The organism is Streptomyces sp. NPDC002671 (assembly GCF_053592475.1).
Genome location: NZ_JBSFVU010000010.1, coordinates 167360 through 278965, shown reverse-complemented (window position 1 = coordinate 278965; position 111606 = coordinate 167360). Strand labels below are relative to the sequence as shown.

At 71.5% G+C, this 111606-nt stretch carries 102 protein-coding genes, 5 pseudogenes and 1 riboswitch (2 of these 108 only partly in view); of the genes and pseudogenes, 64 read left to right on the top strand and 43 right to left on the bottom strand.

Annotated features, from left to right (window positions below; all coding sequences use genetic code 11):
• Positions 1-185, bottom strand: the 5' portion of a protein-coding gene (locus ACWD35_RS18310) for a hypothetical protein (protein WP_451352275.1). Its footprint begins 1 nt before the window's first position; 185 of the gene's 186 nt are visible here — the first part of the coding sequence; the start codon lies at positions 183-185; only part of the stop codon is in view: it crosses the left edge, with 2 bases visible at positions 1-2.
• A gap of 267 nt (positions 186-452) precedes the next feature.
• Here ACWD35_RS18310 and ACWD35_RS18305 point away from each other — a divergent pair, with 267 nt between their 5' ends.
• From ACWD35_RS18305 to ACWD35_RS18295, 3 genes are all read left to right on the top strand, one after another.
• Complete coding sequence (locus tag ACWD35_RS18305) at positions 453-3320, top strand: SNF2-related protein (protein WP_451352274.1); 2868 nt, start codon at positions 453-455, stop codon at positions 3318-3320.
• Positions 3317-4657 (top strand): SWIM zinc finger family protein, encoded by a 1341-nt coding sequence (locus ACWD35_RS18300; protein ID WP_451352273.1) that lies wholly within the window; start codon positions 3317-3319, stop codon positions 4655-4657. Before ACWD35_RS18305 ends, ACWD35_RS18300 begins: the two co-directional genes overlap by 4 nt.
• Positions 4658-4786: 129 nt before the next feature.
• Positions 4787-6127, top strand: coding sequence for an esterase-like activity of phytase family protein (locus tag ACWD35_RS18295; RefSeq protein ID WP_451352272.1), 1341 nt, complete (start codon positions 4787-4789; stop codon positions 6125-6127).
• A 105-nt stretch (positions 6128-6232) separates the two neighbouring features.
• Here ACWD35_RS18295 and xylA read toward each other — a convergent pair whose 3' ends face one another.
• The gene (xylA, locus tag ACWD35_RS18290; protein ID WP_451352271.1) at positions 6233-7399 is read right to left on the bottom strand and encodes a xylose isomerase; all 1167 of its coding nucleotides are present in this window, start codon (positions 7397-7399) and stop codon (positions 6233-6235) included.
• 123 nt (positions 7400-7522) lie between these two features.
• On the opposite strand from xylA, the gene xylB reads away from it, so the two are divergent.
• The 5 genes from xylB to adh all read left to right on the top strand — a co-directional run bounded on the left by xylB (position 7523) and on the right by adh (position 14279).
• The gene (xylB, locus tag ACWD35_RS18285; protein ID WP_451352270.1) at positions 7523-8983 is read left to right on the top strand and encodes a xylulokinase; all 1461 of its coding nucleotides are present in this window, start codon (positions 7523-7525) and stop codon (positions 8981-8983) included.
• A gap of 28 nt (positions 8984-9011) precedes the next feature.
• The gene (locus ACWD35_RS18280) at positions 9012-10220 is read left to right on the top strand and encodes an ROK family protein (protein WP_451352269.1); all 1209 of its coding nucleotides are present in this window, start codon (positions 9012-9014) and stop codon (positions 10218-10220) included.
• A 453-nt stretch (positions 10221-10673) separates the two neighbouring features.
• Positions 10674-11279: an N-acetylmuramoyl-L-alanine amidase gene (locus tag ACWD35_RS18275; RefSeq protein WP_451352268.1), complete on the top strand. Its 606-nt coding sequence runs from the start codon at positions 10674-10676 to the stop codon at positions 11277-11279.
• A gap of 112 nt (positions 11280-11391) precedes the next feature.
• The gene (locus tag ACWD35_RS18270) at positions 11392-12699 is read left to right on the top strand and encodes a GAF domain-containing protein (RefSeq protein WP_451352267.1); all 1308 of its coding nucleotides are present in this window, start codon (positions 11392-11394) and stop codon (positions 12697-12699) included.
• Positions 12700-12755: 56 nt separating this feature from the next.
• Entirely contained in the window at positions 12756-14279 is a 1524-nt protein-coding gene (adh, locus tag ACWD35_RS18265; RefSeq protein WP_451352266.1) for an aldehyde dehydrogenase, read from the top strand.
• A gap of 297 nt (positions 14280-14576) precedes the next feature.
• Here the strand turns inward: adh and ACWD35_RS18260 are convergent, their stop codons facing one another.
• From ACWD35_RS18260 to ACWD35_RS18205, 12 genes are all read right to left on the bottom strand, one after another.
• A complete protein-coding gene (locus ACWD35_RS18260) occupies positions 14577-18245 on the bottom strand; it encodes a beta-galactosidase (protein ID WP_451352265.1) in 3669 nt (1222 codons plus the stop codon).
• Positions 18246-18413: 168 nt separating this feature from the next.
• Positions 18414-19526, bottom strand: a complete 1113-nt coding sequence (locus tag ACWD35_RS18255) for an agmatine deiminase family protein (protein WP_451352264.1) — start codon at positions 19524-19526, stop codon at positions 18414-18416.
• A complete protein-coding gene (locus tag ACWD35_RS18250; RefSeq protein ID WP_451352308.1) occupies positions 19527-20357 on the bottom strand; it encodes an ABC transporter ATP-binding protein in 831 nt (276 codons plus the stop codon).
• Positions 20350-21372, bottom strand: coding sequence for an ABC transporter ATP-binding protein (locus ACWD35_RS18245; RefSeq protein ID WP_451352263.1), 1023 nt, complete (start codon positions 21370-21372; stop codon positions 20350-20352). The genes ACWD35_RS18250 and ACWD35_RS18245 overlap by 8 nt, the downstream gene beginning before the upstream one ends.
• Entirely contained in the window at positions 21369-22229 is an 861-nt protein-coding gene (locus ACWD35_RS18240) for an ABC transporter permease (RefSeq protein WP_451352262.1), read from the bottom strand. Before ACWD35_RS18240 ends, ACWD35_RS18245 begins: the two co-directional genes overlap by 4 nt.
• Positions 22226-23194 carry an ABC transporter permease gene (locus ACWD35_RS18235; RefSeq protein ID WP_451352261.1) on the bottom strand — a complete coding sequence of 323 codons (969 nt, stop codon included), beginning with the start codon at positions 23192-23194 and terminating at the stop codon, positions 22226-22228. Before ACWD35_RS18235 ends, ACWD35_RS18240 begins: the two co-directional genes overlap by 4 nt.
• Complete coding sequence (locus ACWD35_RS18230) at positions 23191-24861, bottom strand: ABC transporter substrate-binding protein (RefSeq protein WP_451352260.1); 1671 nt, start codon at positions 24859-24861, stop codon at positions 23191-23193. The genes ACWD35_RS18235 and ACWD35_RS18230 overlap by 4 nt, the downstream gene beginning before the upstream one ends.
• Before the next feature lie 69 nt (positions 24862-24930).
• A complete protein-coding gene (locus ACWD35_RS18225) occupies positions 24931-25944 on the bottom strand; it encodes an agmatine deiminase family protein (protein ID WP_451352259.1) in 1014 nt (337 codons plus the stop codon).
• A 103-nt stretch (positions 25945-26047) separates the two neighbouring features.
• Positions 26048-27799 (bottom strand): urease subunit alpha, encoded by a 1752-nt coding sequence (locus tag ACWD35_RS18220; protein ID WP_451352258.1) that lies wholly within the window; start codon positions 27797-27799, stop codon positions 26048-26050.
• Positions 27796-28512 carry an urease subunit gamma gene (gene ureA, locus ACWD35_RS18215; RefSeq protein WP_451352257.1) on the bottom strand — a complete coding sequence of 239 codons (717 nt, stop codon included), beginning with the start codon at positions 28510-28512 and terminating at the stop codon, positions 27796-27798. The genes ACWD35_RS18220 and ureA overlap by 4 nt, the downstream gene beginning before the upstream one ends.
• Positions 28513-28740: 228 nt before the next feature.
• Positions 28741-29322, bottom strand: coding sequence for a TetR/AcrR family transcriptional regulator (locus ACWD35_RS18210; protein WP_451352256.1), 582 nt, complete (start codon positions 29320-29322; stop codon positions 28741-28743).
• An 81-nt stretch (positions 29323-29403) separates the two neighbouring features.
• A complete protein-coding gene (locus tag ACWD35_RS18205) occupies positions 29404-30972 on the bottom strand; it encodes a serine/threonine-protein kinase (RefSeq protein WP_451352255.1) in 1569 nt (522 codons plus the stop codon).
• Positions 30973-31134: 162 nt separating this feature from the next.
• On the opposite strand from ACWD35_RS18205, the gene ACWD35_RS18200 reads away from it, so the two are divergent.
• Together ACWD35_RS18200 and ACWD35_RS18195 are read left to right on the top strand one after the other, a co-directional pair.
• Entirely contained in the window at positions 31135-31713 is a 579-nt protein-coding gene (locus ACWD35_RS18200; RefSeq protein ID WP_451352254.1) for a TetR/AcrR family transcriptional regulator, read from the top strand.
• A 121-nt stretch (positions 31714-31834) separates the two neighbouring features.
• Entirely contained in the window at positions 31835-32998 is a 1164-nt protein-coding gene (locus tag ACWD35_RS18195; RefSeq protein ID WP_451352253.1) for an agmatine deiminase family protein, read from the top strand.
• Between the two features lie 74 nt (positions 32999-33072).
• On the opposite strand, the gene ACWD35_RS18190 is transcribed toward ACWD35_RS18195, so the two are convergent.
• Entirely contained in the window at positions 33073-36099 is a 3027-nt protein-coding gene (locus tag ACWD35_RS18190) for a CHAT domain-containing protein (RefSeq protein WP_451352252.1), read from the bottom strand.
• 88 nt (positions 36100-36187) lie between these two features.
• On the opposite strand from ACWD35_RS18190, the gene ACWD35_RS18185 reads away from it, so the two are divergent.
• Positions 36188-36538 (top strand): hypothetical protein, encoded by a 351-nt coding sequence (locus ACWD35_RS18185; protein ID WP_451352251.1) that lies wholly within the window; start codon positions 36188-36190, stop codon positions 36536-36538.
• A complete protein-coding gene (locus tag ACWD35_RS18180; RefSeq protein WP_451352250.1) occupies positions 36535-37392 on the top strand; it encodes a hypothetical protein in 858 nt (285 codons plus the stop codon). Before ACWD35_RS18185 ends, ACWD35_RS18180 begins: the two co-directional genes overlap by 4 nt.
• A 55-nt stretch (positions 37393-37447) precedes the next feature.
• Here the strand turns inward: ACWD35_RS18180 and ACWD35_RS18175 are convergent, their stop codons facing one another.
• Together ACWD35_RS18175 and ACWD35_RS18170 are read right to left on the bottom strand one after the other, a co-directional pair.
• Positions 37448-38593: a MalY/PatB family protein gene (locus tag ACWD35_RS18175; RefSeq protein WP_451352249.1), complete on the bottom strand. Its 1146-nt coding sequence runs from the start codon at positions 38591-38593 to the stop codon at positions 37448-37450.
• Between the two features lie 109 nt (positions 38594-38702).
• On the bottom strand, positions 38703-39176 hold the full coding sequence (locus ACWD35_RS18170) for a MarR family winged helix-turn-helix transcriptional regulator (protein WP_451352248.1): 474 nt from the start codon (positions 39174-39176) through the stop codon (positions 38703-38705).
• 133 nt (positions 39177-39309) lie between these two features.
• Between ACWD35_RS18170 and ACWD35_RS18165 the strand changes: the two genes are divergently transcribed.
• From ACWD35_RS18165 to ACWD35_RS18155, 3 genes are all read left to right on the top strand, one after another.
• Positions 39310-40809: an MFS transporter gene (locus ACWD35_RS18165; RefSeq protein ID WP_451352247.1), complete on the top strand. Its 1500-nt coding sequence runs from the start codon at positions 39310-39312 to the stop codon at positions 40807-40809.
• 126 nt (positions 40810-40935) lie between these two features.
• A complete protein-coding gene (locus ACWD35_RS18160) occupies positions 40936-41694 on the top strand; it encodes a GntR family transcriptional regulator (RefSeq protein WP_451352246.1) in 759 nt (252 codons plus the stop codon).
• Positions 41670-42077 carry an amidohydrolase family protein gene (locus tag ACWD35_RS18155; RefSeq protein ID WP_451352245.1) on the top strand — a complete coding sequence of 136 codons (408 nt, stop codon included), beginning with the start codon at positions 41670-41672 and terminating at the stop codon, positions 42075-42077. The genes ACWD35_RS18160 and ACWD35_RS18155 overlap by 25 nt, the downstream gene beginning before the upstream one ends.
• 41 nt (positions 42078-42118) lie before the next feature.
• On the opposite strand, the gene ACWD35_RS18150 is transcribed toward ACWD35_RS18155, so the two are convergent.
• Together ACWD35_RS18150 and ACWD35_RS18145 are read right to left on the bottom strand one after the other, a co-directional pair.
• The gene (locus tag ACWD35_RS18150) at positions 42119-42598 is read right to left on the bottom strand and encodes an HIT family protein (RefSeq protein WP_451352244.1); all 480 of its coding nucleotides are present in this window, start codon (positions 42596-42598) and stop codon (positions 42119-42121) included.
• Positions 42595-43233, bottom strand: coding sequence for a DedA family protein (locus ACWD35_RS18145; protein WP_451352243.1), 639 nt, complete (start codon positions 43231-43233; stop codon positions 42595-42597). The genes ACWD35_RS18150 and ACWD35_RS18145 overlap by 4 nt, the downstream gene beginning before the upstream one ends.
• 142 nt (positions 43234-43375) lie before the next feature.
• Between ACWD35_RS18145 and ACWD35_RS18140 the strand changes: the two genes are divergently transcribed.
• From ACWD35_RS18140 to ACWD35_RS18120, 5 genes are all read left to right on the top strand, one after another.
• Positions 43376-43663 carry a DUF1905 domain-containing protein gene (locus ACWD35_RS18140; protein ID WP_451352242.1) on the top strand — a complete coding sequence of 96 codons (288 nt, stop codon included), beginning with the start codon at positions 43376-43378 and terminating at the stop codon, positions 43661-43663.
• 115 nt (positions 43664-43778) lie between these two features.
• Positions 43779-44162 carry an effector-associated constant component EACC1 gene (locus ACWD35_RS18135; RefSeq protein WP_451352241.1) on the top strand — a complete coding sequence of 128 codons (384 nt, stop codon included), beginning with the start codon at positions 43779-43781 and terminating at the stop codon, positions 44160-44162.
• Positions 44159-46099: a caspase, EACC1-associated type gene (locus ACWD35_RS18130; protein ID WP_451352240.1), complete on the top strand. Its 1941-nt coding sequence runs from the start codon at positions 44159-44161 to the stop codon at positions 46097-46099. The genes ACWD35_RS18135 and ACWD35_RS18130 overlap by 4 nt, the downstream gene beginning before the upstream one ends.
• The gene (locus ACWD35_RS18125; RefSeq protein ID WP_451352239.1) at positions 46096-48045 is read left to right on the top strand and encodes a hypothetical protein; all 1950 of its coding nucleotides are present in this window, start codon (positions 46096-46098) and stop codon (positions 48043-48045) included. Before ACWD35_RS18130 ends, ACWD35_RS18125 begins: the two co-directional genes overlap by 4 nt.
• A complete protein-coding gene (locus tag ACWD35_RS18120; RefSeq protein WP_451352238.1) occupies positions 48042-49568 on the top strand; it encodes a hypothetical protein in 1527 nt (508 codons plus the stop codon). Before ACWD35_RS18125 ends, ACWD35_RS18120 begins: the two co-directional genes overlap by 4 nt.
• Before the next feature lie 51 nt (positions 49569-49619).
• Here ACWD35_RS18120 and ACWD35_RS18115 read toward each other — a convergent pair whose 3' ends face one another.
• Both ACWD35_RS18115 and ACWD35_RS18110 read right to left on the bottom strand, forming a co-directional pair.
• Positions 49620-51245 (bottom strand): amidohydrolase, encoded by a 1626-nt coding sequence (locus tag ACWD35_RS18115; protein WP_451352237.1) that lies wholly within the window; start codon positions 51243-51245, stop codon positions 49620-49622.
• Positions 51246-51283: 38 nt separating this feature from the next.
• Positions 51284-51925, bottom strand: coding sequence for a TetR/AcrR family transcriptional regulator (locus tag ACWD35_RS18110; protein WP_451352236.1), 642 nt, complete (start codon positions 51923-51925; stop codon positions 51284-51286).
• A gap of 90 nt (positions 51926-52015) precedes the next feature.
• On the opposite strand from ACWD35_RS18110, the gene ACWD35_RS18105 reads away from it, so the two are divergent.
• The 3 genes from ACWD35_RS18105 to ACWD35_RS18095 all read left to right on the top strand — a co-directional run bounded on the left by ACWD35_RS18105 (position 52016) and on the right by ACWD35_RS18095 (position 55202).
• Positions 52016-53485, top strand: coding sequence for a purine-cytosine permease family protein (locus ACWD35_RS18105; RefSeq protein WP_451352235.1), 1470 nt, complete (start codon positions 52016-52018; stop codon positions 53483-53485).
• Positions 53486-53528: 43 nt separating this feature from the next.
• Entirely contained in the window at positions 53529-53888 is a 360-nt protein-coding gene (locus tag ACWD35_RS18100; protein ID WP_451352234.1) for a DUF779 domain-containing protein, read from the top strand.
• A 75-nt stretch (positions 53889-53963) separates the two neighbouring features.
• Complete coding sequence (locus ACWD35_RS18095) at positions 53964-55202, top strand: phosphodiester glycosidase family protein (RefSeq protein WP_451352233.1); 1239 nt, start codon at positions 53964-53966, stop codon at positions 55200-55202.
• A gap of 24 nt (positions 55203-55226) precedes the next feature.
• Here ACWD35_RS18095 and ACWD35_RS18090 read toward each other — a convergent pair whose 3' ends face one another.
• The 6 genes and pseudogenes from ACWD35_RS18090 to ACWD35_RS18065 all read right to left on the bottom strand — a co-directional run bounded on the left by ACWD35_RS18090 (position 55227) and on the right by ACWD35_RS18065 (position 60406).
• Positions 55227-55421 carry a hypothetical protein gene (locus ACWD35_RS18090; protein WP_451352232.1) on the bottom strand — a complete coding sequence of 65 codons (195 nt, stop codon included), beginning with the start codon at positions 55419-55421 and terminating at the stop codon, positions 55227-55229.
• A gap of 102 nt (positions 55422-55523) precedes the next feature.
• Entirely contained in the window at positions 55524-56387 is an 864-nt protein-coding gene (locus ACWD35_RS18085) for a phosphatidylinositol-specific phospholipase C/glycerophosphodiester phosphodiesterase family protein (protein WP_451352231.1), read from the bottom strand.
• Between the two features lie 121 nt (positions 56388-56508).
• Positions 56509-57595 (bottom strand): annotated as a pseudogene (locus tag ACWD35_RS18080) (acyl-CoA dehydrogenase family protein).
• Positions 57592-58773: an acyl-CoA dehydrogenase family protein gene (locus tag ACWD35_RS18075; protein WP_451352230.1), complete on the bottom strand. Its 1182-nt coding sequence runs from the start codon at positions 58771-58773 to the stop codon at positions 57592-57594. Before ACWD35_RS18075 ends, ACWD35_RS18080 begins: the two are co-directional and overlap by 4 nt.
• Complete coding sequence (locus tag ACWD35_RS18070) at positions 58770-59747, bottom strand: NADPH:quinone oxidoreductase family protein (RefSeq protein WP_451352229.1); 978 nt, start codon at positions 59745-59747, stop codon at positions 58770-58772. Before ACWD35_RS18070 ends, ACWD35_RS18075 begins: the two co-directional genes overlap by 4 nt.
• An 86-nt stretch (positions 59748-59833) precedes the next feature.
• Positions 59834-60406, bottom strand: coding sequence for a helix-turn-helix domain-containing protein (locus tag ACWD35_RS18065; protein ID WP_451352228.1), 573 nt, complete (start codon positions 60404-60406; stop codon positions 59834-59836).
• Here ACWD35_RS18065 and ACWD35_RS18060 point away from each other — a divergent pair.
• The 8 genes and pseudogenes from ACWD35_RS18060 to ACWD35_RS18025 form a co-directional block, all read left to right on the top strand.
• A pseudogene (locus ACWD35_RS18060) lies at positions 60405-60902 on the top strand (thioredoxin reductase); the annotation flags it as partial. The gene ACWD35_RS18065 and the pseudogene ACWD35_RS18060 overlap by 2 nt on opposite strands.
• An 86-nt stretch (positions 60903-60988) precedes the next feature.
• On the top strand, positions 60989-62527 hold the full coding sequence (locus ACWD35_RS18055; protein WP_451352227.1) for an ATP-dependent DNA ligase: 1539 nt from the start codon (positions 60989-60991) through the stop codon (positions 62525-62527).
• Positions 62524-62997, top strand: a complete 474-nt coding sequence (locus ACWD35_RS18050) for an NUDIX domain-containing protein (protein ID WP_451352226.1) — start codon at positions 62524-62526, stop codon at positions 62995-62997. Before ACWD35_RS18055 ends, ACWD35_RS18050 begins: the two co-directional genes overlap by 4 nt.
• A gap of 75 nt (positions 62998-63072) precedes the next feature.
• Positions 63073-64458 (top strand): NADP-dependent succinic semialdehyde dehydrogenase, encoded by a 1386-nt coding sequence (locus ACWD35_RS18045; RefSeq protein WP_451352225.1) that lies wholly within the window; start codon positions 63073-63075, stop codon positions 64456-64458.
• Positions 64459-64484: 26 nt separating this feature from the next.
• Positions 64485-64718 (top strand): DUF6213 family protein, encoded by a 234-nt coding sequence (locus tag ACWD35_RS18040; protein ID WP_451352224.1) that lies wholly within the window; start codon positions 64485-64487, stop codon positions 64716-64718.
• A gap of 82 nt (positions 64719-64800) precedes the next feature.
• Positions 64801-65934, top strand: a complete 1134-nt coding sequence (locus ACWD35_RS18035) for a type III polyketide synthase (RefSeq protein ID WP_451352223.1) — start codon at positions 64801-64803, stop codon at positions 65932-65934.
• Positions 65931-67145, top strand: a complete 1215-nt coding sequence (locus tag ACWD35_RS18030; protein ID WP_451352222.1) for a cytochrome P450 — start codon at positions 65931-65933, stop codon at positions 67143-67145. Before ACWD35_RS18035 ends, ACWD35_RS18030 begins: the two co-directional genes overlap by 4 nt.
• A gap of 7 nt (positions 67146-67152) precedes the next feature.
• A complete protein-coding gene (locus tag ACWD35_RS18025; protein ID WP_451352221.1) occupies positions 67153-67671 on the top strand; it encodes a cupin domain-containing protein in 519 nt (172 codons plus the stop codon).
• A gap of 9 nt (positions 67672-67680) precedes the next feature.
• On the opposite strand, the gene ACWD35_RS18020 is transcribed toward ACWD35_RS18025, so the two are convergent.
• Positions 67681-68910 (bottom strand): acyl-CoA dehydrogenase family protein, encoded by a 1230-nt coding sequence (locus ACWD35_RS18020; protein ID WP_451352220.1) that lies wholly within the window; start codon positions 68908-68910, stop codon positions 67681-67683.
• A gap of 170 nt (positions 68911-69080) precedes the next feature.
• On the opposite strand from ACWD35_RS18020, the gene ACWD35_RS18015 reads away from it, so the two are divergent.
• Entirely contained in the window at positions 69081-69722 is a 642-nt protein-coding gene (locus ACWD35_RS18015; RefSeq protein WP_451352219.1) for a TetR family transcriptional regulator, read from the top strand.
• A gap of 3 nt (positions 69723-69725) precedes the next feature.
• On the opposite strand, the gene def is transcribed toward ACWD35_RS18015, so the two are convergent.
• The gene (gene def, locus ACWD35_RS18010; RefSeq protein ID WP_451352218.1) at positions 69726-70265 is read right to left on the bottom strand and encodes a peptide deformylase; all 540 of its coding nucleotides are present in this window, start codon (positions 70263-70265) and stop codon (positions 69726-69728) included.
• Positions 70266-70414: 149 nt separating this feature from the next.
• On the opposite strand from def, the gene ACWD35_RS18005 reads away from it, so the two are divergent.
• The 9 genes from ACWD35_RS18005 (at position 70415) to ACWD35_RS17965 (ending at position 78551) form a co-directional block, all read left to right on the top strand.
• Positions 70415-71653 (top strand): MurT ligase domain-containing protein, encoded by a 1239-nt coding sequence (locus tag ACWD35_RS18005; protein ID WP_451352217.1) that lies wholly within the window; start codon positions 70415-70417, stop codon positions 71651-71653.
• Between the two features lie 25 nt (positions 71654-71678).
• Entirely contained in the window at positions 71679-72407 is a 729-nt protein-coding gene (locus ACWD35_RS18000; RefSeq protein ID WP_451352216.1) for a type 1 glutamine amidotransferase, read from the top strand.
• Between the two features lie 223 nt (positions 72408-72630).
• Complete coding sequence (locus tag ACWD35_RS17995) at positions 72631-73656, top strand: 6-phosphofructokinase (RefSeq protein WP_451352215.1); 1026 nt, start codon at positions 72631-72633, stop codon at positions 73654-73656.
• A gap of 105 nt (positions 73657-73761) precedes the next feature.
• Positions 73762-74712, top strand: a complete 951-nt coding sequence (locus ACWD35_RS17990; protein ID WP_451352214.1) for a cytochrome c oxidase assembly protein — start codon at positions 73762-73764, stop codon at positions 74710-74712.
• 59 nt (positions 74713-74771) lie between these two features.
• Positions 74772-74939: a hypothetical protein gene (locus ACWD35_RS17985; protein WP_451352213.1), complete on the top strand. Its 168-nt coding sequence runs from the start codon at positions 74772-74774 to the stop codon at positions 74937-74939.
• Positions 74940-74996: 57 nt separating this feature from the next.
• Positions 74997-75482, top strand: a complete 486-nt coding sequence (locus ACWD35_RS17980; protein ID WP_451352212.1) for an Lrp/AsnC family transcriptional regulator — start codon at positions 74997-74999, stop codon at positions 75480-75482.
• 164 nt (positions 75483-75646) lie between these two features.
• Entirely contained in the window at positions 75647-76459 is an 813-nt protein-coding gene (gene ddaH, locus ACWD35_RS17975; RefSeq protein ID WP_451352211.1) for a dimethylargininase, read from the top strand.
• On the top strand, positions 76456-77676 hold the full coding sequence (gene rocD, locus ACWD35_RS17970; RefSeq protein ID WP_451352210.1) for an ornithine--oxo-acid transaminase: 1221 nt from the start codon (positions 76456-76458) through the stop codon (positions 77674-77676). The genes ddaH and rocD overlap by 4 nt, the downstream gene beginning before the upstream one ends.
• 146 nt (positions 77677-77822) lie before the next feature.
• A complete protein-coding gene (locus tag ACWD35_RS17965; protein ID WP_451352209.1) occupies positions 77823-78551 on the top strand; it encodes a lysophospholipid acyltransferase family protein in 729 nt (242 codons plus the stop codon).
• 59 nt (positions 78552-78610) lie between these two features.
• Here the strand turns inward: ACWD35_RS17965 and ACWD35_RS17960 are convergent, their stop codons facing one another.
• The 8 genes from ACWD35_RS17960 to ACWD35_RS17925 all read right to left on the bottom strand — a co-directional run bounded on the left by ACWD35_RS17960 (position 78611) and on the right by ACWD35_RS17925 (position 85409).
• Entirely contained in the window at positions 78611-80206 is a 1596-nt protein-coding gene (locus ACWD35_RS17960) for an alpha/beta hydrolase (protein WP_451352208.1), read from the bottom strand.
• Between the two features lie 163 nt (positions 80207-80369).
• On the bottom strand, positions 80370-81131 hold the full coding sequence (locus ACWD35_RS17955) for an urease accessory protein UreD (RefSeq protein ID WP_451352307.1): 762 nt from the start codon (positions 81129-81131) through the stop codon (positions 80370-80372).
• Positions 81128-81805 carry an urease accessory protein UreG gene (gene ureG, locus ACWD35_RS17950; protein ID WP_451352207.1) on the bottom strand — a complete coding sequence of 226 codons (678 nt, stop codon included), beginning with the start codon at positions 81803-81805 and terminating at the stop codon, positions 81128-81130. The genes ACWD35_RS17955 and ureG overlap by 4 nt, the downstream gene beginning before the upstream one ends.
• A gap of 67 nt (positions 81806-81872) precedes the next feature.
• On the bottom strand, positions 81873-82547 hold the full coding sequence (locus tag ACWD35_RS17945; RefSeq protein WP_451352206.1) for an urease accessory protein UreF: 675 nt from the start codon (positions 82545-82547) through the stop codon (positions 81873-81875).
• A 10-nt stretch (positions 82548-82557) separates the two neighbouring features.
• Positions 82558-84279, bottom strand: coding sequence for an urease subunit alpha (locus tag ACWD35_RS17940; protein WP_451352205.1), 1722 nt, complete (start codon positions 84277-84279; stop codon positions 82558-82560).
• Positions 84272-84583: an urease subunit beta gene (locus tag ACWD35_RS17935; protein ID WP_451352204.1), complete on the bottom strand. Its 312-nt coding sequence runs from the start codon at positions 84581-84583 to the stop codon at positions 84272-84274. The genes ACWD35_RS17940 and ACWD35_RS17935 overlap by 8 nt, the downstream gene beginning before the upstream one ends.
• Before the next feature lie 11 nt (positions 84584-84594).
• Positions 84595-84897, bottom strand: a complete 303-nt coding sequence (locus tag ACWD35_RS17930; RefSeq protein WP_451352203.1) for an urease subunit gamma — start codon at positions 84895-84897, stop codon at positions 84595-84597.
• Between the two features lie 221 nt (positions 84898-85118).
• Positions 85119-85409, bottom strand: coding sequence for a type II toxin-antitoxin system Phd/YefM family antitoxin (locus ACWD35_RS17925; RefSeq protein WP_451352202.1), 291 nt, complete (start codon positions 85407-85409; stop codon positions 85119-85121).
• Positions 85410-85507: 98 nt separating this feature from the next.
• Here ACWD35_RS17925 and ACWD35_RS17920 point away from each other — a divergent pair, with 98 nt between their 5' ends.
• The 3 genes from ACWD35_RS17920 to ACWD35_RS17910 all read left to right on the top strand — a co-directional run bounded on the left by ACWD35_RS17920 (position 85508) and on the right by ACWD35_RS17910 (position 87504).
• Positions 85508-86143, top strand: a complete 636-nt coding sequence (locus ACWD35_RS17920; RefSeq protein ID WP_451352201.1) for an ATP-dependent Clp protease proteolytic subunit — start codon at positions 85508-85510, stop codon at positions 86141-86143.
• A gap of 7 nt (positions 86144-86150) precedes the next feature.
• Entirely contained in the window at positions 86151-86456 is a 306-nt protein-coding gene (locus ACWD35_RS17915; RefSeq protein WP_451352200.1) for a hypothetical protein, read from the top strand.
• Positions 86457-86888: 432 nt separating this feature from the next.
• A riboswitch (cyclic di-AMP (ydaO/yuaA leader) is annotated at positions 86889-87027 on the top strand.
• A 3-nt stretch (positions 87028-87030) separates the two neighbouring features.
• Positions 87031-87504 carry a C40 family peptidase gene (locus ACWD35_RS17910; protein ID WP_451352199.1) on the top strand — a complete coding sequence of 158 codons (474 nt, stop codon included), beginning with the start codon at positions 87031-87033 and terminating at the stop codon, positions 87502-87504.
• A 22-nt stretch (positions 87505-87526) separates the two neighbouring features.
• On the opposite strand, the gene ACWD35_RS17905 is transcribed toward ACWD35_RS17910, so the two are convergent.
• Positions 87527-87985 carry an ATP-binding protein gene (locus ACWD35_RS17905; RefSeq protein ID WP_451352198.1) on the bottom strand — a complete coding sequence of 153 codons (459 nt, stop codon included), beginning with the start codon at positions 87983-87985 and terminating at the stop codon, positions 87527-87529.
• A gap of 213 nt (positions 87986-88198) precedes the next feature.
• On the opposite strand from ACWD35_RS17905, the gene ACWD35_RS17900 reads away from it, so the two are divergent.
• Both ACWD35_RS17900 and ACWD35_RS17895 read left to right on the top strand, forming a co-directional pair.
• The gene (locus ACWD35_RS17900) at positions 88199-89065 is read left to right on the top strand and encodes a helix-turn-helix domain-containing protein (protein WP_451352197.1); all 867 of its coding nucleotides are present in this window, start codon (positions 88199-88201) and stop codon (positions 89063-89065) included.
• A gap of 9 nt (positions 89066-89074) precedes the next feature.
• On the top strand, positions 89075-89299 hold the full coding sequence (locus ACWD35_RS17895; protein ID WP_451352196.1) for a DUF397 domain-containing protein: 225 nt from the start codon (positions 89075-89077) through the stop codon (positions 89297-89299).
• 98 nt (positions 89300-89397) lie between these two features.
• Here ACWD35_RS17895 and ACWD35_RS17890 read toward each other — a convergent pair whose 3' ends face one another.
• Positions 89398-90525: an 8-amino-7-oxononanoate synthase gene (locus ACWD35_RS17890; protein WP_451352195.1), complete on the bottom strand. Its 1128-nt coding sequence runs from the start codon at positions 90523-90525 to the stop codon at positions 89398-89400.
• Positions 90526-90672: 147 nt separating this feature from the next.
• Between ACWD35_RS17890 and bioB the strand changes: the two genes are divergently transcribed.
• From bioB to ACWD35_RS17870, 4 genes are all read left to right on the top strand, one after another.
• Positions 90673-91917: a biotin synthase BioB gene (gene bioB, locus ACWD35_RS17885; RefSeq protein WP_451352194.1), complete on the top strand. Its 1245-nt coding sequence runs from the start codon at positions 90673-90675 to the stop codon at positions 91915-91917.
• A complete protein-coding gene (locus ACWD35_RS17880) occupies positions 91910-93190 on the top strand; it encodes an adenosylmethionine--8-amino-7-oxononanoate transaminase (RefSeq protein WP_451352193.1) in 1281 nt (426 codons plus the stop codon). Before bioB ends, ACWD35_RS17880 begins: the two co-directional genes overlap by 8 nt.
• A gap of 1 nt (position 93191) precedes the next feature.
• The gene (gene bioD, locus ACWD35_RS17875; protein WP_451352192.1) at positions 93192-93908 is read left to right on the top strand and encodes a dethiobiotin synthase; all 717 of its coding nucleotides are present in this window, start codon (positions 93192-93194) and stop codon (positions 93906-93908) included.
• 99 nt (positions 93909-94007) lie between these two features.
• The gene (locus tag ACWD35_RS17870; protein ID WP_451352191.1) at positions 94008-94700 is read left to right on the top strand and encodes a class I SAM-dependent methyltransferase; all 693 of its coding nucleotides are present in this window, start codon (positions 94008-94010) and stop codon (positions 94698-94700) included.
• On the opposite strand, the gene ACWD35_RS17865 is transcribed toward ACWD35_RS17870, so the two are convergent.
• Positions 94701-95075 carry a fic family toxin-antitoxin system, toxin component gene (locus ACWD35_RS17865; protein WP_451352190.1) on the bottom strand — a complete coding sequence of 125 codons (375 nt, stop codon included), beginning with the start codon at positions 95073-95075 and terminating at the stop codon, positions 94701-94703.
• A 4-nt stretch (positions 95076-95079) separates the two neighbouring features.
• On the bottom strand, positions 95080-95346 hold the full coding sequence (locus tag ACWD35_RS17860; protein ID WP_451352189.1) for a toxin-antitoxin system HicB family antitoxin: 267 nt from the start codon (positions 95344-95346) through the stop codon (positions 95080-95082).
• Between the two features lie 148 nt (positions 95347-95494).
• Between ACWD35_RS17860 and ACWD35_RS17855 the strand changes: the two genes are divergently transcribed.
• The 7 genes from ACWD35_RS17855 (at position 95495) to ACWD35_RS17825 (ending at position 103713) form a co-directional block, all read left to right on the top strand.
• On the top strand, positions 95495-96307 hold the full coding sequence (locus tag ACWD35_RS17855; RefSeq protein WP_451352188.1) for an ABC transporter ATP-binding protein: 813 nt from the start codon (positions 95495-95497) through the stop codon (positions 96305-96307).
• A 4-nt stretch (positions 96308-96311) separates the two neighbouring features.
• On the top strand, positions 96312-98879 hold the full coding sequence (locus ACWD35_RS17850) for an ABC transporter permease (protein ID WP_451352187.1): 2568 nt from the start codon (positions 96312-96314) through the stop codon (positions 98877-98879).
• Positions 98880-99008: 129 nt separating this feature from the next.
• Positions 99009-99932, top strand: a complete 924-nt coding sequence (locus ACWD35_RS17845) for an LLM class F420-dependent oxidoreductase (RefSeq protein WP_451352186.1) — start codon at positions 99009-99011, stop codon at positions 99930-99932.
• A 57-nt stretch (positions 99933-99989) separates the two neighbouring features.
• Positions 99990-100415 carry a GNAT family N-acetyltransferase gene (locus ACWD35_RS17840; protein ID WP_451352185.1) on the top strand — a complete coding sequence of 142 codons (426 nt, stop codon included), beginning with the start codon at positions 99990-99992 and terminating at the stop codon, positions 100413-100415.
• 35 nt (positions 100416-100450) lie between these two features.
• Positions 100451-101794, top strand: coding sequence for a hemolysin family protein (locus tag ACWD35_RS17835; RefSeq protein ID WP_451352184.1), 1344 nt, complete (start codon positions 100451-100453; stop codon positions 101792-101794).
• A complete protein-coding gene (locus ACWD35_RS17830) occupies positions 101791-102804 on the top strand; it encodes a hemolysin family protein (RefSeq protein WP_451352183.1) in 1014 nt (337 codons plus the stop codon). Before ACWD35_RS17835 ends, ACWD35_RS17830 begins: the two co-directional genes overlap by 4 nt.
• A 60-nt stretch (positions 102805-102864) precedes the next feature.
• Complete coding sequence (locus tag ACWD35_RS17825; RefSeq protein ID WP_451352182.1) at positions 102865-103713, top strand: SGNH/GDSL hydrolase family protein; 849 nt, start codon at positions 102865-102867, stop codon at positions 103711-103713.
• Positions 103714-103793: 80 nt separating this feature from the next.
• Here the strand turns inward: ACWD35_RS17825 and ACWD35_RS17820 are convergent, their stop codons facing one another.
• Positions 103794-104111: a hypothetical protein gene (locus ACWD35_RS17820; protein ID WP_451352181.1), complete on the bottom strand. Its 318-nt coding sequence runs from the start codon at positions 104109-104111 to the stop codon at positions 103794-103796.
• A 1156-nt stretch (positions 104112-105267) separates the two neighbouring features.
• The gene (locus ACWD35_RS17815) at positions 105268-105837 is read right to left on the bottom strand and encodes a hypothetical protein (protein WP_451352180.1); all 570 of its coding nucleotides are present in this window, start codon (positions 105835-105837) and stop codon (positions 105268-105270) included.
• Between the two features lie 409 nt (positions 105838-106246).
• Here ACWD35_RS17815 and ACWD35_RS17810 point away from each other — a divergent pair, with 409 nt between their 5' ends.
• From ACWD35_RS17810 to ACWD35_RS17780, 7 genes and pseudogenes are all read left to right on the top strand, one after another.
• On the top strand, positions 106247-108838 hold the full coding sequence (locus ACWD35_RS17810; RefSeq protein WP_451352179.1) for a helix-turn-helix transcriptional regulator: 2592 nt from the start codon (positions 106247-106249) through the stop codon (positions 108836-108838).
• Positions 108839-108843: 5 nt separating this feature from the next.
• On the top strand, positions 108844-109173 hold the full coding sequence (locus ACWD35_RS17805; protein ID WP_451352178.1) for a hypothetical protein: 330 nt from the start codon (positions 108844-108846) through the stop codon (positions 109171-109173).
• A 392-nt stretch (positions 109174-109565) separates the two neighbouring features.
• Positions 109566-109775 (top strand): annotated as a pseudogene (locus tag ACWD35_RS17800) (DUF6303 family protein); the annotation flags it as partial.
• Positions 109772-110629, top strand: a complete 858-nt coding sequence (locus ACWD35_RS17795; RefSeq protein WP_451352177.1) for a DUF2637 domain-containing protein — start codon at positions 109772-109774, stop codon at positions 110627-110629. The pseudogene ACWD35_RS17800 and the gene ACWD35_RS17795, both read left to right, overlap by 4 nt.
• A gap of 27 nt (positions 110630-110656) precedes the next feature.
• Positions 110657-110966: pseudogene (locus ACWD35_RS17790) on the top strand (RRQRL motif-containing zinc-binding protein).
• Between the two features lie 47 nt (positions 110967-111013).
• Positions 111014-111226, top strand: a pseudogene (locus tag ACWD35_RS17785) (transposase); the annotation flags it as partial.
• Positions 111227-111586: 360 nt separating this feature from the next.
• A protein-coding gene (locus ACWD35_RS17780) for a hypothetical protein (RefSeq protein ID WP_451352176.1) crosses the window boundary here: on the top strand, positions 111587-111606 show its 5' portion. Its footprint extends 385 nt past the window's final position; only the first 20 of its 405 coding nucleotides appear in the window; the start codon lies at positions 111587-111589; its stop codon lies beyond the right edge, outside the window.

Genomic DNA, 111606 nt, shown 5'->3' with positions numbered 1-111606 from the left:
CAGCGGCCCAGTTCCTTGCGCCCGATCCGGCGGAGCCTGCGCCGCTGCGAGGGGTCCAGCGTCAGGTACGCGGCCGTCGGCACTCCAACCACGATCAGGAATGCCACCCACCAGGGCAGCCCTATCAGCAACAGGACGATCCCGACCGCCACACCACCGGCGGCGATCTTCGCGTACTTCGACATGAGCGTCGCCTCCTTCACGGCCACTGCCGCTCTCTGATCTGAGAACGGCCCCGCACTCGCGGCGGTTCCGCCTTCAGACCCTGAAACATCCCTGAGACGGGCTCCTTACCGGCCAGTGGCCACTGTCCGCTCAGGTCAACCATGACCACGCTTCGAACGGATTGTGAAGTGGCCCGGGTCACCCGATAACCACGATGGGCTCGCCCTCGGCGTGCTGTACCCTCGGCCACCCGGCCGAGTAGTCAAATTTGAGGAGTGGCCAGAGCTGTGCAGCGAATCTCCCCGGCACCACCCTCCGACCTGTCCGAACTGGCCCACTGCTGTGCCGTGTTCGTCCCGTCCGACCCCGCCCGTGCGGGCCGGATGGCCTTCTGGCGTCCGGACGGCGAAGCCCTCCCGGCCGTCGCGCAAGGCTCCGTGACGGAGCTGGAGTCGGTCGCACCCGCGCAGGGCGGGGGCGTCGAGCGCGTACGGGTGCCTGCCCTGTTGCTTCCGGTGCGTGCCGCTCTGCCGCTCCTCACGCGCGCGCGTGAGGAGTCGCAGCCTCACCGGGCGATCGCCTTCTGGGGCACGGCCGGCCTGCTGGCGCTGCACTTCCTGGCACGCGGCCTGCTCCTGCCCGGCCTCTCCCCGGGTGACCACGACGCGTGGCGGGTGGGGCCGCTGTCCACGCACGACACAGAGCTGCTCCGTGAACTTGCCGCCGCCATGCCCCCGGAGGCGCACGCCGTACCGGTCGCCACGCCAGGACCGCCCCGGCTCCCCGACCCCGAGAGGCTGCTGCGCGACTTCCTGGACGCGGTGGCCGACACGCTCCCCCGCTCCCCTGCCGCGCCGCTGGTGACCGGCGGCCCCGCGTACGCGGCACCTGAGCCGCAGCACCTGCCCGGTCAGCGGGCCTGGGCCGACCACATCGCCGCCGGTCACGACGCGGGCGTACAGCTGTCGCTGCGCGTGGAGGCGCCAGGTCTCCAGGACGCCGGAGCCAAGGACACCGCGTCCTTGCGGTTCCGCGCGGTGCTTCAAGTGCACGGCGTGAGGGGGACGGCGGACGTCATGGACGCCGCGGAGCTGTGGGCCGGAACGGGAGCCGGGCACGAGGGGTTCGGCCCGCGCGCGCGTGCCGACGCGCTGCTGGCGCTGCGCCGCGCGGCCCGCGCCTGGCCGCCGCTGTCGCCCTTGCTCACAGCCGCTGTCCCGGACGCCGTGGACCTGGCCGACGACGAGATCACCGAACTCCTCGGCGAAGGCGCACGGGCGCTGGCCGCGGCGGGCGCGGACGTGCACTGGCCCAAGGAGCTGTCGCGCGACCTGACCGCCTCCGCGTCCGTCGGCCCGCTGGACGACGGTGCGACCGCCCGCGCGGGTGCCTCGGCACCCGCGTCGCTGCTCTCGGCGGACTCCTCGGTCACGTTCCGCTGGTGGTTCGCCCTGGGCGGCCGGGAGCTGTCGCGGGCGGAACTGGACCGCTTGGCCGAGTCCAAGCGCCCCCTGGTGCGGCTGCACGACCAATGGGTGCTGGTTGACCCTCAGGAGGCGCAGCGCGCCCGCGCCCGGCAGGACCGGTCCGTCGCCCCGGTCGAGGCACTGGCCGCGGCTCTGACGGGCTCCGCCGAGGTCGACGGCCGGCGGGTCGACGTACGGCCCACCGGGTGGCTGGCACAGTTGCGGAAGCAGCTCACCGATCTTGATCCGGCACAGACCGTCGGACCGCCGCCGGGCCTGGTCGCCACGCTGCGGGACTACCAGCTGCGCGGCCTCGGCTGGCTGGCCCGGACGACGGCCCTCGGTCTCGGCTGCTGCCTGGCCGACGACATGGGACTCGGCAAGACGGTCACGCTGATCTCGCTGCACCTGCACCGGCAGACCGACGCCTCGGCCGCCGGTCCCACGCTCGTCGTCTGCCCGGCCTCCCTGCTCGGCAACTGGCAGAGGGAGATCGAGAAGTTCGCCCCCGGAGTGCCGGTGCGCAGGTTCCACGGGCCGGGACGCTGCCTCGGTGCCGTGGCGGACGGAGAGTTCGTCCTGACCACGTACGGCACGATGCGCCTGGACGCCGAGCGGCTCGGCGGGGTGCGCTGGGGCTTGGTCGTCGCCGACGAGGCGCAGCACATGAAGAACCCGTACTCGGCGACCGCGCGGGCGCTGCGTTCCCTCGGCGCACGCGCGCGTGTGGCGCTCACCGGCACTCCGGTGGAGAACAACCTCACCGAGCTGTGGGCGATCCTCGACTGGACGACGCCGGGTCTGCTGGGCCGCCTCGGTGCCTTCCGCGCGCGGTACGCGCAGCCGGCCGAGGGCGGGGACCCGGCCGCCGCGGAGCGGCTCACGCGCCTCGTCCGGCCGTTCCTGCTGCGGCGCCGCAAGTCCGACCCGGGAATCGCGCCCGAGCTGCCGCCGAAGACCGAGACCGATCATCCGGTGGAGCTGACGCACGAACAGACGGGCCTGTACGAGGCATTGGTCCGCGAGACCATGGAACGCATCGCGGATGCCGGCGACATGGCGCGCCGGGGTCTGATCGTGCAGTTGCTGACGGGGCTGAAGCAGATCTGCAACCACCCGGCGCAGTTCCTCAAGGAGGACGATCCGCGGCTGGTCGGACGCTCGGGAAAGCTGGAGCTGCTGGACGAACTCCTCGACACCATCCTCGCGGAGGGCGCCGGGGTTCTCGTCTTCACCCAGTACGTGCGGATGGCACGCCTCCTGGAACGGCATCTGACGGCCCGCGGGGTGTCCTCGCAACTGCTGCACGGCGGAACCCCGGTCGCGGCGCGCGAAACGATGGTGCAGCGGTTCCAGGACGGCGAGGTGCCGGTGTTCCTGTTGTCCCTGAAAGCCGCGGGGACGGGGCTGAACCTCACCCGGGCGGAGCACGTCGTGCACTACGACCGCTGGTGGAACCCGGCGGTCGAGGCGCAGGCCACCGACCGCGCGTACCGCATCGGTCAGACCAAGCCGGTGCAGGTGCACCGGCTGATCGCTGAGGGAACCCTGGAGGACCGCATCGCGGAGATGCTGGAGCGCAAGCGGGGACTGGCCGAGGCGGTGCTCGGCTCCGGCGAGGCGGCTGTGACGGAGCTGACGGATGCCGAACTGGCCGCACTGGTGGAACTGCACGGGGAGGCGCGATGAGCCGCTACGACCACGCACACGACCCTGAGGACGAGCGCACGTTCGCCGCGCTCCCGCCCGCGCGGGGGCGTGGATTCGCTCAGAGCTGGTGGGGTCGCGCCTGGCTGCGGGCCCTGGAGGAGGCGGCGTTGGACGCGGAGGCGGTCAAGGTGGGGCGCCGGCTCGCGCGCGCGGGCGGCGTGGGCGCGGTGACCGTACGGCCGGGCCGGGTCACCGCCGTCGTGCGTGACCGCGACGGCGCGGCCCATCGCGCGGACGTCCTGGTGTCGGAACTGTCCCAGGAGGAGTGGGTCCGATTTCTGGACCTGTCCATGGAGCAGGCCGGGCACCTGGCGGCACTCCTCGACCGGGAGGTGCCCCCGCACCTGGTCGAGGACGCGGCTGTGCGCGGGATCGACCTGCTGCCGGGCCTGGGTGAGCTGGAGCCCGAGTGCGACTGCGGCACCTGGGACCACTGCGGACACACCGCAGCCCTCTGCCACCAGGTCGCCCGGCTCCTGGACGAGGATCCGTTCGTGCTGCTGTTGCTGCGTGGCCGGGGCAAGGGCACCTTCCTGGAGGAGCTGCACCTGCGGAGCACGCCCCAGGACGAGCCCTCCGAGGCCGGGGCCGGAGGTGGGAGCGTGGGCGTCGACGCCGCCGAGGTCTGGGCGGCCTCGGACATCCTGCCGCCGCTGCCCGCTCTGCCGGGCCTTTCTGACGCACCCGGCGGACCGCCGTCCTACGACGCCGAGGCGGCACCGGCGCCCGGGATCGACCCCGCGACGCTGGAGTACCTGGCCGGCCGAACGGCCGCGCAGGCGTACCGGATGCTCGCGCAGGCTCTCCGCGGCGACGGCCATGAGGGGTACACCGGCACGGCGGATGTGACGGTCACTCAGGACGCTGCTCAGGACGCCGTCCGCCTGGCCGACGGAGCGGCGCCCGACGCCGTCACCGAGCGGCTCGCCGATGGGTCGGGGCGAGGCCGTGACGGGCTGGCCACGGCAGTCCGCGCGTGGCGTGTCGGAGGCGCGGCGGCGCTGGCCGTGCTCGACGAGGAGTGGCAGGTGGAGGGTTCGGCACTCGCACGCGCGCATGCCGCGCTCGATGCGGCCTGGGAGGCGGACGAACGGCCGTCGTTCCGCGCGAGCGGCAACCGGTGGACGCTTCCTGGCGAAGGGGTTCAGCTGCGCCTCGACCGGGACGGCCGCTGGTGGCCCTTCCGGGAAGAGGACGGCTGCTTCGTTCCGGCCGGTGGCGCGGACCGGGACCCGACGACGGCACTGGCGACGGCACGGTGCGACACCGACACCGACACCGACACCAGCACCGCGCCGACGGTGGGCGACTCCTGACAGGCCGTCATCACGACATCGGCACACCCGACCGGCGACGGACCGCGACTGTTCACCGTACCGTCGCACAGCATTCCTCCTGGGGCCCAAATGTGTGCGCAGTCAGCGAACTTGGTCCCAGGAGCCCCGATGCCCTCGCACGTCACCGGCCGACGCCGTGTCCACCGTTCCGTCGCCACGGGCCTGCCGCTCGCCCTGGCCGCCGCCCTCGTGGTGGCGGGAACGGCCGCGGCGGCACCGTCCGAGGACGCCCGTGTCGTCCGCACCGCGACCCTCGGTGACATCCCGCTCGGTGCCTTCAGCAACGCGCTGCTGCCGGGCAGCGTGGACGACGACCACGGGATCGACCTCGGCGGCATCGGCAGCGACATCTACCCGGCCGGCCGCAAGGGCGAGTACTGGACGGTGACCGACCGCGGGCCCAACGGGCAGATCAAGGTGGACGGCAAGAAGCGCCGGACGTTCCCGGTGCCCGGATTCGATCCGGCGATCGTGAAGATCCGGGTCTGCGGGGACAGCGTCCAGGTCATCGACGCGCTCCCTCTGACCACGTCCTCCGGTAAGGCGGTCACCGGGCTGCCCGACCAGAAGGGCCGTGACGAGGCACCGTACACGTACGACGCCGGGACGGCGCTCTCGTACAACCCGAACGGCCTGGACACCGAGGGCATCGTGCGCGCCGAGGACGGGACGTTCTGGCTCGTGGACGAGTACGGTCCCTCGCTCGTTCACGTCTCCGCGCGCGGGACGGTGCTCACCCGCTATGTGCCCAAGGGCCTGAACCTCACCGGTGCCGACTACCCGGTGGTGGAGGCCCTGCCGTCGGTCATGCTGCACCGCAAGACCAATCGCGGCTTCGAGGGGCTGGCGCAGCTTCCCGGCGGCGATCTGGTGATGGCGCTGCAGAGCCCGCTCTCGCTGCCGGACGCGGGCGCCGGGGACACCTCGCGCAACACGCGTCTCCTTCGCTTCTCGCCGAAGGAGAGGGCCGTCACCGCCGAGTACGCCTACCGGTTCGACCCGGTGAACGTGGTCGACCCGAGCACGAACGACACCTCGGAGCTGAAGATCTCGTCCGTGGTGGCCGTGGGCGGCGACCGGCTGCTGGTGGAGGAGCGCACCGACAAGACGGCTCGGCTGCAGCTTGTACGCCTGGGACGCGGCGCCGGCATCCTCGGCGGCCCCTGGGACGACGACACGACCTCGCCGTCGCTGGAGCAGCTGGACGACCCGGCCGCCGCGGGCGTCCCCGTACTGGCCAAGCGGCTCGTCGTCGACCTGGGCCAGGTGGAAGGGGTGCCGGGGAAGATCGAGGGGGTCGCGCGCGTGGACGACGACACGCTGGCTGTCATCAATGACAACGACTTCGGGATGACCGACGGCCCGGGCGCGTTCGACGCCCAGGGCCGGCTGGTGGACAGCGGCATCAAGACGACGCTGGTGTACGTCCGGCTGCCTGAGGACCTGTGAACCCGTGAAACCGCCCGTCAGGGCGATTGTTCCGGCTTGTCTGAGAGCCGAGGAGAGCGGCATGGGTCCATGCCCGAGCCGCTCTCCCACGCGCGCGGGGGACACTCAGCCCCGCGCTCCCAGCAGATGATCCATGGCCAGCTGGTCGAGTCGTTCGAAGCCCTTCCCGCGCGCGCCGGCCGCCTCCACGTCGAAGTCCTCGAACGCCGTGCGGTCGGCCAGCAGGGCCTGCAGGCCGTCGGCCGCCGTCGGCAGGGCGAGCTGGTCCAGGCCTGCGGCGCGCAGCGCCTCCCGGACCTCCGGGTCGGCGCGGAAGGCGGCCGAACGCTCCTTCAGGATCAGGTAGTTGCGCATACATCCCGCCGCCGACGCCCACACACCGTCCAGGTCCTCGGTCCGCGGCGGCTTGAAGTCGAAGTGGCGCGGACCCTCGTAACCGGCGCTCTCCAGAAGGTCGACCAGCCAGAACGCCGCCCGCAGATCGCCGGCGCCGAACCGCAGGTCCTGGTCGTACTTGATGCCGGACTGGCCGTTGAGGTCGATGTGGAAGAGCTTGCCCGCCCACAGGGCCTGCGCGATGCCGTGCGGGAAGTTCAGCCCGGCCATCTGTTCGTGACCCACCTCGGGGTTGACGCCGTACAGCTCCGGCCGCTCCAGGCGCTCGATGAAGGCGAGCGCGTGGCCGACGGTGGGCAGCAGGATGTCGCCGCGCGGCTCGTTCGGCTTCGGCTCGATGGCGAAGCGGAGGTCGTAGCCCTGGGCGGTGACGTACTCGCCGAGCAGGTCGAAGGCCTCCTTCATGCGGTCGAGGGCGACGCGCACGTCCTTGGCAGCGCCTGATTCCGCGCCCTCGCGTCCGCCCCAGGCGACGTAGGTCTTCGCGCCCAGTTCGACCGCGAGGTCGATGTTGCGGATCGTCTTGCGCAGGGCGTAGCGGCGCACGTCGCGGTCGTTGGCGGTGAACGCGCCGTCCTTGAAGACGGGGTGCGTGAAGAGGTTGGTGGTGGCCATGGGGACGGTCATACCGGTCGCGTCGAGGGCCTGGCGGAAGCGCTTGACGTGGGACTCTCGCTCGGTGTCCGAGGAGCCGAAGGGGATCAGGTCGTCGTCGTGGAAGGTCACGCCGTAGGCGCCCAGCTCGGCCAGACGGCGCACCGTCTCGACCGGGTCGAGGGCGCGGCGGGTGGCGTCGCCGAAGGGGTCCCTTCCCTGCCAGCCGACGGTCCACAGGCCGAAGGTGAACCTGTCCTCGGGGGTGGGCTGGTAGCTCATGCCGCGGCTCCTTGCTGCGTACGACTATTTCGTCATGGCCGTTTACAAATTAGTATGCGGACGCACCTCTGGGAAGAGAGAAGGTGTCCTTGACGGCAACGTGTCTGTGAGAGGGAGAGCCCGATGTCAGCAGCCGAGGGTCCGCTCGTCGTCGGTGTGGACTCGTCCACGCAGTCCACGAAGGTGCTGGTTGTCGACGCCTCCACGGGGCAGGTCGTGGCGAGCGGCCAGGCGCCGCACACCGTGTCCACGGGGGCCGGCCGGGAGAGCGATCCGCGTCAGTGGTGGAACGCGCTGTGCGAAGCGCTGCGCCAGTGCGGCGACGCGGCGCACGAGGCGGCGGCGGTGTCGGTCGGCGGCCAGCAGCACGGTCTGGTCACCCTGGACGAGCACGGCGAGCCGGTGCGGCCGGCGCTGCTGTGGAACGACGTCCGTTCGGCACCCCAGGCCCGCCGTCTGGTCGAGGAGCTGGGCGGCCCGAAGGCCTGGGCGGAGCGGACCGGCAGTGTGCCCGGGGCGTCGTTCACGGCGACCAAGTGGGCCTGGCTGGCCGAGCACGAGCCGGAGGCGGTCCGCGCGACCAAGGCGGTGCGGCTCCCCCACGACTACCTCACCGAACGCCTTACCGGGCAGGGCACGACGGACCGCGGCGACGTCTCCGGCACCGGCTGGTGGGCCTCCGCGACGGAGTCGTACGACGCGGAGATCCTCGCGCACATCGGGCTCGATCCGGCGCTGCTGCCGCGGGTGGTGCGGCCCGGCGAGGTGGCGGGCACGGTGCGCGACAGCCACGATCTGCCGTTCTCCAAGGGCACCCTGGTGGCGCCCGGCACCGGCGACAACGCGGCGGCGGCCCTGGGACTCGGCCTGCGGCCGGGCACTCCGGTGCTCAGCCTCGGCACCTCGGGCACCGTCTATGCCGTCTCGAAGCACCGTCCGGCCGACCCGACGGGCACGGTGGCGGGCTTCGCCGACGCGCACCGGGACTGGCTGCCGCTGGCCTGCACCCTCAACTGCACGCTCGCCGTCGACCGGGTGGCGGCTCTGCTGGGCCTGGACCGCGAGGCCGTCGAGCCCGGCACCTCCGTCACCCTGCTGCCGTACCTGGACGGCGAGCGCACGCCGAACCTGCCGAACGCCTCCGGTCTGCTGCACGGGCTGCGCCACGACACCACTGCCGGTCAGCTGCTGCAGGCCGCCTACGACGGCGCGGTGCACTCGCTGCTCGGCGCCCTCGACCTGGTCCTCGACGCGGACGCGGACCGCAGCACCCCGCTGCTGTTGATCGGCGGCGGAGCCCGTGGCAGGGCCTGGCAGGAGACCGTGCGGCGGCTGTCGGGGCGGCCGGTGCAGGTACCGGAGACCCGGGAGCTGGTCGCCCTCGGTGCCGCGGCGCAGGCGGCGGGCCTGCTGACCGGCGAGGATCCCGCGGCGGTGGCCCGGCGCTGGAAGACGGCCGCGGGCCCGGTGCTGGAGGCGGTGGAGCGGGACGAGGAGACGCTGGCCCGGATCACCGGGGTACTCTCCGACGCGGCCCCGCTGCTGGAGCGGGGCACGAATCCCCAGCCGCGCACACAGAGCTGAGCGGCGGACACCGAGGATTGACGGAGGCATGACCGCACCGCTGCACCAGACCCGGCCGTCGGGTGCCGGCCGCGCCCTGCCGGACACCCAGCAGGGCATGCGCCGGCGCAACCTCGCCCGGGTGATGCACGCCGTCAGTGCCGAGGGTTCGCTCTCGCGGGCCGCGGTCGCCTCGCGCATCGGGCTGACGCGCGCCGCGGTGTCGACCCTGGTGGACGAGCTGATCCGCTGGGGGCTGCTGGAGGAGCTGGGGCCCGAGCGGCCGGGCCGGGTGGGCCGTCCCGGGTCGGCGCTCGCGGTGAGCGGGCGTGGCCCGGCCGGGATCGGCGCGGAGGTAGGCGTCGACCATCTCACGGTGTGCGCGGTCGACCTGCGCGGCACGGTACGCGCACGGGCCGTGCGGCACGGTGCCAACCGAGGCCGCGCTCCCGGCCCGGTCGTCGAGGAGCTGACGGCGCTGGTGCGCCGGGTCGTCGCGGAGGCGGAGCGGGAGGGGCTGTGGCCCGCCGGGCTCGCGGTCGCCGTGCCCGGGCTCGTGGCGCGGGACGGCCGCACGGTCGTGCGCGCCCCGAACCTCGACTGGCACGACACCGACCTGGGCGCGCTGCTGCCGGACGGTCTGCCGCTGACCGTGGACAACGAGGCCAACTTCGGCGCCCTGGCCGAGCTGTGGCTCGACGAGAGCACCCCGCGCGACTTCCTGCATGTGTCGGCCGAGATCGGCATCGGTGCCGCGGTCGTGGTGGACGGGCAACTGCTGCGCGGCACGCGAGGTTTCGCAGGTGAGCTGGGCCATGTGCCGGTACGCCCGGACGGCCCGCCGTGCCCGTGCGGCGGACGCGGGTGCCTGGAGCAGTACGCCGGTGAGGAGGCAGTGCTGCGTGCCGCTGGGCTCGCACCTCGCGAGGATCTGGTCGGTCTGCTCGCGGAGCGTGCCGAGGCGGGCGACGAGGCTGTCCGGGAAGCTCTGCGGGACGCCGGTACGGCGCTCGGCATCGCCCTGACCGGAGCGGTCAATCTGCTCGACCCGGAGTCGGTCGTCCTCGGTGGCGCGCTGGCCGGCCTCTCGCCCTGGCTTCTGCCGCCGTTGGAGGCCGAGTTGACGGGCCGTACGGCAGGACCGCCGTGCCGGGTGTCGGTCTCCCGGCTGGGCCCGGAAGGCCCACTGCTCGGCGCGGCGCACTCGGTCGTGCGGGCCGTGCTGGACGACCCGGCGGCGGTGGCGGAGCAAGCCTGACGCGCACGCGCCAAGGCCGTTGAACGCGGTGGGCCCGAACGGCCGGTTGCCGTAGGGGACTCACTCGATCGGGTGGCCGAGTTTTCCACAGTGCGCGGCTTGTCCACGCAACCACGGCTCACCCTTCTGCCCGACCCGCACACGCCGTACCGTGATGCACACGAGGCGCGATCGCCGGACCGTCGTGGCGGTGAAGTGCGCTGGTAACGAGGGGAATCGCACACGTCGAGTGACACTCGGCCGAGACCTGTCGGGGGCCGCATGGGGGTTCACTGCGCTGGAGGCGTACCAGTTCGCAACCCCGGCGGTCGAATCACCGTTGGCCATCGTGTGCGTGGCTGCCCGCGCGGGAGACATGACCGAGGCATGCACACCCTGCTGCGCGAGACAGCGCGGGCCCTGCGCACCTGACCCACCCGAGACAACCCCCATCCCTCCCGAAAGGCACCGCCGATGGACAAGGACCGGGCAAGACCCCACCTGAGCCGACGACGGCTCCTGAAGGGCGCGGCCCTCGCCGCCGTCCCCTACGCGCTGCTTCCCGAGGCCCATGCCGGTGCGCAGGTCCAGTCAGCGGACTACCCACCGGCCGAATGGCAGCCGGCGAGCACCTCCAACTACACGGCGTCCAGCCGCCCCGGCGATTACGCCATCGACCGGGTGATCATCCACGTCACGCAGGAGACGTACACCAACACGCTGGACATCTTCCAGAATCCGGCGAAGCAGGTGTCCGCGCACTATGTGGTCCGCTCGGCGGACGGTCACGTCGCACAGTGTGTGCGCGAGGCCGACATCGCCTGGCACGCCGGGAACTGGGACTACAACACACGCAGCATCGGCATCGAGCACGAGGGCTGGGTGGACCAGCCCGCCTACTTCACCAACGCCCTCTTCGAACAGTCCGCGAAGCTGACCGCGGCGATCTGCGCCAAATACGGGATCCCGAAAGACAGGGAGCACATCATCGGCCACTACCAGGTGCCCGGCACCGACCACACGGATCCCGGCCCGAACTGGGACTGGGTCCGCTACATCAGACTGGTCAATTTCGCCTAGGCGAGCGTCCGACCGCTTGTCCGCACGAACACCGCGAGTGACGATGGTGGCCGCCGTGTCACCGCCGTATCGCGGCCATGACAGCGTTGTTTCACCGTCCGGGGAGGGTGAGTTGGCCGATCCGTGGGTGGCCCTGGAGCCGGGCGCCGACCCAGCCGAGCGGGTCCGGGTGCTGCGCCGGGCGCGCGAGACGTTCACCGCGGTGGGCACGGTGCCGCGCCCGGTGCGGTCGGTGGTGGCGGAGTCGTGGCGGCGCAGCGCGCGGGCCGGGGTCGGGCCGGACGGCACGGCGAACGTGGAGCTGTCCGACGGCGACCTGGGCGCTTACCGGGCGGAGCACCCGCTGGCCCGGGTGATGCCGCTGGTCAGGGAGCTGATGGGCACGTTCGCATCCGATGGCGAGCATCTGCTCGCGATGTGCGACGTGCACGGCAGACTGCTGTGGGTCGAGGGGCACTCCGCGACCCGGCGCCGGGCGGACGGGATGAATTTCGTGCCGGGGGCGCGCTGGGCGGAGAGCGCGGTCGGCACCAACGCCCCGGGCACGGCGGTCGCCGTGGACCGACCGGTGCAGGTGTTCGCGGCGGAGCACTTCATACGCCGGGTGCAGCCGTGGACCTGTGCGGCGGCACCGGTGCACGATCCGCGCACCGGCCGGGTTCTGGGAGCCGTCGACATCACCGGCGGAGACCGGTTGGCGCACCCGCACAGCCTGGGGTTCGTGCAGGCGGTGGCGCGGGCCGCCGAGTCGCAGCTCGCGCTGCTCGCCCCGCCGCGCCCCGCCGAGGACAGCCGGCTGCTGAGCGCGCTGGGCCGGGCCGAGGCGGAACTGCGCCTGGACGGACGCCGGATCAGGCTCAGCCGCCGGCACAGCGAGATCCTCGTCCTCCTCACCCGTCATCCGGAGGGGCTGACCGGCGACGAGCTGCTGTGCGCGCTGTACGCGGAGGAGTCGGTGACGCCGGTGACGCTCCGCGCCGAACTGGCCCGGCTGCGGCGACTGTTGGGGCCGGGGCTGCTCGCCTCGCGGCCGTACCGGCTGACGGGCCCGGTCGACTGCGACGCGACCGTGGTGGAGCGGAGGCTGAAGGTGGGCGCGCTCACGGCGGCTGCCGAGGCGTACGGCGGACCGCTGCTGCCGGGTTCGGAGGCCCCGGCGGTGGTGCGGCTGCGACGGAGTCTCGCCGACGGCCTGCGGGCGGCGCTGATCGCCCACCGCGATCCGGACCTGCTGGCGGACTGGGCGCACGCGCCCTGGGGCGAGGACGACGTCGAGGTGTGGCGGGCGCTGGCGGCGGTGCGGCCCACGGCACCGGTCAGAACCCGGCTGGCGGCGCTGGAGGCCGAACTGACCGTACCGGCCCGCCGGAAATCGCTGCGGACGCGTGGCGCAACGTACTTGCAACGTCCGCTCGCCTAGCCTCGCGCCGGGAGCTGCCCAACGGCGGGCAGCGCTTCACCGGGAGGCAGACCAGCATGACCCGTTACGCGGCGCCCGGCACGGAAGGCGCGATCGTCTCCTACCAGGCGCGCTACGACCACTTCATCGGCGGCGAGTACGTGCCGCCGGTCCGCGGGCAGTACTTCGAGAATCCGTCGCCGGTCAACGGGCAGCCGTTCACCGAGATCGCGCGCGGCACCGCGGAGGACGTCGAGCGAGCACTGGACGCGGCGCACGCGGCGGCCCCCGGGTGGGGCCGTACCTCGGTGACGGAGCGCTCCGGCATCCTGCTGAAGATCGCGGACCGGATGGAGGCGCACCTCGAATCCCTCGCGGTGGCCGAGAGCTGGGAGAACGGCAAGCCGGTACGGGAGACGCTGGCCGCCGACATCCCGCTCGCGATCGACCACTTCCGCTACTTCGCGGGGGCGATCCGGGCGCAGGAGGGGTCGCTGAGCGAGATCGACGACGACACGGTGGCGTACCACTTCCATGAGCCGCTCGGGGTCGTCGCGCAGATCATCCCGTGGAACTTCCCGATCCTGATGGCGGCCTGGAAGCTGGCGCCCGCCCTGGCCGCGGGCAACGCCGTGATCCTCAAGCCCGCCGAACAGACGCCGGCGTCCATCCACTACTGGATGAGCCTGATCGCGGACCTGCTGCCGCCGGGCGTGGTGAACATCGTCAACGGCTTCGGTGTGGAGGCGGGCAAGCCGCTGGCGTCCAGCCCGCGGGTGGCGAAGGTCGCGTTCACCGGGGAGACCACGACCGGGCGGCTGATCATGCAGTACGCCTCGGAGAACATCAAGCCGGTCACGCTGGAACTGGGCGGCAAGTCCCCGAACATCTTCTTCGACGACGTGTGGGCGCACGACGACGACTTCCGCGACAAGGCCCTCGAAGGCTTCACGATGTTCGCGCTCAACCAGGGCGAGGTGTGCACCTGCCCGTCCCGGGCGCTGATCCAGCGCGGCAACTACGCCGAGTTCCTGGAGGCGGCGGTCGCCCGCACCCGTCTGATCAAGCCGGGGCACCCGCTCGACACCGACACGATGATCGGCGCGCAGGCCTCCAACGACCAGCTGGAGAAGATCCTTTCCTACCTGGACATCGGCCGCCAGGAGGGCGCGAAGGTCCTGACGGGCGGTGAACGCGTCGAGTACGACGGCGAGTTGAAGGGCGGCTACTACGTCCAGCCGACCATCTTCGAGGGCGACAACCGCATGCGGATCTTCCAGGAGGAGATCTTCGGCCCGGTCGTCTCGGTGACCTCCTTCGACAACTTCGACGACGCGATCAAGATCGCCAACGACACGCTGTACGGCCTCGGCGCGGGCGTGTGGACCCGGGACACGACCACCGCCTACCGCGCGGGCCGCGCCATCCAGGCGGGCCGCGTCTGGACCAACTGCTACCACGCCTACCCCGCGCACGCGGCGTTCGGCGGCTACAAGCAGTCCGGGATCGGCCGCGAGACTCACAGGATGATGCTGGACCACTACCAGCAGACGAAGAACCTCCTGGTGTCGTACTCACCGAAGAAGCTCGGCTTCTTCTAGAGACGCAAGAAATGGCGCCGCACGGGAGTTCCCGTGCGGCGCCTCAACAGTGGGCAGGCCGGGTTACTTCAGCGCGTACGCCCGGGTGACGGTCTGGACCATGCGGTTGCGCACAGTCCCGGAGCGAAGCGGATGCCCAGGTCGGAACGGCAGAACGAGCACGCGGAGCTGGGAGCGACGGACGGATGCTGCACGGGCGCGAACCAGTACACCGGGAAACTCCTCCACGACTACGCCCGACACTTCGAACGGCACCGCCCCCACCAGGGCCGACGTACTGTGGCTGCCAGGAGACGCTCAGCCGCAGGTCACCCTCGCCCGCGCCCAGTCGGCGTGGTCGGCGCCGTAGCCGTCGCCGCCGTTCGAGACATGCAGCTCCAGCACGCGCGCCCCGGTGATGTGCACGTCCACGGGCACTCCCGCCTGGTGGCCCCTGACGACATCGGTGGTGAACAGTTCCTTGCCGTCGGCCAGCACGGAGAAGGCGACGCTGCCGGCGCCCCTCATCTCGTCGTCCACCCCGGCAATACTGGTGAAGCGGGTGCACGATCCGCCCAGGTAGACGGTCACCGTGCTGTCCGCGTGCACGCCGAGGCCGGTGTCGTACGTCGTGCCGGCGATGGCGATGGGCTTGCCGTCGCCTGCCGCCTGCTCGCCGTTCGACGTGTTCCGCTCGACCGGGCCCCAGCCGTTGACGGCATCGAAGTCCAGCGAACTCACCTCGTCCGTCCCGGCCTTGGGCGGCGCGGGGGGTGTGAGGACCGTCGCGGGTGCGCTCGTCGAGGACTCATGGCCGCGGGAGGTGTACCACGCGGTGGCGGAGAACGCCGTCGTCCACGGTGTGCCGGCCTCGGTGGGAGCGGTGATTTCCCAGGTTCGCGTCACTGTCTGGCCCGCGGGCACGGTACCCAGCTTCTGCGGAGCGTCCGGGTCTGCCTTCCATCCCTCCGGCAGGTGCAGCGCGAACGTCGCGTCACGGGCCGCCGAAGCGCGCGGAGTGAACGTGGCGGTGACCTTCCCGGTGTCGCCGTGGGCGAGCGTGTCGGGCGCGGTGATCAGGACGTCCGCGCTCGCCGTGGTGTCGCGATGGGGTACCTGCGCGTAGGACGGGGAGTCGAGATCTCTGTAGCGCAGCGGCGTGGTGTGGTTGCCGTAGGACTCCAGGGAGATCGTGCCGAGTCCTCCGCCCTGGCCGTCCTCGTTGATCACGGCGACGGCGATGGTGTTACGGCCGTTCGTCCTGAGCATTCCCGGCTGGACCGGGAAGGACTTCTGCGGTCCGAGGTCGTTGATGTAGAGCCCGGCCATCCAGCCGTTGACGTAGATCATGGCGCGGTAGTGACGCTTGGTGTCGTCGTCGATCCGCAGCCCCATCGGCACGTCCTGCCCGGCGGGCAGATCGAGGTCGACGTGAGTGCGGTACCAGGAGACACCCGCGGTGTCGTCGGTGTGGGGCAGCGACGTGTTCTGCCAGCCGGCGTCGGGGTAGCCGGGCAGGTGCATGCCGTGGCGTTCCCCGTACAGGCCGCCCGTGTTGAGCGGTCCGCGCACCGGGTCGGCGAGGTCCTCGCCACCGAGTGCCCCCTGCAGACGCCATCCGATCTGCCGTTCGGAGCCGATCAGAGCGGCTGCGGTCAGACCCCGGGGTTCCTTGTGAGCATCGTCGGCGGACCAGTCCTCATGGTGCGCCATGTCGGCGGCGAGCACCGCCAGGACGTTGTCCTTGCCGGGCTTCAGGACCTCGCTCGGGATGGTGAAGGTGTGCTCCCCGGTAGGGCTGCTGCCCAGGAAGCGGCCACCCAGCCAGACGAGGTACGAACCGGCCTGGCCGGTGGAGACGTTCAGCCGCACCGACTTCTCGTCGCCGGCGGCCGTGAAGTGGCCGCGGTACCAGACGGAACCGGTGTGGAAGCCGTAGTGGTCGGCCGCCGGCGAGGGTCCGTCCGCGGCGCGCCAGGCGGCGTCGTCGAAGCCGGGCTGCGCCTCGGGCGTCTCCTCCTGGAACTTCCAGCTCCCGATCTGCGGCAGCTCGACGGGCTTCGGCCCGTCCAGGGCGGCACCGGTGGAATCCAGCGCTCCGCTGGCGGGCTTGCCGTTCCAGGTGACCGAGGTGGCCGGGGCTGCGGTGAGCACCCGCAGCTTCGCCGCCTTGTCGGTGTCACCGGTCAGCCGGAGCACGCCGTCCTTGTAGTCGGCAGTGCGCAGCAGCTCCGGCCCGGCGGCCAGCACCGGACCTTCGGGGGTGTCGAGCCGCCAGTACGTGTCGGCCGTCGCGTCGTCGGCGAGGAGCAGCAGCACCGGGGTGCCGTGCGCGGGGGTGACGAGGACCTGGGCGAGCCCGTCGTGGCGGTAGTTCAGGCGCAGGTCCGCCTTGTCGGAGTCCCAATGCTGCTCGACGGAGCCGCTGAGGACCTTGACGTCCGGGCGTGCGTCGTAGTGCAGCACGCTCTCGCCGTCCTCGCCGTGACGGCCGTAGAGCAGTGCCACGTCACGGTCTCCGAAGGTGCCGTGCGTCATGATCTCGGAGGTCGAGTAGCGCAGCTGCTGGTGGTCCATCGCGTAGTCGGCGACGAGCGTCTTGGTGTCGCGGGCGTCGATGGTCAGCGCGGTCCCCGGCTCCTGCGGCACGGAAGGGTACGAGCCGAGGGCCAGGTGCGTGGTGTCCTTGGCCTTGTCGTTGACGTCCTTGTGGCGGACGACCGTGAACGTGGTGCCGGTGTCGGGGTTGCGCCGGTCGCGCCGTGAGAGCGCGGTGTTGTCCGGTGCGGCGGAGGTGTACGGCTCGGTGTTCGTGAGCGGGGTCACCGCCTGGACGAAGTACCCGAGCCTCTTGTTGACCAGGTACTTCTCCGTGAGCTGACGGTCCTCGCTGATCGGGGAGCCGTAGTCGTAGGAGCTGTAGACGTTCTCCGGCGAGGGCAGCCAGCCCCAGGACGTGCCGCCGTATGCCATGTAGAAGTTCTGCATGGTGGCACCGGAGGCGATGTTGTTCTCGTACGCGGCCTTGTCGAACTCGCCGTTCGTCAGGTCCCGGCACTTGTCGTAGCCGGGGCCGCCCCACGGGTCGAAGGATCCGCCCTGGAACTCGGCCAGGAACAGGGGCTCGTCCGGTCTCTTGACGCTCGAGAAGTCCGGCAGCCTGTGCCAGGTGTCGGGGCGGGAGCAGTTGAAGCCCTGCGGGTAGGAGTCGGAGCCGTCGATGTCGAGTTCCTGGGCGAACGTGCCGTTGTGATTGCCCGTCAGCGGCACCGTGATGCGGTGGGCGCGCGCCTGGTCCACGAGGTGGCGTATGTAGGCGTGCCCGTCCTCGCTGTCGTCGTAGTACTCGTTCTCGACCTGGTAGGCGATCACCGACCCCTTGCCCTCGGTGAGCTGGTGGCGGGCGATGATCGGGTCGATCCTGGACAGCCACTCGTCGGCGGCCCTGAGGTAGTCCGGTGCCGTGGAGCGCGCCTTCCCCTTCTGCGTGGTGAGGTAGCCGGGGAAGCCACCGCCGTCGGTCTCGGCGTTGATATAGGGGCCGGGCCTGGCGATGACGTAGATACCCACCTCGGCGGCTATGTCGAGCAGGCGGTCGACATCGCGCACCCCGGTGAAGTCGTACGAGCCCGGCTTGGCGGAGTGGAAGCCCCAGTCGAAGTAGATGGAGGTGGCGTTGTAGCCGCCCGCCTTCATCTTCTGCAGGACATCGCGCCAGGCGTCCGGGCTGGGCAGACGCCAGTAGTGGAACTCGCCGGACCAGATGTACAGCGGCTTGCCGTCGATGGTCATGGAGTGTGCGTCGTAGGAGACCTTGTGCGGCTCCGACATGTCCGGCACGGGCGATGAGACGGCCGGACGTGTTGCCTTCGCCGGGGCGTCCGCCTGCGCCGGAGCGCCGAGCAGTCCCGAGGCGGCGAGAGTGCAGGCGGCGAGGGCGACCACGGCGGCTGCGCGTCCGCGTCTGCGGTGCGGCCTGAAGGGCATGAACGTTACTCCTCACAGAGATGAGCGAGCGCGAACAGCCAGGAGTCTAGAAACGTTGAGCTTTGAGGAGAACAGTTGGAACATGTTTATTTCTGAGGAATGAATGCACCAGCCCCTCGACGAAGTCGGGTGCCTGGAAAGGACGTTGCCCTCTCCAGGCACCCTTGCTCACACGGCGGGCTGCTGCTGGGTGACGCAGTGGATGCCGCCGCCGCCCGTGCCGAGGCGGTCGATGTTCAGCTGCTCGATGACACGGTCCGGGTAGAGGCGGGCCAGGGTCGCCTTCGCCGCCTCGTCCGCCGTCGTGTCACCGAAGTGGGCGCTGATGACGGCGCCGTTGCAGAGGTAGAAGTTGGCGTAGGAGGCGAGGAAGTTCCGGTTGGTGGAGCGGATCTTGTTGTAGTCCGGGCCCTGGAGGCGCATCACGTCCATGGCCCGGCCCGTGGCGGTCGTCGAGGCGGACAGGATGCCGTACTGCTGGCGGGCGTCACGGGCGAAGGCGTCGGTGTCGGTGGAGAGGGGCATCTGGACGAGGGCCTCGCCGGGGGCGAGGAAGCGGGACGTGGCGTCGACGTGGTCGTCGGTGATGTCCTGGCCGTAGACGCCGTCGAACCAGATGACCTTGGAGGCGCCGTAGGCGTCGCACATCGCCGTCTCCAGCCGGCTCTCGGACACTCCGGGGTTGCGGTTGCGGTTCACCAGACTGCTGCGGGTGGCCATCAGGGTTCCGGCGCCGTCCTGTTCGATCGCGCCGCCTTCCCCGACGAGGTCGGCGTAGGTGAACGGGACGCCGACGTAGGAGGCGATCCGCTCGGCGACGAGGGCGTCACTGGCGTGGGTCTGCTTGTTGCCCCAGCCGTTGAAGTTGAGGCCGACGGCGTCGAGGCCGCCATAGCCGTCGGTGCGGAAGACGGGGCCGGTGTCGCGCATCCAGCAGTCGTCCACGGGGATGGAGTCGATGACGGTGACCGACGAGCCGCACATCGAGCGTGCCCTGGCGGCGCTGCCGGAGTTGGCGCACATGACGACCGGTTCGTACTTGGCGATCGTACGGGCGATCAGGGCGATGTCCGCCTGGACACCGCTCAGCTTGCCGACCCATATGGAAGTGCTGTCCGGCCAGGCCATCCAGGTGCGGGTGTGGCGGACATCCTCGACCGGGACCCGGAAGGTGCCCGCGGCGGCGCGGGCCCTGTCCTGGGTCGTCGCGACGAGGGCGGCGCCGGCGGCGGTCGCTCCGGCGGCGGCGAGGAATCCTCGCCGGTTCAGTCCTCGGGTCATTCATGCCTCCTGTGTGGGGGTTGCCTGCGGGGACGAGAGCTGCCGACGGGCCTCCGCGATCCGGTCCGGGTTCCAGCCGGGGCGCGGTACGGAGTCCAGGAGCAGCCGGGTGTACGGGTGTTCAGGCGCGGCGAGCACCTCGGCGGTGGCGCCGGCCTCGACGACGCGGCCGTGGTGCATGACGAGGACCTCGTCGGTGACGCACCGGACCACGCCGAGGTCGTGGGTGATGAAGAGGTAGCCGATCGGGGTCTGTGCGCGGATGTCGGCGAGCAGGTTGAGGATCTGGGCCTGTACGGACACGTCGAGGGCGGCGACCGCTTCGTCGAGGACGAGGACGGCCGGTTCCACGGCGAGGGCGCGGGCGATGGCGACGCGCTGGCGCTGGCCGCCGGAGAGCTGCCGGGGCAGGGCGTCGGCGGCGCGGGTGCCGAGGCCGACCTGGTCGAGGAGTTCACGGATGCGGGGCCCGGGGTCGCGGTCGGGGAAGTGCAGGCGCAGGGTCTCGCGCAGGACCCGTTCGACGCTGGTCCTGGGGTCGAGTGACAGGTAGGGGTCCTGGAAGACCATCTGCACCTCGCGGGCTCTGGCCAGGCGCTGTCGCCGGCCGCGTGCCCGGGCGGGCCGGGCCCGGCCCCGTATCCGTACCTCTCCCGCGTCGGCCCGCTCCAGGCCGACGACGATGCGGGCGGTGGTGGTCTTGCCGGAGCCGGAGCCGCCGACGATGCCGAGGGAGCCGCCCTCGGGCAGGGTGAACGACACGCCGTCCACGGCCCGTACGGCGTCGAAGGCACGGCTCAGGCCGACGGCTTGCAGCAATGGTTCAGGCATCGGTCCAGGCATCGCTGACCGCTCCTTCCCGCGCGAGCCGGTCGCTGTGGTGGCAGGCGGCGAGGTGTTCGGGCCGGCCTGGGGCCGGCAGCGGTTCCGGTGCCGCTTCCCCGCAGATCTCGGTCGCGAGGGGGCAGCGGGCGGCGAAGGCACAGCCGGTCAGGGGCGTGCGCAGGTCGGGCGGCTGTCCGGGGATGGCGGAGAGCCGGCCGCCCGGGGTCGTGAGGCGGGGTGTGGAGGCGAGCAGGGCCGCGGTGTACGGGTGGCGGGGGCGGGCGAAGAGGACGTCGGCGGGGCCGGTCTCGGCGATCCGCCCGGCGTACATGACGTACACGCGGTCGCTGATCGCCGCCGCGAGGTCGAGGTCGTGGGTGACGAACAGCAGTGCCGTGCGGAAGCTCTCGCGGAGCCGGGCGAGGAGGGCGATCACCTCGGCCTGGGTGGTGACGTCGAGCGCGGTGGTCGGTTCGTCGGCGAGGAGCAGTGCGGGGTCACCCATGAGCGCCGCGGCGATCACGACGCGTTGCAGCATGCCGCCGGAAACCTGGCCCGGGTACTTCCGCAGGGCGGTGTCGTCGAGGCCGACGGCCCGAAGGAGTGCCACGGCCCGGGCGGTGGCCGTCGGCCCGTCCATGGTCCCGGCCGAGCGGACGCCCTCGGTGAGGAAGTCGCCGATGCGGCGGAGCGGGTTCAGGGTGGCCCGCGGGTCCTGGAAGATCATGGCGACGGTGCCCGCGCGCAGGGCGCGCAGCCGGTCGGTGTCCATGGTGAGGACGTCGTGGCCCTCGACCAGCACGGCGCCTTCGGCGGTGGCGCCGGGCGACAGCAGACCCAGCGCGCTGCGTGACGTGAGGGACTTCCCGGAGCCCGACTCGCCGACGAGGGCGACCGTATCGCCCGGGCTGACGGTGAGGTCGACGCCGTCGAGAACGGGGCGGGCGGTGCCGGGGAGGGTCAGGCGCAGGCCCCGGATGTCGAGCGTGGGCGTCGACGGCGCGGAGGCGGTCGGGGTCATCGGTCCCTCCTGGCGACGCGGTCGGCCCAGCGCTCTCCGACCACGTTGAACGCGACGACGGTGAGCACGACGAGGACGCACGGCAGGATCGCGGAGAGCGGGTAGCCGTGCTGGATGGCGGTCTGGCCGTCGAAGACCATGCGGCCCCAGTCGGGCGTGAGCGGGGGCACGCCGAGGCCGAGGAAGGACAGGCCGGCCAGGTCCATGAGCGCGTAGCCGAAGTTGATGGTGGACTGGGCGAGGACGACGGGGGCGATGCCCGGCAGGATGTGGCGCAGGCAGATCTGGAGCGCCGAGTGGCCCTGGACCTGGTAGGCGCTCACGTACGGGCGGGCCCGTTCGGCCAGGACGAGCGAGCGGGTGAGCCTGCTGACGTACGGCAGGTACGCGAGACCCAGCGCGACGACGGGGGCGAGCAGACCCTCTCCGTACACGGAGATCACGAGGATCGCGAGGAGCAACCCGGGGAAGGCGAAGACGAGTTCGGTCGAGCGGGACAGGACGGAGTCCAGCCAGCCGCCGCGCCAGGCCGCGGTGGTGCCGACGGCGACGCCCGCGAGGGTGGAGAAGACGATCACACCGAGCGGGCCGAGCAGGGAGGTGCGGGCGCCGAGGAGCAGCCGCGAGAGGGTGTCGCGGCCGGCGGTGTCGGCGCCGAGCGGGTGGTCGGCGGAGGTCCCGGCGAGCGAGGAGCCGAGGTCGACGGCGTTGGGGTCGTGCGGCGCCAGCCACGGCGCGAGCAGCGCCGCGAGGACGACGAGTCCGACGAAGCCCAGGCAGGCCAGGTTGAGTGGTGAACGGCCCGAGGCGGCCCGGAGCTTGAGGAGGCCGGGGCGACGGGTGAGGACGGCGGTCATACGGCGGCCCCTCTCGTTCCGAGGGTGATCCGGGGGTCGACCAGGGGCAGCAGGAGGTCGACGATCAGGTTCACGGTCATGAACAGCGCGACGATGATCAGGGAGACGGCCTGGACGGTCGGGAAGTCCTTGGTGGTGGTGGACAGTTCGAGGAGTTGTCCGATGCCTCCGATACTGAAGGCGGTCTCGACGAGGATCGTGCAGACCAGCAGGGTGGAGACGATCAGGCCGCCGGTGGTGAGCACGGTCCCGAGCGAGTTGCGCAGCACGTGGCGGCGGATGACCAGGCGTTCGGGGACGCCCCGGCTGCGCGCCACGGTCACGTGTTCGCTGCCGAGGGCTTCGAGCATGGCGGTGCGGGTGACGCGGGCGAGCAGGCCGGTCAGGTAGAGCGCGAGGGCGATCGCGGGCAGGGTCAGATGCCACACCATGTCGAGGAAGCCGACGCCTGCGCCGCTGCTGGGGAACCAGCCGAGCTTGACGGCGAACAGCCCCTGGAGCAGGACGGCGGCGACGAAGGACGGCGTGCCGACGGCGAGGGTGGTGGCGAGGAGGACGGCGGAGTCGGTCCTGCCGCCGCGTACGGCGGCGATCCGGCCGAGCAGCAGACCGAGGGTGACGACCACGGCCAGCGCCATGGTGATCAGCAGCAGTGTGGTGGGCAGCCGGTCGGCCAGGAGGCGGAAGACGTCGGTGCGGTAGGTGAGGGACCGGCCGAAGTCGCCCTGGATCATGTCGCCGAGCCAGCGCAGGTACCGTGCCGCGAACGGATCGTCGAGGTGGTAGCGGGCGTTGACGGCGGCCAGCGCCTCGGGTGAGGCGGAGCGGCCGGAGAGCAGGAAGCTCGCGGGGCTGCCGGGTGCCAGGTACATGGCGCCGAAGACGACGAACGAGGCGACGAGGAGGGTGGCCGCCATCTCGGCGACCCGCCGTACGGCGAATCTCAGGAAGTCGACGGCGTTCACGGCGTGCCCCCGGCGTCCGCGGCGCCGACGTCGGCGGCCCACGGGTAGTACATGTACGCGATGGTGGTGGGGGCCCCGGTGATCCTCTTGTTGAGGAAGAGGGCGGTCGGCCACTCCGCGACCGGGATCCAGGGCAGCCGCTGCGCGGCCTGCCGCTGGAGTTCGCTCTCGACGCGCAGGCGGCGGTGCTTGTCGTACGTGGCGGTGGCCTGCTCGACCAGTGCGTCGTAGCCCTTGTCGCTGTATCCGGCGAAGTTGAGGTACGCACCGGTCCTGAAGTTGGTCAGGAGGTCGAGCGGGTCGGTGATCGATTCGTAGTAGGTGAGCGGGAACATGTCGATGCCCTCGCGCGCCGCGGGGTTGGTGAAGAGCGCCGTGAAGGCGTCGGGGGCGACGGACTTGAGGGTGATCCTGAGCCCGATCTCGCTGCCGGCGGCCTGGACGGCGGTGGCGAGGAGGGAGACGTCCTGGCCGATGGAGCTGGTGGCGACGGTGAGGGTCTTGCCGGTGGCGCCGGCCTCCTTGACGAGCGCTCTCGCCCGCTCGACGTCCCGGGTCGTGGGCGGCAGTCCGCCGAGCGCCGCCTTGCGGACCTCGGGTGAGGCGCCCGCCCATGCGGCGCGGGTGGTGAGGGAACTGGTGGCGGTCCCCGCGCCGCCGAGGCCGGCCTGCACGAATCCGGCGCGGTCCAGGGCGAGGGAGAGCGCCTGACGTACGCGTACGTCACCGAGCGGGCCGTTCATGTTCGTGATGCCGAGGTTGACGGTGCTGAGGCCCTCGCCGAAGTAAAGGGTGCCGACGCCGCTGTCCTTGAGGCGCCCGTAGCTCTCGGTGGGGATGAGGTAGCCCCCGTCGGCCTCTCCGGTGAGCAGGGCGTTGGTGCGGGCGGAGGGGTCGGTGAGGAAGCGGAAGACGACTTTCCCCGCCTTGGCGCGGGTGCCCCAGTAGCCGTCGAACCGGTCGAGTTCCAGCGACTGTCCCTTCTGCCAGGCGCCGAGGGTGAACGGGCCGGTGCAGTCGAGACCGCCGGAGGTGCCGTAGTCGGCGCCCGCCGCGGTGACCCCGGCCCTGGAGGCGACGACGCCCGCGGCGGTCGCCATGTACTGGGGGAACTGCGAGTCGGGCTTCTTCAGCTTGACGGTGACCTGAAGGGGGCCGGTCTTCCGGATGGAGGTGACGTTCTGGAAGTTCTGCGCCCAGGCGGCGGCGTTCTTCGGGTCCCGCTGCCGGTCGAGGCTGAAGACTGCGTCGTCCGCGGTCATCGTCCGGCCGTCGTGGAAGCGCACGCCCCGCCGTAGGTCGTACACCCAGGTGGTCGGGTCGGGGTTGGTCGCCTTCTCGGCCAGTCCGGGTTCGAGGGTGAGCCGGGGCGTCCAGCGCATCAGGCTCTCGCAGACGTTGGAGAGGATGGTGTTCTGCGGGTAGTCGAACGCCATGGTGTAGTCGAGCGTGGGCGGCTCCGCGTAGACGGCCCATGTGAAGGAGTCGATGTCTCCCCTGGGCTTGGGGGTATCGGCCGAGAGCACGAACGAGGCACCGGTGCCGGCGCGGGGCGGGCCGGCGCAGGCCGTGACTGCCGTGAGGGCGGCGACCGAGGTGAGGGCCGCGAGGGCAGTCCTCCCAGGGCGGCGTCTCGGGACGCGGGGCGGGGGTGGTGCGGTGCTCATCGTCGCGCTCTCTTTCGGTACGGCAGGACGGAGGGCTGCAGAGGGGCTGCTGAGGGGCTTCCTGCTGGGTCACGCGCCGGGGCGGGCCACCGGGATCTGCTGGGTGATGCAGTGGACACCGCCGCCGCCGTACGCGATCACCGGAGCCCGCACGCCGACGACCTTGCGGTCGGGATAAGCGGCGGCGATCACCTCGAGGGCGGCCGTGTCCTGGGGGGCTCCGGCGACCGGGACGACGACTCCGCCGTTGGCGACGTAGTAGTTCAGGTACGAGACCTCGACTCGGTCGCCCGCGACCTCGGCGAAGGCGGTCTGGGGGACGTCGACGATCTCCAGGGCACGCCCCCGGGCGTCGGTCGAGACCTCCAGGACGGCGCGGTTGGCGCGCATCCGGGCGTGATCGGGGTGCTCGGGGTCCTCGGGCAGGCAGACGACGACCTTGCCGGGGGCGGCGAAGGCACAGACACCGTCGACGTGGCCGTCGGTCTCGGTGTCGAGCAGTCCGCCGTACGGGAGCCAGATCACCTTCTCGACGCCGAGCTGCCCCTTCAGCTCGGCCTCGATCTGTTCCCGGGTCAGGTCCGGGTTGCGATTGGGGTGGAGGAGGCACTGCTCGGTCGTGATGAGGGTGCCCTCGCCGTCGACGGTGATCGCCCCACCCTCCAGGATCATGTCGGAGGCGATGCGGTCGACGCCGAGGTGCTCCAGGAGCAGGGCGCTGATCCGGTCGTCGGAGTCGTACGGATGGTGCTTGCGGCCCCAGGCGTTGAAGCGGAAGTCGACGCCGGCCCGACGCCCGTCGCCGTCGAGGACGAACAGCGGCGCGGAGTCGCGGAACCAGGAGTCGTCGAGGGGCAGCTCCACGACGGTGACGTCATCGCCGCAGTGGGCGCGGGCGTCGTCGCCGAAGCCGGGCGGGGCGACCATGGTGACGGGCTCGAAGCGGGCGATGGCGCGAGCGACGTCGGCGTATTCCCGCTGCACGGCGTCGAGGACGCCGTCCCACAGGTCTACGCGGGTCGGCCAGGCCATCAGGCAGCCCTCGTGCTCGGACCACTCGGCGGGCATACGGAAAGCGGACATCGGGGTCTCTTCTCGATCGATGGGAAGGGATCATGGCCTTGACTGAATTTTCAGTCAAGACCTTGGGCGCGAGATGCCCAGGAGGATCAGAGAAACAGGAGGCTCAGAGAAAGTAGAGGCGACTCAGGGAGACCTCCTGCGCCGGCTCGGAACGCACAGGCGCCCCGTCGAGCGTCACGAGGCCGGTGTGGCCGTCGACCTGGACGTCCCCGATGCGCGAGTTGAGCAGCAGGTCGGCCGGGCCGATGCCGCGGGTGCCGCGCACGGCGACCCGGCGACGGCGGGTGGCCATAGCGTCGTACGGGCGGCCGAAGGAACCGGACTCGGCCGCGGCCCGGCTGACGAAGGCCACGGAGAGGTCTGCCGGGGTGGCACCGTGGGCGCCGAACAGGGGGCCGAGGACCAGGGGTTCACAGGTGTCGGTGGCCGCGTTGGGGTCACCGGTCACCCCATAGGCGGGGAAGCCGTTCTTGATGACCATCTGCGGCTTGGCTCCGAAGAACGGCGGGCGCCACAGCACGATGTCGGCCATCTTCCCGACCTCGATCGAACCGATCTCGTGCGCGAGGCCGTGGGCGATCGCCGGGTTGATGGTGAGCTTGGCCATGTAGCGCAGGACGCGCGCGTTGTCGTCGCCCTCACCGTCGCCCTCCAGCGGGCCCAGCTCGGCCTTCATCTTCGCGGCCATGGCGAACGTACGCCGGACGGTCTCCCCCGCACGTCCCATGCCCTGCGCGTCGGAGGAGGTGATGCCGATCGCACCGAGGTCGTGCAGCACGTCCTCCGCGCCCATCGTCCCGGCCCTGATCCGGTCACGCGCCAGGGCGGCGTCGCCCGGCAGGTCGGTCTTGAGTGCGTGGACGGAGACGATCATCCCGTAGTGCTCGGCGACCGCGTCCCGGCCGAACGGCAGGGTCGGATTGGTGGAGGAGCCGATGACGTTCGGCACGCCCGCCATCTTCAGGACGTTGGGTACGTGTCCGCCGCCGCAGCCCTCGATGTGGAAGGCATGGATGGTGCGCCCTTCCAGAACGCTCAGGGTGTCCTCGACCGACAGACACTCGTTCAACCCATCACTGTGCAGGGCCACTTGGACGTCGTGCTCCTCGGCCACCCGCAGCGCCGTGTCCAACGCCCGCGTGTGGGCGCCCATGTCCTCGTGGACCTTGAAACCGGACGCGCCGCCCTCGACGAGGGCCTCCACCAACGGGGCCGGGTCCGAGGACGAACCCCGGGCGAGGAAGCCGATGTTGACCGGCCAGGCGTCGAAGGCGTTGAAGGCGTGCCTGAGCACCCAGGGCGAGTTCACGCCCACACCCCAACTCGGGCCCGCCTCCTGGCCGATGACCGTGGTGACGCCGCTGGCGAGCGAGGCCTCCATGATGCGGGGCGACAGCAGGTGGACGTGGGTGTCGACGGCTCCGGCGGTGGCGATCAGCCCCTCCCCCGGGATCATCGTCGTCCCCGTGCCGACCACGACGTCGACGCCGTCGAGGGTGTCGGGATTGCCGGCCCGGCCGATGGCGTGGATCCGGCCCTCGCGGATACCGATCGACACCTTGCGGATGCCCAGCACCGCGTCGATCACCAGCACGTTGGTGATCACCACGTCACAGGTCGCGCGGACGGCGGCGGCTTTCAGATGCAGCCCGTCGCGGGCGGTCTTGCCGAAGCCGGCGAGGAACTCGTCGCCGGGCTTCTGGGAGTCGGACTCCACGCGGACGACGAGCCCGGAGTCACCGAGTCTGATCCGGTCACCGGCCCGCGGGCCATGCACCGCGGCGTACTCGTGCGGGTCGATGTGACGGCTGCGCCCGGGAGCACAGTGGTCGCCGTGCCGGTTCGGCCTGCTCATGCCCGTACCCCTTCCGAAGTCTCCTGGGCCGGCTCAGCACCGAGATAGCCGCAGGCAGCGGCCCGTGCCAGGGCCCGGGCCCTGGCACCGGGGGCGTCGAGAGGTCCGTCGACCAGGCCCCCGAAGCCGATGGCGACGCGTGAACCGCCGAGCGGGACCAGACCCACGTCGACGGCCTGGCCCGCGTCGAAACGGGTCGACGAGCCGGCCGGAGCCGCCAGCCGCATGCCGTAGGCGGCGGCGCGGTCGAAGGCGAGGCGCGGGTTGGCCTCGAAGAAGTGGAAGTGGGAGGTCACGCTCACCGGGACCGTCGCCGTGTTGCGCACGGTGAGCGTCACGAGCGGCTCGGGCACGGCAGGGTCGTCCGGGCCGGGCAGTACGGCTCCGGGGGCGCCGTCGTTCCGGTCCAGGAGCCCGAACGGCTCGGCGACGACGGCGAGCCGCGAGCCGTCGTCGAAGACGGCCTCGACCTGGATCTCGGTGACGACGTCGACGACGCCGGGCAGCACATCGTCCGGGCCCAGGGCCGTGCGCCCCCGCTCGATCGCCTCGGCCAGGCGCAAGCCGTCGCGGGCGGCCTCGCAGACGGTGTCCGCGATGAGCGCGGTCGCCTCGGGGACATTGAGCCGCAGGCCGCGCGCGTGGCGGGCCCGGGCGAGTTCGGCGGCGGTGAAGAGCAGCAGGCGGTCCCGCTCGGTGGGAGTCAGCGGCATGCCGGCCTCGCGTACGTGACGTACATGGGTGTTTCCTTCCTCCCCTGCGAGCACGGCGGGGAGAGGGCGAGGGATTCGGGGCTTTCGCGGGTGCGGCTCGACATCGGGTGCGAGCGGGCCGGCGAAGCCCTGCGATCACCTCACTGTGACACTGACTGAAATTTCAGTCAATAGATCGGGCACACCCAGGGACGGCTGAACGCCCACAGGGCAACGGACCGCGGGAGCCTACGACTGGCGCAGCCGGGCCAGCTCCACCTCGATGGCCTCCGCCATGAGAGTGCGCGCGTGGTCGATCGCGAGGCCACCGCTCAGCCAGCGCATGCTCAGGCCCTCGAGCAGAGCGGTGAGCCGTTCGGCGGCCGAGGCGAGCCGGGCCGCCGGCGCCATGGGGTGGACCTGCCCCAGGAGCGCGGCCACCTCCTGCACCCACACCAGGGTCGCCCGGGCGAGGTCCTCGCGCAGGACGGGGTCGAAGACGGCGCTCGCCCTCAGCTCGCCCCAGGCCGTGCTGTTCTCCCGCACCTCGGGGGTGTCCTGGAGCTCCAGGAGCAGGACCTGGTCGAGTTCCTCGCGGGGGCTCAGCGGTTCCGCGTCGGGGTCCCGCTCTGTGGTGTACCGCTCCGCGCGGTCGTTGATGAACTCCAGCGTGTGGCGCAGGATTCCGGTGCGGTCCTTGAAGTGGTAGTAGATCAGGCCGGTGGAAACCCCGGCCTCCTCGGCCAGTTCCTCCACGCGGAGCCCGCGGACCCCGCGCCGGGCGATGACCCGGGCAGCCGCTTCCAGGATCTGAGTACTGCGAGACGCCATGCCACGAACCCTATCCGGACCGCCGGGCGGGGCGATCGCCACGGCGTCCCCGGCCGGAGAGCCACCAGGCTCCCGCTCGGCTCACCTGTTCCTCCGGTACTGGCTCAGCACCACCGTGACCGGTCCGCCGTCGGGAGCCGTCTCGACCACACGCGCCACGACGAGCCGCCCGCCGTCGGCACTGCGCACGCAGAACGGCCGCTCGTCGGCCAGCTCGTCGAACGGCAGGCTCGTCACCGGCTCCGTGTCGACGCCTCGCTCGCAGTCGGCGGGACTGAGCACGTATCCCGAGGCGACGAAGGCGTCGGAGTCCTCGGGCAGCACGAACCCGCCTTTGTCGCGAGCGAGATACCACGTGGCCGTATCGGCGGGCGCCACCTTCCCGGCATCCAGGTCGAACTCGTAGCCGTCGTCGGGGGCGGTCAGTTCGACGTCCTCGTAGCGCGGCGTGTACGTGACACCCGATTCCGCTCCGCGCCGTCCGGGATCGTCCAGCCAGTACACGGCTCCGGCCGCGGCCACGAGCGCGGCGAGGACGGCGGCGGCTCCTGCCGTCACAGCCGTACGGCCGCGCCGGTTCCTGCGGCGGTCCCGCCGCGCGGGCGGACCGCCGTGCGCACCGGCGCCCCGGGCGCCCCGCTCCGTGGGCAGCGCGACGGACGGGGCGGACGCCTGTGTGGGCCGGTGGTGCAGGGACGGACCGTCGAGGAGCGTGGGCCCGGGGGCGGACGGGCCCGATGCCCGACGCATGACCTCCCGCCCGACCGCCCCGGGCAGCCAGCCCTCGCCGAACTCGGGCGAAGAACCTACGGCGGGGTGCGCGCGCACGGTGGCGATGAGCTCGGCCGGGGTTGGTCGCCGCTCGGGCGTCTTGGCCAGACAGTGCCCGAGGAGTTCGCGCAGCTCCTCCGGCACGCGGGAGAGGTCGGCCGGCTCGTGGACGGCACGGTAGAGGACGGTGGACTCGGGGCCCGCCCCGAAGGGCAGGACACCTCCGGCCACGTAGGCGGCGAGAGCGCCGAGCGCGAAGACGTCGGTGGCGGGCGTCACGGCGTGCCCGAGGGCCTGCTCCGGCGCCATGTACGCGGCGGTGCCGATCCGCAGGCCGGTGCCGGTGAGCCCGGTGGCGTCGGCCGCCCGCGCGATGCCGAAGTCGATGACGCGGGGGCCGTCCTCGGCGACGAGCACGTTGGCGGGCTTGAGGTCGCGGTGGACCACACCCGCCGCGTGGATGACCTGGAGGGCCTCCGCGATCCCGGCGACGAGCAGGAGCACGGTGCGTGTGGGCAGGGGGCCGTACCGCTCGACGACCTGCTGGAGCGAAGGACCCGGTACGTAGGCAGTGGCGAGCCAGGGGACGGCGGCGTCGACGCCGGCGTCCACCACCTGCGCGGTGAACAGGCCGTGGATGCGGCGCGCGCTCGCGACCTCCTGGGCGAACCGCCGGCGGAACTCCGGGTCGGCGGCGAAGTCCTCGCGGACCACCTTCAGGGCGATGGGCCGGCCGCCCGGAGTACGGGCGAGGTAGACGACACCCATCCCGCCGGAGCCGAGCCGGGCGTGGACTCGGTAGCCGCCGATCTCGCGGGGATCGTCGGGTGACAGCGGCGGGTGGACCGGCTGAACCCGGGGCGGCTGGGTGGTGGACATGGGCGGCTCTTTCGGCGGTACGGATCGGCGGGTCGAACAGCCGGAGCGAGGGACGACTGTGCCGACGGGCGCACGGCACGCCCTACGCCCGATCGTGCATGCTGACTAAAGTTTCAGTCAACATCGACCCGATGAATGAGAACCGGGCGAAGGAGGACAGGGGTGAAGGACCGGAAGAAGGCGATCCTCGAAGCGGCTGCCCGGGTGATCGCACGCCGCGGGGTGCGCGGGCTGCGACTGGAGGAGCTGGCCGCCGAGGCGCGGGTCTCCAAAGCGCTCGTCTACTACCACTTCGGCGACCGCTCGGGCCTGCTGCGCCACACACTGAGGTTCATCGGCGACCGGGCGGAGCGGTACGCCCGCGGCCGGCCACCCGGCCCACAGGGACCCGGGAGTCCGCTGCGCGAGCTCGAACGCAGGCTGCTGCTCGAACTCCAGGACACCCCGGAGGTGCGCGAGAACAGCACGGCATGGTGCGAGCTGCGGGCCAGCGCCGTCTTCGAACCGGAGCTGCGGGAGGAGCTGGCACGGGCGGGCCTCGAATGGGCCGGGGAGATCGCGGAACTCCTGGGCCAGGTCGCCCCCACCACCCCTGACAAGGCCCTCGTCGCCGCGGCCGAGCGGCTCATCGTCCTCCTGGAAGGCCTGAGCATCCGGTGGCTCATCGGAGTGCTGCCGGTCGACCACGCCTGCGAGCTGATGCGGGGCGCGATCGCGGCGGAGGTCGAGAGGTTTGACTGAAAATTCAGTCAGTGTCACAGTGACATCCACGGCCACCCCGCTCACGCCTCCGCCGCATTGCGTCACCGCGATCCGCCCACCGCCGCCGGATAGCCTCGCCGGCCCACGATCGGAGCACACCGTGTCTCACCTTCTCTCCTCCCGCCGCACCGCCCTGCGCGCCTTCGCCGGAATCGGCGGCGCGCTCGCCCTCGGCGCCACCGCCTGCGGTCCCGAGGAGTCCGTGAGCGGCGGCACGAACACCTCTTCCGCCCGCACCCCGGCGTCGGACGGCGACCGCCGCTTCGGCGCCGAGTGGGAGAGCCACACCCGTACGTTCATGTGCTGGCCCGCCCTCGCCTCCGTCTGGAAGGACGACCTGCCCTACGTACGGAAGGACATCGCCCGCATCGCACGAGCCGTCGGGGAGTACGAGGCGGTCGTGATGCTGGCCCGCCCCGACCAGCAGGCGGCGGCCCAGCGGGCGTGCGGATCGCAGGTCGAGGTCATCCCGCTCGCCGTCGACGACCTGTGGGCCCGCGACACCGTCCCCGTCTTCGTCGAGGAGGGCGGTGAGGTCGTCGGCGTCGACTTCAACTTCAACGGGTGGGGCAACAAGCAGGAGCACGCCAACGACGCCCAGGTGGGCCGCAAGCTGCTCGGCAAGTACGGCATCCCCCGCGAACAGGCGCCGCTCGTCGCCGAGGGCGGCTCCTTCGAGACCGACGGCGAGGGCACCCTCCTCATCACCGAGAGCTCGATCGTCAACGACAACCGCAACCGCGGAAAGAGCCGCGACCGGATCGAGGACGAGCTCATCGAGACCCTCGGTGTGGAGAAGGTGATCTGGCTGGCGGGTGTCCGCGGCGAGGACATCACCGACGCGCACGTGGACAGCCTCGTACGGTTCACCGCGCCGGGCGTGGTCCTCCTCGACCAGGCGTTCCCCGGCACTCCCCCGGACTCCTGGTCCCGTTCGTCCGACCAGGCCCGTTCGGTGCTCAGCAAGACGACCGACGCGCGGGGCCGGCGCTTCGAGATCATCGACCTGCCGCAGCCCGACCTCGACAGGATCACCGGCGCGGGCGACGACTTCGTGTCCACCTACGCCAACTTCTACATCGCCAACGACGCCGTCTTCCTGCCCAGGTTCGGCGACCGGAAGGCGGACGCCCGCGCGAAGGCCATCCTTCAGGAACACTTCCCCAAGCGGGACATCGTCCAGGTGCAGATCGACACCATCGCCTCCGGCGGCGGTGGAATCCACTGCTCCACCCACGACCAGCCCGGCAAGCCCGCCGCCTGACCGTGTCCAGGCAGCCGGATCCACCGCAGACCCTCATGCCGCAGACCCTCATGCCGCGGACGCCGTGCCGTCGGTCACGGGCCGACATGAACGTAGGGCCCCCAGCCCACGACCGCCTGCGGGCTGTCCCCCCGCACCGCCCGCAGCGCGGCATGCAGGGCGCCCGCCGGGTCAAGGACGTCCTGGCGCGACAGGTTCTCGTACACGCGGCCGGCGAAGCTCGATGCCTCAGCGTCGCCGATGGACCACAGCGTGCCGACGACATGCCGGAAGCCGGCGAGTTGAACGGCGGCGGCGAAGCTGATCGCCTCGTCCGCCAGGACGATACCGCCACGGGACGTCTCGCAGGCGGACAGGAACGCGAGTTCCGCGTGCGGCAGCCGGAGGTTCGCGATGTCCCACAGCATCAGGGGGCCGTCATACAGCATGAGCGCGCCGCGCGACGGCTCGGCGAGGTCCTGCGAGCCGTGGCACGCGAAATGCGCCCAGGAACAGCGGGGGAGCGCGTCCACGACCGTCTGCGTGGTCGCGGCGGGCCCGGCGAGGAGTTGGGCGTCCGGGTACCGCTGGTGCAGGTCCCGGGCCTCTTCCTCGGCGGCGGGGAGGTCCGGCAAGTCCGGAGTGAACGGCAGGGACACGATGAGGCGGCGGGTGTCTTCTCCAGCCGGCGGCCCGGGGCGCTCACGGGTGTGGAGCAGGACGCGCAGAGTCGGGGTGTAGGAAGAGATGACCCGGTCCAGAACCGTGTCCGTGCCACCGCCGTCAGGGCGGCGGCTCTCTGCGGCGTGCAGCGGAAAAAGCGTGAAGAGCCCGGTCGGGCACCACCACAGGCGCGGCCACTCGCCGCCGGGGCTGACCGGCTCGTGGCAGCCCAGCGCATCCAGCACGGGCTTGACGACCGCCTTCCACAGCCAGTCCAGGCTGTTCACGACCGCTTTGCGCGCCTCCAGCGGCGACGCCTCGTTGCCGAGGGCATGCAGGAAGATGGCCGCCTGATCGGCCAGTTGCCGGACATCCATGGCGAGCGGCACCACTCGCACGCCGGCCCTGGTCAGGACGAGAGCCGAGCAGCCGAACTCACTCGCGGTGAGCAGCACCACCGGGCCGCGCGCGGCGGCGGCCCGCAGCGTCGCGAAGGACGGCGGCCGCAGAAACCGGTCGAGCCCCGGCAGCGCGCGGATCTCGGTCAGCAGCTCATCCCGCTGCCGGGCGAGGGCCGCCCGTCGCAGATGCGCCCGCCGGCGCTCGCCCGTTTCCTCGGCGATGGCGCCCGACGGGCCGTCGGACAGCCGCTCCAGTTCGTCGAGGACCTGGCCGAGCCGGTCGGCGAGTTCCGGCGCCTGGGCGCGCAGCGCCCGATGGCTGGTGCGGGTCTCCAGGGCCTGGGCGAGCAGGATGCCGCGGCCCTGTTCGACGAGTTCCACGGCGCGTTCCGCCTGCCCGGCGCGCACCGCGCAGGCTGCCGCGTCTGTGACGAGGCTCGGAAACTTCGCGATCAGGCGTTCCCGGTCAGGACGCTCCAGACCGCGCCAGGCGGTCAGCTCCAACTGCTCCAGGGCAAGGGCGTAGGACGTGGTCGCGCCGGCGAAGTCCAGGGCATCGGCGGCGACATGCCCCGCGCTGGCTGCCGCCAGCGCACGGGCCTGAGCCGACGCGGTGGGGATGGCGGATGCTTCGCGCAGCACGGCGACGGCCTGAACCTGGTCGGCCGGGTTGCCCTCGGCGTTGAACCGGTTTTGCAGCGCGAGCCCCAGCTCGGTCAGGATCCCGGTGCGATCGGGATGGTCGTCGGAGAGCAGCGTGGCGGCCACGCGGAGCGCCGTCACCGCCTCGGTCAGGGCGCCAGGCACCGCGAAGTGGTCGGCCTGGGCACTCAGGGCTTTGGCGAGACCTCTGAGCAGGCCCGGCCGCAGATAGCCGGAGGCCGCACCGGCCTGGACGGCCGACCGGCTCGCGTCGACGGCATCGGCCAGGTCGCGCGGATCCTTCTTCTCAGTGAACCGTGCCAGCAACACGTCGGCCAGGGAGCGCAGGCAACCCGGCCGGTCGGGATGGCCGTCGGGGACGAGAGGCAGGACGCCGCGCAACAGCTCGACGGCCTGGTCGTACTGGTCGTCCTGGTCGTCTGCCATGACGACCCGCCCGGCATGCCCTGCGAGCGCGCCCGCCAGATTCACCAGCCGGCTCGGCGCGTCGGGATGGTCGCGCGGGGTGATGCGCACCGCCTCGAACTGCGCTTCGAGCGCCTCCGCAGCCGCGTCGGCCAGGCCGGTGTGCCCGTACAGCAGGTTCAGGGCCGTACTGAGGTTGGTCAGCAGGGCGGCGCGGTGTTCGTAGTCTTCGGGGGCTCCGTAGGCCGCCTCGCGCAGCGCGTTGACGGCGAGATCGAGCATGTCGAGCTCCCCGGTGCGCTGGAACATCCGGATCGCGATGTGCCCGAAGCCGGAGCACGCCTTCAGACGGCACGGATCGTCCTCGGGGATCACCTCTGCCCCTCTCACGGTGACGAGGTAGGCCCGGTCCAGATCCTTCTCGTCACCCGTGTACTCGTAGCGGCGGGTGAAGACGTTCCCGAGCGTGACGAGGGCCTCCGCCCACACCACGTCCTGCCTCGGGTTGGCGCGCACCGCGAGCAGGCAATACTCGATCGCGTCGTCCAGCAGCCGCCGATCGCCGTTCGCCTCAGCCTCCTTGAGCAGGTTGACGCCCAGGGCGGTGTACCCCGCGAGCGTGCTCTCGGACGGCGTGTCGCCCACCTCGTCGCCGTGCTCCCGGAAGGAGTCCAGCACGCTCTCGGGCACCTGGTGCGGGGCCGCCAGACACACCAGCTGATAGAGGAAGACGGCCCGCTTCACGTCCTCCCGTGAGCCGTCGTCCTCGAAGCGGTGGAAGTGGAAAGCGGCCAGCAGCAGGGCGACGTTGAACGCCCGCGCGGACGCCGCCCCGGTGAACGGCTCGAACCAGTCGATCGCGTAGAGCCGGTGGGCCAGCTCTTCCGCCTCCGGCTCCCGTAACACCGCCGGATCGCCACTGGTTTCGAACGCGTCGAGGCACTCCTCCATGGCGAAAGCCAGGTCCTGGATGTTCACGACGCCCCCCAAGCGGCCACCTGAAATGGCACTGAAGTCATGACTCGTCCGTATGAGTGATGAGACTATGCCGTGGAGGGACGGGTGGGGGGAGGAACGGGTGGATACCGCCGCTGGGGACGCTGCCGAGCTGACGAAGTTCTGCGCCGAGCTGCCGGAGCTGCGCGAGCAGGCCAGGCAGGACGGGTGGTCCGTCGAACTGGAGCGGATGCTCGCGGAGTTGCGGAGCGGTACGCGGCCGGTGACGTCCGTGCTGGTAGCGGTCCGTGAGCGTCTGGGCATGCCGACGCGACCGCGCGGGTACGTCCCGGTCCCGGGCCTGGAACCCGCACCGCCGCCGCCCGGCTCCTACGCCTGCCCCGGCAGGCGGTGCACGCGGGCCGAAGACCGCAGGCCCGGCGAACCCCTGCCCGAGTGCGCCGTTTTCGAAGAGCCGTTGTCGTTCGGATGAACGCCTTCCTCTCCGGGCTGGGCACGAAGCTCGCCGAACGCTGGGTGAGCCTGCTGGTCCTGCCCGGCGCGCTGTTCACCGCGCTCGCCGCGGTGGCGTCCGCGCTCGGACACCGCCATGCCCTCGACGGGCGGCGGCTGAGCCACACCGCCGAACACTTCGCCATCCGCTACGACCACCGTCCCGTATCGGCCGCGCTGCTGGCCGCGGCGGCCGTGGCAGCCGCGGCGGCGGTCGGACTGCTGGCGCGCGGCCTCGGCACCGTGGTCGAGAAGATCTGGGTGATGGCCGGTCCGGCGTGGCTGGCCGGCCCTCTCGTCGGGTGGCGCCGTGACCGCTGGACGCGTGCGCACGACGCCGCCGAGCACGCCTCGGCGAAGGAACGGGCTGCCCGCGTCGCGATCCGCAATGTGGTCGCGCTCACCGAGCCGGCCCGCCCGACGTGGATCGGTGACCGGCTGCGGAGCGTAGGAGTGCGCGTCCAAAGTCAGTACGGGCTCGACTTCCCGTTCGCCTGGCCCCGGTTGTGGCTGCTCCTGCCGGAAACCTGCCGCAACGACGTGATCGCCGCACGGGAGGCGATGACCGGCACGGCCACACAGAGCGGCTGGGGCGTGCTCTACCTGTGTCTGGGCACCCTGTGGTGGCCGGCGGCCCTGGCCGGCGTCGTCCTGCTGCTGCTCGGCTGGCGGCGGGGGCGATACGCCGCGGGCAACCTGGCGGACCTCACGGAATCGGCCGTCGACCTGTACGCCACCGAGCTGGCCCGGTCCCTCGGCGACGAGCCTCCCTCCGGCGTGGTCACGCCGGCGCAGGGCAGAAGGCTCAGCGAGCGATTCCGTAAAGGCGCCTGAGCGAAGACATAGGCCCCGGTACACCGAGCGAGAGCGCCCTCAGTCCAGGCGCCCCTCACTCCAAGGCTCCCCGGATCCGGCCCAGTATCTCCCGCAGAATGTCCTGCGACGTCGCGAAGTTGAGCCGTACGAAGCCCTCGCCGCCCGGTCCGAACGCGCGGCCGTCGTTGAGCAGGACCCGGGCCTTGTCCAGGAAGAAGGTGTGCGGGTCGGCATCCAGCTCCAGATCGCGGCAGTCCAGCCAGGCGAGGAACGTGGCCTGCGGGACCCGGTAGCGCACACCGGGCGGCAGTTCCTCGCGCACGAGTTCGGCGTTGCGCGCCAGGACCGGCCTCAGCTGCGACAGCCAGCCCTCCCCTTCCCGCCAGGCGGCCAGGGTGGCCGCGACGCCGAAGGTGTTCGGCTCGCCGTACAGGTGGCCCGGGTTCGCCAGCGCCTCGCGCACCTCGGCCGCGCCGACATGGGCGATGGAGCAGCGCACCCCCGGCACGTTGAACGCCTTCGTGGCCGAGGTCAGGGTCACCGTGCGTGCGGCCACCTCGGCCGAGAGCGAGGCGAACGGGATGTGCCGGTGGGGGGCGTGGACGAGTTCGGAGTGGATCTCGTCCGCGATGACCAGCAGGTCGTGGCGGAGCGCGAGCCCCGCCAGCGCCTCCAGCTCTTCGCGGCGCAGCGCACGTCCCGTCGGATTGTGCGGGTTGACCAGCAGCAGCACCCGGGCGGGCCGCTCCCGCAGTTCCCGGTCCAGGCGGTCGGCGTCGAACGTCCAGCTGTCGTCGTCCGGCGTGTACGGCACCGCGTGGAGGCGCCGCCCCATGCTCGCGATCGTCTCCAGGAACGGCGGGTAGGTGGGCGTGTGCACCACGACGCCGTCCCCCGGCCGCGTGGCGACGGACAGCACGGCCTGGAGGCCCTGGTTGATGTCGGTGAACTCCCTTACGTGAGAAGGATCGAGGACCCAGCCGTGGCGTTCTCGCATGCGGTCGGCGAACACGGCCCGCAGGGGGGTTCCCACCGCCCCTCCGTCCCAGGAGGGATAGCCGAGGTCGTTGTCCACGCACCGCAGCAAGGCCTCACGCACGCTCGGGGCGGGCGGGAAGTCCATCTCCGCGATCCACGCCGGAAGCACGTCCGGCTCGACTCGGCTCCACTTGACTCCGGGGCGCCGGGACAACGCGCGGACGTCGAGGTCGTCGAACATGGATGCCTCTCTCCTGTCGTCTCTCCTGTCATCAATGGCTTCTCATACCTACCCGTCATTCCGGGTTGACGGGAGGGGCGATCCGCAGGCGGATGTCGGACCGCGGCCTTCACCGTCCGGGCGGGCGTGCCGGCGATGCAGACCGGGTGCCGGCACCGAGACCCGGGCGCAGGCGTTCCAGCAGGGCGTACAGAGTCGCGCTCTCGTCCGCGTCGAGCGTGTCCAGCGCGCCGTGGGTCGCCTGCATCTCTTCCCGGACGCGGCGGATGAGCTCCCGGCCGCGGTCCGTCGCCACGACGTTCTTGACCCGGCGGTCCACGGGGTCGGGCTCGCGGCGCACCAGCTCGCGGGCCTCCAGGCGGTCCACGATCCCGGTGACGTTCGACGCGTCGCACACCAGCAGGGTGGCCAGGGCGCGCATCGGCAGCGGGCCGTCGAGCTGGGCGAGGACCTTCGCCTGCGTGGGCGTCAGGCCGTGGTGGGCCGCGGCGGCGGCGAAGTCACGCCACTGGGCCGTACCGATGGCGGCGAGCAGCTCGAGCAGCCGGAGCTTGGCGGGGGTCTCGGGGGCCGTGGTGCTCATGGCTCGAGCGTACAAGATGCTTCATGGCCTCAATTGTTTGTTTGACCATCTTAAGTATCTCGTCTACTGTCGCCGGAGTACTTGATGACATGAAACATCTACGTCCTGAAGCACTGAGAAGGTTTCTCCTTTCATGAGCCAGCCCACCCCTCCGCCCGCCGACGGCCGCAGGCGTGAGACGGTCATCGTCTTCGCGCTGAGCCTCGCCGCGATGGTCGTGTCGATGATGCAGACCCTGCCGGTCCCGATCCTCGGCCTCATCCGCGCCGACCTCGGCACCTCGACCGCCAACGTGAGCTGGGTGACCACCGCCACGCTGCTCTCCGCCGCCGTCTTCACCCCGCTGCTCGGCCGCTTCGGTGACCAGCACGGCAAGAAGCCCACCCTCGTGGGCGTGCTCGGCGTCATGGTCGTCGGCTCCGTCATCGCCGCCCTCGCGCACTCGCTCCCGCTGCTGATCCTGGGCCGTGTCCTGGAGGGCTCCGCCACGGCGATCTTCCCGCTCGCCCTGTCCGTCCTGCGCGAGGAGGTCCGCCCGGAGAAGCTGCCCGGCGCCATGTCGCTCGTCAGCGGCACCCTCGCCTTCGGCAGCGGCCTCGCGCTCGTCGCCACCGGCCTGCTCACCTCCGGCCACGACGCCGACTACCGCAGCGCCTTCTGGATGGCGACCGGCCTGGCCGCGCTCGCCCTGCTCGCCGTGGTCTTCCTGGTCCCCGCGACCCGCCACAAGACCGGCGGCCGTACCGACTTCCTCGGTGCGCTGACCCTCGGCATCACCCTCCTGCTGCTCCTGCTGCCGATCTCGCAGGGCCACGAGTGGGGCTGGACCTCCGCCCGCACGCTCGGCTGCTTCGCGGGCGCGGCGGTCATGACGGCCGTCTGGGTCCTCACCGAGCTGAAGGTCCGCGAACCCCTCGTCGACATGCGGATGTTCATCCATCGGCCGGTGCTCATGGCCAACCTGGCCGGCATCCTCGTCGGCTTCGGCATGTTCGCGAACTTCCTCGGCATCTCCTATCTCGTCCAGATGCCCAAGGCCCTCACCGGCTACGGCTTCGACGCGTCCATCCTGCGCGCCTCCGTGCAGTTCCTGCTGCCCGGCGCGATCGTCTCGCTGCTCGCCTCCCCCATCGGCGGCCAGCTGGTCCGCCACCGCGGCCCGCGCACGGCCCTGGCCCTGGCCGCCGCGCTCGGCGCCGTGGGCTTCGGCTGGCTCGCGCTCGACCACGGCCACACCGCCTCGGTGATCGGCGCCGGCCTCGTCGTCGGCGCGGCCGTCAGCTTCGGCTACGCCGCCATGCCCGCCATCATCATGGCGAGCGTCCCGCACCACCAGAGCGGCATCGCCAACGGCATCAACTCCATCTCCCGCTCCACCGGCAGCGCCATCGGCAGCGCCATCGTCACCACGATCCTGGCTTCGAAGACCATCGAGCACCTGCCTGCCGGCGTCCCCGCACTGCCCGCGGAATCCGGGTTCACCCTCACCTTCTGGATCGGAGCCGCCGCCTTCGCCCTCTGCGCGGTGATCAGCGGCTTCGGCCTGCGCGGCGGGCACGGTCCGCGTACGGCGACGGTGACGGCCGCCGCCCCGGCCCCCGCCACCGAGAAGGCGACCGAACCGGCCGCCTGACGCAGGTGAGAACACGGTCACCGTGCCCGAGGAGACGGGCACGGTGGCCGTCGTATTCCCGGCCCGGGACCGGGCGAGGGCCGGAAGAGGACGGAAGCGGACGGAAGAGGTCGGAAGAGGTCGGACATGGTGGCGGACACAGGCAGGACCGGCTCGGCCGCCTCGGCCTCGCTCAGCGCGCGGGCACGCGAGGAGGTCCTCCAGCGCATCGTCGACCGGCGGTACGCGCAGGGCGCCCGCCTCGTCGAGCGGGAGGTCGCCGAGGAGCTGAGCATGTCCCGCGTACCGGTGCGCGAGGCGCTGGTCGCCGAAGGGCTGCTCGAACTGCTCCCGCACAGCGGCGTACGCGTACGACGCCTGGAGCGCACCGACGTGGAGCATCTGTACGAGGTGTGGGAGCCCCTGGCCGTCCAGGCCTCGCGGCTCGCGGCGCGGGCCGCTGCGGCGGGCGACCCCGAGGGGCTCGCCGCGCTGGAGGCGACGCTGCGCCAGGCCGAGTCGGCGGCAGCGGCGGACGAGGGTACGCGCGAGGTGGCCGCGCACACGGCGTTCCACGAAGGCGTCGTCACCATGGCGGGCAACCCGCTGCTCGCGCGCGCGATGGAGCAGCTGAGCCGGCAGCTGCGGCTGCTGTTCGGACTGCGCGCGGAGCCCGCCCACATGCGGGCCCAGCATGCCGAGATGTACCGGCACATCGCCGCCGGCGACGCGGAGGCCTCGACGAGGAGCTCGACCTCGTCTTCGGCATCGCGGACCGCCACGGCATCGGCGTGGACATCCACCTGCACGACCGTGGCGAGACGGGCGTCAAGGCCCTGCGCGGCATCATCGACCGCGAACTCGGCGCCATCGCCGCCGACTTGGGAGAGCTGGACATCGCCCTGACCACGGTGGTGCCGTCCGACTCCCTGGTGCTGCCGATCGCCCGGCTGCGCGAGCACCATGTGCGGGTGGGGCTCGGCTCCGACGGTGTGCGTGACTCCTGGAGCCCGTTCGGCAACGCGGACATGATGCATCGCGCGCATCTGCTCGGGTGGGTGACGGACGTACGGCTCGACGAGGAGCTGACGGACTGCTACCGCGTCGCCGCCCACGGGGGCGCGGACGTCATGGGCCTCCCGCACGCCGACTTCGGGGCCGGTTCGCCGGCCGACTTCGTCCTCGTGCGGGGCGAGTGCCTGCCCCAGGTCGTCGTGGACATGCGGCAAAGGGACATGGTGGTGCACGGCGGAGTCGTCGTGGCCCGGAACGGAGAATTCCTCGACTGACCTCTGGATTTCGCTATCCGCCAAGCCGCTGACCCCGGCCGTCAGGCCTCCGCGCGCAACCGGTCCAGTTCGCCGCCGATCGCGGCTCGCAGCTCATCGTGGTCCGGGCCGAGCCGGAACCGCTCGTCGCTCCACCGGTCGCGCGGGTAGAGCCACACCGGCAGGCCCACCAGGTCGGCCGGCTCCCACTCGTACCGCGGCCAGACGTGAGCGTGCAGCACCGGTTCCGTGTTCCCGAGGATCTCCAGGTTGACCCGCCGGAATCCCGGGTCCAGCCTCCGGCAGACCCGCTCGACCGCTTCGCCGAGCCGGTCCATGTCGGCGAGAAACGCCGCCCGCTTGGCCTTCGGCAGATCGGACAGGCGTTCCACACCGGGTTCGTCCACGAGGAGAACCGAGTATCCCGGCAGGAACTGAACGTCCCCGATCGCCGCGAACCCCGAGTCGAGCCGCCGCAGCACGGTCGGGTTCTCACCGCGGAGCGCGGCCCCGATCCGGTCCTTCCGCCAGTCGTCAGTCATGATCCAAATCTACGGCGTTCGCGACGCGACCGTCGAGCCCCGATCAGCAGGGGCAGGAAGAAGAGGAGCACCACCACCGCGACCAGCGGCAGCAGATAGTCGTCGATGCTCGGCACCGACGCACCGAGCGTGTAACCGGCCAGCACCAGGCTCTGCGTCCACAGCAGGCCGCCCACGGTCTGCCAGACGGCGAAGGTGCGCAGAGGTACCCCGAGGACACCGGCCACCGGGTGCAGGACGGTCCGCAGCAGCGGCACGAAGCGGCCGATCACCAGGGCCTTGCCATAGCCGTAGCGGGCCAGCAGCTCCTCCGCGCGCGCCGCCGCCTCCTTCACGCGCCGGCTGGAGGTGCGCGCCAGCAGGGCCCGCCCGCCGTGCCGGCCGAGCAGGAAGCCCACCTGTCCGCCGGCCACCGCGCCGACGGCCGCGCACAGCAGCACCTGCCACAGCTCCAGCCGCGGCGCCCGGTGCGCGCTCCCCGCGCACAGCACACCGGCCGGGAAGAGCAGGGCGTCGCCGGGCAGGAAGAAGCCGACGACCAGGAGGCCCGACTCGGCGAAGATCACGGCCAGGACCCCCAGGGCCCCGAAGGCGGCCAGCACCGAGGCGCTGTTCGTCGGGTCGACGGCGATCACCGGCCGTGCCTCCTGGCCTCGTCGTAGGACTGCTCGCTCCCCAGCATCGCCCGCCGGCCGCGAAACCGCCCGCCAACAGGCCCCCGAGCCCTCGGCGCTACGCTGAGCGCGCCCCGGACCCCCTCGATGATCGGACTGCCTCATGGACCTCGTCTTCACCGGCCGAGTGATCGAATGGCGGGGCCCGGCGCCGTATTACTTCGTGCCTGTGCCGGAGGCGGAGTGCGACGACATCCGCCAGGTCGCCGCGGCGGCCAGCTACGGCTGGGGCGTGATCCCCGTCGAGGCCAGGATCGGCCGGACCGCCTTCACGACCTCGTTGTTCCCCAAGGACGGCAGCTATCTGCTGCCGCTCAAGAGCGCCGTGCGAGGGCCGCAGGGCCTGTCGGCGGGTGACGACGTCACGGTGGACATGACCGTCCGGTTCTAAATCGGGCGAAGCGGTCGCGCGAGCCGATGCGTCTGCTGCACAATCTGCCTACGCATCGTCAATTGACGCCTACTGCGGGCAGTTGGCACTTGGCGCACCAATCGGGGGACGCACCATGGAACTCTCGCTGACGGTTGCCGGCGACGGCAGCCCGGACGAGCTCACCTCGCTCCACCGCTGGCTGATCCAGGACCCGGACGTGACCCACCACGCCACCCTCGAGCTGGGCGAGCGCGTCACCGACGGGCCCACCGGGGAGATGAGCGGCGCGCTGGAGGTGCTGAACATCGTGCTCGGCGACGCGGTGGCGCTGGGCAATCTGCTGGTCGCCATCGGCACCTGGCGGGACACCCGGCGGCGCGCCCCCGAGGTGCGCATCCAGCGCGCCGGAACCACGGTGACGGTGACCGTCAGCGGCGACGATCCCGAGACGGCACGGGCCCTGCTCGCGGCCCTGAGCGACGCGCCCGAGGGGCCGGACGCCTCGGGTCGTCCATGAGCACGCCCACGCTCGCCGATCCGCAGCAGTCGTACGCCCTGCTCGTCGGCGTCCACCGGTACAGCTCCCTGGAGTCCCTGCCCGCCGTCGAGAAGAACCTGACCGGGCTCGCCGACCTGCTGTGCGCGCCCGATGTGTGGGGACTGCCGCCGAGCCACTGCCTGACCGTGCCGCAGCCGGACAACCCCAACCGGGTCCTGGACATGCTCACGAACGTGGCCCGGCGGGCCACCGACACGCTGCTCGTCTACTACGCCGGTCACGGCCTGCTCGATCCGCAGGACAACGACCTGCACCTCTCCCTGGTCGGCTCCGACAGCTACCGCGTCCAGTCCACCTCGCTTCCCTTCGCCTGGGTGCGCCGGGAGATCCTGGAACCGGAGGTGCGGGCCCGGCACAAGGTCGTCATCCTCGACTGCTGCTGGAGCGGGCGGGCGATGGAGGGCTGGATGAGCGGGGGCCAGTCGGTCGCGGAGCAACTGGCCGACCACTCCCGTATCGACGGTGCCTGCCTGCTGACCTCGGTCGCCGAGACGAAGAAGGCGAAGGCCGAGCCCGGGGAGGACTTCACCGCGTTCACCGGCGAGTTGATCACTCTCCTCAGGGACGGCATCGAGGAAGGGCCCGCGCTCCTCGACCTCGAAACCGTTTACGCGCACACCTACAAGCAGCTCCGGGCCAAGAACCGGCCTCTTCCCCGGATCCGCAGCCTCAACATGGGCGGCAAAGTGGCCCTGGCCCGCAATCGCGGGTACGCCCCGCCTCCGCCGCCGCCTCCGCCACCGCCCGCACCGGAACCCGCCCCCGCCCAGGCCCCCTTACCAGAGCCGGCCGCGACCCCTGCCCCCGTACCGGAACCCGTCCCGGCCCAGGCCCCCGAATCGCCGTCCGCGCCCGCCCCTTCGTCGTCCCCGCGCGCGCTTCCGCGCCCCCGCAGCGAGGACCTGCTCACCGAACCGGCACCCGCGGAGCCGGAACCGGTCGTGGACGAGCAGCAGTCCGCCCCGGTGCGCATCGGTCTCTGGGGCGCTCCCGCCAGCGGCAAGACCACCCTGCTCGCCGCGTTGGCGCACGTCGTAGGTGACACGCAGGCGGAGTACGGGACATGGCGGATCAGCGGCACGGACCGCGTCTCCGAGCAGTTCCTGGTGCGGCACAAGACCGGACTGATGAACGACGGTCAGTTCCCGTCCGCCACCGAGGCGGTCGGCGAACCCCTGCGGTTCCGGTTCACCGGCGGCGAGAGCCGCCCGCTGAACCCGACCGTCGACTTCGTCGTGGAGGTGCAGGACGTCCCCGGCGAGTTCTTCCACGACCGGAGCGTGGCCCCGGACAACCCGGTCGTCGCCCGCCTCGCCGAGTCCGACGCGCTGGTCTACCTCTTCGACCCCATAGACGCGGCGTCGCACGCGAGCGCCGACTACCTCTTCGGACTCATCCAGCGCCTGACCACCCATCTGGAGGAGACGGGCCGGGCCACCGGCCGGTATCTCCCGCAGTGCCTGGCGGTCTGCGTGACCAAGTTCGACTCGCCCCAGGTGTTCCTGGCCGCCCGCGCGGCACGCTGGGGCACGCAGGGTAACGACCGGTACCGCTTCCCGCGCGTGAAGGACGAACACGCCCGGGACTTCCTGCACTGGGCCGCCCGTCACTTCGCCGGCAACGCCGGCCGCCGCATGTGCGACCTGATCGAGAACCACTTCGACCCCGCGCGCACCCGGTACTTCGTCACCTCCGCCATCGGCTTCCACGTCGGCCCCGACGGGGTGTTCCGCTCCTCCGACTTCGTCAACACCGACGCCCTGGGGGGAATCCGCAGCGGCATCCGCCCGGTGAACGTGCTGGAGCCCTTCATCGCCCTGCAGCGCATGGTGCCCCAGTACCACCCGGCCGAGGCCGGCGCGGCCCCGGGCGACGGACCGGCGGGGGGCACATGACCACTGTCCACGCGGAATGGGCGCTCCACGGCAAACTCCCCGAGCGGCGGCACGACTACCACATCCTCGGCTCCAGCCGGGACCGTGCCGAGGACGCCCGGTTCGACCGCCTGATCCGCGAGGCGACGCCGGGCACCCCGCAGGGTGGCGGTGCCGACGCGGCCGACGCGCTGCCCTGGGTGACGTTCGACGTGTCCGGCGGCGCGGACGAGGGGCACTGGACGGGCATCGCCGTCAAGGAGTGGTCCCCGGAACTGGACGAGGTCGGCAGGCGCATCACCACCACCCGCTACTTCACCTTCCCCTTCCTGGAGGCCGCCGGCCCAGCCGTCAGCTACCGGGGCCTGTACGACCAGGTGGCCCCCATCGGGCTCCCGCTGCCCTCGGCCGACGCCGTCCCGCTGGACCTTCCCGCCCTCGACCCCCATGCCCTGGCCGACCGCATGACCGCCGACCCGCGCGGCTTCGACTGGTACGCCGCCGTCGCCGCCCTGCTGCTCGACGGCCCGGTCGCGCTCATCGGCGCGGGGGCGCTGCCGCTGGCCGAGCGCATCGACTGCCTCGACGCGATCGTGGCGCTGCTGCCGTACGGGGCGCGGGCCAGCCTCAGGGCCAGCACCTGGGCGGACAACCTCGCCGATCACGACGTACGGCTCTTCTTCGGCGAGTGGGTCGGCAAGTCGCACCAGCACCACGTGCTCTGGTCCGACCGGCCCGAGCCCGGCCGTGGCACCCTCGGGGACGTCTATCTGTCCGCGCTGCGCGACGCGCACCGACGGCACGGCGAACCGGGCCCGTTGCTCGCACAACTCGCCCGGGAGACCGGTCCGTTGGAGCTGAACGACGAGCGGAACCTGCTCGCCGCGGTGGACGTGCTCGCCGCGCCGGAGCACCGGAGGGCCGCGCGCGAGGCGCTGCTCACCCATGCGAAGGCCGCCTCCCCGGAGCAGCTCGCGCGCCGCTGGACCGAGGCCAGGGAGGCCGTCGTCGCCGGTGCCGGTGCCGAACTGGCCTCGGGCAGCGCCCAGTTGGCGCGCAGCTACCTGGAGGTCGCCCAGCGGCTGCGGCAGGCGGACTCCTATGTCGACGACGTCCTCAGACACTGCCCCCCGGACCGCGCCCCGGGCACGCAGGCAGCCCTGCTGACCGCGCTGCGCCCGCCCGCGCCCGGCGCCTGCCCGGAACTCCACCGCACCGTGGTGACCCGCCCCGCCGTCGTCCACCAGGTGCTGCGTCAGCAACTCCCCCATCCCCGGGCACCGTTGGAGCACTGGCTCGCCTGGCTCTGCACCTCCGGACGGGCTCCGGCCCCCGACTGGCTGAAGGCGTTCGGGGCGCTGCTGCCCGAGCGGGCGGGCCCCGTCCCGCCCTCCTGGCTGGACGACGTGCAACGGCACTGCGGGGCCGAGGCGTTGCCCACGCTGCTGCGCACCGCCGGCCGCACCGGCACGATCGACCTGGTCCTGTACGGCGCCTGGCGGCCCCTGCTGCTCCTGACGACCGCCCGGCCCGGCTCCGCACATGCCGCGCTCCGCGACACCGTCGGCGGGCTCGCCCCTGCGGACCCGGCCAACCGCGCCGGACTCGACGTCCTGTCCCCGCTGCTCGGCGTCGCCCCCGTCTGGGCCGCGCGGACGAGTCCCGACCGGGAGGGCGCCCGCTACTGGGCCGGCTTCCTGAACCTGTGGGACCGGCCAGAACTGTTCGAGCACCGCGATCAGGTCGGACTCGCCCTGATCGCCGCCGTCCCCCGCAACCACTGGCTGCTGCGGCGCCTGCGCCATCTCGACCCCGAGCTGGCGCGGGCCGTCGCGACGCGGCGCCGCCCCGGATTCCCCTCGGGCTGGCTGCGCGGCCTCACCGAACTGAGGGCCCGGCGCGCCGCCCAGGACCGCCGCCGTCCCTGGCAGCCCGATCCGCACGACACCGAAGGTCACCGCCCATGAGACCGATCAGGGCCGCCCTGCTGTCCTTCCTGGCCGCCCTCCTCTCCCTGCTGGCCGTCCTGTCGCTCCCGGCGCCGCCGGCACACGCCCGGGACCAGCCGCTGACCCCGGCACAGTTCTACAAGGCGGTCGGCGTCACCGGGATCCGTACGCGGTACGTCGTCCTGCTCGACACCGGGGCGCTCGACGGCTCCCGGCTCACCGAAACCCGGGACCAGCTCGGCACCCTGCTGGACGCGGTCGCGAAGCCCGACGACATCACCGTGATCGTCTTCGACCACCGGGTCCGCCGTACGATCAGCCCGCTGGGCCGGGCGGACCTGGGCTCGCTGGCGATGCCCGGGCCCGGGGACGACAGGATCGACCTCGCCGCCGCGCTGGACGCGGCGCTGACCAGCCTGGAGGACGACCGTCCCGCGCGCACCGCGCTCGCCGTCCTCGGGTACGGGGACCCCGGCGGCGAGGAGCCGTCGGCGGAACTGCGCCGCCGGGCCGGGGAGCTGGCCGCGCACACCGCCCTCACCGTGCACGCGTATCCGCTGGCGGCCGGCGCCGACACCCGCGCACGGCAGTCGGGATTCCTGGAGAGCGCCTTCCCCGGGGCCGTCGCCACGGCCCCGTGGAGCCCCGCCGTCCACCCCGACCTCGCCCAACTGGCCGACGACGTGCTGCGGTACGCGGCGCTGGCCGCCCTCGCCCCGGACCGTGCGGGCCGGGTCGTCGCGAGCTGGCCGCGGCGGGCGCCCCGGCTGTCCCCCTGGGACGAGAAGGCCGAGGTCACCCTCACGCTGCGGTCGACGCTGCGCCGGGTTCCCGTGCACCTCTCGGGCGTGGCCTTCACGGTCACGGACGCGCCGGTCCCGATCAAGGCCAAGGCGGACACGACGGAGCTGGACCTGAAACCCGGGGCCACCGCGCACGTCACCGTCGAACTCAGCTGGAAGGCCGACAAGTACCGGCTGGGCAGGGCGTCCGTGCGGCTGAGCGGACAGCTCTCGGTGCACGCCAGGACGGGCACGCCCTGGGCGCAGAACCTCGCCGCGATCGGCCTGCGCACCATCCCGCCGCGTCTGGACACGGCCTCGACCGACGTGGCCGGAACGGGCACGGTCGGCATCCCGTTCTGGCTGCTGCCCACGGCGAGCGGCGTGCTGCTGCTCCTGATCGCCGTCCCGACCGGCCTGTACCTGCGCCGCTGGCTGCACCGCAACCGTCCGCGGATGCGGGGCTGGCTGACGGCCCAGTATCCCGAGGCCGCCGACGGCGCCTGGACCGTCCGCGAGCTGGGGCCCGTTGCGCTCGCGGGCAGACGGAGCCTGATCACCTACGCCCTCGACCCCACCGGCGAGGGCTCGGTCGAGATCCGCCCGGACAGGGCCGACGACCGGGGCACGGTGGAGCGGCTGTCCATCGCCTGCCGGAAGCCCGGCAAGGACGGCCACCGGGATCGGGGCCGGTGCCCGGTGGGCGGCAGCGTCATCATCAACGGGGTGGAGTTCATCCACCACAAGAAGCAACCCTGACGGCGTGTCAGGCCAGGCGGGTCGGCCCAACTCCGCTGCCCCGCCGGTGTGTTACAGCTGGGCCGCCCGGAAGGTGACCCGCCCGGCCACCGCCGTGAGCAGGACCGGCAGTCCGGCAAGGTCGGTGTCGGACACCTGAAGCGGGTTCTCGGCCAGGACGGTGAGGTCGGCGCGGTGACCGACGGCGATCCGGCCCGCGAGGTCCTCCTCCCCGGCGGCCCACGCGGGGTTGACGGTCATGCCCTGGAGCGCCTGCAGGGCGGTGAGGCCCTGCTCCGGGCCGTGCGGCGGCCGGGAGAGGTCGGCGGGGCGGCGGTGCCGGGCGCCGGCCATGACCTCGAGCGGCGGGTACGGCGCGATGGGCCAGTCGGAGCCGAGGACGACCCGGGCTCCGGCCTCCCACAGGTCGCGGCAGCGGAAGGCGCGCGCGGCGCGCTCCTCGCCGAGCCGGTGCGACCAGTTGTCGGTGTGGTCGGACCGGGTGAACTCGCAGCAGTGGGTGGGCTGCATGGAGGCGGCCACCCCGAGTGCCGCGAAGCGCCGTACGGTGTCGTCGGGCACGGTCTCGACGTGCTCGACCCGGTGGCGGACGGCCTCCGAATGCTCGGCGCGCGCCTTCTCGACGGAGTCGAGCACATGGCGTACGGCCGCGTCGCCGATCGCGTGGGTGGCGGTGGGCACGCCGGCCCGGTGGAGCGCGCCGATCACCTCGGTGTAGCGCTGCGGGTCGGGCCAGAAGGCGTGCGTGGACTCGCCGTGGCAGTCGGGGGCCTCCAGCCAGGCGGTGCCGTTGTCGATGGTGCCGTCCATGAACAGCTTCACGCCGGCCACCCGCCACAACCCGCCGCCGGTGCCCTGCTGCCGGACGAGGTCGGCCACGGCGTCGTCGTCGGCCTCCGGGCGGCACCAGGGGGCGATCCGCAGCCGCAGCGGCAGCGGCAGCGCGTCCTCGGCCTCCAGCGCGGCGTAGACGGCGAGGCTGTCGCCGTTCGCGTCCATGGCGTGCCCGCCGGTGAGGCCGGCGGCGGCCATGGCGCGCAGCACCTCGGCGGTCCGCTCCCGCACCTCGGCCTCGGTGGGCCGGGGGGCGACGGCCTCGACGAGTTCGCAGGCGGCGTCCTCCAGGAGCAGGCCGGTGGGCCGGCCCTCGGCGCCGCAGACGATCTCGGAACCCTGCGCGAACTCCCGCGCTCCGTCGACGCCCGCCAGCTCCAGGGCCCGCTCGCTGGCCAGCAGCGAGTGCGCGTCGAACAGGTCGACAAGGGCGGGGATGCCGTCGAGCACCGGGCCGAGCGCGGCGTTGCCGACCGGCGCGCCCTCGAACGCGTTGGGGTCCAGGCCCCAGCCGCGCAGCCAGGCCCCCGGTGGCAGCGCCTGCGCCGCCTCGGCGAGCGCGGCGCGTACGGCGGTCAGGTCGCGGCAGCCGGACAGGTCCACGCCCATGGTGCGCTCGGCGCCGGAGACCGGGTGCAGATGGCCGTCGGTGAAGCCCGCGGTGACCACGGCCCCGCGCAGGTCCACAACCGTGCTGCCCGGCCCGGCGAGGAGCCGGGCCTGCCGGTCGTCGCCGAGGAAGGTGATCCGCCCGTGCTCCGCGGCGAGCGCGGTGTGCGGGAGGAGCGTGCCGGTGCCGGGGTCGAGCAGCCGGGCGGAGAGCAGGACGAGATCGGCGGGCACGCGGGGCTCCTTCGTGGAACAGGGGATGGAACGGGTGGTCAGCCGGCGGCGAGGGCGCGCTCGAACACGCCCTCCGAAAGGCCGAGTTCGCGCTCGGCGGTGGTGAGGGCCATGCGCACCACGGCCGCGGGCCGTTCGGGGGTCACGGTGTTGGCGTGGGCGCCCAGGCCGTCCAGCACGACGAGTATCTGAATGGTCGTCACCAGCGGGTCGGCGGTGCGGAATTCGCCCGCCTCGACGCCGTCCCGGATGACGGCTTCGAGCCGTGCACGCCAGGCGCCCTCCTGCTCGGCGACCCGGTCGCGCAGGACCGGCCGGTAGCGGCTGAGGTGGCGGGCGTTGATCCACAGCCGGCTGATGCCGTCGTAGTCCGCGCCCGAGGTGCGGGCGAGGAACCGGGCCAGGCGCAGGGTGGGGGTGTCCTCGGGCCGGCCGTCCGGCAGCAGGGTGTCGAGTTCGGCGGTCGCCGCGCTGCCGAAGGCCTCGGCGACGAGATCCTCGGCCGAGGGGAAGTAGTGACCGATCAGCCCCGGGCGCACGTCCAGCTCCTCGCCGATCCGGCGCAGGGTGATGCTCTCCAGGCCCTCGGTCAGGGCAACGGCCGAGGCCGCGTCGACGATTTCCGCCCGCCGGGTGGCGGGATCCTTTCGGATCCGTTTGCGCTGAACGCTTGACGTCATACCCCGGATGCTATTGAGTGTGCGACCAATAAGCAACTGGCCAAGTGACCAATAAGCGACCCGGTCGATCCACCGCTCCCGGAGGGCCTCATGGCGTCCACACTCCCCGACCCGATTCCCGAAGCGCACCTCAGGTCCGCCGACGGGAAGGCGGCGGCTGACCTGGCCCCCGAGCGGGCCGGTGGCATCGAGGCCCACGGCATCGACCACATCCCGGACTCCGAGCGCCGGGGCCGCCCTCGAGAGCTGTTCTCGGTGTGGGCCGCGGCCAATGTCAACTACCTCAGCCTGGTCGTCGGCGGCGCCCTGGTGCTGATGGGCCTGAGCCTGAGGCAGGCGCTGGCGGTGATCGTCGTCGGCAATCTCTTCTGGGTGCTGACCGGCCTGCTCGCGGTCTCGGGCCCGGCGGCGGGCGCGCCCAGCGAGGTGATCACGCGGGCGATGTACGGCGTGCTCGGCAACCGCGTGAACAACGCCGTGACCGGGTGGATGATCTCCGTCTGCTACTTCGCCCTGAACCTGGCGGCGGGGGCCACCGCGGCCTTCTCGCTCGCCGAGCGGGCCGGGCTGCCCGTGAACACCGCCGTCAAGGCCGTGATCGTGATCCTCATCGCCGCGGTCACCCTCGCCATCAGCGTCTACGGCCACTCCGCGATCGTCCGGCTCTACGTCCCGATCACCCTCGTCCTGACGGTCGTCTTCGCCGTGGTGGCCGTGGTCGTGGTGCAGCACACCGACTTCGGCTACGTCCCGGACCGGCCGCTGACCGGCAGCGCCCTGTGGGCGACCGTGCTGGCCGGTGTCGGCCTGATCGCCTCGGGTCCGCTGTCGTACACCACCAGCGCGGACTTCTCCCGCTATCTGCCGCGCACCGCCTCCCCGAAGGCCGTGGCCGGCTGGACGGCGCTCGGCGGCTTCCTGCCCGGCACCGTGGTCTGCGGCCTCGGCGCGCTCGCCGCGACCACCGTCGACATGAGCGACCCGCAGACCGCACTCCAGGGGCTGCTGCCCGGCTGGTTCCGGCCGCTGTTCCTGCTCGCGCTGGTCCTCGGCACCGTCGCCCTCAACGCCCTGACCGCCTACAGCGCGGGGCTCGCCCTCCAGGCCGTCGGCCTCAGCATCCGGCGCTCGCGCAGCGTCCTCGTCGACGGCACCGTCTCCGTCGCGCTCACGCTGTACGCGCTGCTGATCTCCGACTTCCTCGACACCGTCGGCACCGTCCTCCAGCTGACCGTGGTCCTGCTCGGCCCCAGCATGGCCGTGTACGCCACCGACATCCTGCTGCGCCGCAACCGCTACGACGGCCTCGCCCTCGGCGACGAGACCCCGGGCAGCCCGTTCTGGTACAGGGGCGGGGTCAACTGGTCCGGCGCACTGGCCCTCGGGCTGGGTGTCGCCGCCTCCGCCCTCTGCGTCGACACCGTCTACACCGGTCCGGTGGCCGCCGCCCTGGGCGGCATCGACCTCGCCCTCCCCGTGGGCCTGGTGGTGTCCGCGGGTGCGTACGCCCTGCTGATGCGCGACGGAGTGCGCGCTGGACGCCCGGCTGACAAGCCGTGAGACTGGAGCGCGGCCGACGCCCCCGCTCTCCAGGACGGTGACCATGGAAGAGGAAGTCCCCCGCGTCGAACTCACCCCGCAGGCCGCTGAGCTGGTGCGCCGGCTGCGCGCCGAGCACGGTCCGCTGATGTTCCACCAGTCCGGCGGCTGCTGCGACGGCAGCGCGCCCATGTGCTACCCGGACGGCGAGTTCCGCACCGGCGACTCGGACGTGCTGCTGGCCGAGCTGGACGTGGACGGCGTCGACGAGCCGGTGACCTTCTGGATGTCGCGCAGCCAGTACGCGGCCTGGAGCCACACCCGGCTGATCGTGGACGTCGTACCCGGACGTGGGAGCGGATTCTCGCTGGAAGCACCCGAGGGGGTGCGTTTTCTCACCCGTTCTCGCGTAGTCGACGCCTAGGCACCCCGCCGGTCCCCCGCGTCTGCTGCACTGCCCCTGAGTCCTCGGAACGTTGACGAGACATCAGGGGGTACGGTGACACGACGTCAGCGGCGACCGGCCACGGGCAGATCGCTCCTCACAGCTCTCACGGCCTTCGGTGTGCTGGCCGGCGCGACCCTGACCGGGGCGGCGCCGGCCAGTGCCGCACCGGAGGGAAGGCGGATCGCGCCGGGGGTCAGCTACCGGCAGTTCGACCTCCCGGCGGCCAAGGGGGTGACGCACGCCCATGTGGTCACCGTCGACCTGACCGACCGGCGTGTGCACCTGGACCTGCTGTACCCGGGCGCGGTCGCGGCCCGGGCGACGGTCTCCGGGATGGCCGCCGCGGCGGGCGCCGTCGCGGGCGTCAACGGGGACTTCTTCGACATCAGCGAGGCCCAGCACCCCGGCGTCGAGGCCACCGGCGCGTCCGACGGTCCGGAGATCGCGCACGGCCGGGTGCTGAAGGCCGCCGTGCCGGACGGCCAGCGCTTCGGGCCCGCACTGCCGCCCGGCACCACCGCCGAGGACGTCTTCGGGGTGGGCGAGGACCGGAGGGCCCGCCTGGACCGGCTCAGCCTCACCGGCTCGGTCCACACCCCGGAGGGGAGGCTGCCGCTGCGGGGCCTCAATCAGTTCGCGCTGCCGGAGAACTCCGTCGGCGCCTTCACCCGGGCCTGGGGCAGCGTCTCGCGGGCCCGCGCCGTCTGCGGCACCGACACCGACCGCGCCGCGGGCTGCGACCACGACACCTACGAGGTGACCGTCCGCTACGGCCGGGTCGTGTCCGTCTCCGGCCGTCCGGGCAGCGGCCCGATCGCCAAGGACACCACGGTACTGCTCGGCCGCGACGCGGGCGCCCGGCAGCTGCGGAAGCTCTCCAGGGGCGACCAGGTGACGGTATGGCACCGGACGCTGGCCTCGGCGTCGACGGTGCCGTACCGGTTCGCGCTCGGCGGTTACCCGGTGCTGAGCAAGGGGCAGCCGCTCGCGGGGCTCGACAACCGGGTCTCGGCGGTGCGCACCGCCGTCGGCTTCAGCGGCGACGGGCGCAGGCTGCTGCTCCTCGCCACGGACGGCTCCCCCGCCTACCGCAGCGGTCTGACAATCGCCGAAGTCGCCTCAGTGATGCGGAAGTTGGGGTCGTACGACGCGTTCAGCCTGGACGGCGGCGGCTCGACGGAAATGGTCACCCGCGAGCCCGGCGCGAGCACGGTGTCGGTCCGCAACCACCCGAGCGGCGGCGCCGAACGCCCCGTACCGAACGGCATCGGCGTCTTCTCGGCCGGCTGACCCGGCTGCCCCGGCCGTCCGGCCTCAGGGCCGCAGGCCGCTCACCAGGTCGGCGGTCGCAGTGAGCCCGCTGCTGATGGTGGGCGCCATGCTCGTGCCGGCCAGGTAGAAGCCGAGCAGCATGCAGACCAGGGCGTGCGAGAGCTTCAGCGCGCCTTGGCGCATGAAGATCACGGCAATGATCACGAGCAGCAGCACCACAGAGATGGAAACGGCCATCGGGAACCTCCTCCGCCACGCCCCATGAGCGGCGTTCGGCCGCAAGTGTGGCGTAGCGGGGGGTTCGTCCGGGCGGCTGACGTGTCCTCCGATCGTGTGGTGTTACGCGGAGGGGTGGGCGTCGAGGAAGGCCTCCAGGCCGGCGAGGTCGTCGGTGTTGAGGTAGTCGACGCCGCCCGCGAGCAGTTCCGTCCACAGCGCGTCCCGGGCCGGACCTGCGAGGTCGGGCGTGGCCCAGAACCGGACCTGCTGGCCGCGCGCGTGGGCCTGCCCGGTGATGGCGCGCAGCTTCTGCCGCTCGGCGTCCGGGAACGGCCCGTCGCCCAGCCAGGTGAAGTTGTTGGTCCAGTTGTCGCTGATCAGCGAGATGAAGGAGGCCGGGGCCGCGCTGCCGAGGTCAGCGAGCCGCCCGTCGTAGAAGGCGCGGCGCTCGGTCTGGGCCTCCATGGGGATGCGGGCCGCACGGTCGCCGGAGATGACGGCGGTGAGCGGACCGGGGTGGACCCGGCCGTTCGCGTAGGTGGTGAACAGGTGCGGGTAGCGGCGCAGATGGCGGTCGAGTTCGACGTAGGTCGAGGAGCCCTCGGTCTTGATGTCGATGAGCAGCTGCACCGGTCGGCGCCAACCCCGGTACACCGAGCCCTGGTTGGCCTTCACGATCGCGGAGAGCGGTTCGAGGTAGAGGGATTCGAGGGTGCGCTTCGGGTCCAGCTCGCCGACCTCGTGCGCGACGAGGAGCTGGTTACCGACGAGGAAGATGTCGGCCTCGACGCTGCCGAAGCGGTGGTCGAGGGCGTCGAACAGGGGGCGCGGGTGCTCGTAGTCGTTGTGTGCGTGGGCGTTCCACAGCGGGCGCGGGCCGCGGTGGCCGCCGCCCGCCCAGGCCTGGCCGGCGGGCAGGGCTACCGCGCCGGCGAGGGCGGCGCCGAGGGTGGTGAGGGCTCTGCGACGGGTGGTGAGGGCCATGCTCTGCCTCCCTTGAGGGACCGGATGGGACCGAAGGGAGTATGCGTTCCATACACAGCCAACAGGCCCCATCCGAAAGGGAGTTCGCCCTCTGTTCACTTGTGATCGCCGGAAAGGACAGCTAACTCAGGGGCCCCTGAAGATCGACCAGTTCGGCCAGCGCCGAGCGGTGTGCGCCCGCGGTGCCGTAGGCGATCGAGTCGGCCTTGGCCCGCTTCAGGTAAAGATGGGCCGGGTGTTCCCAGGTCATGCCGATCCCGCCGTGCAGTTGCACGGCTTCCTCGGCGGCGTGGACCGCGACGGGCGCCGCGTACGCCTGTGCGACGGCGACCGAGACGTCGGTGTCCTCGCCGGAGGCAAGCGCGTCGGCGGCGGCCCGGGCCGCGGCCCGGAGGTTCACGACCTCCAGCCACAGCTGGGCGAGCCGGTGCTTGAGCGCCTGGAAGCCGCCGACCGGCCGGTTGAACTGCTTGCGCTCCTTCAGGTAGCGCACGGTCTCGGTCAACGCCCACTCCGCCACGCCGAGTTGTTCGGAGGCGAGCAGTCCGGCGGCGGCGCGCAGGGCCCGGCGCACGGCGGGTCCCGCCTCGCCGACGCGGCGGCCGGGGGCGCCGTCGAGGGTGACGGTGGCGAGCGGCCGGGTCAGGTCCAGGGAGATCTGCGGGGTGACAGTCACCGCGTCGGCGGCCACGGCGTACAGGCCGCCGTCGTCGGCCGGGACGAGCAGGACGTCGGCCGCGGCGGCATCCGCGACGCCGGTCAACTCACCGTGCAGCGTGCCGTTCTCCAGGCGTACGGCCGGAAGCGCGGCGCCCGGGGCCGTGTGCAGCCCGACCGCGAGGGCGCCTATGGTGCGCCCGGAGGCCAGCCGGCCCAGCAGTTCCCCGTCCCCGCAGGCCAGCAGGGCCTCGGTGGCGACGACCGCGCTGGTGAGGTACGGCACGGGTGCCACCGCGCGCCAACTCCTCAAGGACGACGGCCACTTCGCGGTGGGTCGCGCCCTGGCCGCCCTGCGCCTCGGGCACCAGGAGCCCGGCGAGGCCCATGCCCTCGGCGAGGGACTTCCACAGGGCGAGGTCGTGCGGGGCGTCCGACTCGGTGCGGGCGATCACGTCCGCCGCGACGCAGTGGTCCGTGAGCAGGTCACGGACAGCGGCGCGCAGCGCCTCTTCCTCCTCGGAGTGGAGCAGATCCCGCTGTGTGCTCATCGGGCCAGGTCCTTCCAGGCGACGTCCTTGTCGGTGCGCGGTTCGGCGGGCAGGCCGAGGACCCGCTCGGCGACGATGTTCAGCAGGACCTCGCTGGTCCCGCCCTCGATGCTGTTGCCCTTGGAGCGCAGATAGCGGTAGCCGGCGTCGCGACCCGTGAAGTCGACCAGCTCGGGGCGGCGCATGGTCCAGTCGTCGTACAACAGGCCCTCTTCGCCGCGGAGTTCGACCTCCAGGCCGCTGATCTCCTGGTTGAGGCGGGCGAAGGCGAGCTTCATGCCGGCGCCCTCGGGGCCGGGCTGCCCGGCGACGAGCTGCTGGCGCAGGCGCTCGGCGGTGAGCCGGGAGACCTCGGCCTCGACCCAGAGCTTGAGCAGCCTCTGGTGGAGGTCGTGGGTGCGCAGGTCTGGGCGCTCGCGCCAGGTCTTGGATACCGGGCCGATCATGCCGCCCTCGCGGGGCAGCCGCATGCCGCCGATGGCGACGCGTTCGTTGTTGAGTGTCGTCTGCGCGACCCGCCAGCCGTCGCCGGCCTCGCCGAGGCGGCGGGAGTCGGGGATGCGGACGTCGGTGAGGAAGACCTCGTTGAACTCGGCCTCGCCGGTGATCTGCCGCAGCGGCCGGACCTCGACACCGGGATCGGTCATGTCGCAGATGAAGTACGTGATGCCCGCGTGCTTGGGCGCGTCCGGGTCGGTGCGGGCGATGAGGATGGCCCAGCGGGCGAGGTGGGCGCTGGACGTCCACACCTTCTGCCCGTTGACGACCCAGTCGTCGCCCTCTCGTACGGCACGGGTGCCCAGCGCGGCCAGGTCGGAGCCGGCGCCCGGCTCGCTGAAGAGCTGGCACCAGACCTCCTCCCCGGTCCACAGGGGCCGCAGGTAGCGCCGGTGCTGCTCCTCGGTGCCGTAGTGCAGGACGGTCGGGGCGGCCATGCCGAGGCCGATGCCGATGCGCCGGGGGTCGTTGTCGGGCGCGCCGGCCTGCTCCAGCTCGGCGTCCACGACGGCCTGGAGGGAGCGCGGGGCGCCGAGGCCGCCGAGGCCCTCCGGGTAGTGCACCCAGGCGAGACCGGCGTCGAACCGGGCCCGGAGGAAGTCGAGGCGGTCGGTGGTGGCCGGCGGATGCGCGGCCAGCAACTCCCGGGTGCGGCGGCGCAGTTCTTCGGCGTCGGTCATGCTGCGGCTCCGTTCTTCAGTGACGGGACGACGGCGATCCGCCCGGTGGTCACGCCGTCGGCGACCCGCTGTACGGCGTCCGCCGCGCCCTGAAGCGGCACCCGTTCGCTGATCAGCGGCTTGATCGCGCCCCGGGCGGCCAGCTCGGTGAGCTGCTCGTGGCAGTGCAGGACCAGCTTGGGGTTCTTGGTGTTGTACAGGCCCCAGTGGAGGCCGAGGATCGAGTAGTTCTTCACCAGGGCGTGGTTGAGGCCCGGGGCCGGGATGGTGCCGCTGGCGAAGCCGATGACCACGATGCGGCCCTCGAAGGCGACCAGCTTGGCGGACTGCGTGTAGGCGTCGCCGCCGACGGGGTCGTAGATCACGTCGGCGCCCCGGCCGCCGGTGGCCTCCTTCACGGCGGCGACGACGTCCTCGGTGTGCCGGTCGACCACGACGTCGCAGCCCTGCTCGCGGGCGACGGCCGCCTTGGCGGCGCCACCGACGACGCCGATCACCGTGGCACCCGCGGCCTTGCCGAGCTGTACGGCGGCGCTGCCGACGCCGCCCGCGGCGGCGTGCACGAGGAGGGTCTCGCCCGCCTCCAGGTGCGCCCGGCGGTGCAGGGCGAACCAGCCGGTCTGGTAGCCGATGTGCAGCGCTGCGGCCTCCGCGTCGTCCAGCGCCTCGGGCGCGGGCAGCAGGGCGCGGGCGTCGGCGACGGCGTACTCGGCGAAGCCGCCGTGCGGCAGCTCGGGGTTGGCGATGACCCGGCGGCCGTCCTCGGTCTCGGCACAGATCTCCACGCCGGGCGTGAACGGCAGCGGGGGCCGCACCTGGTAGTGACCCCGGCACATCAGCGCGTCCGGGAAGTTGATGTTGGCGGCGCGCACCCGCAGCAGCACCTGGCCGTCGCCGGGGGTGGGGCGCTCCACCTCCGCCAGGTGCATCACCTCGCTCGGCTCGCCGTTCTCGTGCACTTGCCATGCCTGCATGCGGGGCCTCCACGGGACTGCTTCGTCTGACCGGGTCCGACCGCATACTAAGCGGTCGCTTGCCATTCAGGGAACCGTTCCGCGCATCACGTCTGCCGGGGCCGGGCCCGTACGTGCATCCGCTCGCCCTGCGGTCCGAACAGGCTCAGGAACTCCACCGGCCCCTCCCCCGTCGACCCGAACCAGTGCGGTATCCGGGTGTCGAACTCGGCGGCCTCGCCCGCCGCGAGCACCACGTCGTGCTCGCCCAGCACCAGCCGCAGCCGCCCGGAGAGCACGTACAGCCACTCGTAGCCCTCGTGACTGCGCGGCTCAGGCGCCTCCTTGCGCTGCGGTTCCAGGATCTTGAAGGCCTGGAGCCCGCCGGGCTGCCGGGTCAGCGGCCAGTGGGTACGTCCGTGGCGCACGATCGGCTTGAACCGCACCCGCGGGTCCCCGACCGGAGGCGCGCCGACCAGTTCGTCCAGCGGCACCTGATGGGCCTGGGCGATCGGCAGCAGCAGTTCGAGGCTGGGCTTGCGCAGGCCCGACTCCAGCCGGGACAGGGTGCTGACGGAGATCCCGGTCGCCTCCGACAGCGCGGCGAGGGTCACCTCGCGCTCCTGACGGATGCGCCGCAGCCGGGGACCCACCTCTGCCAGTACGTCTTCGGTCGTCATGGCCCTCATTGCAGAATCGGCAAACAGGTTTGTCAATACGGCAGCACCTGGGCGACCGTCGGCCGCGGAGGCGGTCACGCTGGGCCGGACCCGGCGGCACACGCTGGTCTTCGACGCGGGCGAGCCGCGCAACGCGCCCGCCGCGCACATGCAGGGCTATCTGTCCCGGGACGTGGTCCGCTGCCCGTACTGCCACGGCTGCGAGGTCCGCGACCGGGCCACCGGGGTGCCCGCCACCACCCCGCTGAGCGTGCACCAGGCCCTGATGGTCACCCGGTGGACCAAGGACGTGCGCTTCTTCCTGCACCGGCTCCAGGAGTCCGAGCTGGCGGACGACGACCTGCGCCGGCCGGCCGCCGCCGGGGTCACCGTCGTACCCGGCGAGGTGGCGGAGCTGACCGTGGCCAAGGACCGGCTGGGCACGGAACTGCGCGAGACCCCCTTCGGCAGCTACCCGGTGATCGACGAGCGGAGCCTGACGAGCGTGCCGGGGCTGTGAGCGGCGGGGAACGCGAGCGGGTTCGCCGAGCAGGTGGTGAACGCGGCCGTGCGCGCGTAGGGCCCCAGGGGCACCATGACTGCATGCTGCTGACCCGCCTCGCCGAGGTGTCCCGGGAGGTCGCCGCCACGGCGGCCCGGTCCCGGAAGACGGCGCTGCTCGCGGAGCTGTTCCGGGAGGCGGAGGCGGACGACGTGCCCGTCGTCATCCCGTATCTGGCCGGACGGCTCCCGCAGGGGCGGCTCGGGGTCGGCTGGAAGGTGCTGAGCCGTCCGGTACCGCCGGCCGCCGAGCCCTCGCTGACCGTGCGCGGGGTCGACGCCCGGCTGACCGAGCTGGGCAAGGTGTCCGGCCCCGGTTCCCAGGCGGAGCGGGCCCGGATCGTCGGCGAGGTGATGGGCGCGGCGACCGAGGCGGAGCAGCGTTTCCTGCGCGGTCTGCTCACCGGCGAGGTGCGCCAGGGCGCGCTGGACGCGGTGGCCGTGGAGGGGCTCGCCCAGGCCACCGGCGCGGATCCGGCGGACGTACGGCGGGCGGTGATGCTCGCCGGGTCGCTGCAGGCGGTGGCCGAGGCCCTGCTCGCCGACGGGCCCGGGGCGCTGGAGCGGTTCCGGCTCACGGTCGGCCGCCCGGTGCTGCCGATGCTGGCGCAGAGCGCCTCCTCGGTCGCCGAGGCGGTCGGGAAGCTGGGCGCCTGCGCGGTGGAGGAGAAGCTGGACGGCATCCGGATCCAGGTCCACCGGGACGGCGACGCCGTACGGGTGCACACCCGCACGCTGGACGACATCACCGACCGGCTGCCCGAAGTGACCGCCGTGGCAAGGGAGTTGGCGGGTGAATGCTTCATCCTGGACGGCGAGGTGATCTCCTTCGACGCCGCCGGCCGCCCCCGGTCCTTCCAGGAGACGGCCGGCCGGGTCGGCTCCCGGACGGACGTGGCGAGGGCCGCCGGGGAGGTGCCGGTCTCCCCCGTCTTCTTCGACGCCCTGTCGGTCGACGGCCGCGACCTGCTCGACCTGCCCTTCGCCGAGCGGCACGCGGAGCTGGCCCGGCTGGTGCCGGAGCCGATGCGGGTGCGCCGCACGGTGGTGTCCGGCCCGCCGGAGGCCACCGAGGCGGAACGGTTCCTCGCCGACACCCTGGCCCGCGGCCACGAGGGCGTGGTCGTCAAGGCGCTGGACGCCCCCTACAGCGCGGGCCGGCGCGGTGCCGCCTGGCTGAAGGTCAAGCCCGTGCACACCCTCGACCTGGTCGTGCTGGCCGCCGAGTGGGGCCACGGCCGGCGCACCGGCAGGCTGTCCAACCTCCACCTCGGCGCCCGCAACCCGGACGGCACCTTCGCGATGCTCGGCAAGACCTTCAAGGGCATGACGGACGCGATGCTCGCCTGGCAGACGGGGAGACTCCAGGAGCTGGCCGTCGAGGACGACGGCTGGGTGGTCACCGTACGCCCCGAACTCGTCGTGGAGATCGCCTACGACGGCCTCCAGCGCTCCACCCGCTACCCGGCCGGCGTCACCCTGCGCTTCGCCCGCGTGGTCCGCTACCGCGAGGACAAGCGCCCCGAGGAGGCCGATACCGTGGAGGCTCTGCTGGCGGCCCACCCGGAGGTCGAGCCGTGACGGTGAGGACGACGAAGCGCAGTGCGGGACTGCTGTTGTTCCGGCACACCGGCGACGGGCTGGAGGTGTTGCTGGGCCATATGGGCGGGCCGTTCTTCGCGAAGAAGGACGCGGGGGCGTGGACCGTACCCAAGGGCGAGTACGAGCCGGACGAGCCCGCCTGGGAGGCGGCCCGGCGCGAGTTCCGCGAGGAGCTGGGCCTGGAGCCGCCCGGCGGGGAGGCCGTACCCCTCGGCGAGGTCGTGCAGCGAGGCGGCAAGGTCGTGACCGTGTGGGCGGTCGAGGCGGACCTCGACCCGGAGACGATCACCCCCGGCACCTTCACCATGGAGTGGCCCCCGCGCTCCGGCCACGTGCGGGAGTTTCCCGAGCTGGACCGGGTGGCGTGGTTCGGGCTCGGCCCGGCCCGCGAGCTGATCGTCACGGCGCAGGCCACGTTTCTCGACCGACTGGAGGAGCACTCGGGCTGAAGGGAGGCCCACGCGTTGCGCACGGCTCGGGCGCGCGCGAAGGTCGAAGCAAGCCCGCTCCCAGGGAGGCCAGCCATGCCCATCGCGACGGTGAACCCGGCGAACGGCGAGACGCTCAAGTCGTACGAGCCCATGGGCGAGGAGGAGCTGGAACGCCGGCTCCAGCTCGCCGAGGCCACCTTCCGCACGTACCGGACGACGGCGTTCGCCGAGCGCGCCCGGCTGCTGAACAAGGCCGCCGACCTGCTGGACGAGGACCTGCCCGAGATCGGCCGTGTCATGACCACGGAGATGGGCAAGCCGATCAAGCAGGCCCGCGGCGAGGCCGCCAAGTGCGCCAAGGCCATGCGCTGGTACGCCGAGCGGGCCGAGTCGCTGCTGGCCGACGAGGAGCCCGCCGAGTCCGACGTACGGGACTCGGGCGCGTCCCGGGTGCGGGTCGTCTACCGGCCGCTCGGCCCCGTGCTCGCGGTGATGCCGTGGAACTTCCCCCTCTGGCAGGTGATGCGCTTCGCCGCGCCCGCGCTGATGGCGGGCAACGTGGGCCTGCTCAAACACTCCTCGAACGTCCCCCAGACGGCTCTGTACCTGGAGGACCTGTTCCACCGGGCGGGCTTCAAGGAGGGCTGCTTCCAGACGCTGCTGATCGGCTCGGGCGCGGTGGACGGCATCCTGCGCGACGAGCGGGTGAAGGCGGCGACCCTCACGGGCAGCGAACCCGCGGGCCGGGCGGTCGCCTCCACCTCCGGAGAGATGATCAAGAAGACGGTGATGGAGCTGGGCGGCAGCGATCCGTTCGTCGTCATGCCGTCCGCCGACCTCGACCGTGCGGCACAGGTCGCGGTGACCGCGCGGGTGCAGAACAACGGGCAGTCCTGCATCGCCGCCAAGCGGTTCATCGTGCACGGCGACGTGTACGACGCCTTCACCGAGAAGTTCGTCGCGGGCATGAAGGCGCTCAAGATCGGCGACCCGCTGGAGGAGGACACCGAGATCGGGCCGATGGCCACCGAGCAGGGGCGGTCCGACCTGGAGGAGCTGGTGGACGACGCCAGGCGCAGTGGCGCGGCGGTGCTGTGCGGCGGCGAGCGCCCCGACGGGCCGGGCTGGTACTACCCGCCGACCGTGCTCACGGGGATCACCCGCGAGATGCGCATCCACCGCGAGGAGGCGTTCGGGCCGGTCGCCACGGTGTACCGGGCCGCGGACCTGGACGAGGCCGTGCTCATCGCCAACGACTCGCTGTTCGGGCTGAGTTCGAACGTGTGGACCCGCGAGGAGAGCGAGGTGGCGCGCTTCGCCCGCGACCTGGAGGCCGGTGCCGTCTACGTCAACGGCATGACCGCCTCGCACCCGGCGTTCCCGTTCGGCGGTGTGAAGCGGTCCGGATACGGACGTGAGCTGTCCGAGCACGGAATCCGGGAGTTCTGCAACATCACCACGGTTTGGCAGGGTGCGTGAGCACTGCGCGGCTACCATCCCCTTTTGTGAACCGCGAAGTGACTCTGCCTCTGATCGTCGACGACCGCGGGACCTTGCAGGTGGCCGCGGCCGACGTGAGTAAGTTGCTGCGGACGCTGGGTGGCCGGTGGCTTCATCTCGTCGAGGCCGGGGAGCAGGGGCTCGACGAGGACACCGTGGCCGCCCTGACGATCGAGCTGGCGAAGCTCGCGGACCGTATCGACGTGGCGTGCATCGCGCACAGCAGCGGGGCGCCCTAGGCGTAGGTGCCGCCTGGTCGCCCGCCCCTTACCCCTTGTCACCGATTTGGAGTAGTCCCGCGCGAGATCGTCGCCCTGTCGGGTGAACCTGAGTGGACCACCTACTGACCGGCGGGCGGAGGCCTGCCGGAAGGCGAAAGCAGGGACGCTCATGGCGACTTTGTGCAGACCTTCGGTGTCGGTCCCGGAACACGTGATCACGATGGAGGAGACGCTGGAGCTGGCGCGCTCCCGCCACGCGGACCACCCCCAACTGCCTCTGGCCCTGAGGCTGATCGAGAACACCGGCGTACGCACACGGCACATCGTGCAGCCCATCGAGGAGACCCTGAAGCACCCCGGGTTCCAGGAGCGCAACAAGCTCTACGAGGCCGAGGCGAAGGCCCGGGTCCCCGCGGTGATCCAGCGTGCGCTCGACGACGCCGAACTCCTGACCTCGGACATCGACGTCATCATCTACGTCTCGTGCACGGGCTTCATGATGCCCTCGCTCACGGCGTGGCTGATCAACGAGATGGACTTCGACACCACCACCCGCCAGCTCCCCATAGCCCAGCTGGGCTGTGCGGCCGGCGGCGCGGCGATCAACCGGGCCCACGACTTCTGCACGGCCTACCCGCACGCCAACGCGCTCATCGTGGCCTGCGAGTTCTGCTCGCTGTGCTACCAGCCCACCGACCTCGGGATCGGCTCGCTGCTCTCCAACGGCCTCTTCGGCGACGGCATCGCCGCCGCGGTGGTGCGCGGCCGGGGCGGCACGGGCGTCCACCTGGAGCGCAACGGCTCGTACCTGATCCCGAAGACCGAGGAGTGGATCGCGTACGACGTCCGGGCGACCGGCTTCCACTTCCTGCTGGACAAGCGGGTGCCGGCGACCATGGAGCCGCTCGCCCCGGCGCTGAAGGACCTGGCCGGCACGCACGGCTGGGACGCGTCCGACCTGGATTTCTACATCATCCACGCGGGCGGGCCCCGAATACTCGACGACCTGAGCAAGTTCCTCCAGGTCGATCCGCACGCGTTCCGGTTCAGCCGGGCCACGCTGACCGAGTACGGCAACATCGCGAGCGCCGTCGTCCTGGACGCGCTGCGCCGGCTGTTCGACGAGGGCGGCGCCGAGGACCGGGCACGCGGACTGCTCGCCGGGTTCGGTCCGGGCATCACCGCCGAGATGACAGTGGGCCGCTGGACCACCGGGGACGGAGCGAAGCGATGACCGACGAGACCATTGTCGAGATCCTGCCCCCGGTCCGGCACTGGCCGGCGCTCGACCTGACCGGGACGGACTTCGACCCGGTGCTGACCGAGCTGATGCGCGAGGGCCCGATCACCCGCATTCAGCTGCCCAACGGCGAGGGCTGGGCGTGGTTGGTGACCCGGTACGACGACGTGCGCATGGTCGCCAACGATCCCCGCTTCAGCCGTGAGGCGGTCATGGACAAGCCGGTCACCCGGCTCGCCCCGCACTTCATCCCCGACCGGGGCGCGGTCGGCTTCCTCGACCCGCCCGACCACACCCGGCTGCGCCGCTCGGTGGCCGCCGCGTTCACCACGAAGGGCGTGGAACGCGTCCGGGAGAAGGCGCGCGGGATGCTGGACGAGCTGGTGGACGAGCTCCTCCAGGACGGTCCGCCCGCCGACCTCACGACGACGATCCTCAGCCCGTTCCCCATCGCGGTGATCTGCGAGCTGATGGGCGTACCGGCCGCCGACCGGCACGTCATGCACACCTGGACCCAGCTGATCCTGTCCTCCTCGCACGGCAAGGACATCAGCGAGAAGGCCAAGCGCGAGATGAACGCCTACTTCTCGGACCTGATCGGGCGGCGCGCGGACAGCACGGACGAGGACGTCACCTCGCTGCTCGGCGCCGCCGTGGGCAGCGGCGAGGTCACCCTGGACGAGGCGACCGGCCTCGCGGTCCTGCTCCAGATCGGCGGCGAGGCGGTCACCAACAACAGCGGGCAGCTGTTCTACCTGCTGCTGACCCGCCCCGACCTGACCGCACGGCTGCGCGACGAGCCGGAGATCCGCCCGAAGGCGATCGACGAACTCCTGCGCTACATCCCGCACCGCAGCACGGTCGGCCTCTCCCGGATCGCCCTGGAGGACGTGGGGATCAGAGGCGTACGCATCCGGGCCGGCGACCCGGTCTACGTCTCCTACCTGGCCGCCAACCGCGACCCGGACGTCTTCCCCGACCCGGAGCGGATCGACTTCTCCCGCAGTCCCAACCCGCACCTGTCCTTCGGCTTCGGTCCGCACTTCTGCCCCGGCAACATGCTGGCCCGGCTGGAGTCGGAACTCCTGGTCGACGCCCTGCTGGACCGGGTGCCGCGGCTGCGACTGGCCATACCGCCCGGCCAAGTGCCCTTCAGGAAGGGCGCGTTGATCCGGGGGCCCGAGGCCCTGCCGGTGGCCTGGTGAGCGGGCGATGACGACCGAGGGACTGCTCGTACCGCCGGGTCACGGCCGCATCGTCGAAACACCGGCCCAGCGTGTGACGTACAAGGTCACCGGCCTGCAGTCGCGGATGGCCTCCACTTTCGAGGTGGAGGTCCCGCCGGGTTTCGACGTCGGCGCCCATGTGCACACGCGCAGCGAGGAGTTGTTCTACGTCCTCGAAGGCGAGCTGGACGTACTCGCCTTCGAGCCGCGCATCCGCACACCGGACAACTGGCAGCGTTGGGAGTCGAGTTCGGGCAACCGCGTGGTCCGCGCGACACGGGGCACGCTGATCGTCGTACCCCCGGGCTGCCCGCACGCCTTCGCCAACCCGACGGAGACACCGACGAGGATGTTCTTCCAGGCGTTTCCGCCGCCCGACCACGAGCGCTACTTCGAGGAGCTGCTGGAGATCCTGGGGGCCGGGGGGCCACCCGATCAGGCGGCGATCGAGGAGCTGCGGGCCAAGTACGACATCCAGCAGCTCACGCCGCTGAGACATCGCTGACCCGCGCCGCTACCGGATCGGCATCCCGGCCAGCGTACGAGCGATGACGAGCCGCTGGATCTCGCTCGTGCCCTCGAAGATGGTGTAGATCGCGCTGTCCCGGTGCATCCGCTCGACCGGGTACTCCCGGGTGTACCCGTTGCCGCCCAGGATCTGGATGGCCTGCGCGGTGACCTTCTTCGCGGTCTCACTCGCGTACAGCTTGGACATCGACCCCTCGGCCGCGGTGAACGGCTTCCCGTTGACCGCCATCCAGGAGGCGCGCCACACGAGGAGACGGGCCGCGTCGACCTGCGTGCGCATGTCCGCGAGCTGGAAGGCGACGCCCTGGTTGTCGATGATCGGCCGACCGAACTGCTCGCGGGTCTTGGCGTAGTCGAGGGCGACCTCGTACGCGGCGCGGGCGGTGCCGACCGCCATCGCACCCACGGCCGGCCGCGAGGCCTCGAACGTGGCCATCGCCGCGTTCTTCACCCTCTCCCCGCCGCCGGCCTTGGCCTTCTCGCGGGCACGGGCGAGCCGCTCGTCCAGCTTCTCCTTGCCGCCGAGCAGGCAGGAGCCGGGGACGCGGACGTTGTCGAGGATGACCTCGGCGGTGTGCGAGGCGCGGATGCCGTGCTTCTTGAACTTCTGGCCCTGGGCGAGGCCCGGCGTGCCCGGCGGGACGATGAAGGAGGCGTGGCCCTTGGAGCCCAGGTCCGGGTCGACAGCGGCGACGACGACGTGGACGCCCGCGATGCCGCCGTTGGTCGCCCAGGTCTTCGTGCCGTTGATCACCCACTCGTCCTTGGCCTCGTCGTACACGGCACGCGTGCGCATGGAGGCCACGTCGGAGCCGGCGTCGGGCTCGGAGGAGCAGAACGCGGCGACCTTGACGTCGTTCACGTCGCCGTACATCTGGGGGATCCAGGTGCCTATCTGCTCCTCGGTGCCGTTGGCGAGCACGCCCACGGCGGCGAGGCCGGTACCGACGATGGAGAGCGCGATGCCCGCGTCACCCCAGAACAGCTCCTCCAAGGCCATCGGTATGCCGAGGCCGGTGGGGTCGAAGTACTGCTGGGCGTAGAAGTCGAGGGAGTAGATGCCGACCTTGGCGGCCTCCTGGATGACCGGCCAGGGAGTCTCCTCGCGCTCGTCCCACTCGGCGGCGGCGGGACGGATCACATCGGCGGCGAAGCCATGGAGCCAGTCCCGGACCTCCTTCTGTTCGTCGTTCAGCTCCATGGTGAACTCGGCCATGTCCCCTCCAGCGGCGGCGGTACGGTGTTACTAGCGGTAACCCGAGTGTGTTACTGACCGGTAGGAAAAGTCAACTCCCGGGGACCCCTCGGCAGCCCGTTCGATGCCAGGGGGCCGGTCAGTGTTACTTTGCGCGTGCGTCACCGAATCAGCACGGGTGGGGAGAGCACATGAACACCACACAGCGGACCGACCAGCAGCGGTCCGCCGAACGCCGACGGCGCGAGCTGCTGGAGGCCGCCGACCGGGTGGTGCTGCGCGACGGCCCGCAGGCGTCGATGAACGCGATCGCCGCAGAGGCCGGCATCACCAAGCCGATCCTTTACCGGCACTTCGGGGACAAGGGCGGGCTTTACGCGGCCTTGGCCAAGCGGCACACGGACGCGTTGCTGGACTCGCTGCGCGCGGCTCTGGACGCGCCGGCCGACCGGCGGGAGCGCGTGGAGTCCACCCTGGACACCTACCTCGCGGCGATCGAGGCCCGGCCCCAGGTCTACCGGTTCCTGATGCATCCGGCGGAGGGGTCCCAGACCGAGCAGGGCTTCAACGTCGGCATGCACACCGCGCCGCTGCTCCGCAGGATGGGCGAGGAGCTGGCCCAGGTCATCGAGGAGCGGGTCGACCTGGGGCCGGGCAGCCAGCAGCTGGCCCGGGTGTGGGGCCATGGCATCGTCGGGATGATGCACGCGGCCGGGGACTGGTGGCTGGGTGAACGCCCTTGCCCCCGGGCCGAGTTGGTCAAGTCCCTCGCCGATCTGCTGTGGGGGCGGCTCGCGGCGGCCGGGGAGCGCGTGGGCGGCCCGGGGTTCTGACTCTCAGCGGCGCCAGGAAGCCCGGCCGATCTGCCTCTGCAGCCTGCGCTTGCGCCACCCCGCAAGGTGGTCGGCGTACACCGTCCCGTCCAGGTGGTCGCACTCGTGCTGGAGGCACCGGGCGAAGAACCCGGTGCCGTGGACGGTGACCGGCTCCCCCGTCATCGTCACGCCCTCGACCACCGCATGGTCGTACCGCTCGGTGCCCGCTTCAAGGCCCGGCAGGGAGAGGCAGCCCTCCGGGCCGCGGATCACCACACCGTCCGCCTCCACGAGGCGGGGGTTCACCACATGTCCGAGGTGCCGCACATCCTCGTCGTCCGGGCAGTCGTACACGAACACGCGCAGCGGCACCCCGATCTGATTCGCGGCCAGACCCACCCCTTGCGCCGCGTACATCGTGGCGAACAAATCCTCCACGAGCGCCGCCAGATCGCTGCCGAAATCGGTTACTTCCCGGCATTGTTCGCGCAGTGGGGCGTCGTCGAGCAGGGTGAGAGGCCGGACGCGCCCGCGGGCGCCCGGAATGGAACCGTGTCGCATGGGCGCAAGGGTACGGTTCCCTCGGCACACGACCGCCGCGCAGGCTGGGCCGGGATTCGGGTGTGCGATCGGATCTCGATAGGCTGAGGCACAACCACGTTGCCGGATGGCCCCAGGCGCGGCGCGTACGCAAGGAGGATCGAGAACTGATGGCAGGCAACCCGGACCCGCTCAACGCGCGGGCCAAGCTGGCCGTGACCGCCGGCAAGGCGGTAGCTGCGGCATCGCGCGCAGCGGGACGCGGCAGCGGGTCGGTGATCGGCGGCCGGGTCGCGCTGAAGCTCGACCCCGACCTGCTCGCCCGGCTCGCGCAGAACCTGAACGTCGTCCTGGTGTCCGCCACCAACGGCAAGACCACGACCACCCGGCTCATCGCGGAGGCGCTGCGCGCCGCGGGCCCGGTGGTGTCGAACGCGCTCGGCGCCAACATGCCGGCCGGTATCACCTCCGCGCTCGCGGGCGGTTCGGACGCGAAGTTCGGCGTCATCGAGGTCGACGAGAAGTACCTGGCCGGTGTGGCCCGGGACACCGACCCGAAGTGCATCGCCCTGCTCAACCTCTCCCGCGACCAGCTCGACCGCGCCGCCGAGACCCGGATGCTCGCGGAGAACTGGCGCGAGGGCCTGGCCGGCTCCAAGGCCGTGGTCGTCGCCAACTGCGACGACCCGCTGGTGGTGTGGGCCGCCTCGTCCTCCCCGAATGTGATCTGGGTCGCGGCCGGGCAGATGTGGAAGGACGACGCCTGGTCCTGCCCGTCGTGCGGTGGCGTCATGCAGCGCCCCGGAGACGACTGGTTCTGCGGTGAGTGCGGCTTCCGCCGGCCGACGCCGACCTGGGCGCTGTCCGGGGACCACGTCCTCGACCCGCACGGCTCCGCCTGGCCGATCCACCTGCAGCTGCCGGGCCGCGCCAACAAGGCGAACGCGGCCAGCTCCGCGGCCGTCGCCGCCGTCTTCGGGGTGCCTCCGCAGGTCGCCCTGGAGCGCATGTACCAGGTCCAGGCCGTGGCCGGACGCTACGACGTCGTCCAGTTCGAGGGCCGTGACCTGCGGCTGCTGCTGGCCAAGAACCCGGCCGGCTGGCTGGAGACGTTCTCCCTGATCGACCCGCCGCCCACCCCGGTGATCCTCTCCGTGAACGCGCGCGGTGCCGACGGCACCGACACCTCCTGGCTGTGGGACGTCGACTACACGCGGCTGACCGGCCACCCGATCTTCGTCATCGGTGACCGCAAACTGGACCTCGCCGTCCGTCTGGAGGTCGCGAACCAGCACTTCCAGGTCTGCGAGAACCTCGACGAGGCCGTCCAGATGGCCCCGCCCGGACGCATCGAGGTCATCGCGAACTACACCGCGTTCCAGGACCTGCGCCGCCGCGTCGGCAACTGATCTTCGAAGGGCGATCAATCACCTCATGAGCGACAACCAACTGCGGCTGGTGTGGATCTACCCGGACCTGCTGAGCACCTACGGCGACCAGGGCAACGCGCTCGTCGTGGAGCGCCGGGCCCGGCAGCGCGGCCTGGACGTGGCCCGGCTGGACGTGCGCAGCGACCAGCCGATCCCGACCTCCGGTGACATCTACCTCATCGGCGGCGGCGAGGACCGCCCGCAGCGGCTCGCGGCCGAGCGGCTGCGCCGGGACGGCCAGCTGCACCGCGCGGTGGAGAACGGCGCGATCGTCTTCTCCGTCTGCGCCGGCTACCAGATCCTCGGCCACGAGTTCATCAACGACCTCGGCCAGCGCGAGCCGGGCCTCGGCCTGCTCGACGTGGTGTCGGTGCGCGGCGAGGGCGAGCGGTGCGTCGGCGACGTCCTCGCGGACATCGACGCGCCGCTCGGCCTGCCCCAGCTCACCGGCTTCGAGAACCACCAGGGCGTCACCCACCTCGGCCCCACCGCCCGCCCCTTCGCTCAGGTCCGCATGGGCCGGGGCAACGGCACCGGGGACGGCACGGAGGGCGCGTACAACGGGACGGTCTTCGGCACGTACATGCACGGGCCCGTCCTCGCGCGAAACCCGCTGATCGCCGACCTGCTGCTGAAGCTGGCGCTCGACGTGAACGCGCTGCCGCCGATCGACGACCGCTGGTACGAGGCGCTGCGCGACGAGCGCATCGCGGCTGCCCAGCAGTCCGCGTAAGCGTTTTTCCAGAGGTACTGGAGGGGTACCGAAGCGCCCTTCCGGTGCCTTCCGGCAGGCTCGTGGCGGGCCCGCCTGACGGGCCGTCCGCTCACATGTGCGGGCGCGTCCAGCAGGCGGACGCCCGCTACGGAGCCACCCCCTCGCGCCGGTAGGGTGAGCGGGAATCCGCCGGACGACGTGGTCCGGTCTTCCGGCCCACGTTGAGAAGGTATTTCGGGCTATGCGCATTGGTGTCCTCACGTCCGGCGGCGACTGCCCCGGCCTGAACGCCGTCATCCGGTCCGTCGTGCACCGTGCCGTGGCCGACCACGGCGACGAGGTCATCGGCTTCCGGGACGGCTGGAAGGGCCTCCTGGAATGCGACTACACGAAGCTCGACCTGGATGCCGTGGGCGGCATCCTGGCGCGCGGCGGCACCATCCTCGGCTCCTCCCGGGTCCAGCCCTCGCACCTGCGGGACGGGGTTGAACGGGCCAAGGGCCATGTCGAGGAGCTGGGCCTGGACGCGATCATCCCGATCGGCGGCGAGGGCACGCTGAAGGCGGCCCGGCTGATGTCCGACAACGGCCTGCCCGTCGTCGGCGTCCCGAAGACCATCGACAACGACATCGCTGTCACGGACGTCACGTTCGGCTTCGACACGGCGGTGGGCGTCGCCACCGAGGCGCTGGACCGGCTGAAGACCACCGCCGAGTCCCACCAGCGGGTGCTGGTCGTGGAGGTCATGGGCCGGCACACCGGCTGGATCGCGCTGCACTCCGGCATGGCGGCGGGCGCCCACGCCATCGTCGTACCGGAACGGCCCTTCGACATCGAGGAGTTGACGAGGCGGGTCGGCGAGCGGTTCGAGGCGGGCAAGCGGTTCGCCATCGTGGTCGCCGCCGAGGGCGCCAAGCCGCGCCCCGGCTCCATGGAGTTCGACGAGGGCGGCAAGGACATCTACGGCCACGAGCGCTTCGCGGGCATCGCCCGGCAGCTGTCGGTCGAGCTGGAGCACCGCCTCGGCAAGGAGGCGCGGCCGGTGATCCTGGGACACGTCCAGCGGGGCGGCACGCCGACGGCGTACGACCGGGTGCTGGCCACGCGCTTCGGGTGGCACGCGGTGGAGGCCGTGCATCGCGGGGAGTTCGGGATGATGACGGCCCTGCGCGGGACCGACATCGTCATGGTGTCGCTGGCGGAGGCGGTGGAGACCCTGAAGACGGTTCCCGCGCAGCGGTACGACGAGGCGGAGTGCGTGCTGTAGTTCCTACGAGAACAACCCGCCCCCGGTCACAGCCGTGGCCGGGGGCGGTTCTACTCTTGGGGGCGGACAGAAACCGTACAACCCCCACGAATCAGGAGCCGCCGGATGGATCACAGCGGGCACGGCATGACGATGGATCTGCCGCCGTTCACGCTGGGACGGGGGCTTGAGTGGTCCGCCGACCCGTTCTTCCTCGTCGCCTGCCTCCTGGGGCTCGGCCTGTACGGGTGGGGTGTCGTGCGGCTGCGGCAGCGCGGGGACGCGTGGCCGGTGGGCCGCACCGTTTCGTACGTCGTCGGCGTGCTGACCATCGGGCTGGTGATGTGCACCAAGCTGAACGACTACGGGATGGTCATGTTCAGCGTGCACATGGTGCAGCACATGGTGATCAGCATGCTGTCGCCGATCCTGATCCTGCTGGGCGCCCCGGTCACGCTGGCGCTGCGCGCGCTGCCGGCCGCGGGCAAGGGCCGCAAGGGGCTGCGTGAGCTGCTGCTGGCGCTGCTGCACAGCCGCTACATGCGGTTCGTCACGCACCCGGGGTTCACGATCCCGATGTTCATCGCGAGCCTGTACGCGCTGTACTTCACCCCGCTGTTCGACTTCCTGATGGGCTCGAAGGCCGGGCACGTCGCGATGATGGTGCACTTCCTCGCGGTCGGTGTCGCCTTCTTCTGGCCGATCATCGGCGTCGACCCGGGTCCGCGCCGGCCGGGTCATCTGATGCGGATGCTGGAACTGTTCGCGGGCATGCCGTTCCACGCGTTCTTCGGCATCGCGCTGATGATGGCGTCGACGCCGATGGTGGAGACGTTCAAGAACCCGCCCGCCTCGCTCGGCATCGAAGCCCTGTCCGACCAGAGCGCGGCCGGCGGCATCGCCTGGGCCTTCAGCGAGATCCCGTCCGTACTGGTGCTGATCGCGCTGCTCTTCCAGTGGTACGGCTCCGAACAGCGGCAGGCCAAGCGCAAGGACCGGGCCGCCGACCGGGACGGCGACAAGGAGCTGCAGGCGTACAACGCCTACCTGGCCTCGCTGAGCACGCGCGAGAGCTAGCTCGCCGCATACGTGCGGGGCACCATGGTGGAGGACGGACCCACGAGGAGGGTGTCGCGATGCCCGGTTCCACGCACGGTTCCACCAAGGCGATGGGGGCGATGACGGTCGGCGGGCTCGTCGTCGTCACGGCCTACACGGTCACGCTCGGCAGCAACGGGTGGCTCTGGTTCGGGTGGGTGGTGCTGGGGCTGCTGACCCTCGCCATGGTCCTCACACAGTCGTAGAGCGCCCTGCCACCCGGTCGTGAAGCTGCTGCTCGGGGCAGGGCTTACAGTGCCCGCATGAACAGCAGGACCCCCTCGTTCGACGACCTCGACCGGAAGATCATCACCGCGTTGATGGCGAACGCCCGGACCAGTTTCGCCGAGATCGGCGCGGCCATCGGGCTGTCGGCCACCGCGGTCAAGCGGCGCGTGGACCGGCTCCGGGAGACCGGCGTGATCACCGGGTTCACGGCGACGGTCAAGCCGTCGGCGCTCGGCTGGCGCACGGAGGCGTACGTCGAGGTGTACTGCGAGGGGGCCGCCCCGCCGCGGCGCCTGGCGGAGGTCGTACGCAACCATCCGGAGATCACCGCGGCGATGACGGTGACCGGCGGCGCCGACGCGCTGCTGCATGTGCGGGCGCGGGACGTGGAGCACTTCGAGGAGGTGCTGGAGCGGATCCGTGTCGAGCCGTTCATCCGGAAGACGATCAGCGTCATGGTGCTGTCCCACCTGCTCCCGGAGAGTCCCGAAGCGGGCGCCACCCTCGCCGCACCGGAGTGATCGGGTTCTAAACCTCGGCCTACGCAGTGATCATGCGTTCTGCCTGATGAGAACGCAGTGATGCTGCGTATGCGCGCAGCTTTCGTTCCTTGTCGATCCTCTGTTTCGGTTTCTACCGTTGGTGCCACCCCTCAGTGACACACAGGAACCGGAGGAGACCCTCTGTGCCCGACAGCCGTGTGGCGCGCGCTCGGCGCTTCCTCGTCTGCGAACCCAGACACTTCGCCGTGCAGTACGCGATCAACCCCTGGATGCACCCCGACACACCCGTCGACGTGGATCTGGCCCAGGAGCAGTGGCAGGAACTGATCCGCGTCTACCGGGCCCACGGCCATACCGTCGAGACGGTCGATCCGGTCCCGGGCCTGCCCGACATGGTCTTCGCCGCGAACGCGGCGTTCGTGGTCGGCGGCCGGGTCTTCGGCTCCCTGTTCCACGCGCCGGAGCGGCGCCCCGAGTCGGACCACTACGACACCTGGTTCAAGGCGGCGGGCTACGCCGTCCACCGCCCGGAGTCGACCTCCGAGGGCGAGGGCGACCTGGTGTGGACGGGCCGGTACGTGCTGGCCGGCACCGGCTTCCGCACCACCCGCGAGGCGCACCGGGAGGTGCAGGAGTTCCTCGGCCACCCGGTGATCGGCCTGACGCTGGTGGACCCGTACTTCTACCACCTCGACACGGCGCTGTTCGTCCTCGACGACGACAACATCGCGTACTACCCGGAGGCGTTCTCGCCGGGCAGCCGGGAGGTGCTGGAGCGCCTGTACCCGGACGCGGTGCTCGCCACCCGCGACGACGCGATGACGTTCGGTCTGAACTCCGTCTCCGACGGCCGGCACGTCTTCATCGCCCCCCAGGCCGAGGCGCTGGCCGAGCGCCTCACCGACCACGGTTACGTCCCCGTCCCCGTCGACCTGTCCGAGTTCCACAAGGCCGGCGGAGGCATCAAGTGCTGCACCCAGGAGATCCGCTCATGACCGCGCCCGCCCGCACCCGTTCGTCCGCCGACCTGATCCGGGCGGAGGAGCCGGTCCTCGCGCACAACTACCACCCGCTGCCCGTGGTCGTGGCCGGCGCCGAGGGCACCTGGGTGGAGGACGTCGAGGGCCGTCGCTACCTCGACATGCTGGCCGGCTACTCGGCGCTCAACTTCGGCCACCGGCACCCGGCGCTGATCGAGGCCGCGCACCGCCAGCTCGACCGGCTCACCCTCACCTCGCGCGCCTTCCACAACGACCGGCTCGCCGAGTTCGCCGAGCGGCTCGCGGCGCTGACCGGCCTCGACATGGTGCTGCCGATGAACACCGGCGCCGAGGCGGTGGAGAGCGGCATCAAGGTGGCCCGCAAGTGGGCGTACGACGTGAAGGGCGTCCCCGCCGACCAGGCGACGATCGTGGTGGCGGCGGAGAACTTCCACGGCCGTACGACGACGATCGTCAGCTTCTCCACGGACGAGACCGCCCGCACCGGCTTCGGCCCGTTCACCCCCGGCTTCCGGATCGTGCCGTACAACGACCTGGCCGCGCTGGAGGAGGCGGTCGACGAGACGACGGCGGCGGTGCTGATCGAGCCCATCCAGGGCGAGGCGGGCGTCATCATCCCGGACGACGGCTACCTCGCCGAGGTGCGCGAGCTGACCCGCCGCAAGGGCTGCCTGTTCATCGCGGACGAGATCCAGTCCGGTCTCGGCCGCACCGGCCGCACCCTCGCCGTCGAGCACGAGGACGTCGTCCCGGACGTGCTGCTGCTCGGCAAGGCGCTGGGCGGCGGCATCGTGCCGGTGTCGGCGGTGGTGGGCCGGCGCGAGGTGCTGGGCGTGCTGCACCCGGGCGAGCACGGCTCCACGTTCGGCGGCAACCCGCTCGCGGCGGCGGTCGGCACGGCGGTGGTCGAGCTGCTGGAGACCGGCGAGTTCCAGCGCCGGGCGGCCGAGCTGGGCGAGATCCTGCGGGACGGACTGGCCCAGCTGGTGGGCCGGGGCGTGACCGGCTTCCGTGCGCGCGGGCTGTGGGCGGGCGTCGACGTCGACCCGGCCCTCGGCACCGGCCGGGAGATCAGCGAGCGCCTGATGCGGGAGGGGATCCTGGCCAAGGACACCCACGGCTCCACGATCCGGCTGGCGCCCCCGCTGACCATCACGGCCGAGGAACTGCGCTCCGCGCTGGGCGCGCTGGAGAAGGTGCTGGGCAAGTAGGACAACAGAGAGGGGCCGACCAGCCGGGTCGGCCCCTCTCTGTTGTGCCGGTTCGCCGCGCCCGTGCGGATGGCCTGGTCATGCGGGCCGTACTGCGACTTAATGTCAAGTGACGTCGCGGTTGAGCCGGAGTGAGGAGCGCCCCCTTGTTCTACTACCTGCTCAAGTACGTGCTGCTGGGCCCCCTGCTCAGGCTGGTCTTCCGGCCCCGGATCGAAGGGCTGGAGAACGTACCGGAGTCGGGAGCGGCGATCGTCGCGGGCAACCATCTGTCCTTCTCCGACCACTTCCTGATGCCGGCGATCCTGAAGCGCCGGATCACCTTCCTGGCCAAGGCGGAGTACTTCACCGGTCCGGGCCTCAAGGGCCGGCTCACCGCGTTCTTCTTCCGCAGCGCCGGGCAGATCCCGGTGGACCGCTCCGGCAAGGAGGCGGGCCAGGCGGCGATCCGCGAGGGGCTCGGCGTGCTGAGCAAGGGCGAGCTGCTGGGCATCTACCCGGAGGGCACCCGCTCGCACGACGGCCGGCTCTACAAGGGCAAGGTCGGCGTGGCCGTCATGGCGCTGAAGGCCGGGGTGCCGGTCGTGCCCTGCGCCATGATCGGCACGTTCGAGGCGCAGCCGCCCGGCAAGGTCATCCCGCACCTCCACCCCGTCGCCATCCGCTTCGGCAAGCCGCTCGACTTCTCCCGCTACGCGGGCATGGAGCACGAGAAGGCCGTCCTGCGGGCCATCACCGACGAGATCATGTACGCGATCCTGTCGCTGTCCGAGCAGGAGTACGTCGACGAGTACGCGGCCGTCGTCAAGGCGGAGCAGGCGGCGGCAGCGAAGGCCGAGAAGAGCCGCAAGTTCCCCCGGGCGCCGCTCAGCTGACGGCACGGCAAAGGGGCGGCCGGAGGTTCCGGCCGCCCCTTGTCGCCGTACCGGAGCGGTTACGGCTTGGGCGTCGCGTGCGGCGCGCAGGTCACGTCGTCGGTGTCCAGCTTGCCGTCGATCAGGTAGGCGTCCACCCGGCTGTTGATGCACGGGTTGACCAGGCCGGTCACACCGTGGGAGCCCGCGTCCTTCTCGGTGATCAGGCGGGAGCCCTGGAAGCGGTTGTGCAGCTCGACGGCGCCCTGGTAGGGGGTCGCCGCGTCGCGCGTGGACTGCACGATCATCACCGGAGGCAGGCCGCGGTGGGTCCGGACGTTCGTCGGAGTCTGCTGCTTGGCCGGCCAGGTGGCGCAGGGCAGGTTCATCCAGGCGTTGGCCCAGGTCATGAACGGGTAGTCCTTGTTGAGCCGGGTGTTGTCCCGGTCCCACTTGTGCCAGCTGGTGGGCCACTTGGCGTCGGCGCACTCGACGGCGGTGTAGACGGCGTTGCCGTTCTCCGCGCTGATGTTGCCGGCCGTGTCCGACATGTCGGGGGCGGCGGCGTCGACGAGCGCCTGCGTGTCACCGGCGACGTACTTGCTGAAGACCGACGCGACCGGCACCCACGAGGAGTCGTAGTACGGAGCGCTCTGGAAGAAGGAGATCAGCTCGGCCGGGCCGACGACCCCGCCGATGGGGCTCTTCTTCGCGGTGGCGCGCAGTTCCAGCCACTTGGCCTGCACCGCGTCCCGCGTGGTGCCGAGGTGGAAGGCGGCGTCGTTCGCGGCGACCCAGTCCTCCCAGTCCTTCCAGCGGCCCTCGAACGCGACGTCCTGCTCCAGGTTGGCCTGGTACCAGATGTTCTCGCGCGCGGGGTTGACCACGCTGTCGACGACCATGCGGCGCAGGTGGCCCGGGAACAGCGTGCCGTAGACGGCGCCGAGGTAGGTGCCGTAGGAGACGCCGAGGTAGTTGAGCTTCTTCTCGCCCAGCGCGGCGCGGATGACATCCAGGTCGCGGGCGGTGTTCCGCGTGGTCATGTACGGCAGCATCTCGCCGCTGCGCTCGGCGCAGCCCTCTGCGTACGCGCGGGCGAGCCCCCGCTGGGCGGTCTTGTCGGCCTCGGTGTCCGGCACCGGGTCGGCCTTGGGCGCCTTGACGAACTCCTGCGGGTCGACGCAGGAGATGGGCGCGGAGTGGCCGACACCACGCGGGTCGAAGCCCACGAAGTCATAGGCCTTGGAGACGTTCGCCCAGATCGGGTTCTTGGTGGTGACCCGGCGCGGGAAGCGCAGGCCGGAGCCGCCGGGACCGCCCGGGTTGTAGACGAGGGCGCCCTGGCGCTCCTGCGGGGTCCCGGTGTTGCCGATGTGGTCGACGGCGAGCTTGATCTGCTTTCCGTACGGATGCGCGTAGTCGAGCGGCACGCTGACCCAGCCGCACTGGATGGGCTTCTCCAGCCCCCAGTCGGCGGCGCAGTCCTGCCAGTCGATGCCGGCCTTGGCGGCACGGGCGGCGGCGATCTCGGCGCCCACGGCCTCGCGGTCGCGTGCCGGGCGGCTGTCGGCGCTGGCCGCGGGCGCCGACACCGCGCCGGCTATCAGGGTCGCCGTGACAAGCGCTCCGGCGGAACCGAGCGCGAGCAGTCGGCCCGTCGGTCTGTTGTCCCTCAAGTTGGCCCTCCCCCTGTGTCTTTGAGTGGTCAGGCGGGGATCCTCCCGGCTGCGGACCGTCGAAGAACAGGGGTTGAAGCCCTTCTTTACCAATCCGATAAACGGATGATCACGTCTCGCTGAGCGGAGTGCCGGCCTTTTGGGCTGAACGGAGCCCCCGCCCTCACGCCAGCAGCGCCAGTGCCTCGTCCAGCAGTCGCCGCAGCCTGAGCGCGTCGGGGGCCACGGCGCTGACGAGTACGGCGGGCCCGGCGAGCGGCACCAGCGCGGCGCACTCCCCCAGCATCCGCGCGGCCACCGGCTGCTCGGCGAACTCGGGCCGTACGACGACCAGTTGGCCGACCGACCGGTGCCCGGCGAGCACGGCGGGCCCGTCCCAGCCACCCGGCGCCCCGGGCCCGCAGGACAGCTCCTGGTCCAGCACGGTCCGGCCCGCGATCCGTACGGTGAGCCGGCTGGCGAGCCGCCCGGGCTCCTCCCCCACCCGCCCGAGCACCTGCTCCTCGCGCAGCACGAGCCGTGCGCCGACGCCGAGTTCGGCCCGGGTGGTGACGTACAGGTCGCTGCCGCCGGCAGCGATCAGCTGCTCGGGCAGCCAGTGCAGCCCGGCGCCGTCGGCCACGTCGAGCCGTACGTCGTAGCGCGCCTCGCCCTTCGCCTGGCCCGGCAGCGCGATGGTGGCGGCGGCCGACCCCACGTGCAGCCGGGCGCCCTCCTCCACGCGCGCCTGTACGGAGAAGCGGTCACCGCCGAGCGGCCCGCTCATCGCGCCGACCATCATGACCCGCGCCTCGCCGCCGCTCCCCCGGGTCCGGCGGAGCGCGAGCGGGCCCTCGCCGTCCAGCACGGACAGGGCCGTACCGCCGCGTCCGTCGGCGCGGGCGACGATCCGCGCCTGCGCCCGGATCCCGGTCACCGCGGTCATGACGGCCACGCGGCGAGCCGCTCCCGCACCCACACGGCCACGTCCGCGACGCCGTCCGCGCCCCGCAACGACTGGAAGACGACCGGGAGTTCGGCCCGCTGTGCCTTCGCGTCGGCAGCCATCCGGGCGAGGTCGGAGCCGACGTACGGCGCGAGGTCGGTCTTGTTGACGACGAGCAGGTCGGCGGTGGTGACGCCGGGACCGCCCTTGCGCGGGATGTCGTCACCGCCGGCCACGTCGATGACGAAGATCTGAGCGTCCACGAGCCCCTTGGAGAAGGTCGCGGTGAGATTGTCCCCGCCCGACTCGACGAGGATCAGGTCCAGCGGCCCGACGGCGTCCTCCAGGTCCTCCACGGCTTCGAGGTTGGCGGAGATGTCGTCGCGGATCGCGGTGTGCGGGCAGGCCCCGGTCTCCACGGCCGTGATCCGCTCGGGCGGCAGCACAGCCTCCCGGAGCAGGAACTCGGCGTCTTCGCGGGTGTAGATGTCATTGGTGACGACGGCGAGGGACAGCTCGTCGCGCAACGCCCGGCACAGCGCGGCGACGGTCGCGGTCTTTCCGGACCCCACGGGCCCGCCGAGCCCGATACGCAGGGCACGGCGCGAGCCGTCAGGGCGGTGCGCGTCGGCGCTGAGGGCGGCGGGGCCGGGGTGGGTGTGGTCGAGGTGCATACGGCGGCTCCATTTTTCAGCCAAGTCCGGCTAATTCCACGGGTAGGGGCGGCGGGGGCGAAACCAGCTAGGACGCGAACAACCGCACGGGCCAGGACGCATGCCACTCCGCTCCGACCTCCAGCAACGGTCCGGACGCCGCGGGCAGCGCGTCGACACCCTCGTCGAGCACCCTCCGCGCCGCCTCCACCGCCGAGTCCGCAACGCGGTCCAACTCCGGCGCCATCCGGGCCAGTACACCGGTCGCATCGAACGGATCAAGGCTCAGCAACCGCACTGTCGCAGTCGCCGGCCCGCTCACACTCTCGTACGCCGCGCAGTACGCCGCGTCCAGCGGCCCTAGTCCGGCCGCCCGAGCAGCAAGCCCCAACACCACCGGTTGATGGGCCCCTTTGGGGAACTCCCGGGCCAGTGCGTCGAGTTCGGCGGACGGCCAGCTCGCCCGAGCGGCCCGCAGCAGCTGCCGGCCGAGCCTGCGCGCAGCGCCCCGCAGTGCGGGTGACGGCGTACGCGCGTCGGCGGCGGCGTCCAACTCCCCGGGTTCCACCCCGAGTACGGCGGCAGCCGCGAGCGCGCCCGCGACCAGCCCCGCGGTGTGCAGCCGCCCCCGGCAGAAGTCCTCCAGGCTCGCGGCGGAGGTGATCCGGCCCGCCTTGACGGCGGCCTCCGCCCCGCCGGAGTGCGCGTGCCCTCCGGCAGGGAAGCGGCCGTCGGCCAGGACGAGAAGTGCTGCCCGTGCCATCACGACGCCATCAGAAGAGGAAGTAACGCTGGGCCATGGGCAGTTCGGCGGCCGGTGTCGCCTCGACCAGCTCCCCGTCGATGTGCACGGCGAAGCTGTCGGGGTCGATCCGTACGTCGGGCCGGGCGTCGTTCTCGCGCATGTCGGCCTTGGTGACCCGACGCGTCGACTCGATCGCCGCGAACCGCTTGCCGAGCCGGAGCCGCTCCGGCAGCCCGTCCTCAATGGCCAACGAAGCCACGAAGTTGACCGAGTTGGCGGCCGGGGCCCGGCCGATCGCCCCGTACATCGGGCGCGGCAGGATCGGCTGCGGGGTGGGGATGGAAGCGTTGGCGTCGCCCATCTGCGCGTACGCGATCTGCCCGCCCTTGAGCACGAGGAGCGGCTTGACCCCGAAGAACGCGGGCTCCCACAGCACCAGGTCGGCGAGCTTGCCGGTCTCGACGGAGCCGATCTCTGCGGCGAGGCCCTGGGCCAGCGCGGGGTTGATCGTGTACTTGGCGACATAGCGGCGTACGCGGTGGTTGTCCGCGCGCCCGTCGCCCGGCAGCGCGCCCCGCCGCCGCTTCATCACATGCGCGGTCTGCCAGGTCCGCAGGATCACCTCGCCCACCCGCCCCATGGCCTGGGAGTCGGAGGAGATGATCGAGATCGCGCCGAGGTCATGGAGGATGTCCTCCGCGCCGATGGTGGACGGCCGGATCCGGGACTCGGCGAACGCCAGGTCCTCCGGGACCGCCGGGTTGAGGTGGTGGCACACCATCAGCATGTCGAGGTGTTCCTCGGCGGTGTTGACGGTGAACGGCCGGGTCGGGTTGGTCGAGCTGGGCAGCACGTGCGGCTCGGAGACCACGCTCATGATGTCCGGTGCGTGCCCGCCGCCCGCGCCCTCGGTGTGGTACGCGTGGATGCCCCGGCCCGCGACGGCGGCGAGGGTGTCGCCGACGAACCCGGCCTCGTTCAGCGTGTCCGTGTGGATGGCGACCTGGATACCGGTGCGGTCGGCGACGGTGAGCGCGGCGTCGATGACGGCCGGGGTGGAGCCCCAGTCCTCGTGCAGCTTCAGGCCCGCCGCGCCGCCGCGGATCTGGGAGAGCATCGCCTCGTGGGAGACGGTGTTGCCCTTGCCCAGAAAGCCGACGTTGACCGGGTAGGCCTCCATCGCCTCGAACATCCGCGCAAGGTGCCAGGGACCGGGTGTCACGGTGGTCGCCTTGGAGCCCTCGGCGGGTCCGGTGCCGCCGCCGACCAGGGTGGTGACACCGGAGGCGAGCGCCTCGTCGGCGATCTGCGGGCAGATGAAGTGGACGTGCGCGTCGATGGCACCGGCGGTCAGGATCCGCCCGTTGCCCGCGATGACCTCGGTCTCCGGGCCGATGACCAGGTCGGGGTGGACGCCGTCCATGGTGTCGGGGTTGCCGGCCTTGCCGATGCCGGTGATCCGGCCGTCCCGGATGCCGACGTCGGCCTTGACGACGCCCCAGTGGTCGACGATGACGACACCGGTGATGACGGTGTCCGGGGTGCCGTCGGCCCGGGTGGCCCGGGACTGGCCCATGGACTCGCGGATGACCTTGCCGCCGCCGAAGACCGCCTCGTCCCCGGCCTGCCCGGGGCCGCCGCAGCGGTCCTCCTCGATCTCGATCAGCAGGTCGGTGTCGGCGAGCCGGATGCGGTCACCGGCGGTCGGCCCGAACAGGTCGGCGTACGCGCCGCGGGAGATCTCAGGCATCGAGGGCGCCCCCGGTCTCCCCGCGCAGCCCCGGCACGATCCGGGCGCCGGCGATGGGCACGAGTTCGACGGCGACGGGGATGCCGGGTTCGAAACGCACGGCGGTGCCGGCGGCGATGTTCAGCCGCTTGCCGCGGGCGGCGGCACGGTCGAACTCCAGGCCGGGGTTGGCCTCGGCGAAGTGGTAGTGGGAGCCGACCTGGACGGGGCGGTCGGCGGCGTTGAGGACGGTGAGGGGCGTGACCTCGCGCCCCTCGTTGCAGACGATCGGGTCGTCCGCGAAGAGGATCTCTCCGGGAATCATCGCGGCCTCCCTCAGACGATCGGCTCGTGGACGGTGACGAGCTTGGTGCCGTCCGGGAAGGTGGCCTCGACCTGGACGTCATGCATCATCTCGGGGATCCCGTCCATGACGTCGTCCCGGGTGAGGACCTTGCGACCGGAGGACATCAGCTCGGCGACCGTACGGCCGTCCCGCGCGCCCTCGAGGATGTGCGAGGTGATGAGGGCGACCGCTTCCGGGTGGTTCAGCCGGAGCCCACGGGCCCTGCGCTTCTCGGCGACGTCGGCTGCCACATGGATCAGCAGCCTCTCTTGCTCGTGCGGGGTCAGTTGCACGTCCCACCTCACAGTCCTTGCTCCGGACCGTGCGGGGTCCGGCTGCCGCAGCCACCGCGACGGGGACAGGTGTAACACACAGACAAATGGCCTGGCCGTGGGCAACACGGACAGAAAAACCCCTGGTGGCGTGGATCGGCAGGCTAGTTTGCCGGAGTTTCAGCCACGTTAACCGGACCTTGATCAGCGTATGACCGCGCGATGGGTCCGCTGATACCCCGTCATGAGATGCCCGGCCCCCGGTGCTCGGCCGCGATCCCGAACCGCTGCTGCCGTTCACGCGGAGCGGACGCCCCCTCGCGCACCCGGGACACGGAGCTGATCACCTGCTCCTCGGCGGGGTCGTCAGCGCCATCGAGGGCGTCCAGCCGCTCCAGGTCGGCGGCGGAGACCAGCGCGACCAGGGGCTTGCCGTGCCGGGTCACGACGACGCGCTCGCCGCCGTACACCACCCGGTTGATCAGGTCGGCGAGCTCAGCCCTGGCTTGCGTCACCGGAATCTCGTAGGCCATACCCCCATCATAACGTCATGTACGTCCTGTACATTTTTTACAGAAGCCAGGCCGGAAGCCCGGCCGGCGAAGGCTCTGCCGCGAGGAGGGGTATGCCCATGACCCGACCGTCAGCCCGTCACGTCCTGCCCGAGTTCACCGAGCGCACCGGGACGGGCCACCGCACGCTCGATCCCTACGCCAAGCTCTTCGAGGAGCGGGTGGTCTTCCTGGGGACACCGCTCGACGACACGGCTGCCAACGACGTGACGGCGCAGTTCATGTACCTCGAACACGCGGCCCCGGACCGGGAGATCACGCTGTACATCAACTCCCCGGGCGGCTCTTTCGGGGCGCTGGCGGCGATCTACGACACCATGCAGTACGTCAGTTGCCCGGTGGGGACCTACTGCCTGGGGCAGGCCGCCGGGACCGCCGCCGTCCTGCTCGCGGCCGGGGCCCCGGGCAGGCGGTTCACGCTGCCGGGAGCGCGGATGGTGATCGAACAGCCCGGGCTCGGCGAGCCGGTGCGGGGGATGCCCAGCGACCTCGTCATCCAGGCCGAGGAGTTGGAGCGGGTGCGCGCCCGGACGGCGGAGATGCTCGCGCGGCACACCCGCCGTACGGCGGAGCAGGTCGACCGGGACCTGGAGCGGGACCTGATCCTGGACGCCACGGCAGCGCTGGAGTACGGGCTGGTGGACGGCGTCGTCCCCAGCCGCAGGACCGTGCCCGGCGCGCCCGAGGCCGGGTGAGCCGCCGATGCCGCCGGACCTGCCGCCGCTGCCCGCGCTGACCCGGGCCGAGGGCGAGTTGATAGACCGTTACCTGGAGACCGTCGATCTGCTGGGCCGGGTCAACCCGGCGCACGACGGTGACACCTACCGCGGGCTGCGCGCGGCGCAGGCGCTGGTGCGCAAGGCGTCCGAGCTGCGCGACGCGCTGGTGCTGATGCACCGTCGGGGCGAGACGGAGCTGCACGGGGACACGCTGGCACGGGCTTTGCGGGTGCTCGACGGTGAGCGCCGTACCGCTCGCGTCGCGCTCCCGCCCGACGGTGTCGTCTGATCCGGACACGTAACCGAGGCGACGGGAACCGCGTGTCGAAGCCTCGCCCGGGCGGGAGTTGAAACGGCCCGAACGGCGTACCCACGGCCGGCGTATTCACGGATCCTTTTCCGGGCCCCCTCGGCTTGCGCACGACACTCGTCCGAGGGGTCCGGGACGTGCTCCGCCCCAGGTCCGGGCCCTGTAAGGGAACTGACGGTGTCTCGAACACACCTATGTCCACCCGAACGGGTGAGTGGTGAGTAACGCCACAAATCCCCGATTCCATTGGGTTTTTCGGACACCTGTGGGTGAAGATCCCTGTCCGACGACAAGCCCCCGCCACCGCGGCGGGGCGGTCCGGGCGGACGCCGAATCCTGCCGCCGCCCGGACGACAGGTCGACAGGAGTGGATCGGCAGGAGTGGAGGACCCGAGCAAGGCGGGTCGCCGGAACGGAGGTTCGTCCGCACAGCGCGGACGGGCGGAGGTTCCGAGCAGGCCCTTGGGGTGAAGCCGCGGCAACGCGGCCGGGCAACTTCGCCAGCCCGAATCCGACAGGTCATCCTTCACAGGCGGCTGACGAAGGGTTGCGCATGACTGCGCTCAATCGTGTCCCGTCACTGATGGCCCGGGCCGGCACGGCCTCGGCACTCACTCTCGCCGCCGTGGGCAGCACGATCGCGGTCCCGGGCCTGGCCACCGAGGCCTCGGCCGCCACCACGGCCACGAAGGCGCTCCAGGTCGCGGCCTCCAAGAGGGGCGCCCCGTACCAGTGGGGCGCCAGCGGGCCGCGCAGGTTCGACTGCTCGGGGCTGACGCTCTACTCGTACAAGAGGGTGGGCAAGACCCTGCCGCGTACAGCCGCCCAGCAGTACAACAAGACGCACCACATCTCGGCCGGCAGCCGCAGGGCGGGCGACCTGGTGTTCTTCCACTCGGGTTCGAGCATCTACCACGTCGGCATCTACGCCGGACACGGGAAGATCTGGCACGCCCCGAAGACGGGTGACGTGGTGAAGCTGGAGAGGATCTGGACGCGCAGCGTCTGGTACGGCCGGGTCAGCTGAGGGCTCCTCACCCCGTGGACGGTCAGGGCTCCTGCTGGCCGGCCGCCGGCACCGGCTCGGCCGGGATCGTCCACGGGAGTTCGATGGAGACCGTCTTGCCCCCCTCGCGGGTGGGGCGGACGCGGAGTTTGCCACCGCACTCCGCGGTGAGCCAGCGGATGATGACCATGCCGCGGCCGTTGTCCTGCTGGACCGCGGCGGGCAGTCTCTTCGGAAAGCGTGGATGACTGTCTGTGACGCCGATGCGCAGGTGTTCGTCACGGTACAGCGCGATGTCGACCGTGAAGGTGGGTGACTGACCGAAGGTGTGCTGTACGGCGTTCGTGGCGAGTTCGGAGACGATGAGTCGCACGGTGTCGGCCACGTCGGTGTCCGACGGCAGGCCCCACTCCGCGAGGGTGCCCACGACGTAGGAGCGGGCGACGGAGACCGAGGCCGGATCGCTCGGCAGAGTGACGGATGCTTCCAGATGGTCTGCCATGACGACGTCGTCCCTTTCCCACGGGACCGGAGTCCGACAAAGGAGCGGATGGTTCGAGTACGGTCCCGGACTGGTGCTTCTTCGCCAGACTGCCATTACCGGGCCGGTCCGGGGAGCGATCCACCAAGATATGCATATATCTGTCGCTCAAAGCGGTGAACTCTGCGACGGGAGCACGTATTTGGGCGGCCCGGAAGGAGTAAGGAGGAGCCGATGCAGAACGGTCCCGCGGTGCGCCGCCGCAAACTGGGCGCCGAACTGCGCACGCTGCGCACCGAGGCCGGGCTCACGAGTGGTGAGGCCGCCCGGCTGGTGGGCTGGCACCAGTCGAAAGTGAGCCGTATCGAGACGGGTGCCAGCGGCGTGAAACCGGCCGATGTGCGGATACTCCTGGACGCGTACGCGGTGCGGGACGCCCAACTGCGTGAGTTACTGATGTTGTTGGCGGGCTCCGAGGAGAACGCGGCCGGCGCAGGCAACCGCTGGTGGCATGCGTACCGCGGGGTATTGCCGCCGACCTATCGCGATTTCATCAGCCTCGAGTCACAGGCCAGTGGCATGCGCACCCTGGAGACCACGGTGGTCCCGGGTCTGCTCCAGACGCCCGAGTACGCCCGCGCGGTGACCCGGGCGGCTGTGAAGAGCCTGGACGAGGAGGCCCTGGACGCGCTGGTGGAAGTGCGTCTGGCCAGGCAGGACGTGCTGCACTCGGATCCGCCGCTGCACCTGGACGCCGTACTGGACGAGGCGGTGCTCCGGCGCGAGGTCGGCGGCGCAGAGGTGATGGCCCGGCAGCTGGAGCGGCTGCTGGAGGCGGCACGGCTGCCCCAAGTGCGGCTCCAGGTACTGCCGTTCGGGGCCGGGGCGCATGTCGGCCTCACGGGACCTTTCGTAATCTTCTCATTTCCGAGCACTTCTGATCTGGACGTGGTTGTTCTCGACCAATTGACGAGTAGCCTCTATCTGGAACGGAAAGAAGACCTCGTGGCTTACTCGGAGGCCTTCAACACCCTTCGCATCCACGCCCTTTCACCCGAGGAATCGTTGGATTACATCGCCGGGATAGGTGACGGCGCGTAAGGAGGCACCATGTCAGCACTGCCTCGGAACGTCCCGATCGGTACCGATCTGCACGATGCGCAATGGCTGCGCAGCAGCTACAGCACGGGAGCGAACAACTGCGTGGAGACGGCCCGGCCGCGCTCCGGCCCGCGCGCCGGTCTGCTCGCCGTGCGCGACTCCAAGAACCCGGCCGGACCCGCGCTGCTCTTCTCCCCCGGGAGCTGGGCGGGGTTCGTGGCCGCGCTCCGGTGACCCGCGGATCCCGACCCCGACCCCGACCCTGACCCCGACCAACCGCTACCGATCAGATCCGATCAGATGCGTGCGAAGCCCGGCCGTGTCACGCCGACTCATGGTCGCGCCTCGCCGATGACCTGTACAGCGCGTTCGATCTCGGACCCGGAGAGGTCCGCGCGGGCGGTCAGCCGCAGCCGCGAGATGCCGTCGGGCACGGAAGGAGGACGGAAGCAGCCCACGGCGAGGCCTGCCTGGCGGCAGTCGGCCGCCCAGCGCACGGCGCTCTCCGGGGACGGGGCCCGCACCGAGACCACCGCGGCGTCCGGACGCACCGCCTCCAGGCCCGCGGCGGTCAGGCGTGCGTGCAGTTCCGCGGCCACCTCACGGGCCCGTGCCGCCCGCTCCGGCTCACGGCGCAGCAGCCGCAGCGCCGCCAGCGCCGCGCCCGCCGCGGCGGGGGCGAGGCCGGTGTCGAAGATGAACGTCCGGGCCGCGTTGACCAGGTGGTCGATCACCCGGGCCGGGCCGAGCACCACCCCGCCCTGGCTGCCCAGCGACTTGGACAGCGTGGCCGTGACGACCACGTCGTCCGCGCCCGCGAGCCCGGCCGCGTAGGGGGCTCCCCGGCCGCCGTCGCCCAGCACGCCGAGCCCGTGGGCGTCGTCCACGACCAGCCCGGCGCCGTGCTCCCGGCACGCCGCGGCCAGTTCGGCCAGCGGGGCCGCGTCGCCGTCGACGGAGAACACGGTGTCGGAGACGACGATCGCCGGTCCCTCGTGCGTGCTCAGCGCCTTGCGCACGGCCTCCGGGTCGGCGTGCCCGACCACCTGCGTGCCGCCCCGGGCGAGCCGGCAGCCGTCGATCAGCGAGGCGTGGTTGCCCGCGTCGGAGACGATCTGCGAGCCGTGCGGGCCCAGCGCGGTCACCGCGGCCAGGTTCGCGGCATAACCGGACGAAAAGACCAGAGCCGCCTCGAAGCCGCAGAATTCCGCCAGTTCGCGCTCCAGCTCGGTGTGGAGTTCGGTGGTGCCGGTGACCAGCCGGGAACCGGTGGAGCCGCCGCCCCACTCCCGGGCGGCCCGGGCGGCCCCCTCGGCGACCTCGGGGTGGTGGGCCAGGCCCAGGTAGTCGTTGCTCGCGAGGTCCAGCAGCGGCGAGTCGGCGGGGCGCGGGCGCAGCGTCCGTACGAGTCCGGCGCGGCGGCGCGCCTCGGCCTGCTCGTCGATCCAGCCGAACGCCATGGGTCCTCCGGGGCATTTGTAGGTAGCGGACAGACACTAGCCGGACGCCGAGCCGCCCAGGGTGTGGCAATACCCACACGTTGAACCGTCCGCGTTGTTCAAACTCACATTGGCCCGGGGCGGTCCCGTAAGACAGGATCTGACCTCATGGACCTGCTGAACACGCTGGTGGAAAAGGGGCTTCGGCGCGAGCTGCCGACCCGCGAGGAAGCACTCGCCGTACTCGCCACCTCCGACGACGACCTGCTCGATGTGGTGGCCGCGGCCGGCAAGGTGCGCCGGCACTGGTTCGGCCGGCGCGTGAAACTCAACTACCTGGTCAACCTCAAGTCCGGCCTGTGCCCGGAGGACTGCTCCTACTGCTCCCAGCGGCTCGGCTCCGAGACCGGCATCCTGAAGTACACCTGGCTCAAGCCGGACGAGGCCTCGCAGGCCGCCGCCGCGGGCCTGGCCGGCGGTGCCAAGCGGGTCTGCCTGGTGGCCAGCGGACGCGGTCCGACGGACCGGGACGTGGACCGGGTCTCCCGGACGATCAAGGCGATCAAGGACCAGAACGAGGGCGTCGAGGTGTGCGCCTGCCTCGGTCTGCTCTCCGACGGCCAGGCCGAGCGGCTGCGTGAGGCCGGTGCCGACGCCTACAACCACAACCTCAACACCTCCGAGGCCACGTACGGGGACATCACCACCACCCACACGTACGCCGACCGGGTGGACACGGTGCAGAAGGCGCACGCGGCCGGTCTGTCCGCCTGCTCCGGTCTGATCGCGGGCATGGGCGAGAGCGACGAGGACCTGGTGGACGTGGTCTACTCGCTGCGCGAGCTGGACCCGGACTCGGTGCCGGTCAACTTCCTGATCCCGTTCGAGGGCACCCCGCTCGCCAAGGAGTGGAACCTCACCCCGCAGCGCTGCCTGCGCATCCTCGCGATGGTCCGCTTCGTCTGCCCCGACGTGGAGGTGCGTATCGCGGGCGGCCGTGAGGTCCACCTGCGCTCGATGCAGCCCCTGGCCCTGAACCTGGCCAACTCGATCTTCCTCGGCGACTACCTGACCAGCGAGGGCCAGGCGGGCAAGGCCGACCTGGAGATGATCGCCGACGCCGGTTTCGAGGTGGAGGGCGCCGACCAGGTCACGCTGCCGGAGCACCGAGCCGATGTCCAGGGCGCCCGGGGCGGCTGCGGGTCGCACGCCGAGGCGGGCTGCGGGTCGCACGAGGGCACCGGTTGCGGGTCCGTGTGCGGCTCGCACGAGGGAGGGGACGTGTGCGGTACGGCGTCCGCGCCCGCATCCGCATCCGCGCCTGCGGCTCCGGCTCCGGCGAACGAGGCGCGCACCGACCTCGTCGCCGTCCGCCGCCGGGGCGCCGGAACCGACGTAGCACCCAATGCCTGAGCTGGGTGTGCCCGAGCTGCTGGAGCTGGACCGGCGGCATGTGTGGCATCCGTACGGCCCGATGCCCGGACGTGCCGAACCGCTCGTCGTGGAGTCGGCGAGCGGGGTCCGGCTGAAGCTCGCGGACGGCTCGGGCGAACTCGTCGACGGGATGTCGTCCTGGTGGTCGGCGATCCACGGCTACAACCACCCGGTCCTCAACGAGGCCGTGCAGCGGCAGCTGGGCCGGATGAGCCATGTCATGTTCGGCGGGCTCACGCACGAGCCCGCCGTGCGGCTCGCGAAGCTCCTTGTCGACTTGTCGCCTGACGGTCTGGAGCATGTGTTCCTGACCGACTCCGGGTCCGTGTCGGTCGAGGTCGCGGTGAAGATGTGCCTGCAGCACTGGCGCTCGCTCGGCCGTCCCGAGAAGCAGCGGCTGATGACCTGGCGGGGCGGCTACCACGGGGACACCTGGCAGCCGATGTCGGTGTGCGACCCGCAGGGCGGGATGCACGAGCTGTGGACCGGGGTGCTCCAGCGCCAGGTGTTCGCGGACGCGCCGCCGACGGAGTACCAGGAGTCGTACGCCGAGCATCTGCGGTCGCTGATCGAGGCCCACGCCCACGAACTGGCGGCGGTCATCGTGGAGCCGGTGGTGCAGGGCGCGGGCGGGATGCGCTTCCACTCCCCCGAGTATCTGCGGGTGCTGCGCGAGGCGTGCGACGCGCACGACGTGCTGCTGGTGTTCGACGAGATCGCCACCGGCTTCGGCCGCACCGGCGAGCTGTTCGCGGCCGGGCACGCGGCGGTCACCCCGGACGTGATGTGCGTGGGCAAGGCCATGACCGGCGGCTATCTCACGATGGCAGCCACCTTGTGCACCGCGCGGGTGGCCGACGGCATCTCGCAGGGCGAGGTGCCGGTGCTGGCCCACGGGCCGACCTTCATGGGCAACCCGCTCGCCGCGGCCGTCGCCTGCGCCTCGATCGAGCTGCTGCTCGGCCAGGACTGGCAGTCCGAGGTGCGGCGGATCGAGGCGGGACTGCGGGAGGGCCTCGCACCCGCCGCCGAACTGCCCGGGGTGAAGGACGTCCGCGTCCTGGGTGCCATCGGGGTCGTCCAGCTCGACCACGAGGTGGACATGGCCGCCGCCACCCGGGCCGCCGTGCGGGAGGGCGTGTGGCTGCGCCCGTTCCGCGACATGGTCTACACGATGCCGCCGTACGTAAGCTCCGACGACGACGTGGCACGGATCGCGCGCGCGGTGTGCGCCGCGGCACGGGAGGGGTGACATGCCGGTTCTGTTCGTCACGGGGACAGGCACGGAGATCGGCAAGACGGTGACGACCGCCGCCGTCGCCGCGGCGGCACTCGCGGCCGGCCGGTCGGTGGCCGTGCTGAAGGCCGCGCAGACGGGGGTGGGCCCCGACGAGCACGGGGACGCCGCCGAGGTCGCGCGGCTCGCGGGCCCGGTCACGGCCACCGAGCTGGCCCGTTACCCCGAGCCGCTGGCGCCGGGTACGGCAGCCAGGCGGGCCGGAATGGCGCCGGTGCACCCGCACGAGGTGGCCGAGGCCGCGGCCAAGCTGGCCGCCGAGCACGATCTGGTGCTGGTCGAGGGCGCGGGCGGGCTGCTCGTACGGTTCGACGCGGCGGGCGGCACCCTGGCGGACGCCGCCGAGGCGCTGCGCGCACCCATGCTGGTGGTGACCCCGGCCGGGCTCGGCACGCTGAACTCGACCGAGCTGACCGCGCGTGAACTACGGGCGCGGAAGATCGAGTTGGCGGGCGTCGTGATCGGAAGCTGGTCGGAGGACGCCGACCTGGCGAGCCGCTGCAACGTGGCCGACCTGCCGGAGGTCGCGGGAGCCCCGCTGCTGGGCGCGCTTCCCGCCGGCGCGGCCGGCCTGGCCCCCGCCGACTTCCGCGCGGCGGCCCCGGGTTGGCTGGCGCCGCGGCTGGACGGCACCTGGGACGCGGAGGCGTTCCGGGTGCGGGAGGCGCCGTAGCGCCGTAGGCTCCGCGCACGCCGGGGGCGACGGGCGGGGTCGACCGGAGGTCCGGCTGGGGGGACACTCTTCCCAGACGGTCCTGTCCGGGAGGTTGCCATGCGGCTGTTGTCCACCGGCTCCGGCAAGGAGGCGCGGAGCCCCGTCCACCACCCGTTGTTCGCCCGCTACTACGCCTGGCTGAGCGTGGGCGCCGAGACCCGGCTCGGGATGGCCGGGGTGCGCGAGCGGCTGCTCGCCGGGCTGTCCGGGCGGGTCATCGAGATCGGCGCGGGCAACGGGCTCAACTTCGCGCACTATCCGGGCACCGTCGCGGAGGTCGTCGCGATCGAACCCGAGCCGCTGCTCAGGAAGCTGGCGCTGGAAGCCGCCGTACGCGCAGAGGTGCCGGTCGACGTGGTGCCGGGCGCGGCGGAGGCACTGCCGGTCAAGAGCGAGGCCTTCGACGCGGTCGTGCTGTCGCTGGTGCTGTGCAGCGTGCGGGACGTGCCGCGGGCGCTGGCCGAGGCGCGGCGGGTGCTGCGGCCCGGCGGCGAGGTGCGGTTCTTCGAACACGGGTGCGGCGGCGGGCGGGCGATGCGGCTGGCCCAGCGGGCGCTGGACCGGACGGTGTGGCCCGTGCTGAACGGCGGTTGCCATCTGGGCCGCGATCCGGTCGCCGCGCTGCGCGAGGCCGGGTTCGAACTGGGGCCGCACCGGCGGATGCTGCTGCCGGAGCACGGGCCGAAGCTGCCCATGTCCTTCTGCACGCTGGGCACGGCCCACCGGCCGCGGCAGCCCGCAGAGTCCTGATCACAGGCTCCAGCGGCGCAGCTCCCGCGCGATGTCGTCCACGCTCGCCTCTCCGTCCTTCACCAGCCGGGCGAGGTCGCGGACCTGCTCGGGGGTGGTGACGAGCTTCAGGCCGCTGGCGACCAGGTAGCCGTAGGCGACCGCCGAGGCGAACAGCGCGTTGGAGCGTTCCAGCGCCGGTACGTGGACGAGCAGCTGGAGCAGGGCGGCGGCGCGGGCGTACGGCGAGTCGTAGACGGGCACGCCGAATATGTCAGCCCGGTGCCGGGCGACGGCGGCGACCAGCGCGCCCCAGTCGGTGACCTGCGGATCCCCGGACGTCTTCTGTTCGGCGAGCATGAGCAGCCAGGCGAGGTCGATGCTGAGCTCGTTCAAGGGCTCAGCGGCGCCCGTCGCCGGTAGCGGTGCCGGTGCCCGTGCCCGTGCCGGAGCCGCGCGTCTCGGCGAACTCCTCGGCGAACACTGACTCGTACTGCTTCATGAAGTCGGCGGCGGCCTCCACGAACGTGCGGCCGGCTTCCCCCGCGTCCTGTCTGACCAGCTCTTCGATGTAGCGGTTGACGCTCATCCCGCGGGCCAGGGCGCGCTCACGGGCCGCGCGGGCGGTGTCCTCGTCCACGCGCACGTTCAGCTGGGTCTTCGCCATGCCTCGAAGCTAGCGCCGGGACGCTAGCGGCAGCAAGGGAGTGCGGCAAGCGGAGGCCGCCCCCGACGGGATTCCGGTTGTGCGACCGGTCAGAATAGGGTCGGCTCGGACCAAGGAGTCGGGACCTCGAGGCGACCGGGAGGCAGTCTTGTCCACAACAACTGCGGAGCAGGCCCCGGACCGCGCGCCGGGCGACACGATCGCGGCCCGCGCCCGCGGGCTGACCAAGGCGTACGGCTCGGGCGAGACGGCGGTGCTCGCCCTGGACTCGGTGGACGTGGACATCGCGCGCGGGCGCTTCACCGCGGTGATGGGTCCTTCGGGCTCGGGCAAGTCCACACTGATGCACTGCCTCGCCGGCCTCGACACGGTGTCGGCCGGTCAGGTGTGGCTGGGCGACACCGAGATCACGGGACTGAAGGAACGGGAACTCACCCGGCTGCGGCGGGACCGGATCGGGTTCATGTTCCAGTCGTTCAACCTCATCCCGACGCTGAACGCGGCTGAGAACATCACCCTGCCGATGGACATCGCGGGCAAGAAGCCCGACCAGGCGTGGCTGGACCAGGTCATCGACACGCTCGGCCTGCGCGGACGCCTGACCCACCGCCCGGCGCAGCTCTCCGGCGGCCAGCAGCAGCGCGTCGCCTGCGCGCGGGCGCTGGCCTCCCGGCCGGAGCTGATCTTCGCCGACGAACCGACCGGCAACCTGGACTCGCGGGCCGGTCTGGAGGTGCTGGGCTTCCTGCGCAGCGCGGTGGACGACCTCGGGCAGACCGTCGTCATGGTCACCCACGACCCCGGCGCCGCCGCCCACTCCGACCTCGTGCTGTTCCTCGCCGACGGGCGGATCGTGGACCAGATGGAACGGCCCACGGCCGACGCCGTACTCGAACGGATGAAACGGTTCGACGTCGTACGCGAGCGGCTCGCCGACGACCTGACCGCCCAGGAGGGCTGACCACGTGCTGAAGGCGACCCTGAGGAGTTTCCTCGCGCACAAGGGGCGGCTGGCCCTGTCCGCGCTGGCCGTGATCCTGTCCGTGGCGTTCGTCTCGGGCAGCCTGATCTTCTCCGACACCGTCACGCGCACCTTCGACCGGCTGTTCGCCTCCACCGCCGCCGATGTGACGGTGGAGCCGAAGGAGGAGCTGAAGTCCCGTGTGGCGAGCGGTGCGGCGCAGACCGTGCCCGCCGCGCTGCGGGACCAGGTGGCACAGGTCGACGGGGTCGCGGCGGCGCACGCGGACGTGTCGGTGCAGAACGTCGTGGTGGTCGACAGCCACAACAAGAACGTCGGCCCGACCACCGGCGCCCCGACCATCGCCACCGCCTGGTACGTCACCGAGCGCAGCCCGGTGAAGCTGACCTCGGGCCATGCCCCGAACGGCGCCCACGAGGCGCTGCTGGACGCGGACACCGCGGACAAGAAGCACGTGCGCATTGGCGACGCGCTGACCCTCCAGGCGCAGCCCGGCACGGTCGAGGTCCGCGTGGTGGGCATCGCCACCTTCACCACGACCAACCCGGGCGCGGCCCTGGTGTACCTGGACCCGGCGGTGGCGGGCCGGGAGCTGCTCGGGTCCGCCGCGAAGGCCACCAGCATCTCGGTGGACGCGGCGAAGGGTGTCACCGACGCGGAGCTGAAGCGCCGTATCGGTGCCGCGATCGGCACCGGCACCTACGACGTGAAGACCGCCGACGAGCAGGCCAAGTCGGCCGCGGCCTCCCTCGGCGGCTTCCTGGACGTGATCAAGTACGTGATGCTGGGCTTCGCCGGTGTCGCGGTGCTGGTCGGTGTCTTCCTCATCGTCAACACCTTCTCCATGCTGATCGCCCAGCGCACCCGCGAACTGGGCCTGATGCGGGCGCTGGGCGCGGACCGGCGGCAGGTGCGGCGCTCGGTGCTCACGGAGGCGCTGCTGCTCGGGCTCGTCGGCTCGACGCTGGGGCTCGCGGCCGGGATCGGGCTGGCGGCCGGTCTGATCCGGCTGATGGGCGCCTTCGGCATGAACCTGAAGGCCACGGAGATGGTCATCGGCTGGTCCACGCCCGTCGTGGCGTACGTCGTCGGCATCGGCGTCACCTTCGTCGCCGCGTATCTGCCCGCGCGGCGCGCGGCGGCCGTCTCGCCGATGGCGGCGCTCGCGGACGCCGAAGTCGCCGGGGTGGGCAAGCCCTTGAAGATGCGGGCGATCGCCGGGTCGGTGGTCGGGCTGGCCGGTGCGGCTGCGCTGGCCGGGTGTGCGGCGGCGACGAAGACCGCCTCGGCGGCCTCGCTGCTGGGTCTCGGTGTGGTCCTGACGCTGATCGCGACCGTGGTCGCCGGACCACTGCTGGTGCGGCCGGTGATCCGCGTCCTGGGCGGGGCCTTCCCCGCGTTGTTCGGCTCGGTGGGCCGGATGAGCCAGCGCAACGCCCTGCGCAATCCGCGCCGTACCGGCGCCACGGCCGCCGCGCTGATGGTGGGCCTCGCCCTGGTCGGCGGGATGTCGGTGGCGAGCGCCTCCCTCTCGGCGTCGTTCGACCAGCAGATCGACAAGACGCTGGGCGCCGACTTCATCGTCCAGAACACCAACTTCACGCCGTTCACCAAGCAGATCACGGACAAGGTGGCCGCCACGGACGGCGTCGGCCTCGTCGTACGGCAGCGGTTCACCCCTGTCGCCGTACAGCTGCCGGACGGCTCGCGCGTGAAGACGGCCGCCGCCGGATACGGGCCGCGGCTCGACGACGTCGTGCACCTCACGTACGCCCAGGGCGGCTCGGCGGCGGCGCTGGCGGACGGGCACATGGCGATGGACGTCGACTTCGCGAAGGACCACCATGTGCGGGTCGGCAGCGTGCTCCCGGTCGAGTTCCCCGGCGGACGCCACACCGAGCTGACGGTCGGTGCGCTCACCGACCAGGGCACCGCCGGCGGCTTCGGCACCCAGGGCGGCATGTTCTTCGGGCTCGCGACGGTCGAGAAGTACGTGCCCGACGGGCAGGAGTCCTCGCTCTACGTCAACGCGGCCCCCGGCACGACGGCGAAGGACCTGCGCACCCGCCTGGAACGGGAACTCACGCCGTTCCCACAGGTCCAGGTACGCAACCAGGCCGACTACAAGAAGCTGGTGCACGACCAGATCGCCGTGCTGCTCTACCTCGTGTACGCCCTGCTGGGCCTCGCGATCGTCATCGCCGTGCTCGGCGTGGTCAACACCCTCGCTCTGTCGGTGGTGGAGCGCACCCGGGAGATCGGGCTGCTGCGCGCGATCGGACTCGGCCGGCGGCAGCTGCGCCGGATGATCCGGCTGGAGTCGGTGGTGATCGCGGTGTTCGGCGCGGTCCTCGGTCTCGGGCTCGGCCTCGTGTGGGGCGTGTGCATGCAGCAGGTACTGGCGCTGCGCGGCCTGACGGCGCTGGCGTTCCCCTGGGGGACGATCGTCGCGGTCGTGATCGGTTCGGCGGTGGTGGGCATCGTGGCGGCACTGCTGCCGGCGCTGCGGGCCTCGCGGATGAACGTGCTGGCGGCGATCGCGCACGAGTGAGCTGCGAGGCCCGGCGGCGGGTGCCGACCGTGCCCCGCGAGCGAACTCGGTGGCGGCCGTCCGGGCGCGGTGATGGAATCGTGACGCACGATCAGGTCGATCAAGTCGCCTTCCGCACAGGGGGATTCCATGCCGCGCCCGTTCCGCTTCGGGGTCAATCTGCTCACGCCCGCGCCCGCCACCGAGTGGCGCGCCAAGTGCCGGCGTGCCGAGGAGCAGGGGTACGACGTGATCCTCGTCCCCGATCACCTCGGCATGCCGGCGCCGTTCCCGGCGCTGGTCGCGGCGGCCGAGGCCACCGAGCGGCCCCGGGTCGGCACGTTCGTGCTCAACGCGGGCTTCTGGAACCCCGCGCTGCTGGCCCGCGAGGTGGCCACCACGGACGCGCTGACCGGCGGCCGGCTCGAACTCGGCCTCGGCACCGGGTACGTACAGGCCGAGCACGAGGCGGCGGGGCTGCCGTACGGCTCGCCGCGCGAGCGGGTCGACCATCTCCGGCGCACGATCGAGGAACTGGACCGGCTGCTGGGGTCTGAGGAGCTCCCCCACTCTCGGCTTCGCTCGAGCGGGGGGACGCCCATGCCTCGCCCCGCCCAGTCCCGGGTGCCGCTGCTCATCGGCGCGAACGGCGACCGGATGCTGCGCCTGACCGCCGAGCACGCGGACATCGCGGCCTTCACGGGAGCCCGGCCGGGGAAGACCCCCGGGTCGCTCGAGCCGCTCACCGCGGAAGAGCTGGACGGGCGGGTGGCCCTCTACCGGGAGCGGGCCGCGGGACGGGCGGAACCGGCCGAGCTGAACCTGCTGATCCAGCTCGTGGCCGTCACCGACGACCCCGGGCCCGTGCTCGAGCCGCTGCTGGAGCGGCAGCCGCAGCTGACGCTGAAGCAGGCGCTGGACCTGCCCATCGTGCTGGTCGGGCCCCTCGACGACCTCGTCGGGCGGGTACGGGCGCTGCGCGAGCGGTTCGGGTTCTCGTACCTGACGGTCCTGGAGCCGTCCATGGAGGCGTTCGCTCCGGTCATGGAGCGGCTGCGCGAGGAGTGCGCATAGCGTTCGCATGGCGAAAATCCCTGGCACCGCCACGGCCTCGCGTGCTGGGCTGAGTTCATGATCGAACTGCGCATACGCCCTGCCCTGCCGGACGACCTCGACGCCGTGCTCGCCTTCTGGAAGAAGGCCGCCGAGGGCACCAGCATCAGCGACGACCGCGAGGGGGTGGAGCGGCTGGTCGCCCGCGACCCCGAGACGCTGATCCTCGCCGAGCAGAACGGGGAGCTGGTCGGCACGGTGATCGCGGGCTTCGACGGCTGGCGGTGCCATCTGTACCGGCTCGCGGTGCATCCGGAGCGGCGTCGGCAGGGCATCGGCTCGGCGCTGCTGGCCGCCGCCGAGGAGCGGTTCGTACGGCTGGGCGGACGGCGCGCGGACGCGATGGTGCTGGTGCGCAACGAGCGGGCGCAGCATGCGTGGCGTGCGGCCGGGTACGGGCCGCAGGAGCAGTGGAGGCGCTGGGTGAAGCCACTGGCAGACTGACCCGCCCTGTCCGATCATGGGACAGGGGTGACCCGATGACCGAAGTGCTGCTCCTTCTGGTGGCGATCCTGCTGTCGCTCGCCTGCGGCGTCTTCGTGGCGGCGGAGTTCTCGCTGACCACGGTCGAGCGCGGTGAGCTGGAGCGGGCCGCCGAGCGTGGCGAGCGCGGTGCCCCGGGCGCCCTGAAGGCCGCACGGAACCTGACCTTCCAGCTGTCCGGCGCCCAGCTCGGCATCACCGTGACCAACCTGATCGTCGGCATGCTCGCCCAGCCGTCGATCGCCGCGCTGCTCGCCGGACCGTTCCGCGCGCTGGGTCTGTCGCGCGGAGCGGCGAATTCGGTGGCGCTGGTGCTGGGCACGGGTCTGTCGACGGTGTTCCTGATGGTCGTCGGCGAGCTGGTGCCGAAGAACTGGGCGATCTCCTCGCCGCTGGCCGTGGCGAAGCGGGTCGGCAACGCCCAGCGCTGGTTCAGCGCGGCCTTCCGGCCCTTCATCACCCACCTCAACAACACGGCGAACCATGTGGTGCGCCTGTTCGGCATCGAGCCCGCCGAGGAGCTGGCCTCCGCGCGCGGGCGGCAGGAGCTGGCGGCTGTCGCCCGGCACTCCGCCCTGGAGGGTGCCCTGGAGGCGGACACCGCCGAGCTGTTCGTGCGGACGCTGAAGCTGGCCGACCTGACCGCGGAGAACGTGATGACCCCGCGCGTCCAGATGGTCGCCCTGGACACCCAGGCGACCTGCGAGGACGTGGCCAACGCGACCCGGGCGACCGGCCTGTCCCGGTTCCCGGTCTACCGGGGCAGCCTGGACTCGGTCGTCGGCATCGCCCACATCAAGGACGTGCTGGCCCTGCACGCCGAGGACCGGCCCCGCCGCTCCGTAGCCCAGGTCATGCGCGAACCCCTGCTCGTGCCCGAGTCCCTCACGGTCGACCGGCTGCTGGACCGGCTCTCCGGCAGGCGCACCATGGCCGTCGTCATCGACGAGTACGGCGGTACGGCGGGCGTCGCCACGCTGGAGGACATCGTCGAGGAGGTCGTCGGCGAGGTGCGCGACGAGCACGACCCGCACGAGACACCCGACCTCGCCCCGGCCGGAGCCGACGAAGAGGGCCGGGCTCTGTACTCGGCGGACGGCGCCGCCCGCACCGACCAGCTGGAGCGGGTGGGTCTGCGCGTGCCGGAGGGGCCGTACGAGACGCTGGCCGGCCTCGTCGCCACCGAGCTGGGACGCATACCCCAGGTCGGGGACACCGTCGAGGTCGCCGGCTGGCGGCTGGACGTGGTGGACGCCGCGGGCCGCCGGGCGGCTCGCGTGGTGCTGCACGCGCCGCTGGACGACGCGCGCGGCGACGAGCGGACGAAGGGGGCGCGATGACCGTCGTACAGCTGCTGATCGGCCTGGCGACGCTGGTCCTCAACGCCGTCTTCGTGGGCGCCGAGTTCGCGCTGATCTCGGTGCGCCGCTCCCAGGTCGAGCCGCGCGCCGAGAAGGGCGACCTGCGCGCGAAGGCCGTGCTGTGGGGCCTGAAGCACGTCTCCGCGCTGCTGGCCGCCGCCCAGCTCGGCATCACCCTGTGCACGCTGGTCCTGGGCGTGGTCGCCGAACCGGCGATCGCGCACCTGCTGGAGCCGGTGTTCCACGCGCTCGGCGTGTCCGAGAGCGCGGGCCACGCCGTGTCGTTCGTGATCGCGCTGGCCCTGGCCACGTACCTGCACATGCTGCTGGGCGAGATGGTGCCCAAGAACATCGCGCTGGCCGAACCGGTGCGCAGCGCGCTGCTGCTCGGCCCTCCCCTGGTGACCCTCGCCCGTGCGCTGCGCCCGGTGATCTTCGGCGTCAACGCCTTCGCGAACGGGCTGCTGAAGGTGCTCCGGGTGGAGGCCACGGGGGAGGTCGCGGCGACCTTCACGGACGCCCAGCTCATCGAGATCGTCAAGGACGCCAGTCTGGCGGGTCTGATCGACGACCGGGCGCAGGAGCGGTTGCACGACGCCCTGGAGCTGGGCAGCAGACCCGTGCGGGACGTGGTGGTCCCGCTGGAGCGGGTGGTGTACGCGCGCGTGGGCGTCACCGCGGAACAGCTGGAGCGGCTGTCGGCGTCCTCGGGCTACTCCCGGTTCCCGGTGGTCGACGAGGGGCGCCGGATCGTGGGCTACCTGCATGTGAAGGACGCGCTCGACGCCTTGCCGCGGGACCTGCCGTTCCGGCTGCGGGACATGCGGCCCATCGCGCGTGTGCGGGAGGCCACCCCGCTGGACGACGTGCTCACCGCGATGCGCGGCAGCCGTACGCACCTGGCGGCCGTGCTCGGGGAAGACGGACGGCTGGCCGGCCTGGTGACGATGGAGGACGTGCTGCGGGAGCTGTTCGGCCAGCCTGCGTGAGGCGGTGGGCCGGGGCCGACCGACCGGCGGGTATGGGACCGGGATACGATCGCTCACGCCATGCAGACGAATCCCACAACTCCCACGCACACCAGCCTGGTCGCGGTCGGCGACTCGTTCACCGAGGGCATGTCGGACCTGCTGCCCGACGGCTCGTACCGGGGCTGGGCCGACCTGCTGGCCGCGCGGATGGCGGCCGGCACCGCCGGGTTCCGGTACGCCAATCTCGCCGTGCGCGGGAAGCTGATCGGGCAGATCGTGACCGAGCAGGTGGACGTGGCGGCGGCCATGAACGCCGACGTGGTCACGCTGGTCGGCGGCCTGAACGACACCCTGCGGCCCAACTGCGACATGGGCCGGGTGCGGGGGCTGCTGACCGAGGCGGTGGAGCGGCTGGCCCCGTCCTGCAAGCAGCTGGTGCTGATGCGCAGCCCCGGCCGGCAGGGCCCGGTGCTGGAGCGGTTCCGGCCGCGCATGGAGGAGCTGTTCGCCTGCGTGGACGAGCTGGCCGAGCGGCACGGCGCGCTGGTGGTCGACCTGTACGGGGCTCCCGCGCTGGGCGACCCCCGGCTGTGGGACGTGGACCGGCTGCATCTGACGGCCGAGGGGCACCGCCGGGTCGCCGAGGCGGTGTGGCAGACGCTCGGCTACGAGCCCGAGGACGCCGAATGGCGTACCCCGATGCCGGCCACGCCGCCTCCGGGCTGGGCGGCGCGGCGGGTCGCGGACGCACGGTTCGCCCGGCAACACCTGCTGCCGTGGATAGGCCGCCGCCTCACCGGCCGCTCCTCCGGGGACGGCCGGACAGGCGCCCAGTTTAGCGCTGAGCTGGGCAAAGCCTTCTGGGTCACCCCTGCGGACCACACAAACCCCGGCCCTGTGACGGACTGGCGACGGGTGGGGCCCTGACCCGGAGCCCAGCCCGGCTGCCATTCACCGATTAAGCGCGGGGCCTCACCCGCACGACACCTGCAGCCGCCGGACCGACGTCACGCCGCGAGTCGTACGGCATCCTGAGCGAGGACCTGCGTCCGGCCGACCTCAACGACCGGCCTCCTGTAGCTCACGGCGAGCCCGGAGCGTGTGGTGAACTTCACCAGTTCGCATCGCAGCACACCCAAGGCCGGAACAGCCGCCACGTCCAGGGCAGCAGCCAACGCGGGTAGCTCGGCAGCGAGTTCCCACGAGGTCGACACGAAAGAGAACACACCCAGCTCGGGGAGATCCGCCAGTCGGAAGCCGATTCGGACTTCCGGCATCGGCCCGCTACCTGCCTGGGCTGCCGCCTTGCGGTCAGCCAGGCTCATCGGACAATCACACAGCGATCCACGTGCGCCCGCTGGCTCCAAGAACCGGGTTCCGTCGCAGACATGGAAAGTCTCACCCAGGTCCGCGCATCACCATCCGAAGCGAAACGGCCCCCCTGCCATCCAGCAAGACAGGAACGCGATCGCAGCGAGTCAGGACCTCAACGACATATTCATCGCCGGTGTCCAACAGCTGCGACACACCTCCATAGAACCCACCCAGAGCGTCAGCGATCGCATGGTCCTCCGTCGTGATGCGCCACGCCGACACCGCAATGGGCCTTCCACCTCGCTGTCGCGCCACATGGAACCGGCCCACGGGATCGGCTGCGGATACGCCCGGCAGATCCGCCCCATCGTCGTCGAGCTTCTGATCCCGGCTGGGGCTATGGTGCGGGTGGGGAGCCATGATCTTCCTCCGGCGCGATGTTCAGAGGCTCCGAGGATCCAAAGTGCTCGCCGCTTGGCCTAACCGGAATTCACGTGTAGAGAGATCCCAGCCCGCACGTCATCAGGTCCGATCAGTTCCACCACCACCGCAACGTCAACGGCGACCCAACCGCGTACCTATGCATTACGAGTTGTCCGATCTTGGTCCGCGGGCATCGACGGATGTCCGCGCGGACCGGCCCGGATGCCTGCGGAGTCAGGGGCAACTGAGACCGCAACTGAGACAGTGGCGCCTACGGCTCGGCGGTCGTAACTCGGCCGCGCCGAACAGCCTTGTCCGAGCTGAGCCACTGAGCGATGCGCACCGTTACCGAGACGACACTCGTCGGACGGCGCCGATTCTCTTCAGCGCCGGCGGCGCCCAGGCTCAGGGTGACACGGGACTCATCCCGCCTCTGAGCAACATTCCACTCCTTCGGCTCTCCTACCCCATGACACTGGCGCGACACGGCGACGACAGAAAGCAGACGACCACCAACACCAACAGCGGGACCCCAGGCTCCACAGTTCGCCGCGGAAACTCTCCCGCTGCTGCGCGGGTCACTGATTAACTTCCAGGTCTGTTACCCGAAGGGGCAGGACGGGTCGATGAGCACACTCACCGGCAATCAGAACCTCAACTGCCACCAGAGCTGAGGCGCGACGCCCGCACCGAAACAGTTCGGCGGCCGGTGAATTTACATCACCGGCCGTCGGACCGTGAAGTTCAGCCATTGTTGTTGTTATTGTTGTTGTTCCCGCCTCCGCCGTTGTTGTTATTGTTGTTGTTGTTCGCGCCTCCGCCGTTGTTGTTATTGTTGTTGTTGTTCGCGCCTCCGCCGTTGTTGTTGTTATTGTTGTTGTTGTTCCCGCCTCCGCCGTTGTTGTTATTGTTGTTGTTGTTGTTCGCGCCTCCGCCGTTGTTGTTGTTATTGTTGTTGTTGTTCCCGCCTCCGCCGTTGTTGTTATTGTTGTTGTTGTTGTTCCCGCCTCCGCCGTTGTTGTTGTTATTGTTGTTGTTGCGGTGGCCCTTCTTCTTGCCGTTGCCGTTGTTATTGTTGTTGTTGTTGTTGTTTCCACCTCCGCCGTTGTTGTTATTGTTGTTGTTGTTGTTGTTTCCACCTCCGCCGTTGTTGTTATTGTTGTTGTTGTTTCCGCCGTTGTCACTCGGCGCCATCGCGTGAGCGGCCGTAGGCGCCGGGGCGGCGAAGGCGGCGGTGGGTACCAGGGCGCCTCCCGCGGCCATCGCGGCCGACGCGGTCAGCACGGCAGTACGCTTTGCGATCTTCTTCAGCATGGTGATCCCTTTTCGATGAGTACGGATTGGGCGCCGATTCGAAGCCCAATTCATTTGCGGAGGATTTTCTCCGAGTGGGCCATCCATTCGACCTGCCGACTCAATTACACCCCGAACTCCGCCCGCGCCATTCCCCGAAATCTCGGGACTTGGCAGACGACGGCGACCTGCTCTGTTTCCTTCGCTCTCTTTGGCCGGTTTGAGCCGCGAGAACCGGGGAATTCGAGCCCGCCTCTTTTGTCAGCATGCTCTGCCGCAGCCGGGGGCACATCGGGTGCCCCCCCCAAGTTCCGCCCCGGCACACCCCACGTCCCACCCCAGAATCCCGGGACAACACCCCATCTGCGGACCTGTCTTGATCGTCTGGATCTTTTGCGCGGCTCCGGCTACAGAGGGATACTGGCCGGTAATGGACCTGCTAGAGCGAGAGGCGGTACTCCAGGACCTCACCGGTCACCTGCAGGATGCCGTGAGCCGCCCTGGACGTATGGCCCTCGTACGCGGCGAGGCCGGCATCGGCAAGACCAGCGTCGTCAACCGTCTTGCCCAGCTGGCCGATCCCCATATCCGGGTCCTGGTCGGCGCCTGTGACCCGCTGGCCACCCCCCGCCCCCTGGGCCCGCTGATGGACCTGGCCCCGCACTTGGGCCCGGCGGCGCGCACCGCCCTGACCGGGGCGCTGGCCGGCACCTGCCGTTCCGACGAGGTCTTCGACCGCCTCCTCGCCGACCTGAGCTCCTACCCCAGCCTGCTGGTCGTGGAGGACGTCCACTGGGCCGATGAGGCCACGATGGACCTGCTGCGTTACCTGGCCCGGCGGCTGCCGAGCGTTCCGGCACTGGTGGTGGTCACCTACCGCGACGACGAGATCGACCGCACCCACGACGTGACCGCTCTCCTCGGCACCCTGGCCGGCTATCCCTGGGTGCAGCGCCACGACCTGGCCCCGTTGAGCCGTCGGGCCGTGGCCCGGCTGGCCGCCGGACACGCCGTCGATGCCCAGCAGCTGTATCACGTCTCCGCCGGCAACCCCTTCATCGTCACCGAGATCCTGGCCGCCCCCGCCGAGTCCATCCCGGCCACGGTGCGCGAGGCCGTCGCCGGCCGCCTGGCCGGCCTGTCGGCCGCGGCACGTGGGGTCGTCGACGTGCTGGCCGTCCTGGGGCGCCGGGTCTCGCTGCCTCTGCTGGCCAGCATGCTGTCGGCCCCGGAGAAGGCGCTCGACGAGGCCGTGGCCTGTGGAATCGTGCAGACCGACGGGCAGGTGACCGAGTTCCGCCAGGAGCTGACCAGGCTGGCGGTACTGGAGTCCGTCCCCGCCCCCTACCGTCTGCGGGTGCACCGGCAGGTGCTGACGGCGATGCGGTCCCGCCCGGTCGCCGCGGACGATCTGGCCCTGCTGGCCGATCACGCCGAGGGTGCCGGGGATCCGACCGCCGTGCTGGAGTACGCGCCCGCCGCGGCCGCCCATGCCGCCGCGCTGGGCGCGCACCGGGAGGCGGCCGCCCAGTACGCCCGCGCCCTGCGGTACGCCGACCGCCTGCCGCCCGACCAGCACACCTTCCTGCTGGAGGGCCATTCGCAGGCCTGTCTTCTGTCCAGCCGGCTGGACGAGGGGGTCACTTCTCGCCGTAAGGCGGTGAAGCTGCGCCGTGCCCTGGGCGACCGGCTGCGCGAGGGCGAGGATCTGCGCTGGCTGTCGTGCTGGCTGTGGCCGGCCGGGCGGACCGTCGAGGCCAGACGGATCGGCCTGGACGCGGTGCGGGTGCTCGAAGGGCTGGCGCCGAGCCAGGAGTTGGGCCGGGCCTACCTGAACCTCTGCCAGCTCGCCTGCTACGAGCATGCGGGGGTGGCGGTGGCCACCGCCTACGCCGACAAGGCGATCGCTCTGGGTGAGCGCTTCGGCGATCCCGGGGTGGTCGTCCAGGCCCGCTTCCATGCCGCGGCGGCACGTATGCTGAGCGAAGGGTCCGGCTGGGAGGACTGCGAACAGGCGGTGTCCAGCGCGATGGCGCAGGATCTGCCGGAGGACGCGGGTTTCCTGGCGTTCATCATGTGCTGGTTCACCGCGCTGCAGCGTGATGTCGCCCGGACCACCGCGGCCGTGAAACGGGCGGAAGCCTATTGCCTCGATCGCGACCTGTTGTCGTACCTGCTGTGCACGAGGGCCTGGGGCAGCTGGGGGCTGCTGAACCGGGGCCTGTGGCCCCAGGCCGCCGATGCCGCACAGAACGTCCTGTCCCATCCCAGCTCACCACCGGTCGTCCGGGCCCTCGCCTTGACCGTCCTGGGCTTGGTGCGGGCCCACCAGGGCAAGGGCCAGGTGTGGCCGCTGCTGGAGCAGGCGGCGAGCCTGGTCGACTCGAACTGCCTGCTGGACACGGGCCTGGGATGGGAGGCCCGGGTCGAGGCGGCCTGGCTGACCGGTGATCACGAGCTGGTGCGGACGGAGGCACAACGCGGTCTGGACGCGTTGGCGGAGCGTACCCATCCCTGGCTCTCCGGGGCCCTGGCCTGCTGGATCCGCCGTGTCGGAGGGACACCTCCGCAGGTGGCCGCGGCCGGACCCTACGCGCTGGAGCTGGCCGGCGACTGGGCCGGCGCCGCCACCGAGTGGGACAGGCTCGGCTGCCCGTACCACGCCGCGCTGGCCCGCCTGTCCGGTGACGCGCCCGCACTGCACCAGGCTTTGACCGCCTTCGAAGCCCTCGGCGCCCGGTCTGCCGTGGCGGGCACCCGCGCGGTGATGCGTAGCCTCGGTGTCCGCCCGATCCGGCGTGGCCCACGGGCGGCCACTCGGGCCAATCCGTACGGGCTGACCATCCGGGAAATGGATGTCCTCAAGCTGCTGCACGAGGGCCTGTCGGATGCCGAGATCGCCGCTCGCCTCTACATCACCCCCAAGACCGCCGGGCATCACGTAGGCGCGGTACTGAGCAAACTCGGCGTCCACACCCGGCAGGAAGCGGCCCGCAAACTCCACCATTCCGAGCGCGGGTGATGGGAATGCAGAAAGCAGCCTTGCGCGGCGTCAGCCTTGTGGCCGCGGCCGCCTCCTGCTGTATGGCACTCGGCGCATGGGGCGCGGCAACGGCCGAAGCAGGTGCCCTGCCACAGAAATCACAGTCCGCACCCATGAAGTCGAAACTTCGGTGTTATGCGACACGGCGCAACCCGAACGTGACCGTGTGCTACCGGTATTCATGGAAGGCCGAGTACCGGCACGGCGACGTGGTCTATGTCCCGATCCTCATCCAGGTGCCCACGCCTTCGCCTCCGCCGCCCGTGACAATCGTCGACAGTCTGAACGACATTCACCCGACCGACACGGGTTGATCGCGCCTCAGGCGTCGAGAACCTGCCCGGCCTGCTTCACGAGGGGCGGCTCGACGCTCCAGGCGTCGTTGACTGAATGAGGGTAGTCATCGACTGCCCATATCCGCAGGTCAGCGACATGCTAGCCGGATCGACGCTGATCGAATCGGCCTGTAGACGTCGGACGGATCAGTGCGGCCACCGCCCGACATCTGCGAGCTGAGTGGGCGTTAAGTCCGATCTTCCTCGGTTCGTGATCGCTCGATCGTGGTACTGAACGCCGTAGGGACCGCCTGGTGAGCATGTCCATGTTGAGATGCGGGGCGTGGAGAGAGAGCCGTACCTCAGCGATTTATCGGACGAGCAGTGGGCGTTGATTGAGCCGATGACGGAGGCGTGGTAACACGACTGGGCGGTGGCCTGAGCACGACTCTGGCCGTGCCGCACCGGTCCCGACGCTCACGGAACGGGCGGAAGCGCTCAGCGCGCTCGGTGTCGAGCAGGTGCCGGACACGGAGTGACGGTGGGTCGAGGACAGCGAAACCCCTGACCACCCCACTTCGCCGGTGTTCCTGATCGCCGCGACCACCGTACGGACCACTGGAATCGGGGGTGCGGCATGAACCGCAAGGACCGCATCCTTCTGGTTCTCGCGCTGGTCGCGGTGGTCGGCATGGCGTTCCGGGTCTCTTGGAACGCGCTGCGGGACATCGCCAACGCCATTGGGGCCGACGGCATGGCCGCGACGCTCTACCCGTTCGTCGTCGACGGACTGATGGCCCTCGCCCTGGTCGCCACGCTGGTACTGACCGGTGATGCCAAGAAGTTCGCGCTGCGGGTGCTGGGCACGTACACGCTCGCCTCGCTGGTCCTGAACTACGTGCATGGCCTGGTCCCCAAGCTGCACGGCAGCACGGCCGACTGGGACCCTGCGAACTGGGTGCTCGTCCTGCTCGCCACCTCGCTCCCGGTCGGCTCGATCTACTTCGGTTCGGACCTGGTGGCCAAGGTGCTTCACCAGCCCACCCCCGCAGCATGGGAGGCAGTGTGCGAGCCGCACGGGCAGGAATCCGCACCCGCCCCGCACACCCCCGCACACCCCGAACAGGCGCCCACCCCGGTCGCCGCTGACGCCCTAGCAGGCGTACCCGTTCTGGAACCGTCCGCGCTGGTCACGGCCCGTGCGGACGCTGCGCGGGAGACCGATCCGCACACCTCCCGCACGCCCGAGCCTGAAATGGCCGATGACGCGCTGCGGCAGGCGCACTTCGAGGAAGCGGAGTTGGAGCGGATGCGGCAGGACGCACGTCGTGCGTACACCGAGTCCGCACAGGCGGGCCGCCCGCTCAGCGCCCGTGCGCTGGGCGAGGCATTCGGCATGAGCGAGTCCTGGGGACGCAAGCAGATCCTCGCCGTCCGCGACGACGACGAGCCCTCCCGCCCCGTCCTGCGAGCCGTCGACACCGCGACCGTCTGATGGCCGACATCCGTCTACCGGTGGCACCTGGCTCCCGAGGGGCTGGCCACGGTCCGACAACTGCGCGCCCTCGGGTTACGGTCCGGTGGGCAAGGACGTGGCAGCCCAGATGGAGCGTCCGCGGCGCCGCCGCGGGCCGCTGGTCGCCTACCTCTACTCGATCGAGCAGGCAAAGCGCGTCCGGCCGACGACGCCCGCCAAGTGGGCGGCAATAGCCAAAGCCGACGCCGCCCGCCGCAGGTGCCCGGAGTGTGGTCGGGATGCCGGATGCGTCATCCCGCCCTCGCTCGGCATGTGCGTGCCGTGCGCCTATCCCGAGGAACAGCGCGTCGCCTGAACACCACCCGCTCTGAAGGGACTTCCGAGTGAAGACCACACGTCACCGCCCTCGACCTGCTGGCCTGGATGCCCATGCTCGCCTCCACCGGCGACGCCCACTGCTGGGAGCCCAAACGCCTGCGGCTGCGACTGTCCTCTGCCGCAGCCCAGCTGGTGACCACCGGCCGCCGCTGCCTCCGCTTTGCCCGGCACTGGCCTTTCACCCACGTAATCACCGGCGCGTTCGCGCGCATGCAGGCCCTGCCGAACTCCGGCTGACCGGCGGAAACGCTCTGCCTCTACGACCTGAACCCCGCCCCGGAGCCGTGGAACCCGGCGCGACAGCCGGGCCACCGGCCTGCCCATGGCCGGACCGGCAAGCCGAAACGGCCTGCCAGGCGAACTGACGGGCCGTCATAACAATTTGAGGATAATTATTTTATCACCTGGCCTCCAGAGGCGCCATCGGCGCTGAGCCGAGTGTCGCAGACATGCCAGCATCTGGCCTGACATCGCAGGTCGAACCGTTATCGCATGTAGTTCGCACGGAAAGCGTGATGAGGCTGGATGCGGCTCAACGTTTGCATCCTCGAACCAATCGGACAGTTCCCTCGGCTATACGAGGAGAGAGGACGCAAGATGTTCCCGAAGTGCAAGGT

Excerpts from the sequence above, each read along its gene's own strand:
- ACWD35_RS18300 (WP_451352273.1), top strand. The coding sequence starts at position 3,317 with ATGAGCCGCTACGACCACGCACACGACCCTGAGGACGAGCGCACGTTC.
- ACWD35_RS18295 (WP_451352272.1), top strand. The coding sequence starts at position 4,787 with ATGCCCTCGCACGTCACCGGCCGACGCCGTGTCCACCGTTCCGTCGCC.
- xylA (WP_451352271.1), bottom strand. The coding sequence starts at position 7,399 with ATGAGCTACCAGCCCACCCCCGAGGACAGGTTCACCTTCGGCCTGTGG.
- xylB (WP_451352270.1), top strand. The coding sequence starts at position 7,523 with ATGTCAGCAGCCGAGGGTCCGCTCGTCGTCGGTGTGGACTCGTCCACG.
- ACWD35_RS18280 (WP_451352269.1), top strand. The coding sequence starts at position 9,012 with ATGACCGCACCGCTGCACCAGACCCGGCCGTCGGGTGCCGGCCGCGCC.
- ACWD35_RS18275 (WP_451352268.1), top strand. The coding sequence starts at position 10,674 with ATGGACAAGGACCGGGCAAGACCCCACCTGAGCCGACGACGGCTCCTG.
- adh (WP_451352266.1), top strand. The coding sequence starts at position 12,756 with ATGACCCGTTACGCGGCGCCCGGCACGGAAGGCGCGATCGTCTCCTAC.
- ACWD35_RS18260 (WP_451352265.1), bottom strand. The coding sequence starts at position 18,245 with ATGCCCTTCAGGCCGCACCGCAGACGCGGACGCGCAGCCGCCGTGGTC.
- ACWD35_RS18255 (WP_451352264.1), bottom strand. The coding sequence starts at position 19,526 with ATGACCCGAGGACTGAACCGGCGAGGATTCCTCGCCGCCGCCGGAGCG.
- ACWD35_RS18250 (WP_451352308.1), bottom strand. The coding sequence starts at position 20,357 with ATGCCTGAACCATTGCTGCAAGCCGTCGGCCTGAGCCGTGCCTTCGAC.
- ACWD35_RS18245 (WP_451352263.1), bottom strand. The coding sequence starts at position 21,372 with ATGACCCCGACCGCCTCCGCGCCGTCGACGCCCACGCTCGACATCCGG.
- ACWD35_RS18240 (WP_451352262.1), bottom strand. The coding sequence starts at position 22,229 with ATGACCGCCGTCCTCACCCGTCGCCCCGGCCTCCTCAAGCTCCGGGCC.
- ACWD35_RS18230 (WP_451352260.1), bottom strand. The coding sequence starts at position 24,861 with ATGAGCACCGCACCACCCCCGCCCCGCGTCCCGAGACGCCGCCCTGGG.
- ACWD35_RS18225 (WP_451352259.1), bottom strand. The coding sequence starts at position 25,944 with ATGTCCGCTTTCCGTATGCCCGCCGAGTGGTCCGAGCACGAGGGCTGC.
- ACWD35_RS18220 (WP_451352258.1), bottom strand. The coding sequence starts at position 27,799 with ATGAGCAGGCCGAACCGGCACGGCGACCACTGTGCTCCCGGGCGCAGC.
- ureA (WP_451352257.1), bottom strand. The coding sequence starts at position 28,512 with ATGCCGCTGACTCCCACCGAGCGGGACCGCCTGCTGCTCTTCACCGCC.
- ACWD35_RS18210 (WP_451352256.1), bottom strand. The coding sequence starts at position 29,322 with ATGGCGTCTCGCAGTACTCAGATCCTGGAAGCGGCTGCCCGGGTCATC.
- ACWD35_RS18205 (WP_451352255.1), bottom strand. The coding sequence starts at position 30,972 with ATGTCCACCACCCAGCCGCCCCGGGTTCAGCCGGTCCACCCGCCGCTG.
- ACWD35_RS18180 (WP_451352250.1), top strand. The coding sequence starts at position 36,535 with ATGAACGCCTTCCTCTCCGGGCTGGGCACGAAGCTCGCCGAACGCTGG.
- ACWD35_RS18175 (WP_451352249.1), bottom strand. The coding sequence starts at position 38,593 with ATGTTCGACGACCTCGACGTCCGCGCGTTGTCCCGGCGCCCCGGAGTC.
- ACWD35_RS18170 (WP_451352248.1), bottom strand. The coding sequence starts at position 39,176 with ATGAGCACCACGGCCCCCGAGACCCCCGCCAAGCTCCGGCTGCTCGAG.
- ACWD35_RS18165 (WP_451352247.1), top strand. The coding sequence starts at position 39,310 with ATGAGCCAGCCCACCCCTCCGCCCGCCGACGGCCGCAGGCGTGAGACG.
- ACWD35_RS18160 (WP_451352246.1), top strand. The coding sequence starts at position 40,936 with ATGGTGGCGGACACAGGCAGGACCGGCTCGGCCGCCTCGGCCTCGCTC.
- ACWD35_RS18150 (WP_451352244.1), bottom strand. The coding sequence starts at position 42,598 with ATGACTGACGACTGGCGGAAGGACCGGATCGGGGCCGCGCTCCGCGGT.
- ACWD35_RS18140 (WP_451352242.1), top strand. The coding sequence starts at position 43,376 with ATGGACCTCGTCTTCACCGGCCGAGTGATCGAATGGCGGGGCCCGGCG.
- ACWD35_RS18135 (WP_451352241.1), top strand. The coding sequence starts at position 43,779 with ATGGAACTCTCGCTGACGGTTGCCGGCGACGGCAGCCCGGACGAGCTC.
- ACWD35_RS18130 (WP_451352240.1), top strand. The coding sequence starts at position 44,159 with ATGAGCACGCCCACGCTCGCCGATCCGCAGCAGTCGTACGCCCTGCTC.
- ACWD35_RS18125 (WP_451352239.1), top strand. The coding sequence starts at position 46,096 with ATGACCACTGTCCACGCGGAATGGGCGCTCCACGGCAAACTCCCCGAG.
- ACWD35_RS18120 (WP_451352238.1), top strand. The coding sequence starts at position 48,042 with ATGAGACCGATCAGGGCCGCCCTGCTGTCCTTCCTGGCCGCCCTCCTC.
- ACWD35_RS18110 (WP_451352236.1), bottom strand. The coding sequence starts at position 51,925 with ATGACGTCAAGCGTTCAGCGCAAACGGATCCGAAAGGATCCCGCCACC.
- ACWD35_RS18105 (WP_451352235.1), top strand. The coding sequence starts at position 52,016 with ATGGCGTCCACACTCCCCGACCCGATTCCCGAAGCGCACCTCAGGTCC.
- ACWD35_RS18100 (WP_451352234.1), top strand. The coding sequence starts at position 53,529 with ATGGAAGAGGAAGTCCCCCGCGTCGAACTCACCCCGCAGGCCGCTGAG.
- ACWD35_RS18090 (WP_451352232.1), bottom strand. The coding sequence starts at position 55,421 with ATGGCCGTTTCCATCTCTGTGGTGCTGCTGCTCGTGATCATTGCCGTG.
- ACWD35_RS18085 (WP_451352231.1), bottom strand. The coding sequence starts at position 56,387 with ATGGCCCTCACCACCCGTCGCAGAGCCCTCACCACCCTCGGCGCCGCC.
- ACWD35_RS18075 (WP_451352230.1), bottom strand. The coding sequence starts at position 58,773 with ATGACCGACGCCGAAGAACTGCGCCGCCGCACCCGGGAGTTGCTGGCC.
- ACWD35_RS18070 (WP_451352229.1), bottom strand. The coding sequence starts at position 59,747 with ATGCAGGCATGGCAAGTGCACGAGAACGGCGAGCCGAGCGAGGTGATG.
- ACWD35_RS18065 (WP_451352228.1), bottom strand. The coding sequence starts at position 60,406 with ATGACGACCGAAGACGTACTGGCAGAGGTGGGTCCCCGGCTGCGGCGC.
- ACWD35_RS18055 (WP_451352227.1), top strand. The coding sequence starts at position 60,989 with ATGCTGCTGACCCGCCTCGCCGAGGTGTCCCGGGAGGTCGCCGCCACG.
- ACWD35_RS18045 (WP_451352225.1), top strand. The coding sequence starts at position 63,073 with ATGCCCATCGCGACGGTGAACCCGGCGAACGGCGAGACGCTCAAGTCG.
- ACWD35_RS18030 (WP_451352222.1), top strand. The coding sequence starts at position 65,931 with ATGACCGACGAGACCATTGTCGAGATCCTGCCCCCGGTCCGGCACTGG.
- ACWD35_RS18025 (WP_451352221.1), top strand. The coding sequence starts at position 67,153 with ATGACGACCGAGGGACTGCTCGTACCGCCGGGTCACGGCCGCATCGTC.
- ACWD35_RS18020 (WP_451352220.1), bottom strand. The coding sequence starts at position 68,910 with ATGGCCGAGTTCACCATGGAGCTGAACGACGAACAGAAGGAGGTCCGG.
- ACWD35_RS18015 (WP_451352219.1), top strand. The coding sequence starts at position 69,081 with ATGAACACCACACAGCGGACCGACCAGCAGCGGTCCGCCGAACGCCGA.
- def (WP_451352218.1), bottom strand. The coding sequence starts at position 70,265 with ATGCGACACGGTTCCATTCCGGGCGCCCGCGGGCGCGTCCGGCCTCTC.
- ACWD35_RS18005 (WP_451352217.1), top strand. The coding sequence starts at position 70,415 with ATGGCAGGCAACCCGGACCCGCTCAACGCGCGGGCCAAGCTGGCCGTG.
- ACWD35_RS18000 (WP_451352216.1), top strand. The coding sequence starts at position 71,679 with ATGAGCGACAACCAACTGCGGCTGGTGTGGATCTACCCGGACCTGCTG.
- ACWD35_RS17995 (WP_451352215.1), top strand. The coding sequence starts at position 72,631 with ATGCGCATTGGTGTCCTCACGTCCGGCGGCGACTGCCCCGGCCTGAAC.
- ACWD35_RS17990 (WP_451352214.1), top strand. The coding sequence starts at position 73,762 with ATGGATCACAGCGGGCACGGCATGACGATGGATCTGCCGCCGTTCACG.
- ACWD35_RS17985 (WP_451352213.1), top strand. The coding sequence starts at position 74,772 with ATGCCCGGTTCCACGCACGGTTCCACCAAGGCGATGGGGGCGATGACG.
- ACWD35_RS17980 (WP_451352212.1), top strand. The coding sequence starts at position 74,997 with ATGAACAGCAGGACCCCCTCGTTCGACGACCTCGACCGGAAGATCATC.
- rocD (WP_451352210.1), top strand. The coding sequence starts at position 76,456 with ATGACCGCGCCCGCCCGCACCCGTTCGTCCGCCGACCTGATCCGGGCG.
- ACWD35_RS17955 (WP_451352307.1), bottom strand. The coding sequence starts at position 81,131 with ATGACCGCGGTGACCGGGATCCGGGCGCAGGCGCGGATCGTCGCCCGC.
- ureG (WP_451352207.1), bottom strand. The coding sequence starts at position 81,805 with ATGCACCTCGACCACACCCACCCCGGCCCCGCCGCCCTCAGCGCCGAC.
- ACWD35_RS17945 (WP_451352206.1), bottom strand. The coding sequence starts at position 82,547 with ATGGCACGGGCAGCACTTCTCGTCCTGGCCGACGGCCGCTTCCCTGCC.
- ACWD35_RS17940 (WP_451352205.1), bottom strand. The coding sequence starts at position 84,279 with ATGCCTGAGATCTCCCGCGGCGCGTACGCCGACCTGTTCGGGCCGACC.
- ACWD35_RS17935 (WP_451352204.1), bottom strand. The coding sequence starts at position 84,583 with ATGATTCCCGGAGAGATCCTCTTCGCGGACGACCCGATCGTCTGCAAC.
- ACWD35_RS17925 (WP_451352202.1), bottom strand. The coding sequence starts at position 85,409 with ATGGCCTACGAGATTCCGGTGACGCAAGCCAGGGCTGAGCTCGCCGAC.
- ACWD35_RS17920 (WP_451352201.1), top strand. The coding sequence starts at position 85,508 with ATGACCCGACCGTCAGCCCGTCACGTCCTGCCCGAGTTCACCGAGCGC.
- ACWD35_RS17915 (WP_451352200.1), top strand. The coding sequence starts at position 86,151 with ATGCCGCCGGACCTGCCGCCGCTGCCCGCGCTGACCCGGGCCGAGGGC.
- ACWD35_RS17910 (WP_451352199.1), top strand. The coding sequence starts at position 87,031 with ATGACTGCGCTCAATCGTGTCCCGTCACTGATGGCCCGGGCCGGCACG.
- ACWD35_RS17905 (WP_451352198.1), bottom strand. The coding sequence starts at position 87,985 with ATGGCAGACCATCTGGAAGCATCCGTCACTCTGCCGAGCGATCCGGCC.
- ACWD35_RS17900 (WP_451352197.1), top strand. The coding sequence starts at position 88,199 with ATGCAGAACGGTCCCGCGGTGCGCCGCCGCAAACTGGGCGCCGAACTG.
- ACWD35_RS17895 (WP_451352196.1), top strand. The coding sequence starts at position 89,075 with ATGTCAGCACTGCCTCGGAACGTCCCGATCGGTACCGATCTGCACGAT.
- ACWD35_RS17890 (WP_451352195.1), bottom strand. The coding sequence starts at position 90,525 with ATGGCGTTCGGCTGGATCGACGAGCAGGCCGAGGCGCGCCGCCGCGCC.
- bioB (WP_451352194.1), top strand. The coding sequence starts at position 90,673 with ATGGACCTGCTGAACACGCTGGTGGAAAAGGGGCTTCGGCGCGAGCTG.
- ACWD35_RS17880 (WP_451352193.1), top strand. The coding sequence starts at position 91,910 with ATGCCTGAGCTGGGTGTGCCCGAGCTGCTGGAGCTGGACCGGCGGCAT.
- bioD (WP_451352192.1), top strand. The coding sequence starts at position 93,192 with ATGCCGGTTCTGTTCGTCACGGGGACAGGCACGGAGATCGGCAAGACG.
- ACWD35_RS17870 (WP_451352191.1), top strand. The coding sequence starts at position 94,008 with ATGCGGCTGTTGTCCACCGGCTCCGGCAAGGAGGCGCGGAGCCCCGTC.
- ACWD35_RS17860 (WP_451352189.1), bottom strand. The coding sequence starts at position 95,346 with ATGGCGAAGACCCAGCTGAACGTGCGCGTGGACGAGGACACCGCCCGC.
- ACWD35_RS17845 (WP_451352186.1), top strand. The coding sequence starts at position 99,009 with ATGCCGCGCCCGTTCCGCTTCGGGGTCAATCTGCTCACGCCCGCGCCC.
- ACWD35_RS17840 (WP_451352185.1), top strand. The coding sequence starts at position 99,990 with ATGATCGAACTGCGCATACGCCCTGCCCTGCCGGACGACCTCGACGCC.
- ACWD35_RS17835 (WP_451352184.1), top strand. The coding sequence starts at position 100,451 with ATGACCGAAGTGCTGCTCCTTCTGGTGGCGATCCTGCTGTCGCTCGCC.
- ACWD35_RS17830 (WP_451352183.1), top strand. The coding sequence starts at position 101,791 with ATGACCGTCGTACAGCTGCTGATCGGCCTGGCGACGCTGGTCCTCAAC.
- ACWD35_RS17825 (WP_451352182.1), top strand. The coding sequence starts at position 102,865 with ATGCAGACGAATCCCACAACTCCCACGCACACCAGCCTGGTCGCGGTC.
- ACWD35_RS17820 (WP_451352181.1), bottom strand. The coding sequence starts at position 104,111 with ATGAGCCTGGCTGACCGCAAGGCGGCAGCCCAGGCAGGTAGCGGGCCG.
- ACWD35_RS17815 (WP_451352180.1), bottom strand. The coding sequence starts at position 105,837 with ATGCTGAAGAAGATCGCAAAGCGTACTGCCGTGCTGACCGCGTCGGCC.
- ACWD35_RS17810 (WP_451352179.1), top strand. The coding sequence starts at position 106,247 with ATGGACCTGCTAGAGCGAGAGGCGGTACTCCAGGACCTCACCGGTCAC.
- ACWD35_RS17805 (WP_451352178.1), top strand. The coding sequence starts at position 108,844 with ATGCAGAAAGCAGCCTTGCGCGGCGTCAGCCTTGTGGCCGCGGCCGCC.
- ACWD35_RS17795 (WP_451352177.1), top strand. The coding sequence starts at position 109,772 with ATGAACCGCAAGGACCGCATCCTTCTGGTTCTCGCGCTGGTCGCGGTG.